The 115,343-nt window shown below is 40.2% G+C and carries 88 protein-coding genes and 1 pseudogene (1 of these 89 running past the window's edge); 35 read left to right on the plus strand and 54 right to left on the minus strand.

Annotation, left to right across the window (positions count from 1 at the left end; genetic code table 11):
• Together bamA and FUT79_RS10485 are read right to left on the minus strand one after the other, a co-directional pair.
• A protein-coding gene (bamA, locus tag FUT79_RS10480; RefSeq protein ID WP_024751991.1) for an outer membrane protein assembly factor BamA crosses the window boundary here: on the minus strand, positions 1–2,369 show its 5' portion. Its footprint begins 115 nt before the window's first position; 2,369 of the gene's 2,484 nt are visible here — the first part of the coding sequence; the start codon lies at positions 2,367–2,369; its stop codon lies beyond the left edge, outside the window.
• Between the two features lie 59 nt (positions 2,370–2,428).
• A complete protein-coding gene (locus FUT79_RS10485; RefSeq protein WP_044634287.1) occupies positions 2,429–6,865 on the minus strand; it encodes a translocation/assembly module TamB domain-containing protein in 4,437 nt (1,478 codons plus the stop codon).
• 32 nt (positions 6,866–6,897) lie between these two features.
• On the opposite strand from FUT79_RS10485, the gene tmk reads away from it, so the two are divergent.
• From tmk to tpx, 3 genes are all read left to right on the plus strand, one after another.
• Complete coding sequence (gene tmk / locus FUT79_RS10490) at positions 6,898–7,542, plus strand: dTMP kinase (RefSeq protein ID WP_052335637.1); 645 nt, start codon at positions 6,898–6,900, stop codon at positions 7,540–7,542.
• Positions 7,543–7,593: 51 nt separating this feature from the next.
• Positions 7,594–8,157: a hypothetical protein gene (locus FUT79_RS10495; protein WP_231577535.1), complete on the plus strand. Its 564-nt coding sequence runs from the start codon at positions 7,594–7,596 to the stop codon at positions 8,155–8,157.
• Between the two features lie 463 nt (positions 8,158–8,620).
• Entirely contained in the window at positions 8,621–9,115 is a 495-nt protein-coding gene (tpx, locus tag FUT79_RS10500) for a thiol peroxidase (RefSeq protein ID WP_024752000.1), read from the plus strand.
• Positions 9,116–10,092: 977 nt separating this feature from the next.
• Here the strand turns inward: tpx and FUT79_RS10505 are convergent.
• The 20 genes from FUT79_RS10505 to FUT79_RS10595 all read right to left on the minus strand — a co-directional run bounded on the left by FUT79_RS10505 (position 10,093) and on the right by FUT79_RS10595 (position 30,953).
• Positions 10,093–11,442, minus strand: a complete 1,350-nt coding sequence (locus FUT79_RS10505; protein ID WP_044634286.1) for an MATE family efflux transporter — start codon at positions 11,440–11,442, stop codon at positions 10,093–10,095.
• Positions 11,443–11,583: 141 nt separating this feature from the next.
• A complete protein-coding gene (locus FUT79_RS15925; protein WP_483409844.1) occupies positions 11,584–11,757 on the minus strand; it encodes a hypothetical protein in 174 nt (57 codons plus the stop codon).
• 450 nt (positions 11,758–12,207) lie between these two features.
• The gene (locus tag FUT79_RS10510) at positions 12,208–12,777 is read right to left on the minus strand and encodes a response regulator (RefSeq protein ID WP_044634309.1); all 570 of its coding nucleotides are present in this window, start codon (positions 12,775–12,777) and stop codon (positions 12,208–12,210) included.
• A gap of 25 nt (positions 12,778–12,802) precedes the next feature.
• Positions 12,803–13,369 carry a regulatory protein RecX gene (locus FUT79_RS10515; RefSeq protein ID WP_162147449.1) on the minus strand — a complete coding sequence of 189 codons (567 nt, stop codon included), beginning with the start codon at positions 13,367–13,369 and terminating at the stop codon, positions 12,803–12,805.
• 91 nt (positions 13,370–13,460) lie between these two features.
• Entirely contained in the window at positions 13,461–13,850 is a 390-nt protein-coding gene (rpsI, locus tag FUT79_RS10520; RefSeq protein ID WP_024752004.1) for a 30S ribosomal protein S9, read from the minus strand.
• Positions 13,851–13,860: 10 nt separating this feature from the next.
• Positions 13,861–14,289, minus strand: coding sequence for a 50S ribosomal protein L13 (gene rplM, locus FUT79_RS10525; protein WP_002699696.1), 429 nt, complete (start codon positions 14,287–14,289; stop codon positions 13,861–13,863).
• Between the two features lie 118 nt (positions 14,290–14,407).
• Positions 14,408–14,653: a hypothetical protein gene (locus tag FUT79_RS10530; protein WP_002699698.1), complete on the minus strand. Its 246-nt coding sequence runs from the start codon at positions 14,651–14,653 to the stop codon at positions 14,408–14,410.
• 500 nt (positions 14,654–15,153) lie between these two features.
• On the minus strand, positions 15,154–16,179 hold the full coding sequence (locus FUT79_RS10535; RefSeq protein WP_024752005.1) for an ABC transporter ATP-binding protein: 1,026 nt from the start codon (positions 16,177–16,179) through the stop codon (positions 15,154–15,156).
• Between the two features lie 63 nt (positions 16,180–16,242).
• Entirely contained in the window at positions 16,243–17,292 is a 1,050-nt protein-coding gene (locus FUT79_RS10540; protein ID WP_024752006.1) for an ABC transporter ATP-binding protein, read from the minus strand.
• Between the two features lie 2 nt (positions 17,293–17,294).
• Positions 17,295–18,377, minus strand: coding sequence for an ABC transporter permease (locus tag FUT79_RS10545; protein WP_024752007.1), 1,083 nt, complete (start codon positions 18,375–18,377; stop codon positions 17,295–17,297).
• A gap of 12 nt (positions 18,378–18,389) precedes the next feature.
• Positions 18,390–19,319, minus strand: coding sequence for an oligopeptide ABC transporter permease OppB (gene oppB, locus FUT79_RS10550; protein WP_024752008.1), 930 nt, complete (start codon positions 19,317–19,319; stop codon positions 18,390–18,392).
• Between the two features lie 152 nt (positions 19,320–19,471).
• Positions 19,472–21,061, minus strand: coding sequence for a peptide ABC transporter substrate-binding protein (locus tag FUT79_RS10555; RefSeq protein WP_148879024.1), 1,590 nt, complete (start codon positions 21,059–21,061; stop codon positions 19,472–19,474).
• Between the two features lie 379 nt (positions 21,062–21,440).
• On the minus strand, positions 21,441–22,844 hold the full coding sequence (gene mnmE / locus FUT79_RS10560) for a tRNA uridine-5-carboxymethylaminomethyl(34) synthesis GTPase MnmE (protein WP_002699714.1): 1,404 nt from the start codon (positions 22,842–22,844) through the stop codon (positions 21,441–21,443).
• Positions 22,844–23,824: a phosphatase PAP2 family protein gene (locus tag FUT79_RS10565; protein WP_024752009.1), complete on the minus strand. Its 981-nt coding sequence runs from the start codon at positions 23,822–23,824 to the stop codon at positions 22,844–22,846. The genes mnmE and FUT79_RS10565 overlap by 1 nt, the downstream gene beginning before the upstream one ends.
• Before the next feature lie 411 nt (positions 23,825–24,235).
• On the minus strand, positions 24,236–25,432 hold the full coding sequence (locus FUT79_RS10570) for an HD domain-containing protein (RefSeq protein ID WP_024752010.1): 1,197 nt from the start codon (positions 25,430–25,432) through the stop codon (positions 24,236–24,238).
• Positions 25,433–26,233, minus strand: coding sequence for a hypothetical protein (locus FUT79_RS10575; protein WP_148889653.1), 801 nt, complete (start codon positions 26,231–26,233; stop codon positions 25,433–25,435).
• A gap of 57 nt (positions 26,234–26,290) precedes the next feature.
• Positions 26,291–27,979: a DNA repair protein RecN gene (recN, locus tag FUT79_RS10580; RefSeq protein WP_024752012.1), complete on the minus strand. Its 1,689-nt coding sequence runs from the start codon at positions 27,977–27,979 to the stop codon at positions 26,291–26,293.
• 589 nt (positions 27,980–28,568) lie between these two features.
• On the minus strand, positions 28,569–29,441 hold the full coding sequence (locus FUT79_RS10585) for an NAD(+)/NADH kinase (RefSeq protein WP_002699724.1): 873 nt from the start codon (positions 29,439–29,441) through the stop codon (positions 28,569–28,571).
• A 12-nt stretch (positions 29,442–29,453) separates the two neighbouring features.
• Positions 29,454–30,476, minus strand: coding sequence for a DegT/DnrJ/EryC1/StrS family aminotransferase (locus FUT79_RS10590; RefSeq protein WP_024752014.1), 1,023 nt, complete (start codon positions 30,474–30,476; stop codon positions 29,454–29,456).
• A gap of 3 nt (positions 30,477–30,479) precedes the next feature.
• On the minus strand, positions 30,480–30,953 hold the full coding sequence (locus tag FUT79_RS10595) for a chemotaxis protein CheW (protein WP_002699726.1): 474 nt from the start codon (positions 30,951–30,953) through the stop codon (positions 30,480–30,482).
• A 711-nt stretch (positions 30,954–31,664) separates the two neighbouring features.
• On the opposite strand from FUT79_RS10595, the gene FUT79_RS15355 reads away from it, so the two are divergent.
• The 9 genes from FUT79_RS15355 (at position 31,665) to FUT79_RS10635 (ending at position 39,536) form a co-directional block, all read left to right on the plus strand.
• Positions 31,665–31,925 carry a hypothetical protein gene (locus tag FUT79_RS15355; RefSeq protein WP_197071833.1) on the plus strand — a complete coding sequence of 87 codons (261 nt, stop codon included), beginning with the start codon at positions 31,665–31,667 and terminating at the stop codon, positions 31,923–31,925.
• Positions 31,926–31,976: 51 nt separating this feature from the next.
• On the plus strand, positions 31,977–32,753 hold the full coding sequence (locus FUT79_RS15360) for a hypothetical protein (protein ID WP_197071832.1): 777 nt from the start codon (positions 31,977–31,979) through the stop codon (positions 32,751–32,753).
• Between the two features lie 104 nt (positions 32,754–32,857).
• A complete protein-coding gene (locus tag FUT79_RS15365; RefSeq protein WP_197071831.1) occupies positions 32,858–33,013 on the plus strand; it encodes a hypothetical protein in 156 nt (51 codons plus the stop codon).
• Between the two features lie 112 nt (positions 33,014–33,125).
• Positions 33,126–35,246 carry a methyl-accepting chemotaxis protein gene (locus tag FUT79_RS10610; protein WP_244951086.1) on the plus strand — a complete coding sequence of 707 codons (2,121 nt, stop codon included), beginning with the start codon at positions 33,126–33,128 and terminating at the stop codon, positions 35,244–35,246.
• A gap of 373 nt (positions 35,247–35,619) precedes the next feature.
• The gene (gene prcB / locus FUT79_RS10615; RefSeq protein ID WP_002701550.1) at positions 35,620–36,147 is read left to right on the plus strand and encodes a dentilisin complex subunit PrcB; all 528 of its coding nucleotides are present in this window, start codon (positions 35,620–35,622) and stop codon (positions 36,145–36,147) included.
• Positions 36,148–37,610: 1,463 nt separating this feature from the next.
• Complete coding sequence (locus FUT79_RS10620) at positions 37,611–38,006, plus strand: flagellar basal body-associated FliL family protein (RefSeq protein ID WP_231577588.1); 396 nt, start codon at positions 37,611–37,613, stop codon at positions 38,004–38,006.
• A gap of 49 nt (positions 38,007–38,055) precedes the next feature.
• Entirely contained in the window at positions 38,056–38,424 is a 369-nt protein-coding gene (locus FUT79_RS10625) for a hypothetical protein (RefSeq protein ID WP_002701539.1), read from the plus strand.
• Positions 38,425–38,431: 7 nt separating this feature from the next.
• Positions 38,432–39,076 carry an RNA polymerase sigma factor gene (locus FUT79_RS10630; protein ID WP_414820273.1) on the plus strand — a complete coding sequence of 215 codons (645 nt, stop codon included), beginning with the start codon at positions 38,432–38,434 and terminating at the stop codon, positions 39,074–39,076.
• Positions 39,066–39,536 carry a hypothetical protein gene (locus FUT79_RS10635; protein WP_002701535.1) on the plus strand — a complete coding sequence of 157 codons (471 nt, stop codon included), beginning with the start codon at positions 39,066–39,068 and terminating at the stop codon, positions 39,534–39,536. Before FUT79_RS10630 ends, FUT79_RS10635 begins: the two co-directional genes overlap by 11 nt.
• A gap of 330 nt (positions 39,537–39,866) precedes the next feature.
• Here FUT79_RS10635 and FUT79_RS10640 read toward each other — a convergent pair whose 3' ends face one another.
• From FUT79_RS10640 to pbp4b, 3 genes are read right to left on the minus strand one after another with little or no spacing between them, the layout of a single operon-like run.
• Positions 39,867–40,349, minus strand: coding sequence for a methylated-DNA--[protein]-cysteine S-methyltransferase (locus tag FUT79_RS10640; protein ID WP_002701531.1), 483 nt, complete (start codon positions 40,347–40,349; stop codon positions 39,867–39,869).
• Complete coding sequence (locus FUT79_RS10645; RefSeq protein ID WP_002701529.1) at positions 40,346–41,539, minus strand: exo-beta-N-acetylmuramidase NamZ family protein; 1,194 nt, start codon at positions 41,537–41,539, stop codon at positions 40,346–40,348. The genes FUT79_RS10640 and FUT79_RS10645 overlap by 4 nt, the downstream gene beginning before the upstream one ends.
• The gene (pbp4b, locus tag FUT79_RS10650; protein ID WP_024752018.1) at positions 41,536–43,497 is read right to left on the minus strand and encodes a penicillin binding protein PBP4B; all 1,962 of its coding nucleotides are present in this window, start codon (positions 43,495–43,497) and stop codon (positions 41,536–41,538) included. Before pbp4b ends, FUT79_RS10645 begins: the two co-directional genes overlap by 4 nt.
• A gap of 108 nt (positions 43,498–43,605) precedes the next feature.
• Between pbp4b and FUT79_RS10655 the strand changes: the two genes are divergently transcribed.
• The 3 genes from FUT79_RS10655 (at position 43,606) to FUT79_RS10665 (ending at position 47,810) form a co-directional block, all read left to right on the plus strand.
• Complete coding sequence (locus tag FUT79_RS10655) at positions 43,606–45,324, plus strand: TrkH family potassium uptake protein (RefSeq protein WP_024752019.1); 1,719 nt, start codon at positions 43,606–43,608, stop codon at positions 45,322–45,324.
• A 1,004-nt stretch (positions 45,325–46,328) separates the two neighbouring features.
• Positions 46,329–47,036: a potassium channel family protein gene (locus tag FUT79_RS10660; RefSeq protein ID WP_024752020.1), complete on the plus strand. Its 708-nt coding sequence runs from the start codon at positions 46,329–46,331 to the stop codon at positions 47,034–47,036.
• Between the two features lie 9 nt (positions 47,037–47,045).
• Positions 47,046–47,810, plus strand: coding sequence for a hypothetical protein (locus FUT79_RS10665; protein ID WP_002701516.1), 765 nt, complete (start codon positions 47,046–47,048; stop codon positions 47,808–47,810).
• A gap of 20 nt (positions 47,811–47,830) precedes the next feature.
• Here the strand turns inward: FUT79_RS10665 and FUT79_RS10670 are convergent, their stop codons facing one another.
• Entirely contained in the window at positions 47,831–49,123 is a 1,293-nt protein-coding gene (locus tag FUT79_RS10670) for an aminotransferase class I/II-fold pyridoxal phosphate-dependent enzyme (RefSeq protein ID WP_039943365.1), read from the minus strand.
• Between the two features lie 64 nt (positions 49,124–49,187).
• Between FUT79_RS10670 and FUT79_RS10675 the strand changes: the two genes are divergently transcribed.
• Entirely contained in the window at positions 49,188–50,180 is a 993-nt protein-coding gene (locus FUT79_RS10675) for an AAA family ATPase (protein WP_002701513.1), read from the plus strand.
• On the opposite strand, the gene FUT79_RS10680 is transcribed toward FUT79_RS10675, so the two are convergent.
• The 8 genes from FUT79_RS10680 to FUT79_RS10715 all read right to left on the minus strand — a co-directional run bounded on the left by FUT79_RS10680 (position 50,143) and on the right by FUT79_RS10715 (position 63,093).
• Positions 50,143–50,988 (minus strand): M15 family metallopeptidase, encoded by an 846-nt coding sequence (locus FUT79_RS10680; protein ID WP_024752022.1) that lies wholly within the window; start codon positions 50,986–50,988, stop codon positions 50,143–50,145. The genes FUT79_RS10675 and FUT79_RS10680 overlap by 38 nt on opposite strands.
• Complete coding sequence (locus FUT79_RS10685) at positions 50,981–51,367, minus strand: ATP-binding protein (RefSeq protein WP_024752023.1); 387 nt, start codon at positions 51,365–51,367, stop codon at positions 50,981–50,983. Before FUT79_RS10685 ends, FUT79_RS10680 begins: the two co-directional genes overlap by 8 nt.
• 31 nt (positions 51,368–51,398) lie before the next feature.
• The gene (locus FUT79_RS10690; protein WP_148889655.1) at positions 51,399–51,710 is read right to left on the minus strand and encodes an STAS domain-containing protein; all 312 of its coding nucleotides are present in this window, start codon (positions 51,708–51,710) and stop codon (positions 51,399–51,401) included.
• A gap of 30 nt (positions 51,711–51,740) precedes the next feature.
• Positions 51,741–53,873 carry a PP2C family protein-serine/threonine phosphatase gene (locus FUT79_RS10695; protein WP_024752024.1) on the minus strand — a complete coding sequence of 711 codons (2,133 nt, stop codon included), beginning with the start codon at positions 53,871–53,873 and terminating at the stop codon, positions 51,741–51,743.
• 3 nt (positions 53,874–53,876) lie between these two features.
• On the minus strand, positions 53,877–55,217 hold the full coding sequence (locus FUT79_RS10700) for a PP2C family protein-serine/threonine phosphatase (protein WP_148879839.1): 1,341 nt from the start codon (positions 55,215–55,217) through the stop codon (positions 53,877–53,879).
• Between the two features lie 1,007 nt (positions 55,218–56,224).
• Positions 56,225–57,709 (minus strand): transposase, encoded by a 1,485-nt coding sequence (locus FUT79_RS10705; protein WP_148884097.1) that lies wholly within the window; start codon positions 57,707–57,709, stop codon positions 56,225–56,227.
• Between the two features lie 409 nt (positions 57,710–58,118).
• Positions 58,119–60,869, minus strand: a complete 2,751-nt coding sequence (gene secA / locus FUT79_RS10710; protein ID WP_024752027.1) for a preprotein translocase subunit SecA — start codon at positions 60,867–60,869, stop codon at positions 58,119–58,121.
• 448 nt (positions 60,870–61,317) lie between these two features.
• Entirely contained in the window at positions 61,318–63,093 is a 1,776-nt protein-coding gene (locus tag FUT79_RS10715) for an ABC transporter ATP-binding protein (RefSeq protein WP_024752028.1), read from the minus strand.
• Between the two features lie 650 nt (positions 63,094–63,743).
• Here FUT79_RS10715 and FUT79_RS10720 point away from each other — a divergent pair.
• Positions 63,744–64,937 carry a dicarboxylate/amino acid:cation symporter gene (locus tag FUT79_RS10720; RefSeq protein ID WP_202951650.1) on the plus strand — a complete coding sequence of 398 codons (1,194 nt, stop codon included), beginning with the start codon at positions 63,744–63,746 and terminating at the stop codon, positions 64,935–64,937.
• A 129-nt stretch (positions 64,938–65,066) separates the two neighbouring features.
• Entirely contained in the window at positions 65,067–66,266 is a 1,200-nt protein-coding gene (ilvA, locus tag FUT79_RS10725) for a threonine ammonia-lyase (protein ID WP_024752030.1), read from the plus strand.
• Positions 66,267–66,415: 149 nt separating this feature from the next.
• Here ilvA and megL read toward each other — a convergent pair whose 3' ends face one another.
• Entirely contained in the window at positions 66,416–67,615 is a 1,200-nt protein-coding gene (megL, locus tag FUT79_RS10730) for a methionine gamma-lyase (protein WP_024752031.1), read from the minus strand.
• A gap of 488 nt (positions 67,616–68,103) precedes the next feature.
• Positions 68,104–71,712, minus strand: coding sequence for a pyruvate:ferredoxin (flavodoxin) oxidoreductase (nifJ, locus tag FUT79_RS10735; protein ID WP_148879032.1), 3,609 nt, complete (start codon positions 71,710–71,712; stop codon positions 68,104–68,106).
• Positions 71,713–72,096: 384 nt separating this feature from the next.
• On the opposite strand from nifJ, the gene FUT79_RS10740 reads away from it, so the two are divergent.
• The 9 genes from FUT79_RS10740 (at position 72,097) to FUT79_RS10780 (ending at position 83,161) form a co-directional block, all read left to right on the plus strand.
• Positions 72,097–73,593 carry an HAL/PAL/TAL family ammonia-lyase gene (locus FUT79_RS10740; RefSeq protein ID WP_148889657.1) on the plus strand — a complete coding sequence of 499 codons (1,497 nt, stop codon included), beginning with the start codon at positions 72,097–72,099 and terminating at the stop codon, positions 73,591–73,593.
• Between the two features lie 13 nt (positions 73,594–73,606).
• Positions 73,607–75,151, plus strand: a complete 1,545-nt coding sequence (locus FUT79_RS10745; protein ID WP_024752034.1) for a BCCT family transporter — start codon at positions 73,607–73,609, stop codon at positions 75,149–75,151.
• 909 nt (positions 75,152–76,060) lie between these two features.
• A complete protein-coding gene (locus FUT79_RS10750) occupies positions 76,061–77,008 on the plus strand; it encodes an ABC transporter permease (protein WP_024751799.1) in 948 nt (315 codons plus the stop codon).
• Between the two features lie 14 nt (positions 77,009–77,022).
• Positions 77,023–77,943, plus strand: a complete 921-nt coding sequence (locus FUT79_RS10755; RefSeq protein WP_024751800.1) for a carbohydrate ABC transporter permease — start codon at positions 77,023–77,025, stop codon at positions 77,941–77,943.
• 116 nt (positions 77,944–78,059) lie between these two features.
• Entirely contained in the window at positions 78,060–79,502 is a 1,443-nt protein-coding gene (locus FUT79_RS10760) for an ABC transporter substrate-binding protein (RefSeq protein WP_148879842.1), read from the plus strand.
• Positions 79,503–79,684: 182 nt separating this feature from the next.
• A complete protein-coding gene (locus tag FUT79_RS10765; RefSeq protein ID WP_024751802.1) occupies positions 79,685–80,677 on the plus strand; it encodes a glycoside hydrolase family 130 protein in 993 nt (330 codons plus the stop codon).
• On the plus strand, positions 80,674–81,714 hold the full coding sequence (locus tag FUT79_RS10770; RefSeq protein ID WP_081718595.1) for a LacI family DNA-binding transcriptional regulator: 1,041 nt from the start codon (positions 80,674–80,676) through the stop codon (positions 81,712–81,714). Before FUT79_RS10765 ends, FUT79_RS10770 begins: the two co-directional genes overlap by 4 nt.
• A 190-nt stretch (positions 81,715–81,904) precedes the next feature.
• Positions 81,905–82,849: a polyprenyl synthetase family protein gene (locus FUT79_RS10775; RefSeq protein WP_157645404.1), complete on the plus strand. Its 945-nt coding sequence runs from the start codon at positions 81,905–81,907 to the stop codon at positions 82,847–82,849.
• A 9-nt stretch (positions 82,850–82,858) separates the two neighbouring features.
• A complete protein-coding gene (locus FUT79_RS10780; protein ID WP_002698252.1) occupies positions 82,859–83,161 on the plus strand; it encodes a DUF4491 family protein in 303 nt (100 codons plus the stop codon).
• A 150-nt stretch (positions 83,162–83,311) separates the two neighbouring features.
• On the opposite strand, the gene FUT79_RS10785 is transcribed toward FUT79_RS10780, so the two are convergent.
• Positions 83,312–83,845, minus strand: coding sequence for an adenine phosphoribosyltransferase (locus tag FUT79_RS10785; RefSeq protein WP_024751805.1), 534 nt, complete (start codon positions 83,843–83,845; stop codon positions 83,312–83,314).
• Between the two features lie 329 nt (positions 83,846–84,174).
• Between FUT79_RS10785 and FUT79_RS10790 the strand changes: the two genes are divergently transcribed.
• The 3 genes from FUT79_RS10790 (at position 84,175) to FUT79_RS10800 (ending at position 90,434) form a co-directional block, all read left to right on the plus strand.
• Positions 84,175–85,362: a dicarboxylate/amino acid:cation symporter gene (locus tag FUT79_RS10790; RefSeq protein WP_002698247.1), complete on the plus strand. Its 1,188-nt coding sequence runs from the start codon at positions 84,175–84,177 to the stop codon at positions 85,360–85,362.
• 6 nt (positions 85,363–85,368) lie between these two features.
• Entirely contained in the window at positions 85,369–86,658 is a 1,290-nt protein-coding gene (locus FUT79_RS10795) for an L-cysteine desulfidase family protein (RefSeq protein ID WP_024751806.1), read from the plus strand.
• Positions 86,659–87,065: 407 nt separating this feature from the next.
• Positions 87,066–90,434 carry a leucine-rich repeat protein gene (locus FUT79_RS10800; protein ID WP_024751807.1) on the plus strand — a complete coding sequence of 1,123 codons (3,369 nt, stop codon included), beginning with the start codon at positions 87,066–87,068 and terminating at the stop codon, positions 90,432–90,434.
• A gap of 51 nt (positions 90,435–90,485) precedes the next feature.
• On the opposite strand, the gene FUT79_RS10805 is transcribed toward FUT79_RS10800, so the two are convergent.
• Entirely contained in the window at positions 90,486–91,310 is an 825-nt protein-coding gene (locus tag FUT79_RS10805) for a Cof-type HAD-IIB family hydrolase (RefSeq protein WP_002696198.1), read from the minus strand.
• 433 nt (positions 91,311–91,743) lie between these two features.
• Here FUT79_RS10805 and FUT79_RS10810 point away from each other — a divergent pair, with 433 nt between their 5' ends.
• A complete protein-coding gene (locus FUT79_RS10810; protein WP_044634913.1) occupies positions 91,744–93,792 on the plus strand; it encodes a hypothetical protein in 2,049 nt (682 codons plus the stop codon).
• A 343-nt stretch (positions 93,793–94,135) separates the two neighbouring features.
• Positions 94,136–95,461 (plus strand): sodium-dependent transporter, encoded by a 1,326-nt coding sequence (locus FUT79_RS10815; protein ID WP_002696204.1) that lies wholly within the window; start codon positions 94,136–94,138, stop codon positions 95,459–95,461.
• Positions 95,462–95,521: 60 nt separating this feature from the next.
• Here FUT79_RS10815 and FUT79_RS10820 read toward each other — a convergent pair whose 3' ends face one another.
• The 15 genes and pseudogenes from FUT79_RS10820 to rpsP form a co-directional block, all read right to left on the minus strand.
• Positions 95,522–97,804, minus strand: coding sequence for an ATP-dependent helicase (locus tag FUT79_RS10820; RefSeq protein WP_148889801.1), 2,283 nt, complete (start codon positions 97,802–97,804; stop codon positions 95,522–95,524).
• Between the two features lie 80 nt (positions 97,805–97,884).
• Positions 97,885–98,946, minus strand: coding sequence for a lipoprotein TP_1001-related protein (locus FUT79_RS10825; protein WP_044634912.1), 1,062 nt, complete (start codon positions 98,944–98,946; stop codon positions 97,885–97,887).
• A gap of 243 nt (positions 98,947–99,189) precedes the next feature.
• The gene (locus FUT79_RS10830; protein ID WP_052335619.1) at positions 99,190–100,353 is read right to left on the minus strand and encodes an MFS transporter; all 1,164 of its coding nucleotides are present in this window, start codon (positions 100,351–100,353) and stop codon (positions 99,190–99,192) included.
• A gap of 326 nt (positions 100,354–100,679) precedes the next feature.
• Positions 100,680–100,895, minus strand: a pseudogene (locus FUT79_RS10835) (IS30 family transposase); the annotation flags it as partial.
• A 333-nt stretch (positions 100,896–101,228) separates the two neighbouring features.
• On the minus strand, positions 101,229–101,636 hold the full coding sequence (locus FUT79_RS10840) for a hypothetical protein (RefSeq protein WP_002697914.1): 408 nt from the start codon (positions 101,634–101,636) through the stop codon (positions 101,229–101,231).
• On the minus strand, positions 101,629–101,811 hold the full coding sequence (locus FUT79_RS10845; RefSeq protein ID WP_002697912.1) for a hypothetical protein: 183 nt from the start codon (positions 101,809–101,811) through the stop codon (positions 101,629–101,631). Before FUT79_RS10845 ends, FUT79_RS10840 begins: the two co-directional genes overlap by 8 nt.
• The gene (locus FUT79_RS10850; protein ID WP_002697910.1) at positions 101,808–102,188 is read right to left on the minus strand and encodes a YraN family protein; all 381 of its coding nucleotides are present in this window, start codon (positions 102,186–102,188) and stop codon (positions 101,808–101,810) included. The genes FUT79_RS10845 and FUT79_RS10850 overlap by 4 nt, the downstream gene beginning before the upstream one ends.
• Entirely contained in the window at positions 102,172–103,452 is a 1,281-nt protein-coding gene (locus FUT79_RS10855) for an HD-GYP domain-containing protein (protein WP_024751812.1), read from the minus strand. The genes FUT79_RS10850 and FUT79_RS10855 overlap by 17 nt, the downstream gene beginning before the upstream one ends.
• A gap of 46 nt (positions 103,453–103,498) precedes the next feature.
• Entirely contained in the window at positions 103,499–103,813 is a 315-nt protein-coding gene (locus FUT79_RS10860; protein ID WP_002697905.1) for an EscU/YscU/HrcU family type III secretion system export apparatus switch protein, read from the minus strand.
• 11 nt (positions 103,814–103,824) lie between these two features.
• A complete protein-coding gene (locus FUT79_RS10865) occupies positions 103,825–104,745 on the minus strand; it encodes a hypothetical protein (protein ID WP_148879039.1) in 921 nt (306 codons plus the stop codon).
• Positions 104,746–104,751: 6 nt separating this feature from the next.
• Positions 104,752–105,108: a 50S ribosomal protein L19 gene (rplS, locus tag FUT79_RS10870; protein WP_002697901.1), complete on the minus strand. Its 357-nt coding sequence runs from the start codon at positions 105,106–105,108 to the stop codon at positions 104,752–104,754.
• Positions 105,105–105,833, minus strand: coding sequence for a tRNA (guanosine(37)-N1)-methyltransferase TrmD (trmD, locus tag FUT79_RS10875; protein WP_024751814.1), 729 nt, complete (start codon positions 105,831–105,833; stop codon positions 105,105–105,107). Before trmD ends, rplS begins: the two co-directional genes overlap by 4 nt.
• The gene (gene rimM / locus FUT79_RS10880) at positions 105,830–106,354 is read right to left on the minus strand and encodes a ribosome maturation factor RimM (protein ID WP_002697897.1); all 525 of its coding nucleotides are present in this window, start codon (positions 106,352–106,354) and stop codon (positions 105,830–105,832) included. Before rimM ends, trmD begins: the two co-directional genes overlap by 4 nt.
• A gap of 18 nt (positions 106,355–106,372) precedes the next feature.
• Positions 106,373–106,606, minus strand: a complete 234-nt coding sequence (locus tag FUT79_RS10885) for a KH domain-containing protein (RefSeq protein ID WP_002697896.1) — start codon at positions 106,604–106,606, stop codon at positions 106,373–106,375.
• An 18-nt stretch (positions 106,607–106,624) separates the two neighbouring features.
• A complete protein-coding gene (gene rpsP / locus FUT79_RS10890; protein WP_024751815.1) occupies positions 106,625–106,873 on the minus strand; it encodes a 30S ribosomal protein S16 in 249 nt (82 codons plus the stop codon).
• Between the two features lie 653 nt (positions 106,874–107,526).
• Here rpsP and FUT79_RS10895 point away from each other — a divergent pair.
• Positions 107,527–108,894: an alpha-L-fucosidase gene (locus tag FUT79_RS10895; protein WP_039943288.1), complete on the plus strand. Its 1,368-nt coding sequence runs from the start codon at positions 107,527–107,529 to the stop codon at positions 108,892–108,894.
• Between the two features lie 221 nt (positions 108,895–109,115).
• Here FUT79_RS10895 and FUT79_RS10905 read toward each other — a convergent pair whose 3' ends face one another.
• Entirely contained in the window at positions 109,116–109,826 is a 711-nt protein-coding gene (locus tag FUT79_RS10905; RefSeq protein ID WP_002695094.1) for an early set domain-containing protein, read from the minus strand.
• Positions 109,827–110,047: 221 nt separating this feature from the next.
• Between FUT79_RS10905 and flcA the strand changes: the two genes are divergently transcribed.
• Together flcA and FUT79_RS10920 are read left to right on the plus strand one after the other, a co-directional pair.
• Complete coding sequence (gene flcA, locus FUT79_RS10910; protein WP_148879040.1) at positions 110,048–113,323, plus strand: periplasmic flagellar collar protein FlcA; 3,276 nt, start codon at positions 110,048–110,050, stop codon at positions 113,321–113,323.
• Positions 113,324–113,777: 454 nt separating this feature from the next.
• On the plus strand, positions 113,778–114,959 hold the full coding sequence (locus FUT79_RS10920) for an IS630 family transposase (protein WP_024751818.1): 1,182 nt from the start codon (positions 113,778–113,780) through the stop codon (positions 114,957–114,959).
• Positions 114,960–115,343: the final 384 nt, after the last annotated feature.

Here is a 115,343-nt window from a genome sequence, read left to right on the forward strand (position 1 = left end):
GGAAATTGCGGTAAGGTAAATCGTAAGCAGGGCCCAAAACTAAAGTAGTAATCATTAATAGTGAGTTTTTTTAAGCTTTTTAAATCTTGCTTAACCGCCGCCGCATCAAAGAAAAAGTCAAATGATAAAATACCGTGTGCAAGCGGCCAGCGGAATTCCGCCCTATGCTGTATAAGCACATCTCCGGTTCCCGCCATTCCAAGGCTTGTCCATCCAAATCCGGCAAATATACCGTCAACAAGCAATTTGCTGTTTTCTCCGATAGCTTGTTTTGGATACGGCAGTTGGAAGGAAAAGCTTGAATAAAAAGCAAGCACAAATTTTAAATTCCACACGGGAGAAACCGGATAGTTTAAAAGCGTGAAATATAGCTCTCCTTTTGTTTCGGATCTGAAAAAGTATTCATCTTCAATCTTAGGTAATAAGCCGAAAAAAGAAATTTTTTCGCTTAAAAACCAGCCCTTTGACGGATCATATGCAAAATCTCTATTGTCAAAAGAAACCCCTGTCCAGAAAACATTGCTTAAAGACCAGCGTCTTTGCTGATTTCTTACCGCAAAGTCGGACGGCCGATATAAGTCCGCATTATAAAAGTTTTTTACAAGAGAAAAATTTATACCACCTCGTAATGTTATCATTGCATATCGAGGAAACCAGCGATAACCGGTATGCATACCGAAATCAAGCTCCAGTCGATTATACTTCATCTTATATGCTTCAGCCAATGTCGGATTTGCTTCATATTCTTCCCAGGTTGAGAAAGGATCAGGCGGAACCAGCCCTTTACTTGCCTTGGCATCTTTATCGGTAAACATAGGATATAAAACGTCCTGATTACTGTAAAGATATTTATGTGTTATACCGAAATCAAACCCCACAGTTAAAGGAGTTCCGAGAAACCAGTTTTCGGTGTAGTTCGCTTTTAAAGATTGTGTATCGGTTGCCACCGATCCGTTCACGGAAATAGAACTACCGCGCCCGAGAAAGTTGCGTTCTTCCCATTGTACAAAAAGGGAAAGCGGAAAGCTGTTTGCCGTTGAGGCGCCGGAAAAAGTAATACCGAATTGAATATTCGCAGTTGATTGCTCTTCAAGATTCAATACAATATCGATAAGATCTTGTTCGGAACCCGGCTGTATATCGGGAACGATTGATGAGAAGTAGCGCAGATTAAAAAGGTTCCTTAAACTGTCGGTAAATTTTGACTTTGAAAAAACATCACCCGGTTCTAAAAGCATTTCCCGTAAGATAACAGAATCTTTTGTTTTTTTATTCCCTCGAATAAAAATATTTTCAATATGGCTTCTAGCGCGTTCTATAATTGTTATGGTAAAAGAAACTTCTTTTGTTGAGGGATCTCGATGCTCTTCTTTTGTGATATGATTTGAAGTATATCCGTTTTCAAAATAGGTATCGGCAATGGCTTGAAAACCGCTTTCAAACAGGGTCATGTCCAATACCGCACCTTTTTTCAGAGAAATTTTTGATTCAAGTTCTTTTGTGCTGAACAACCGGTTCCCTGAAATTGTTACCCCGCCGAAAAGATATTGCTGCCCCTCCATAATGACATAGGTTAAGCTTACAAGATTCTTTTGCGGATTAGTTTTATCGTCTATTTTTTGAATAATATTTTCTACATGCGCATCAATATAGCCTCTTTCTGCGTAATAATTATGAATGGCGGTTTTATCAATCTCAAGATTGCTTTCTTTAAAGATTCCAGCAGTTAAAAATCGAACCTCTTGAGAGGCAAGCGTCTTTTTCAATGTTTTTTCCGTTGCAACGGTATTTCCTTCAAAATGAATTTCCGACACAACGGTTTGCTTTCCCTCGGTTATGGTAAAATGAATGATAATTCCATCAGCAGTTTTATCAACCGTGGAAGAGAGCTGAACAGCAGCATATCCTTTTTCAAGGTAATATTTACGCAAGCTTTCTTCATCCGTTTTGAGTTTTATTTCATTATAAATATCGCCCTTTTTAAGCAAAATTTTGGAAAGTAAGTCTCCGCTTCGTAAGCGATTATTTCCGGTGAATTTTATTCCGATAATCGCAGGCTGTTCTTTTACCGAAAACTGCAATAATACCGACTCATAATCGGGATCTGCAGGTATTGCTTTCGGAACAATTTCGGAAAAATAATCCAGAGCATACAGTTTTTGCAAAATTTCCCAATAGACATCGTCAGACCATTTTTTTCCTCTATATGAACTAAATATCTCATCAAGCTCTGCTTTTGATACATGCTCAAGCCCTTCAAAATGTATTCCCCGAATTGGTTTTTGTACATACCAGTTATCCGCAACCTCTGCGAATAACACTGTCATTCCAAAAAGAAAGCAAAGGATTACACCAATTTTTTTATACATTAAAATCTCCTATCGGATCACTTATTTTATAATAAAATAATATCATTAATTTTTCAAAGCTAATATGCAAATTTCCATGAAATTCTCATTGATGTATCGGGAACAAAAAGAGAATCCGGTCTTGCGGGAGCCCATCCCCATCGTAATAGGAAAAACGGCGTTGCAACCTCCAAACCAAGCTCCGGTTGAAACAATAAACTCCCATATACCGGTCTTCTAACTCCGAAAGAGTGTCCTACTAACGGAGCATAATGTGAAAGATGCAATAAAGCATCTGTATATATGGCAGAGCCAAAATACTTCCCTATATAAACACTAGTATTATCAAAATAGTTACCGATTGTCAAAGGCTTATCCGGGGCTTTGTTAAATAAATTCCCAAAAATTGCATTTTGCAGTACGAGTGTTCTAAGAGAAAACACGTCTAAATGCAAAAAATCACGTATTTTACTTTCCACTTTTTTAAAAAGTCCCCATTGAGCCAGCAGATCCGAAGCAACAATGACAACATCTTTTCCGATATTTTCTTTTGATGTATCTCCCAATACAACCTGCCCGAAAAGCTGCATAAGCTCTGCATTGGAGCGGGGAGGATCTGATGTCAATAAAGGCGAAAAAGAGAGCAAGGGTTGATCCGTAGCGGAAAGCATCAATCTTATTGAATCGCCGTTCATATCACGATCTCGTATTTCCGCCTGAAAAGAAATACGGGGGTCAAATTTATTTTCGCTATTTGTAAAATCCATTTGTCCGCTTTTAATATAAAAATTACGTTTGATCCACAAGATTTCACCGCCTCGCATAGCGGCAATTCCTCTCATAAAAAAAGAGCCCGTTTCGGGATCAACAATCAGTTCAAGCGGCTCATCGGCTTGCACCAGTGTACGAATTACGGGAAAGTCCGATGTCGGCCAGCGGAATTCGGTTTTATGCCCTGCAGATAAAACAAGATTCATTTGGAAGGGGCGTCTTCGAGATCCGTCTTTAGAAGAATACTTTTCATTGAATTTATCAAAGTCGGCAAAGTTAATTAAAAAGTATCCTTTGTCAAACGTAGCGGAACCGTTTAGTGCAACTTTTTCATGATCAATAACAATAACCAAATCGCAGCCGGCATATCCATCAGCCTTAAACAAAAGATTATTTGTTTTCATTACTCCGAGATTTTCGCCTATGGTGCCGCATTTTATTATCATATCATCGGGGATAAACCCGTTAAATTCCGCCTGATATTCAGCCCAAACGGTAGCGGACGGCCCGCGCAATTCCGTGTAGGGTACAAGCAGATTTGTGCCGTCAAGAATTACATCAAGAGAAACCGGACCATATATTTCAGGTACATAGTTCGGAGAATTTACCAGTATTTTTCTTCCGGCAAGCCTGCCTTTAAATTGCGGCTCGGTAACTGTTCCCGTAATTTTTACATCTCCTGAAACTGTACCGTCATAAAAAAGCACATAATCAAGTCCGGTAAAATCCCAAACAGGTTTTAATTGTACAAAAAGATTTGAAAAATTAAGATCCAAGTTTTTATCTTTAATTGATCCGTTTAAAGAAAAATGCACCGGCAAAGAATCCGCAAGCTGCAGCGAAAGTGTTCCGTCATCAAGAATAAATCCGGTTATCTCATCGTTGTTTCCCGCATACAAAGCGGTTACTCCTTTTTCACGGATAAAAGTAGCCTGAGTTTCTTTTCCGCTGTATTCCCCAAACTCCCAATCTTTTAGTCCCGCAACAATCGTATACTCTTTTGTCATATTCATAAAAGCGCCAAACATATTCTGCTTTATGCCTTCTTCCGATTTCAGTCCGGAAAACTGTATTGAACAATTTGCTTTACTCTCCTTTCCCGCCAACCCGCCATTGAACATAAAATTAAGTTGCCCAAAGGATTGCTCTGGAGTACAAGAACCGTGTATCTCGGAAAAAACGTAATTTCCCCAGTGTAAGGTACTCGGCAGGAAAGCAATCGTTCCGTCATCGATACCGATTCCGCCGACAAAGCTTGTCTTTGTACCATTAATAATTGCATTAAAATTCTCTACAAGAAGGTTAAAAGAAAAATTCTGAGGAGTTCCCAGAAAATTCATTGATCCGGAAACTCTGCTTTCTTCATTTTGTCCTGACAAAAATCTTCTTAAATCAATATTTTCGATCGAACTTGAACCGTTAAAATACAGGGTATCACTGAGGGTAAAGTCTGAGTTAAATGCAAATTGTTCTGTTTGGTCTGTTGAATTTAAAGAAATAGCTGAGGAAAACCTGGTTAACTGAGGATCTGCGTCCGGTATTTTTGAAAACGCCGCCGTTCCGAAAAGATATGATAAGTCGGTACCGATTTTTACTTCGTTAAAAAAAGCTCCTCCTTGGTTTATTTTTCCTTTAAAATCCAAGCCTGAACCTGTTTGCACAAAAGTTCTCAGCGAATCATAGCCAAACCTTCCGGATTTGCAAATAAATTCCCAGCTTTTGCTATTCTTAATCGAAAATTCAGAATCAAGAGAGAAAAACAGGGGAAGCAGCGGAACGGGCAACTCTTTTACCTGCGCGGAACCGATAAGACCTTTCACAGAATCAAAATATGCGGCAACGGTAAGCCCGTAATCCCCGTAAACTGTTAGAGAGCGGTCGGTATAAAAACCCTGAAAATGATATGCTGTTGTATTTACCGCGAAAAAACTTTCAAATATGATATCGTTAAATTGCTCAAAATTTGCATGCACATCACCGCGTATATCAAGTCCTTTGTAAGAACAATTTATATCGGTTATTGAGAAAGAAGACTGATTTCCTTTTAATGAAAACAATGCGTAAAGATTATTAACTTTATTTGAGGCGACAACAAGACGAATAAAATTATATGAAAAATCGGAAAAATCACTTGAAATATAAAATTCCGTTGTGGCCTGCATAGACGATAACGCATCCGCAATACTGTCGGTAGAAGTATTTTTTTGAGGACTGAAGCTCGAGGCAATTTTATATATTGTACCGACGTTTACCGCATCAAAGGCACTGTGAACTTCCAAAAACGCCTTTGTTTTTTTCGCTTCCGCTCCATATGTGATCGAACCGTCAAAGCTATAATAACCGCTTTCATCTTTTGCGGATAAATTAAAATCGGTTTTCATTTTTTCCGGTGTAGCGGCAAGTTGTATATCATGTAACTCTGCCGCACCAATTCTGAATAAAGGCACGGAACAAAAGTACCGTCTCCCCCTTTTGTTAAAATAAGCACGGGCGGAAAGGATCTTGCCCGAAGGCAACGTAAATTTATCAATGAAAAAACTCCCTTCAGGGATTCTTTGTTTAAGATCAAATGTAAAAAATGAAGAGAGCACCGCTTGCGGAGAATCAATACGTAGTTTTTTTACCCGTATTTTTGATTCATCTCCCGAAGCATTAATCTGAGCGACAAGCTTTTTTAAATGATATGAATTTGAAAACTTTACCACAGGAATATTTGCCCGGATATCCGAATTCCATGTCAGTCCTTTTGAGGGAACATAGTCCGCAGTAATTTCACCGCTAATATTTGAGTCCGTATCAATCACAAAATTATTCTGATTTAAAAAGCGAATCCATTCAAGCGGACGCATGTTTTCGCAGTTAAACGAGGCATGTATTTCCCCCGTTTTCGGTTTCCACGTAGCTGAAATATCAAAGGGTTGTACATCTCGAATAGTTGTTACGGTTAAAAGCCTTTCTCTATAAAAAGCAAAAAATCTGATAGGAGAGATAACAAAACGATCGCCTTTAAATGTTTCAAGTCCAAAGCTTGCAGTTCCGGATGAATTTCTTTTATCAAATTTTCCTTCCGCAAAAACGGCGGTTTTTAACTGCCCAAAATCCGCATATTTTGTATTAAAATATTCTGTTTCAAAATTCATTTTAAAAATAATATCATCGGCATCCAGCGTAAAATTACCTATCGGAATGATCATCGCAAGCTTTTGCACCGAATCGCTGAAATTAATTTTTGTGTTTTGAATTCGTATATCTAAATTCGTTAGTTTATGATACAACGCATAACCGAATTGTTCAGTCTCTTGTTCAGGAATATCAGTGGCAGGTTCATCGGATTTTAAAAGGCGGCTTATTTTTTCCGCAACGGAACTGTTTTTAACCGTGCTGAATTCTATATCTCCGTCATTTATATGAACCGCTTTAATAATACTAAGCGCATCTCCTGAAAAAAGCGCCCAAAAGTTGTACTTTAAATTAATCCGCGAAAAAAAAGCAATCTTCTCATTTTTTTCCGCATCATAGACTGAGACATTTTTTAATAATATTGAGCGAAAAATAGAAGGAGAAAGAGATTCATATTCAAACTTTAATCCGGTAAGATCTTCTACATAATCCATCCACGCATCTCTGGCAACAACAAGCCTTTTTTCCACCGCTTTTGAAATAGGTTGGAAAATAATCGCCGCCAGTATCGCTACGGCAAAGAGAAGAGAAAGTTCTATTCTGCGAGTACGTGTTTTAGGATTCATCGGGGTACTATTATATCAAAAACAATCATGTTATGATAGAGACTATGAACAGCATCAGAAATTTTATTGTTTTTGAAGGAATTGATGGCACCGGCACCACAAGCCAGCTCAGACTTTTACGGGAACGCTTTGCCGCAATCGGCAAAGCGGAAAAAGTTGTTTTTACGCAAGAACCAACCGATACCGAAATCGGAAAACTTATCCGTAAGGCTCTTTCCAAAGAGCTCAGTTTGGAGCAAAAAACCATTGCACAGCTTTTTGCCGCAGACCGCACCGAGCATATATACGGAAACGCCGGCATCATTGAGCACACGGCAAATGGAAAAGCGGTTTTCAGCGACAGATACTTTTTTTCAAGCCTTGCCTATCAGGGGCTTTCCGTCGGAAAAAGCCTTGCAAAAAAACTGAACGAAGATTTTCCCCTGCCGGAACTCTTATTCTTTTTTGATATACCGGTACAAACCTCTATGAGCAGAATTGATAAACGCGGTTTACAAAAGGAGATTTACGAAAAAAAGGATTTTCAAACAGCCGTACGCCAAGAATATCTTCGTATAATAGAAGAATATGAAAAATCCGCCCCCGAAATGCAAATTATCCGTATTGATGCGGAAAAGGACATACAGGAAATACATCAAAAAATATGGAGTTTTGTAGAAAATCTGCCGAAACTGTAGGTGATGAACAGGTATTTTCTTTTATTCTTTGCACTTATATTCTCTTTTCTTATGCCGCAGCCGGCACCCGCGTATGTTGTGCAATATAAAGAGCAGTTTTATAAGCTGTATCATATTCATTATAAACAGTATCCCGATGATACGATGGAAAATATCTATTGGCTTGAACGGGCGGTCAATGCGGATTTTTGCAATCCATTGTATGCGCTTGGTAAAATTCAGGATAAAAGCGATTGGGAAAAATACCGCTACCTTTTTATGATGCATATTAATCTAAAGCTTGTCGAACAGCATATTCGGTTGGGGCTCAAATACGATAAACAAGTTGCGTATTTTTATAACGCGCCGTGGAAAGAAGAAAGCATCGAAAGTTTAAAAAACGCCGAGGACTGCTACAAGGCGGCTCTGGTGTATTGGCAGGAAGCAAAAATTTGGGCAGAACGGGCAAACGCTTCTCAGTTTAAGTTTTTGTATCTCATGGATTTGCAAGGCTGGGAAGATGAGCGGGAGCGCATAAAAACGGGCAACCTTAATTATCAGCGAACCATCACCCGCGAGCTCGACCGCCTCGCAAAAGTACGCGCCGATTTTATGAATATGGACACAACCTACTAATGCAGCGTTCTTTTGATACCCCAATTCGAGCTTAATACTTCTTATACAAATCGTAAAAAAAAATTTATAAAAAAGAAACCGACACGGCGCAACGGCGAGCAATTTACCATAGGCAAAAACTAACCTATCTGCTTGGAACCACGACCTAATTTTGACATCCGCGTCAAAATTATACCGTGCGAGTTTTAAAGCTTTGTAAATAGTTTTGCTTTTAAACATTGTTTTGCATTGTCCTGATTCTTGTAGTTCACCTGCGAGTTTTAAATTCGTTTTAACATTCGTGTCAAAACAAGCACTTGCAAGTTCACACTCAAAACCTACAGTAAAGCTTTTCCTACGTGCGAAAACTTTTTATCTAAAAAATAAAAACGCTTGTTTTATTGCTCTGAAATCGGTATATTAATTTTGTGCCGATTTGTTAAAAAATAGCAGCTTGGTATAAATCATTTTATGAGGAGTCAGTATGAATATTACAATGGCAGGAAATCCTGTTTCGTTAACGGGTACCCTTGTTAAGGTTGGAGATAAGGCGCCGGATTTTTTGGTAAAAAATAAGGAGCTTGGAAACGTTGCTTTGAAGGATACAAAGGGGCTTCGTTTGTTTGTTGCGGTTCCTTCGCTTGATACACCGGTTTGCGACATGGAAGTTCGTAAGTTCCATAAAGAAGCGGCAGCTGTTCCACAGGTAGAAACAATTGTTCTGTCTATGGATCTCCCTTTTGCACAAGCACGCTGGTGCGGTGCCGCAGGTATTGATACTCTTACGATTTATTCGGACTTTTATAATCACTCGTTCGGAAAAAATTACGGCTTGTATATTTCCGAGCTTGGACTTTTGGCTCGGGCGATTATCATCGTTGATGCAGCCAACACCGTGCGCTATGTGCAGGTTGTTCCCGAGGTTACCCATGAGCCTGATTACGCAGATGTTATTAAAGCTTTAAAGGCTCTTGCGTAATCAAAACTGGTATAACGTTTTTTAACAACTCGATCCGTGTTTGATATACTTTATACGGACTGTAAAAAGTTTCATAAAAAGAGTCCGACACGGCGCACGGGCGAACCCTTAGAATTGCTACTTTTGGTTCGCCTACGAGTTTAAAAGCTTCAATATTTACAAAACAGTGTTGATGCTTTTAAACATCGTTTTGAATTTGAGCACGGGCGAACCCTTAGAATTGCTACTTTTGGTTCGCCTACGAGTTTAAAAGCTTCAATATTTACAAAACAGTGTTGATGCTTTTAAACATCGTTTTGAATTTGAGCACGGGCGAACCCTTAGAATTGCTACTTTTGGTTCGCCTACGAGTTTAAAAGCTTCAATATTTACAAAACAGTGTTGATGCTTTTAAACATCGTTTTGAATTTGAGCACGGGCGAACCTTTAGAATTGCTACTTTTGGTTCGCCTACGAGTTTAAAAGCTTCAATATTTACAAAACAGTGTTGATGCTTTTAAACATCGTTTTGAATTTGAGCACGGGCGAACCTTTAGAATTGCTACTTTTGGTTCGCCTACGAGTTTAAAAGCTTCAATATTTACAAAACAGTGTTGATGCTTTTAAACATCGTTTGAATTTGAGCAAGGGCGAACCCTTAGAATTGCTACTTTTGGTTCGCCTACGAGTTTAAAAGCTTCAATATTTACAAAACAGTGTTGATGCTTTTAAACATCGTTTGAATTTGAGCAAGGGCGAACCCTTAGAATTGCTACTTTTGGTTCGCCTACGAGTTTAAAAGCTTCAATATTTACAAAACAGTGTTGATGCTTTTAAACATCGTTTGAATTTGAGCAAGGGTGAGCAAACTTACCATAGTAATGCTGAATCTGCAAACTACTATCGCTAATGCTCCGATTACTAACAGTAACTTAATTACAAAACGTTATACGAGCCTTTACCTGCCCTTTTAAAATAAGGGCAGAATCTCCTAAACATTACCTTTCGCCCATCCGTAAAATCTTTTCCGCTCTTTTTCTCCAAGGACCGAAAAAGTAGTACAGTATATTAGCAGCGCAGCCTATTGCAAACCCGATTACAATCGCAAGCCATACTCCGTTATATGAAAGATGAGGCGATAAAGCGTATGCGAGCGGGACTCGTACGAGCCACATAGCCAAAAGAGTTGAAATCATTGCAAAAAGTGTATCTCCTGCTCCGCGAATAACTCCGCCGACAATGAACATGGTAGATTGCAATATATAACCCGGTGCCACAATTTTCAGATAGCTTAATCCTATTTTCAGTGCTTCGTCGTTTACACCGAATATGCGCAAAAAGAAAGAAGCAAAGGTTAAAATAATCAGAACACTTATTCCGACAGCTATACAGCCGAGAAATAGCGAGCTTCGCAAGCCACGTCTTACGCGATCTGTTTTTTTTGCACCGAGGTTTTGTCCGGTAAACGATGAAATTGCCATGCCGATATTAATGGCGGGCATTACTGCAAAACTGTCAAGTTTCCCTACTGCGGCATACGCGGCGGCGGCATCGGCTCCAAAAGTGTTTACAATAGAGGTCATTGCTGTTAAACCTGCGCCGACAAGCGCCTGTTGAATACCGGAAGGAAGTCCGAGTTTAATAGAATCCGAACAAATTGCTTTATCAAAACGAAGCTTAAAAAAATTGACCTGCATTTCTTTGATCTTAATTTGTGCATAGGCGATAAGCCAAAACATTGCAACACCTTGAGAAATAATGGTCGCCCATGCGGCTCCTTTTACGCCCCAATGAAAAACGGCAACAAATAAGAGATCCAGAATAATATTGAGGATGGTTGAAATTATCAATCCATAAAGCGGTGTTTTCGAATCGCCGAAGCCGCGCAGCAATGCAGCATAGCCGTTATAGCCGAAGGTAAAAAGCATACCGATAAAAATAATCTGTAGATACTCAACTGCGGAAGGATATATTTCCGGAGGAGTGTGGATTATACGCAATGTCCATGGAGTAGTGATATATCCTAAAACAGAGATAACAATGCCGCACCAAAATAAAATAATGATTGTAGTATGAATAACTTTTTTTACCTGCTCAATTTGCCGCGCGCCGTAAAACTGAGCAAGTAAAATATTTGCCGCCATAGTAAAGCCCATGATAAGCGAAATAAATATAAATATGATAGGGAAAGATTGTCCGACGGCGGCAAGCGCATGCGACCCGATAAATTGACCGACAACAACACTGTCTACAATATTATACAGTTGCTGGAAAATATTCCCTAAAAGCAAGGGAAGGGAAAATAAGGTAATTGCTTTCAGCTCATTACCGACGGTTAAATCTTTCATAAAAGGTGTCTTCCTATTATTGAGATTTTAACTAATCGGTGCACTGCAAGCATATGTGCAGCCACCCGTAGTAAAGTATTATATTCTCCTTTCATTTTTCAAACATTGCTGAAAGACTCAAGAAGTTTTTCTACGACTTTCTCATGTGTTTTTTCTTTGTTCGATAAAAACCCTAAAATTTTTTACCTGCTTAAAATATGAAGTAATAATTTCACTCAAGCTACCCATACTATTAGGAAGCATAATATTCCTCTTTGGTTTAAAAATCTGCTTGCTATCTTGATTTATAACTCCATTTGCAGATTCTATAATCATTTGCGCACTGGCTCTCTTTTAGAATTTTCTGCATTGAGTCAATTTACATTTAGGGGGTACCATAAACTCATCGGTTTCAAACTCTAAAAGTTCGGCATCGCTACAGCGACCGGCATGTTCTGCAGTATAGGCTTTAAAACTCTTTCCCGAATCGTAGAAAGCTTGTAAATCTTTGCAAGAAAACCCTTCCGGATTATGAAACCCCGCGAAATTATTCGGAATAGCGATATCTGTATACCCCAGCGCTATTAAAGATTTATAATAGTTTTTGCAGACTCACTGCTTCGGATCACAATCCGACAATTTTTTTAGTGAATGCTTTTTTTGAGTAAAAGTTCAAAACCTACGAGTATAAGTTCACCAGTATTTGATTCAGTTTGTTCTAAAGAAACGCTCATTACGATAGGATTACCCACAAGGTAAGCATTCTCCATTCAGATTATATAAAAATTATTCAATAAGATTATTTATTTCATTCAAGATATCTTTAAAATCCAATGGTTTTCTAAAAAATTTGTCTGCACCGATCGATAGCATTTCTTCTTCAATATCTTCATCATCCAAAGCAGTGATAACCATGACATAGGGATCTCCAAAAGACGGCTCACTTTTTATTTTTGCACAAATCTGTTTTCCGCCTACACCCGGAAGGTCCAAATCAAGCAAAATCAATCCAACTTTATGTTGTACAAGTTGCGCGCCTGCGTCAAAGCCATCAAAAGACTGATACAGTGTTAAAGAAGGAATATGCTTTCGCAAGTATGCAGCTATCCCATCGTTCAAGCCTTTGTCATCATCAATGATAATCAATGAATTCCAGTGTGGGACATCTTCTTCATCTAAAAGCCCTTCAGGAATTTTCATTCCGCGTTCTTTAATAAAGTCTAAAAAATCTTCTTTGTATACACGATACTGACCACCCGGAGTGTTAAAAGCCTTAAGATAGCCATTACGAATCCAGTTGATTGCCGTTTGATTAACTACTCCACACATATCAGCCACTTCAAGAGCTGAAAACATTTGTATTTTTCTTCTTTGAGTTTTTTTATTCATTTATATATCTCTCCTCTAAGGTTTGGATAGAATTTTTGTAAAACCCGCATTCTTTTAAACATGTTTCCGCCATTGCATAAGAAAAACCTTTGCGCTGTAATGACTGAATGATCTTAGATCTTACACACATTTTTTTCAGCTGTTTTCTTGTGGCTCTTAAGCATAGTTGTTTTTCATCATGTTCAGCAAAGAAACTCTTTAATGCTTCTATAGAATGAGCTTTTGAAATACCGCGTTTTTTTAGCTCTGCATATAAGCGAGCATATCCCTCATTTGTTGCGTTTGCACGATTGCGAAGCCACGCATCTGCAAATCTTTTATCATCAATATACCCGAGATTTCTCAACAAGTCTATAACAGGCTCTATATCTCTTTTTTTGAAACCTTTTTTTATCAGTTTGTTCTGCAACTGATACACAGAATGCTCTGCCCTATTCAAATATGTTACGGCAGAGCATTCTATAATATATTGATTTACGGCAGACGCAACTATGTCAAATTCGCGATCACTTAGTTTTCGGTTTAAAAGCAATTCAGGATTATCTGAAAAATCCTGCAAATAATTTCTTCTTGTGATAAGCGAAATTCCGCTTTCAGTATATATTTTAATTAAGTTTGTAGCAAGATAATGAATATCCCGTAAAATAATATTATCGTTTGCTGAATTGGAATTTTCGTCTAGCACCGCGCTGCCCGTATTTTTTACGTTCAACCATACGCGAATCACGAGTTAATAAGCCGTTTGCTTTTAACGAGGTATGGTTAGAAACATCGACCTGTGTAAGAGCTCGAGCAATCCCATGAGAACACGCCCCAGCCTGCCCGTTCAGCCCACCCCCATATACATTGATAATAATATCATACTTTGCATCACTTGAGGTAACCATTAAAGGTTGTTTTGCCTGTTGTACCTGTTCCGGTGTTGCAAAATAAGCATTTATATCCTTATTGTTGACGGTTACGGTTCCTTTTCCTTCACGAATATACACGCGAGCAACCGCTGTTTTTCGCCGTCCTGTTCCTATTGCGATATTCTTCACGATTTACTCCTTAAAATTCTATCTTCTTAGGGTTTTGTGCACCATGCGGATGATCGGCTCCCGCATAGATTTTTACGTTTTTTATCAACTTGCGTCCAAGCGGCCCCTTCGGCAACATTCCTTTCACAGCTAATCGAAGCGGTTCCCAAGGTTTCTTTTGGATCAACTTTTCAAAAGTTATTCCGCGAATACCGCCGGCATACCCGGTATGGTGATAATAAATTTTATCGCTTGCTTTATTTCCGGTAACGGCGATTTTATCGGCATTGATAACAACAATATAATCACCGTTTTCCTGATGCGGTGCATAAATTGTTTTATGCTTACCGCGCACCATGCTTGCCACTTTTGCAGCGACTCTTCCGAGAGGTTTTCCTTCAGCATCAATGATATACCATTCGCGCGGAACCTCAGCTTCTTTCATAAAAATAGTTTTCATTTGTCTAAATACCTTTATATTAGTTATTTTTGCAGATAATCAGGGAATGCCAGTATACAATAATTATCTGAACAAGGTCAATAGTTTGGGTAAAATCCGACGAAGAGAATTTTACTGATTATTTATTTTCTTCCATTGCCTTCATCGCCGCTTCTTCTTTTTTTGCATCCTGTTTATCTTTGATATCGGCAACACCGATAAAAACAGCAATTAAGCCGATAAAAGCGGAAAAAATAGGCAAACCTCCTCTCAGGAAAAGAAGAATATCTTTACCCCATCCCAAACCGAAACCTGCAGTTTCCGGTGAGAGAGCTGCAAAGACAGTGAATGCAATAAAAATAATACCTACAGCTAAAGCAAACATATACACTCCCCTGTTGTTTTAAGTTTATATAATTAAAGCACCATATCTTGCCATAAATAAAAAAAATTGTCAATGAAGCAAAAAAGAGTAAAATGCAAAAAAGCACTCGCGTTAGCGGCTTGGAGGGCGGCGAGCGGTTTTTTCAAAAACCGTTCGCCGGATCATTTGGCGACAGCAATTTCTGTCGCCAAATAGCCGTAGCCCGGAATGACGCGGCGGTTTGCAAGCGGAATGCTCCGGCAAAGGCAAATACGGAGCCGGTTTTACGGAAAAGCTCAAACCCAACGCCCAAGCAAATAGAATCCTGCTCATAGTATAATACTTTTTTAATAAGTCAATTATTTTTTAATACATCTTACAAAGCATAAAAAATTTTATAAAAAGAGTCCGACACAACGGTTTGCTTAATGCTCCAATTACTAACAGCAACTAAATTATAAAACGGTGTAACAGGTTTTTGCCTCACGTGAAATCTATTCGTTCATGCACGGCTTGCGTTTTTATTCATACAAAAAGCAGGCAACATGATGCCCTGTTTTTCCTTCCTGCAAAGACGGAATAGCGGAGGCGCAGCGTTCCATTCGTTTGGGACAGCGGTCGTAAAAATAACAGCCCTGCTGCTCCTGATCGGGGGAAGGAACATCGCCTGATAAGATAATCCGCTGCCGTTTGCGCTCAATTTCAGGATCGGGGATTGGAGCTGCCGAAAGAAGCGCTTCAGTATACGGGTGCATAGGGTTTTTATAGAGATCGACCGAGTCGGCAATTTCAACAATAATGCCGAGATACATAACGGCAATTCTGGTTGAAATATATCGGATAACCGCCAAATCATGGGCGATAAAAAGATAGGTTAAGCCGAATTCTTCTTGTAAGTCCTTAAAAAGATTGAGTATCTGTGCTTGAATGGAAACATCAAGGGCACTGACCGGCTCGTCCGCCAAGATGAGTTCAGGCTGCAAGGCAAGGGCGCGGGCAATACCGATGCGCTGGCGTTGACCGCCTGAAAACTCATGCGGATATCGGTTGGAAAAAAAACGGGAAAGCCCTACTTTTTCCATCAGCACTTCAACCCGCTCGGTAATCTCGTCATTTGTATACGAAAGGATTCCCCGCTTGGTTAGTATTTTCAAAGGTTCGGCAATAATGCTGCCTGCGGTCATGCGCGGGTTAAGCGAGGCATACGGATCCTGAAATACCATTTGCATATCTTTTCTTGCGCGCATAAGCTCCTGCTTTGAGCAGCGTGCCAAATCTACGCCTTTAAACACTACCGAGCCGGAGGTAGGTTTATAAAGCTGGGCAATAGCGCGGATAGCTGTTGATTTTCCGCAGCCCGATTCGCCGACTAAGCCGAGCGTTTCTCCTTTTTTAATCGAAAAACTGATTCCGTCGACTGCGCGGATTGCGCCTTTTTTCCGCTTAAAAATACTGCCTTCTGTGAATGGAAAATGAAGCTTTAAATCTTTAACCGTGAGTAAATCATTTGTTTCAGGCAGTGTGTTTGTATCTTCTTGATTTTTCATATCTTATTCCTTCCATTATAGTGAACATAAATGTACATAAACATAATGCTCAAAGTACTCGGTTTATTTAGCGGCGGCAAAAGAAGCCTGTTTTTTCGGTATTTCCGGCGATGGGGCTGCCGCTTGGTCTGTATAAAGCCAGCAGCTTGCATGGTGCTGTGCCGAAAACTCATGCGAGGCAGGGTATGCCGTTTTGCAGCGCTCTTGTACTTGATTGCAGCGGGGATAAAAGGGACAGCAAGGCGGCAAGTCAATTACGTTGGGGGGCTGCCCCGTAATGGAAAAAAGCCGTTCCGCATTTTCTTTATCAAGGCGGGGCACCGATTTAATGAGTCCCTGCGTATACGGATGAGAGGGGCTTGTAAATAGCTCATCAACGGTTCCCTGTTCCACAATGCGCCCCGCATACATAACACAAACACTGTCGCACATGCCGGCAACAAGTCCGAGCGAATGGGTGATCATAATCACCGCGGTTCCAAGCCGAGCGCTTAAGTCTCCGATTAAGTCTAAAATTTGAGCCTGAATAGTGACATCAAGGGCGCTTGTCGGCTCATCGGCAATAAGAATTTCAGGATCGCAGCTTAATGCCATTGCAATCATAACACGCTGCCGCATACCGCCTGAAAACTGATGCGGGTAAGAATCAACACGTTTTTCCGCCGCGGGGATGCCTACCAATTTAAGCATTTCAATGGCTCTGTCCCGTGAATCTTTTTTTGACAAACCCTGATGTAAGCGGATTGTCTCTATCATTTGGGTAGAGATTTTAAGAAAAGGATTTAAACTGGTCATCGGATCCTGAAAAATCATAGAGATTTTATTTCCCCGCAGTTGGCGGATTTCATTTTTATCCATTTTTAAAATATCTTTTCCATTAAACCACACCTCTCCGCCGACAATTTTTCCGGGCGGGTTCGGAATCAGATTCATGATAGCTAAATTAGTAACACTTTTCCCGGAGCCGGACTCTCCTACGATGGCAAGCATTTCTCGCTTGTGTAAATTAAAGGTTACGCCGTCAACTGCTTTGACAATGCCGGAATCAGTCCAAAACCAGCTTCGTAAATTTTTTACTTCTAAGATTATTTCATCTGTTTTTTGATTATTCATAATTACACCCTATTTTTACTCTGAGGATCAAAGGCATCACGCAAACCGTCTCCGAGAAAGTTCATCGCAAATAAAAAGACTGTCATCGTAATCGCCGGTACCAAAAGCTGCCAAGGATAAAGAGTGATAACATTCACTCCTTCGGAAACAAGCGAACCCCAAGAGGCGCGCGGTGCCGAAATTCCTAAGCCTAAAAACGAAAGAAAGCTCTCGTTCATAATAAAACCGGGAATAGACAATGTAGAATACACGATAATAATGCCGAGTGTGTTCGGCAGCACGTGCTTAAAAATAATACGCGGCGTTGACGCTCCCATTGAGCGGGCGGCTTCGATAAATTCCGCATTTTTTAAACTGATAACCTGACCGCGCACCACACGGGCAATAGTCAGCCATGATACAAGGGCAATCGCAACAAACAAAATAATCATATTTTGCCCTAAGATTGCCATCATAATAATAACCACCAGCATGTATGGCAAACCGTACATAATATCAACAAAGCGCATTAAAAGATTGTCTATCCATCCGCCGAAATAGCCGCTTACCGAACCGACAAAGACGCCGATAAAAAGCGACGTGATAGTTCCGACCAGTCCGATCATAATTGAGATGCGACCGCCATACACCACACGGGCAAGTACATCACGCCCAAGCGCATCCGTTCCTAAAATATAGCGGCGGTTATGTACTGTGTCAGTTTTAATCTCGTTTTGCAAAGCTGCAAGCTCTTCCGTTTGTTTAGCGGAAAGTTCCGCCCTGCCCTCAGCCTTTGCCTGCCGAAACATTTCCGCATGGCGAACACGCAGCAAAGTTTCTCCCGCCGAAGAAAACGAGGGAGGCAAATTCTGATGCACAATCGTTTGATCGGAATACGAGTAAATGGGTAACACGGGAGCAAGTAAAGAGATCAACAGGTAAAACCCGACAACACAGAGTCCGGTTAATGCCATTTTATTTTTTTTAAGCCGCCGCCACGCATCGCCCCAAAGGGAAACAGGCTTTACAAGTTGGTTAAATTCATTGACGGGAGTTTCACTTACAACAGTGTCTTCCGTTATATTATCAGTAGTTTTCATGTTCATCCTTATTATACCTTACTTATAAGAAATTCTGGGGTCTATTGCAGCGTAGACAATGTCAACAATAAAATTCATCAGTATTAAAATGATTGAGTATACAATGACGGTTCCCATAATCAATGTATAATCGCGATTTAATGCTGACTGCACAAAAAAAGTACCGAGTCCGGGAACCAAAAAAATCTTTTCAATAACAACGGAGCCGGTGATAATGCCGGCAAAAGCAGGCCCCAAGTAGCTGATAACCGGCAGCATTGCTCCTTTTAAGGCGTGTTTAAACAATACAAGAGGATAGGATAACCCCTTTGCATAGGCGGTTCTGATATAATCGGAACGCAGCACTTCCAACACACTTGCGCGGGAAAGGCGGGCAATATACGCAAAATACGGCAATGACAGAGTAACAGCGGGCATAATAAGTGTTTTTAACCCCTGCCGCCCCGTAATCCATCCTGAAGTCGGCAGCCATTTAAGCTGTACCGCAAAAACAAGCATAAGCAATGGCCCCACGACAAACAGCGGTATTGAAATGCCGATAACGGCAACGGACATGGTCAAATAATCTATGATTGAGTTTTGTTTTACTGCAGACATAAGCCCGACAAAAATGCCGAAAAATAAGGCAATGCAAAGGGCTGTGATGCCGAGTATCAAAGAGTTCGGTAAGGTATTGGCAATAAGATCATTTACGGTGTAATCCTTGTATCGGAACGAGGGGCCTAAATCTCCGCGCAGGACATTTCCTAAATAACGCAGGTATTGCTTATAAACTGGCTCATCAAAATGATAGGCTTTATTAATATTTGCAAGAATCTCCGGCGGAATATTCCTTTCAGCGGAAAAAGGCCCGCCGGGAGCTGCCTTCATAATAAAAAAACTAAAGGTAATAATTAAAAAAAGAGTCGGAATAAGACTCAAAAGACGGCGGATAATAAATCTAACCATGATTTCCCCTCAATGAATGCAATGATAACAATACTAAAAACGCTCTTTTTGTTTGTTTAAGAACAATGATAATTATAGAAAAGTGCAAAACGTTAAACAAGCCGGAAATCGTTCAAGCGATTTCCGGCTATTTTTATTTTTAAATTAAGAAACTACTTAACCTTTTTCATTCCGACATAGGGATGCTGATCGGGGGCATTTACATACCAGCCTGACCATTTTTCGGTATCAATAAGATTCTGACTTACATAAAAGTACATCGGCAATACCGCCTGATCGTCCATCAGAATCTGCTCCGCATCATGCATTACCTGCATACGCTCAGGCCCTCCTTCCATAGTGGCAGCCTTACGCAGTAATTCATCATATTTAGGATTACTGTACAGACCGTCGTTATTTCCGCCGTCCGTGATAAAAAGCTCAAGGAAGGTATTCGGATCCTGATAATCTCCTACCCAACCTGCGCGGGAAATTTCAAAATCATGCTGATGACGAACATCCAAATATGTTTTCCACTCATAGTTTTGAATGGCAATATTTACACCGAGTGTTTTTTTCCATGCCTCTTGTATATATTCGGCAATAACCTTGTGCTTATCTTGCGTATTATAAATAATTGTCAGAGTCGGAAAGCCTTTTCCTTCGGGATATCCCGCCTCAGCCAACAGTTTCTTTGCTTGCTCGGGATCATAGCCGGCTCCTTCGGCAGGAGTATAACCGGAAAGAGCGGGAGAAATTGAGCGTGCGGCAAGCTCTCCGCCTTTTGTTACTTTGTCAACCAGCTCTTGGCGATTCAAAGCCATTGTCAACGCTTTTCTCACCTTTACATCCTTAAGCGGCCCCTTGCTAACGTTAAAAGCATAGTAATAGGTTGCCACCTGCGGCGCAACTTTATAATCAGGCAAAAGTTTTACCTCTTCCAACCGGGACAAAGGCGGAGCTGTGTTCCAGTCAATTTCGCCTGCGCGGTATTTTTCGTACGCAGTATTATTATCTTCAATCGGCAAAAACACAATGCGCGAAAGATGCACGTCATCTTTATTCCAGAATTTATCATTCGGCACAACAGTCAATTTTTCCTGCGGAACCCAGCTTTCCAGCACAAAAGGCCCGTTGCCGACAAAATTACCGGGTTTAATCCAATCCGCACCGAACTTTTTAATTGCATGCATTGGGAAAATATTAAACGCATAGTGGGTCATAACATCCAGCACATAGGGAATAGGCCCATTCAGGGTTACTTCAAAGGTTTTTTCATCAACAGCGCGGATAGCCACGGCACTTGCAGGAGCCTTGCCGGTATTATAATCCTCAGCGCCCTTTACAACCATACTAACCATATACGCATACTCCGATGCAGTTTCGGGGGCAAGCGTTCTAAGCCACGAATCAACAACAGTTTGTGCGGTAATAGGAGTGCCGTCGCTCCATACAACATCACGCAAGTGGAAAGTGTACACGGTTTTATCTTCGCTTACATCCCAGTTTTTTGCAACACCGGGAATAGCACCGCCTGTTTGCGGATCAATTGCTACAAGCCCCTCAAAAAGCGCCATGTTAATACGATGTTCCGGAACGCCGGTAACCTTTGCGGGATCCAAACTCTGCGGTTCAGCTCCGTTACAGATAATGAACTCCGCATCGGAATCGTTTGCAGCGCCGGCTTCCGCCTTACCGCCGCAACCGGCACACAACAGCGCTACGGATACAAAAGCCCCAAGTACTAATAGTATTTTTTTCATACTCTATCTCCTGTTTCATAAAAAGTTATTATGAGCGGCATTATATACAATGCTTTAAATTATTGCAAGTATATTTATGCATTTTTATGCAAATTACTGTATTTTTATAAATTATCAAAGCCAGGTCAGGGTTTCCTTCCCCTGTATTCATAAAACCCTGCCTTCCTCGCTTTTTCGGTCAAGTTTTTTCGTTTGTCCGCACAAAGCTTGCCGTACCTCATCGTATCAGCTGAGGACGACAACCTTCATTCGTTCTTGCAAGCTGATATAGGGCTTGTTTAATAATTCAATCTGTTCTTACTACATCTTATTTTGAATCATAATAAAGTTTTATAGAAAAAGAATAATCGTGACAGTCCGGGGGTCGAAAGCCGCTTGCCTACTTTCCTACGCAGAAGCCGGAAAAGATTTTGTCTAAGATGTCGTCGGAGCGAACTTCGCCGGTGATTTCACCGAGGAAGGCGAGGCTTTCTTCAATGTCCTGCACAATGGCATCAAGGGGGAAGCCTTGCCGTGCGGCATGCAGTGCGTGTTTTGCTGCGGCGGCGGCTTGTTGTACCGCAATTTTTTGCCGCTCCGTTCCGAGCGAAATATCGGAAGTCGCCGGCTTTCCTTCGGTGATAAGCGCAGCAGTTGTCTGCACAAGCGCACCTACTCCTTCCATGGTTTTTGAATCAATGCAGATACAGGAGAATTCCTTTTTTGCCTGCGCCGAAAGCGCCCGCATCTCTTTTAGTGCATAATCTTTTTCCCCATCGGTCATAAGAGCGGCGCGGCTGCGCACCACAATAAGCGGTTTTGTATTTTGTACGATAAAATCCTTATCTTCAGGACTGAGTTTTGTTCTGCCGTCGGCAAGGTAAAAAACGGCATCCGCTTCGGCAAGTAAATCGAGGCTGCGTTGCACGCCGATTGCTTCAATTGTGTCCGAGGTTTCCCGAATTCCGGCGGTATCAAAAAGTTTTACCGGAATTCCTGAAAAATCAATATCGGTTTCAAGCCAATCTCTGGTAGTGCCATGAATGTCCGAAACAATTGCGCGGTCTTCTTTTAAAAGCGCATTAAAAAGCGATGATTTTCCCGAATTGGTTTTGCCGGCAAGGACAATACGCACTCCTTCCTGAAAAATCTTTTCGCCCGCCCGGGAAGCTTCCAATTCCTGCAAACGTGTAAGCGGCTCTTCCAAAAGAGCGGTGTCAAAGGCATCCGCAATAGTTTCCTCATCTTCGGGATATTCAATTTCAACTTCGATGGCGGCAAGTGCGGTCAGCAGTTTTTCTTTGATAGCCTGTAATTCAGCAAAGAGATTGCCTGAAAGCCTTCCCGCCGCAAGGGTTTGAGCTTGCAGCGTTTTTGCGCCGATTATTTCCGCAATTGCTTCGGCTCCGGTAAGATCGGTTTTGCCGTTTATAAAGGAGCGAAAACTAAACTCCCCCTTCTCTGCCGCCCGAAAGCCTGAATCCAGACAAAGCCGGTACAAACTTTTTACGGTTTGCACGCCGCCGTGGCAGATAATTTCAATGCAGTTTTCTCCGGTAAAGCTTTTCGGTGCGCGGTACACAAGTGCGACCACTTCGTCCAGTTTTTTGCCCGCATCAATTATCCAGCCGTACACAATGCTGTTACCCGGCGCCTTTTGCAATGCGGCGGGGCGGGAAAAAAAACGGCTCACCCGCTCAATGCAGGTTTTCCCCGAAGTGCGGACAATGCCTAAGGCTGCGGGCGCAAGGGCGGTGGCAATCGCCGCAATATCATCATCTAAAGCATATTCGGACGGGTTCATTACGCCAGCCTCAATTTTAGGAAGAGAATGGGAGCCGCCCCCGAAACAAGTGCGGCGGCTATGGCATAGCGCAAAAACCGCAGCAGGCGGGTATACTCTTCAGGCGCAAAAGAAAAGCATTGCTTTAATACAAGGAGTCCGCCTACGCAGAGCACCAGACCGACAAGATACCGAAGAATCTTTTGAAAAACCGAGCCCGAAGCGGCGGAAAACTCGGCGGCATAGGAATCGAATAAAAATATTTTTCCGATTGCCAAACCTAAAACAGCACCGCCCATTGAAGGGTCAGAATCAAAGGCGACAAAAAGCACGGCAATAAGCGCAAAAACCGCAAGCTCCAAACCGCGCAGCCGGCGGTTCGATATTTTTTTTGCGGAGGCAAAAAAAGCGGTAACGGCTGTAAGGATTTTCGGCAAAAGAAAAAGGGCAATAACCGAAAGCACCGCTCCGATTACCCAGCCGAATAAAACATCGGTGGGATAATGCACCCCGAGGTACACGCGCGTAAAACCGATATACAGCGGAATTAAAAACATAAAAACCGCTTTGAGTTTTTTATGCGTCGGGCTTTCCTTTGTCTCTGTTTTTTCGCTTGACTCATCGTGGTAAAAAAATAAAAGAGCCCAAAAAACCACCGAAGATTGAGAATGTCCCGACGGCGTTGAAAAGTTTTTTTCAAACTCAAGTTTTACCGAGGGGTCTACCACAAAGGGGCGCGGAACTTTAAAAAGATTTTTCAGATAACTATTTATGCCGTTGCTGATTGCAAGGCTCAAAAAGATGATAAGCCCTTTCCGATACTCAATGCACCAAATAAAAAAGAGTGCAAAAAGCACTATGCCCTCTCCGCCTAAAAACGAAAGAATGCTTGTTATCTTTGTCAAAATAGGATTGGCAATAAACTGCACTGTTTTGATTACTTCAATTCCCCAAAGCAATACGGGGTGCACAGCGGATTCTACTGTTTCAAAATATTCCATAAACGTATTCCATCAATTGTATTATTCCTTACACTTTTCTGTGTACTAAAAAATTCTTTTTATCTGCACTTAGTACAGCGTTTTTTTGCAAACTTTAGTTTTTAATTCATTTAAATTCGAATCTCAAAAAAAAATTTATATAAAGAGTTCGACACGGCACAACGGTGAGCAATTTACCATAGTAATGCTGAATCCGGTTGTAATGTCCGTGCCCGTTCTGATTTTTGAGGTCCATGTCAAAAACTAAACCGTCTGCTTGGAACCACGGGCATTCGTGCCCGTTCTGATTTTGCCCTCCGTGGCAAAAACTAAACCTATCTGCTTGGAACCACGGGCGTACGTGGCGGTTACCATAGGAATGCCGGATTCGCAAGCCGCCTGTTAATGCTCCGTAATCATAAAACGGTATACTTAGTTGCGGTATGCATTAAAAAACAAATCAACCGCTAAACCGTTTACGCCGGTTCCTTTCGGGTATCGTTGTAAAATTTTATTTCTTCCCTCTAAAAGATGATCCGATTTAATACCGTACTCAATTGAGCTGTCCGCTTCTACAAAGGCAGCAATCTGGTCGGCGGTGCGAATAAGAGCGCCGTCAATCGCCTTGTATTTTGGCTCGGCATACTTGCTTTCCAGATCGGCATAATCAACAATGCAGGTTTTCCCGCCCTTTAAAATTCTGTTTTCAAACTCATCTTGAATATAATACAATACCTCGTCTCTGTAAAAAGCGTCCATAAGCGGGACAAGCTCTTCGGAGACAATTTTGTCTTCAATATCTTTTACAATGTCCGGCAAGTGCTCGGTTGCCTGCTTTACCGGAGAAATAATATCACGCGTAACTGCTTCCGGTAAGTCATGGAAGAGTGCGCCGAAAAAATTATTGTACGTGCGATGCCTGCTGCGCCCAAGCGTTTTGGACATAAGCAGCGTAAGCGCCGCCACAAAATACGAATGCCCCAGCACCGAGGTTTCGGGCACCCGCGGCGTTTGATTCCAGCGAATCTGAAACCGCAGTTTTTCAATTTCGGTAATAAGCGCATAGGGTTTGCGTTTGGTAATAAGCAACTGCATACCGCGTAAGTCGGTAAAGTCTTCGATATCCTGCTCCAAAACCGGAGCAATTTTACTCAGCCTGAACGGCTCGTTTACCATTTTAAGCATTTCAAATTCTCTGATAGTCGAATACTTATGAGCTGCCCGCAGCACCCTCAAACTTATATCATTATAATCGGACTTTTCATTCAGGTAGGCAAAAAAATCATCAAGCAAGGGAGTACCGGAAAAAAGCGTTTCGTATTTTTTGAACACCCAAAGATTAAGTTTTTGATACTCTTCGGGATATTCGCTTCTGATAATACGCTGTACCGGAGCCTTTATATCCGAAAGAGCAATTTTTCGCAAAAGTTCAAAAAAAGCATTGTCGATTATTTTATTCCAATCAATAACCTTCCCCGACTTTTCTTCATATTTGCCGATAATATAGGCGAGGAACATTTTTTCCGCCGTTTTGTCCATCTCTACCATATCGAAGGGGCGGATTAAATCGTTCCATCGTTGAATTGAAAACGCTTCAAAAAGCTTCAATACAATTGCTTTATTAAACATTTATTTTCTACGAGCCTCGCGTTTTTGATGATCCTTTTCCATTTTGTCAGACCAAATTTCCGCCTTCTTTTTTACTTCTTCCGCGGCTTCGTGCTCATTTAATATCAAATGAATTCTTCGCAGCGCAAGCAGATATTGAATTGCAATTCTAAAATCTTCGATACTGAAAGTTGCCATCTCGTATTTTTCCCGATAGCGGTCTGCTGCTTGAGCCAAAAACTGTTTTACCAAGCGCAAGTGGAAGACGGTGGAATCATAATCTGGAGAATGAGGGTCAAGCCCCGTTGCGCTGGAATCTTTTAAATCCAAGATGTTTTTTGCGACAGTGGCATAACGAGCTTCAAGTTCAACAAAAGTCCATTTCCATTTTGTATTGTTGCCATACGCATCAATTATCATATCAATTACCAGCCCCATTTTACGGATAAGATAATAGCGTTGCCTCTGCCCGATTTTTTTAATTTTTTCCACTTTATCTTTATAGTCGGAAAATGGAACATCAATAAAATTTGTTACGATTTCTTCAAGATAGATAAGTGCCTTATACACGGTTTTTCTTGCATCGTTGAGTATATCTTCATTTTTTCCGCCAATTAGAGCTATGGAAAGCTGATATTTTGCAAAATAAAGCGTGGTTAAATACAGCATTTCTTCCACCAGCATCATTTTTTTATATTCTTTTCCGAATTCATCTTTGGAAATAAGCGCAAGTATATTTTTTTCTCGGACAAGAAGTTGCTCTATCTCCGTTTGATAAGAATTGAGTCGTTCCGTATAAAATTTGTTTTTCTCATTTGCCATCACTTTTTCCTTTTCCGGCTATTGTCAATCCTTCGCAATAAATCGGTATAATCACCGTTATGCGGTTCCATATTTTTGCAGTAATTCTTGCGCATGTTTTTGCGAAACGTCGCTTACCTCATCGCCTGCAAGCATGCGTGCAATTTCTTCTGTACGTTTTTGTCCTTCAATGATAAAGGCCGATGTTCGGGTAGAAGTTCCGTCAGAAGTTTTTTCTATCTTAATTTGTGTATCGGCATGTGCGGCGATTATTGCAAGATGCGTTATACAAAGAATTTGTTTTTTCTCCGATAATTTCTTTAAATGTTCCGAAACCGCTAAGGCAACCTCTCCGCCGATACCGGTATCGATTTCGTCAAACACTAAGGTGTCCGCTTCATCTGCAGCGGCAAGCACTGTTTTTAAGGCGAGCATTACGCGTGAAAGTTCGCCGCCCGACGCAATTTTTGCAAGCGATTTTAGCGGCTCACCTGGGTTCGGGCTGATTAAAAATTCTATTGAATCAAAACCATAGGGACCGACCGTCTGTTTATTGCCCGTTTTATCTTTAAGCTGTACCTGCACTTCAAATTTTGTTTTTGGCATGCCAAGCTGCGCTAAAATTGCTTCCACTTTTGTTTGCAGCGTTTTCGCGGCGGCAGCTCTTTTTTCTGAAAGCGCCTTTCCGGAAGTAAAAAGACGCTGTGTGCATTTTTGAATTTCGCTTTCAAGCTCGGTTTTACTGTCCGCATTATGTACTAATTGTTCAAGCTCTTTTTGCGCCTTATCGCAGTATTCCAGCACCTCGGCAATAGTATTTCCGTATTTTTTTTTGAGTTTATAAATAAGCGAAAGCCTCTCCTGCACCTCTTCCAAGCGGGCGGGGTCAAAGGACATACTCGCGGAATAGGAGGCGACATTTGAGGCAATATCTTCAAGGTCGTAATATGCGCTTTCAAGCCGCTGCATGTTTTCCGCAAGGGTTCCGTCAATTTCAGCCGCTGCTCCGAATGCGTTTATAGCTTTTTTTAAAAGGCTTACCGCTCCCCGCTCTCCCGTTAAAACCGCGTCCGCCTCTTCAATATGTTCGTATAGTTTTTCATACTGAAGAAGTTTGTTTTCTTCCGCTTCAAGCTCTTGTTCTTCGTCAGCCTTGAGTTTCGCCTTTGTAATCTCTTCTACCGCAAAATTTAAAAGCTCGATTTTTTCATTTAATTGCTTTTCGGATATATTGAGTTGTTCAAGTTCCGCCCTTTTTTCCGAGAGTTCGGTATAGAGGGCGGTAAAAGCAGCGGTTTCTTCTTCCAGCCCCGCATAAGCATCTAAAAACCGTCGATGCTCCGCAATTTTAAACAACGACTGATGGTCATGCTGTCCGTGTATATCAACTAAAAAAGAGGTAAAAACTTCGAGATCTGTTCTTGCAACCGGATAACTTTGAATCCATGCGGCGCTTCTGCCGTTTTGTTTGATACTTCTGCGCAAAAGTATTCGCCCGTTTTCAGGCTCAATATCACGTTCGGCAAGCCAGGCGGTGGCGGCTTTATGCTGCGGATCAAGGTAAAAGGAGCCAGAAACCCAGCCTTCTTCTGCACCTGTTCTCAAAATATCCGTGCCCGCTTTGCCGCCAAGTAAAAAGCTCAAGGCACCGATCAAGATTGATTTTCCGGCTCCAGTTTCCCCCGAAAGTACATTAAAACCCGATGCAAAATCAAGGCTCAGAGAATCTATCAATGCAATATTTTTTACGATAATATTTTCTATCATGTAATTCTCCTTTATTTAGAGCTTGCAGTCTCCTACCCGCCAATGCGTTGTATTAGGAATTCCGGCTGTCCTTAGACCTGTAAGATAAGGTTAAAGTAAAATTGCCAAAGCTCCGTTTGCATTTATCATGCAGTATATTACTTTCAGAGACGGTTCGCAAGCAGCACCGCTACAATTATCATGGCGCACGCATGAAGAATAAAAATCATACATTCATGGGCGTTGCGGTTTGAAATTTTTCTCTTTGTCCGAGTTAGTTTTTTACTTGTTGGAGCTTTTCTGTTTTAAACTCGTCGACTTAGTTTTATCACAAATACAAAAAACTAAGTGATGGACTCCGCTATCGTTACGGCTTCGCATTTTTGAAAAAATGCTTCGCCGCCCTGCGTCCGCCTAACACACGTCCATGCACACTGCTTCACAATGAGTTATGCTTTTCTTTCAGCTGATTGCTCTCGGCATCTCTGACCTTCAACACTGTCTTAAAAATTCTATCAGACAATTCCACTCTCTATCTTTACACCGTAATTTTATAAAAGCTTGTTATCAAAACAGAAAGCATTTCGAATCTCAAAGTGCCGAAACGTTTTTATTGTATCGGAACGGGACAGGTTGAATTGCCCGACCATGCAAGTTTTGAGCGAAGCGCCCGATAAAACATTTCCGGATTACAGCCTATTAAATGCGCTTTATGAACAGAGGCACTTACCGACACAATATCATTTTCCTCAAGCACAAAAAGCTCTTGTCCGTCAACCGATAATATCGTATCCCGATGGCGAGTCGGTAAAACTTTCACCGTCATCTTTCCTTCCGCAGGCAGCACAATCGGTCTATTCGATAATGAAAAAGCGGCAATAGGAGTCAACACAAAGGCGGAGACGTTCGGGTCTAAAATCGGTCCGCCTGAAGCCGCCGAATAAGCGGTTGAACCGGTCGGCGTTGAAATAATAACACCGTCCGCTTTATACGTACCGAAAGAAACATCATTGAACAACACTTCAAGATTTACCAATTTCGCAATCCCGCTACCGGATATAACCACATCATTTAATGCATCAAAAACGCAAAATTCCTGCCGCTTACGCAGAATACAAGCGGAAAGAAGCATTCGCTCAAATATTTTTATTTTCCCCGCAAGATAATCCTCTAACACCGTCTGCCAATGCTCCGGTTCAACAACCGCAATAAACCCGAAATTCCCGAAATTAATTGCGAACACTGGAATTTTTCGCGCAGCACAGCAACGACTTGCAAACAGCACTGTTCCATCCCCACCAAGACAGATGGCAAATGCATAGTCTTGTTTGACAGGATTTTCGGAAGACATACCGTCATACTCGTATTGATCACACGAGAAGCCTCTTGCTTCCAAAAATTTTATAATATCTTTTGAAAGCTTTACTGCGTGCGGCTTATACGTACTCGTTATAATAATCACTCTACTATCTGTAGTACCCATATAATCAATCTTCTACGGCAGTGAGCGCAGTACTTTTGAAATTTTCTCGGCATTTGCCATGCCTAATCGGGGATACAGCGGGAACAAAACACAGCGCAATAACAAAGAAGCTGCCTGAATATATTCTTCCTGTTTTTCAAATGTATCAATAATGGAACCTGAAAACGCAGGCTCCGTTTCTACACCTTTTTTATTTGCGAATTGCTTTACATCTTTGTACCCTGAGGACAATAGTACCGGAAATGAATACACAGGATTTTTTAAACCTTCCGCCGGCGCAATGGTCTTATGTCTTCCCTGCATAAGAAAACGCACGTAAAGTTCATACAACTCTTGGCGCAGCTGCATGTTTTTTTCCATTTGTTTGAGCTGTACAAAAGCAAGAGAAGCATTGATGTCGGGCAAAATATCCGTGGGCGGTGCCACATCGTAGAGTTTTTTCAGTACAAGCGCGTTACGGCGTTCAGCGGAAAGCAGGGCTGCTCCTCCTCCCGCAGTAAGAATATCCCGCTCCTCAAGCCCTAAGATCGCAAAGACACCGAAACAACCCGATTTTTTTTCGCCGAGTTCGGCACCCGCAGATTGAGAAATATCTTCGATAACGGGAATGTTCAAACTAAGCACTTCCTGCATATTAGGCAAATTACCCAATGCCTCGTGCAAAACCACTACCTTCCCGCCTGCCTGTATCCCATCTGCAATCAGCGAAGGTGTCATCAACGCGGTTTCCGCGTCAACATCAACCAAAATCGGCGTAAAGCCCTGCCGCTGAACTTCAGTAAACTGCCATGCGGGCGCAAGCACGGAAAGCAACACGCCGCTTCCCGGTTCCAAACCGAGGGCTCGTAATGCATATGCAAGCGCAATTGCAGGGCTGCGAAATGTTGCGGCACCCTCAACCTGAAAAGAATCTTTAATAAGCCTTATCAGTTTTTGATTTGCTTCACCGGGGCCGATTTTTTCTTCTACCATGCAGGTAAGTACGGCATCCATCTCGCTGCGCCGTATTGTTGAGCTATAAACCGGTATCTTCATATATTAAAGATTAGCAAGTTTTTGTAATTCTTTCGGATTAAACAGTTTTCTGATATCGAGCATAATAAGATAGCCGGAACCTTGTCGCACCACACCGTGAATATATTCGGTACCGATACCGGTGATCATCTGCGGCGGTGGCTGTACATCGCCTTGCTTAACCATAATAACACGCGCAACCCTATCGATGATAATTCCAAGCTTATTATTATCAATATGCAAAATAATAAAACCGCCCAAATATTCATCACCCGCATCCAAAACAGCCTTCTTTAAATGGAATCTCTTATGCAGACTGATAATGGGAATAATCTCACTGCGTAAATTAAAAATACCCTCGACATAATAGGGTGCATTCGGAATAGGACGCACATCTTGTATTTTTACAATCTCTTTCACGTCCATGATATCAACTCCGTACAGTTCCTCTCCAAGCTGAAAAGTTACTAATTGGAATTGAGCATCTGTCATTGCCATAAGAACCTCCGTTGCAAATTACAAATTTTTTATTTGACCTCGCATATTCACCATAACGCAAAAATCAAATTTCTTCAAGCACGAAATAAAAAATAATTATGAATACCAAATCTCTCCGTTTTCTTCAATGTCCTTTGAATTAAAAAGTGAGAGTGTCGAAATAAGCACTCCCCTACCGTACACCGAAATCCGAGGTCCAAAGGACGGCAGCCCTATCATAACCATCCACAGATGTCAAAATCAGAACAAATACAACGATGTTTAAAAGCGCCAACACCCTATTGTAAAATTGAAGCTTTTAAACTCGCATCCCCATCCCCTGTAAGCAAGAATACCAGAACTACAATCAGAACGGGCACGGACGCCCGTGGTTCCAAGCAGAAACGATGTTTTAAAGCAAAACAGCTTACAAAGCTTTAAAACTCGCAGGGTTGGTTTTGCCATGGACGGTAAAACTCAGAACGGGCACGGACGCCCGTGATTCCACGCAGAAATGATGTTTTAAAGCAAAATACTTTGCAAAGCTTTAAAACTCGCAAGTTTGGTTTTGCCATGGACGGCAAAACCAAACCTGAGCTCTTTTTTATAGATTTTGTATATCGTTGTCCGGTTTAGCTTGACAATTCAAGTATTTAAAAAATATAATTTAAGATATTGAAAACCGTTGTAGAGGTAAAAAAAAATTCGACCGTCTTTTAAAAAGGAGTGTATATGAAAAGATCAAAACCTCATGAAAAAGAACTGCCGTATATCCCTCTAGGCATATTTAAACTTCGCTTTCCTATTATTCATTATCCATTGGAAAAAGTAGAATTTATTCAAGGATTAATTTTAGGCGTAACCGCACTGAGTTCTCTTCCATATTTGATGGAGTATTTAGGTTTGCCGTATGAACTTGCGTGGTCGTTAATAATTTTGGAAGTATCTCTATATACATTACATGCGACACTCGGCGATCCTGTAGTGCCCTGATGGATTACACCGACTTTGCCGCTTACCCTTGCGTATTTAAGCGCATTTCCAATGGGGCATGAAAGAATCAAAGCGATGATTGCATTGCAAATTATACTGGCAGGTGTATTTATTTTTATGGGAATTACAAAGCTTGCTGATAGGTTTGTCCATTCGGTGCCTGATTCAATAAAAGGAGGCATCCTGCTTGCCGCGCCTATTAACGTAATAGCGGAACAGCTGGGTAAAAACGGGAATTTGAGAAAGTATCCTATTGCAATCATCGCAGGAGTTGGACTGCTTTTGCTTATTTCTTTTTCAGATGAGTACGCAAAAAAACGGAAAAACAGTAAAATATTAGATATTATTGCAAAGTACGGAAATCTTTTTCCATATCTTTTAGCAATGGTTGTCGGTGTGATAGTAAGTGAAATCGGGATGCCTAAGACGGACTTTTCTGCAGTTATTAAAATTCCTGAACTGGGAAGACTTTTTAGAGAAGTCTCGGTATTTGGGATCGGATTTCCTTCCGCAAAATATTTTTTGCAAGCGTTTCCGCTTGCGCTGGTAAGTTATGTTATTGCCTTTGGCGATTTTGTAACAACGGAAACGCTTATTAAGGAAGCAAAAGAATCCAGGCACGATGAATATATTGATTTTAATTCAAGCAGATCAAACTTGATATCAGGCATCAGGAATCTCATACTTGGAATTTTTGCGCCCTTTCCACCGCTTGCGGGACCTTTATGGGTTGGTATGACTGTTTCTGTTTCTATAAGATATGAAGAAGGAAAAAATGCCATGAAGAGCTTGATCGGGGGAATGGCCTCTTTTAGATTAGCACATTGATTTCGGTGCTTCTTATTCCGGTTGTGAGTTTTTTCCGTCCTTTATTTCCCGTCGGAGCATCGATAACTTTGGTTTTTCAAGCCTTTGTTTGCGGAAGGATCGGAATGGAATACTGTAAAAACGATCGGGATAAAATGATTGCGTCAGTTATGGCAGCAGTGCTTTTTGTGGAAGGATCTGCTATTGCTCTTGTTACGGGTTTTCTTTTGAATATACTCATGTCGAATATTGATTTAAAGAACTTTTTTAAAAAAGAGTGAAGGTTCAAGCAATGTAAGCTTTAAACAACAATGTGATAAATAAATTGATATTTACAACTCGCAAGTGGTATGATACAATCTGATCAATTGAATTGTATTGAGAGGTGCGTATATGATTAATAATAAAGAGTATTTTCCGACACATTCCAAAAAAAGAATGATTGCTCGTTTTTCGTTAAAAAACCAACCCTTCCTTTTGGTTTTACCGCTTTCTTTTTTTCTTATTGCGTTCTCCTTACTATGGTATTATGAAGCCAGCAGAATTATAAAAAATAATATCACCGATAAAATGGAGTCCAAGAAAGAACTATATCATAAAAGCATTGAGTTGTTTTTAACTCAGAGAGCAACCATAATAGAAACACTGAGCAGTGTCATTGCTTTAAATAATGCGGATACTGATGAAATGCTGGAGCTTTGTACCGGCTGCGACACCGCATTTCACCATATGATTTTTGACGTATACATGGGTTTTGAAGACGGCAGATATATTGATTCTTCAGGCTGGAAGCCGCCGGCTGCTTGGGATGCACGAAAGCGTCCCTGGTATAAAAAAGCACTTAAAAAAAAAGGGGTGGCATTTTCAGAAATTTATGTCGATTCTGTACGCAATATTCCGATGGTATCGATAAGTATTCCCGTTATGCAAAACAAAGATTTACTTGGAGTGCTTACCACAAATGTTGATATGAGTAAATTAAAAGAGATGATGACTAAAATAAATCAAGGGAATAATACAACCGATATTTTTCTTCTGGATGAGAACGGCAAGTTTTTATTTCATAACACCTTTACCTACAGTGACGTAATTACGGAAGTTGAAAATAAGAAATATGCAAACTGCATTAAACAGATGTTTGATAAAGATATAACGGAATTTTCAACGGTTATAAATGGGGAAAAATATTTTTTTATAAAAGACCATTTTTCCGCTGTAGATTGGACTCTTGCCATCGGAATACCGTATGTTGACTTATACCGAGATGCTACTAATCTTAGAATCAAAGGAAACATATTTGCCGCTGTTTTTATTTGTTTTTATATCGCCGTTATTTGGAGCATAGCTTCTCGAATGACAAAACAACTCAAAGCATTAGTGTCAGCGTTAAAAAATATAGCTGAAGGAGACGCTGATTTAACAGTCCGTCTTCCCTTAATCGGTAACAGAGAAATTACCGATTTATCCCGGTATTTTACTCAAGCTATTGAAAAAATAAGGCTGTCGATTAAATCCGTATCGGAAAATACGGATGCGCTCCGGGCTGTCGGTGAAAACCTTGCAAACAATGTAACAGAAACAGCGAGCGCGATAAACCAAATCAACATGAACATTGACAACGTAAAAGAGCAAAGCCTGACGCAAGCTGCAAGCGTATCGGAGACAGCTGCAACTATCGAAGAAATTATTCGTACGATAAAACAGCATAACACCGGTATTGAAACCCAATCGGCAAGCATTATCCAATCTTCATCATCTGTTGAGCAGATGATTACCAGCATTGGACAAATTACCGAAACACTTGAAAAAACAAACACTGTAATTAAAGACTTTGCCTCCGCTACCGAAGACGGAAAAAACACCGTATCGGAATCTAAGGCTGTAATGCAAAAAATAGCAGAAGAATCGGGCGGGCTTTTGGAAGCAAGCACGGTTATTCAGCATATCGCAAGTCAAACAAACCTGCTTGCTATGAATGCCGCAATTGAAGCTGCCCATGCCGGAGATGCGGGAAAGGGTTTTGCAGTCGTCGCGGATGAGATTCGTAAATTAGCAGAAGAATCAAATACACAGGGAAAAACAATCACCACAACATTAAAAGCTCTTTCAGAAGAAATAGAAACTCTTTCAAATTCGGCAAAAAAAACGGAAGAGAAATTCAATATTATTTTCGAACTATCCGGTCAAGTGCAGCATATGAGCGATCGTTTAATGGAAGCAATGCAGGAACAAGCAAACGGCGGAGCAGAAGTGCTTACCGCTATTAAAAATATTAATTCCGTAACCACCGATGTTCGTGAAGGCTCTCACGAAATGCTGATAGGCGGTCAAGGCATCGCGGAAGAAATGAGAAAGCTTGACAAACTTACCCGAACAATAACGTATAGCATGAATGAAATGGCTTCCCGCGCATTGCAAATAAATGCCGCTATTAAAGACATAAACGAGATATCACAGAAAAACAAAGAGAGTATTGTAAATCTCTCTGTTGAGGTTGAAAAATTTAAAGTTTGAAAGATAAAATGTGTAAGAAGGCATATGAAAAATATTAAATTTTTCATATGCCTTGAATAGAGGGTATCAATGAATTACACTATAAAATGTCGTTAATCTTGATAGAGTTATACGTTTGACAAATTAGAAAGTGTTCCTTGTGTAGCGTTTTGTAATTAACTGCCTGTTATAAAAATCGGAGTATCAACAATGAGGGACTGCGGATTTAAGCATTCCTATGGTAAATTGCTCACCGTTGCGCCGTGTCGAACTCTTTTTTATAAAATTTTTACTTTTTTGGTAAGATGTATTAAAAAAACGTTATACTTGTGCCAAAGCCGGAGATAAATGACACTTTTAAAGCACATAAAGCAAACAATTGGGAGAATGTATTATGATAAAAAAACATGCGGTACTATTTGTCGGTTTTGTTTTAATAAGCGGAATTTCCCTTTATAGCTATGAAGAAAATCTGTTGGACTTAGATGCGCAAAGTTCAGCAACTCAAAAAAATGAGCATTTTGACGCAGCTTACACCATACTTGATTCCGGAGTATATAGTACAGTTCGCTATCCGAAAACAGTTGTTATACGCAATAAAAAAACATGGGATAAATTCTTAAAAAACTATAATTCGCGGCTCAATATGGCAGCTCCCGATTTTTCAAAACATGCCGTTATTGCGGTTTTTGCCGGAGAGTTTAGCACCGGCGGATACAATCTTTTTGTGGAATCTATAGAGAAGGACGATGATGATAATGAACTTGAAATTTCTTTCAAGCTTTCTTATCCAAGTCCCAACGAAACCGTTACACAAGCTTTTACCTATCCGTTTATAGTTGTTGCGGTAGAAATTTCTCCACACGTTAAAATTGATGTGGATTTACCGGACACTTTGGAAGAAAAAATGAAAAAATTTTAAACCCTGCTTTTATTTGCCCGACTCGTATTTTACGCAAATGTATTTTCAAGGGTTACACGGTGAAAAACAATCAACAAGCGAGCGCTAAAACCTATTTATGTAATAAAAGCTGCGTACGCATACAAAAGGCGAAGCCGGATCCTTTTTGCGTACCTAAAACGGTAAAAAGCGTCGCAGCAACAGCGGAGTCTATGACTTAGTTTTTTGTATTTCTGATAAACTTAAACCTAGTATAACGTTTTGTAATTAACTTCTACATATACTAATCCAAGCACTAATAACGGTTTGCGGGTTCTGTATTCCTTGATACTTATACGGGTTCAAACGATGTTTAAAAACTACCACACCGACATAAATAGGAGTTTTTAAACTCGCAGCTACTGTAAACAGGAATAGCAAATATTACATCCAGAACGGGCACTGATGCCCGTGGTTCCACGCAGCAGCGACGTTTTAAAGCAAGGCTGCTTACAAAGCTTTAAAACTCGCAGCACTGATTTAATCAAGAATACTAAAAATCAGGGCGTGGCGGTGGTTCCACGCAGAAGCGATGTTTTAAAGCAAGGCTGCTTACAAAGCTTTAAAACTCGCAGACCTAATTTTGACAAGGACGTCAAAATTAGGTCGTGGTTCCAAAGAGTGAACACCTCACACCCATACGTGTGAAAACCTTACCTGCAAGGAGGTGCTCTGCGGATTCAGTGTTCCCTATAGTAAATTGCTCACCGTTATTAAATTCTAAACGATGTTTTAAAGCATCAATACAAAACTGTAAAATTGAAGCGTTAAAACTCGTTGGCAAAGCGAAGGCAAATTATTAATGCTTTGCCCTATGGTAAGTTTACTCACCGTTGCTAAATTCCAAGCGATGTTTTGCCTGTACTTTATTGTAAACAGGCAAAACTCGTAGACGAACCAAAGGTAAAATTCCAAGGGTTCGCCGTTGCGCCGTGTCGAACTCAGAACGGGCACGGACGCCCGTGGTTCCAAACAGATGGGTTAGTTTTTGCCATGGGCGGCAAAACTCAGAAAAAATTCAAACGATGTTTAAAAGCATCAATACAAAATTATAAAATTGAAGCTTTTAAACTCGCAGCACTGATTTAATCAAGAATACTAAAAATCAGGGCGTGGCGGTGGTTCCACGCAGAAACGATGTTTTAAAGCAAAAGTATTTGTAAAGCTTTAAAACTCGCAAGGTTTAGTTTTGCCATGGACGGCAAAACTAAACCTGAGCTCTTTTTTATAAAACTTTTTACGTTTTAGTAAGATGTATTAAAAACGAATCGACTTATTAAAAAAACGCTGTACTTTGTTATAATCAATAAAAGACTCCACAGAAAAAAGCTCGGCGGCGGGGAGCTGTCTTTTTTTTATTTTTTTGATACTATATCTCCATGGCTGAAAAAAATACATGTATTCATGTCTTGCATCTTATCGTTATAATCCTGGTCGGAATCATCATGATAGGTACAGTGGCAGGGTTAATAAAAGCTAGCGCAAAACAAAATGAAATAGCGGAAGAAGTTCCGCCCATCATATTGCAAAAAGAAGATGCTTTATACGGAGAGATCGGCAGGTTGCGTATCAGCAGTGCGGATTCTCCTCCGATAAGTGTTATCGTAACTCCTTTCTTGCAATATGCAAAAGCGGACATCGCTTTGCAGGAAGAGCTTATAAGAAAGAAAGAAATACTTAAAAAGGTTATTATTTCCTGGTTTGAGAAAAAAAACGCCGTACAACTTTCTACGTTTCCTCCCGACAAAATAAAAAAACTCCTTTTGGAAGAGTTGAATAAGCAATTGGTTTTGGGTAAAATAAAAGGAATCTATTTTGAAGAGTTAACTCTCTTAAACTAAACTGAAAGATTTGCAGATTTTCAGCGTAAATCATGAAGGAGATTGACAAATGACACACGAAGCGGTTCCGGCAGCACAGATTATTATTGCGATTATTCCTATTGTAGGAATTGTAACCGGCGGCAGTGTTATATTTTTTTATCTTTTGTGGAGACATAAACAAATTATCTGCCAAATTGAAAATAATATTTACATCCGTCCTTCTTTTAATTTAGTTGCATTTTGTTTGCTTGCAGGCATTATGCTCACCATTACAGGATTTGTTTTAACTATACTTTTTGCAATTATAAACGGAATAAGTTATGTTTTACTTGGAGGACTTATTCCGCTTGCTATTGGAATCAGTTTTTTAAGTTTTTTTTATTACACCACCCATATCGATGCGGAAATTTTATGGAAAGGAGACGAACGTGCTTAAAAAAAAGATTTTATCAAATAACGATCCGAAAAAAGAACAGCAGACTCAGAAAAAAATTGATAAAGAAATTTGTAAAGCGGTTTTAAACGGAAACACACAAGCATTCAGCGTATTGGTAGAAAAATATCAGCAACAGATATATCGGCTTGGGATGAGCTTTTTTAAAAACGAGGATGACAGCAAAGACTTTGTGCAAGATGTTATGCTCAAAGCATACACAGCATTAGGCTCGTTTAGGGGCGACTCGGCTTTCTCTACATGGCTTATCAGCATTGCCTATAATACCGCCATCAATTCTATGCGAAGGTCTCAACGATTTGTTTCCTTTGCGGAATCCTTTGAAATTGAAGCTCCGGGGGAAACTCCCGAAGAGCGGCATATCAATAATTGTGTGAAGCTTTCAATTCGGGAAGCAGTGGAAAACCTTTGTGAAAAATATCGCGTTTGTATTGATTTATATTTCTTCTATGACATGCCGTACGCGGATATATCGAGCATAACAGGTTTGCCCGTTAATACCATAAAATCTCATGTATTCAGAGCAAAGAAGATTTTGCGGGAATACTTAACGGAAGAACAAGTACTTTTTAGAAGTAATGAAAACCCCTCTTCGGGAATATTTGCTATTTTTCAATTACGCTATGACTTGTGAAAAAATAATTGATACATACTTAAAGCTTGATAAATATGAAAGAGTCCCGATTGGAATTACACTGCATCTGCTTAGATGCAGGTCTTGCAGGGAAACCGTAAAAAAACTTTCAAAAGTCTATACACAACACAGAAAAAAAGAGAAAAATCCCAGTCCCGAACTCGTGGAAGATATAATGCAAAACATATATCAACTGTCAGAAAAACCTGTTCAGACAGAAACCCTGAGCGATGCAAAAATTCTTCTCTGGATGCTTACCGGCCTGTTAATTGTCATAGGCTTCATCATACTGCCCTTTACCGAAATAGGGCAATGGGGAATAAATCACTTAGGCATTGCCTTTATCATTCCATTTGCCCTTATCTGCGCCATCTCCGTTTCCGCCTTTTATGCGGTCTTTGTCGGAAAAAATATTGATTTCTTTGTAAAACAATTTGATCTTCCTACAAGCCTGCAATAAGCTTTGTAACAATTTACAGTGTAAGCTTCTTTTGATAAATCCGTTTTAATTCATCACATACGAATCATAAAAAATTTATAAAAAGAGCCCGACACGGCGCAACGGTGAGTAAACTTACCATAGGCAAAATGCAGCTTTTCTCTCAAAATTTGCCTGCCGTTTTAAAATTGCTTTTTTCTAGCGGCGATAACTTTTAAACGCATTTCAGCGTGGAACCGCCGCCGTACATGTTCTTCCGGAGCATCCGCGGGTTTAAGCCCGTAAATTCCCTCCGATAAAAATGAGTCTGCTTTTTTGAACATTCCTGAACCAAACAGTCCGGCGAAAAAGTTACCGTAAAGCTTGTTGTAAATCTTTTTCCATTTCCAGCAAAAAGCGTTTTGCTTCAATGCCGCAGGCAAAGCCTGTGAGGGAACCGTCGGAGCCGATAAGGCGGTGGCAAGGCACTATGATGAGAATTGGATTTTTGTTTGCCGCATTGCCGACAGCGCGGTACGCCTTTGGAGCACCGATTAGTTCCGCAAGTTCTTTATAGGATTGAGTTTGTCCGTAAGGAATCTCTTGCAAGGCTTTCCATACACGCTGCTGAAATTCGGTTCCCAAAAAAATAACCGGCACGGTAAAACGTTTGAGCTTGCCGTCAAAGTATGCACGCAGCTCATCGACACAGTGGTTTAATACCGAAGACGAAGTACAGGAAACAATCGGTGCATTTTCTTTGTGTATGCCGACAGAAGAAATTACGCCGCCGGTTTCTTCAATACGAAGAACGCCTATCGGGCTTTTAACGGTGATAGTCTGTATTGTGTTCAATATAAGAGATACCTCCTTCGTATGCGCATAAAGCGTTTGGTGTCTTTTTGCATAAGAGCATCAAGCTCTGTCAGACTGAGTTTGTTTTCGGTTATTTTATTTGTGCCGGTAAGAAGATTGAGTCCGCAATATTTGTTCGGAGCATTGATAATTTTAAAATCGGTTTGATACAATTCCCGTATGGTATACAGAATTACAAAACCGGCATACACAGGTTTACACTGCGCTTTGTCGGTTACAATAATTTGTACTCCTTTACAGGGAATGTTTTTATGCAGCGAGAGCGACGGAGTAAAATACGCCGGTACAAAAAGCAATCCGCTCAGGTTTAATCGGTTTAAGGAATCCGCAAGTTCAGGCGCATCGATAAAAGGTGCGCCGATATATTGAAAAGGCATAGTGGTTCCTCTGCCGACGGAAATATTGGTTCCCTCAAAAACGCAGATGCCCGCATAGAGCAAGGCGGTTTCGGCGGACGGAATATTCGGCGAGGTAGGTATCCACGGAAGTGGCAATGAATTAAAATAAGAATTTCTATCCCAGTTTTTCATTGCAATAACATGCAGCGTACATTGTATTTTGTACTCAGTATTAAATAACCGTGCGAGTTCACCGACTGTCATGCCGTGCCGCTGCACAATCGGATAATAGCCGACAAATGAGCGATACTCCATATCGAGTATGGTTCCTTCAACAGCGGAACCGGAAATAGGATTAGGCCGATCAAAGACTACAAAAGTTTTGTTGAACTTTGCGCATGCTTCCATCGCATATGCCATTGTGTAAATATATGTATAAAAACGGGCGCCAACATCCTGAATATCAAAGCAGAGAATGTCAATATCTTGCACCATTTGCTCTGTCGGGCGTTTTGTTTTACCGTATAAACTGTATACGGTAAGTCCGGTTTTTGCATCGATTGTATCTTCTATTGCGGCTCCCTCGCGTGCATCGCCGCGGATGCCGTGCTCGGGCGAAAATAATGCGGTAAGGTTTACCGCCTCTGCAAGAATATCGATGGACGAAACTCCCTTTGCATTTATGCCGGTTTGATTGGTAATAAGCCCAACGCGCTTACCTTCAAAGAGGTGTCGGTGTTCATACACTCTTTCAATACCGAGAATAATTTTCTCGGCGAACAAGAAAATAGTACAGCATAAAAGGCTGAATATACAAAGAAGCTTTTTCATTTTATACTCTCCAATTTTTTTTCGATTGCTTTTCCCGTTGGGGATTTTAAAAAAGCACGCAGCTTTGATGAGTGTTTTGCAGAGCTTTTGACTGTGTCCATAAGTGCACGCAGATCTTTTATGTATCCTGAGTTATTAAAATTTTTTATAGCTTTGAGCATTGCATATTTTTTTTCCACAAGCTCTATCAGCATAAAGTCAAAAAAATCCTTGTCGGTATTTTCAAAGGCATTGTAGAGTATAGTCGTGATTGCACCGTAACATTTTGCTAAATAATAATCGCCTTCGGTTTTTACTGCGGATCTTTTTTTATCGGGATAGGGAGTATTCTTTGCATTCGTAAGGAGGATAATAATGAGATTTTTTTTCGGATCGATTACAGTAAGCGTTCCCGTCCAGCCGGTATGTCCGACAGTATTCGAATCCGCAAGCGGCGAAAACGCCCACGCATAGTTTTGCGCACCCTGCCTTCTCCATCCAAGTCCGTACGAAGGACTTATATAGCTTTGGCTTGCAAAAAGAGAAACAGTATTCTCATCGAAAAGTTTAATTGTCCCGTATCCGCCGCGGTTTAACATCACCTGTGCAAGTACCGCAAGACTTTCCGCATTTGCAAAAAGCCCCGCGTGTCCGCTTACCTGCTCCATTGAATGAAAGGCTTCTTCATCATGCACCGTTCCGTGAATAAGAAATCGACGAAGGTTTTTGTTTTCATCTGTAGAGGATGCGGTATTACCGGTAATTGCGGTTGCTGCAATTTCATCAAGCATAAAATTATGTTTAAGCGGCTCAAAACATATACTATTCAAGTTTAAAGGCTTATAAAAATTTTTTGTAACATATTCATCAAGCGGCATCTTGGTAATTTTTTCTATAATAAAGGTAAGCAATAAATAATCGATATCCGAATATAACACTTGAGTGCCCGGTTTATACACTAGCGGTGTTTCCATTATAAGTCGGAAGGTGCGTTCCCGCGGTGATAATACTTCATCCGAAACAACTATTACGTATCTTATTTTGCCTTTTGAATTTTTCTTGCGGATTGTTTTTGTTAAGGGTTTTGATATCTTTGCAAAATACCGCGCTCCGGCTGGAAAGCCTGCCTGATGCGTAAGCAAGTCATGTATTGTGATATATTTTTTTCCGGTGAATTTTGCTTTTTTAGAATCAACAAATTCGGGAAAAAACGATACCACCCTGTCATGAATAGAAATCTTTTGCTCATAAATAAGTTTTTGCAATGCAAAGTTTGCCGCATAGATTTTTGTATTGCTTGCCAAATCAAACAAAGTTGAATTTGTTACCGGAATAGGTTTTTTAACCGGTTTACCGAATATATCAACCGTACTAATATTACCATAGCTGCTGCTCTTTAAAAGCTTCCCGTCTTTTACAATAACAAGCTGTGCGCCGGGGAATCCGTTTTGCACTTCAGCATTGATAATAGAATCAACTAATTGAAATGCCCTGTAATCAACGGTTCCGATATTTGTGGGCTTATAGATAATTTCAGGATAAGGTATTTGAAGTTTTAGAAATGGTTTAGTTTCAGTTTTTTGATCCCCTTTTTTTACTATTTGAATATTTCCGATGTAAAGAATATTTTTCCCGTTTTTTGTAATAGTACTGATATCTATGCAAGTATTTTCTTGGTCACAAATTTTTTTTGTATTTATATTATAACCGTTTACATATAAATTAAAATTTTTTATTCCTTTTGCAGTAAAATATAGCTTTCCCTGTTCGCTAAATCCGATAAAAGAAATGAAATTATTTGTTAAAATTGAATCATCATAGTTGCTAAAATCAATTGGAAACACTGTATCAACTTGAAACTCTGCTTCATGTTGCTCCGATAAAAACCTTGGAGCGGTTGTAGGACTCACAATAATTTTAGGAGAGCTGGCGCATGCAGTCAGTAATATGGAAAGTACAAAAATTACATTTTTTTTCACAGCAAGTAGTATACTAAATCCTTTTTATTATTAAAAGAGTGCTTCTTCATCGTCAGTTTTTAAAATAAAAATACTTGAACAACTTAGAAATTTGACTATACTTTTAGCATGAAACAAAAAAACGGTATGCTTTTTCTTGCTGCCAGTATGAGTATTTTGTTAATTATTCTGGAAGAAATAAATTCTTTTTCTTCTGTTATGTATATTGCTTTCGGCGGAAATATTTTGATTCTTTTACTGATAGGAGCAACAATTCTTTTGCCGATGAAAAACGAAAAGTATGCAAAGATATTTATTCAAAAAAATCTTCTAAAATTGCTTACTATTATTTTATTAATCGCTCTTTTTGTTCTTGCAAAAATTACTTCAGGAATAAAAACAGTAAATATTTATACACTTTTTAATTTGATTAAAAATATTTTTTTACTTGCGCTTGTCATTACCGCAATACGAGGCCAAGGAAAAATTAGCAAGCAGGCGGTAACCAATCCAGCCCAAACCCTTATTCTTTCTTTTTTGACTGTCATCATCATCGGTGCCTATTTGTTGAAGTTTCCTATTTCTTCTTCCGATCATGTGGGCTTGAGCTTGCTCTCCTCGCTTTTTACCGCAACATCTGCGGTCTGTGTTACCGGCTCTACGGTTATCAATGTGGCTGAACAGTTAAGCGGATTCGGAAAGCTTATTCTTATACTGCTTATCCAAATAGGCGGGCTCGGATTTATGGTACTGTCTTTTTTCGGAATGCTTGCACTGAGAAGAAAATTAAGCTTACAGGATAAGTTAATCGTTTCGTATATGATAAACGAAGATGATATGAGCGACCTTTTTAAAGGACTGAAAGTTATTATTATTGCCACATTCACGATCGAAGCAATAAGTGCCTTTTTTTTATTTTTCGGATTTATGCAAATCGAAGGTTTCGGTATAAAAGCTTTAGCCTATGCCTGTTTTCATGCGGTATCCGCTTTTTGTAATGCGGGTTTTTCGTTGTATCCGAATAACATGGAATCGTTTACCGGCAATTATATTATAGGGCTTGTTATTCCGTGTACGATTATCTTAGGCGGAATAAGTTTTGTTGTTATTAGTGAAATGGCTATGCGTTCAAAAAGAAGGATTAAGAATCTTTTTTCTGCACAAAAAAAAGCCCTTGAGCCGATGAGCCTTAATACTTATGTAGTGCTAAAAATAACTGCGGTAGTTCTTATCGTTTCATTCAGTGGCTTTTATCTTCTTGAGCATGAGTATGCGATGAAAGACTATGGTTTGGGTACTCAATATCTTGCAAGTTTTTTTCAGGCGGTAACATTACGGACTGCCGGATTTTCTTCCTTACCGTTCGGTTCATTCCGACAGCCCACATTATTTTTTATGGTCTTTATTATGTTTTTGGGCGGAGCATCGGGAAGCACGGCGGGCGGTATTAAGCTGAATACAATAGCGGCGATTATTGCATCGTTTAAATCTTTTTTAAAAAATGAGCAGCATGCAAAAATACGGAATATGGTACTGCATATTAAACAAATTGAAAAAGCTTTTTTGATTTTTGGTTTTGGATTATCCGTAGTATGTGTCGGTGTTTTTTGTTTGAGCATTACCGAGCGGTTTTATTTCCTTCCACTTCTTTTTGAAACTGTATCAGCCTTTGCAACTGTCGGCTTATCAACCGGCATTACGCCGGAACTCACCGTATATGGGCAACTTATTATTATTGTACTTATGTTTATCGGAAGAGTCGGACCCTTAACAATTTTGACGGCGGTAAGCAAACCCGAGCCGGAAAGCAATATTACCTATGCGTATAGCAGTCTTGCAATCGGATAGGGTGTTTAAAGGAGCTGTGTAGAATATAAAATAAACAGTGCAGATAAAACGCCAACCATGCAGTCTGAAATAGCGCCTGCATGGTTGGCAGACGAGTTTCGCTTTACAAGGAAGAGTGCGAAACATCGCGGATTGTATGTATTTTCTAAAACTTGAACTTTTTCCTTGCCTTAGAAAATACGGTGAAAAAACTTTTTTCGGAATTTGATAATTCCTCAAAAACTTTTTTTAGGAGAAGATGCCAACCATGCAGTCTGAAATAGCGCCTGCATGGTTGGCAGACGAGTTTCGCTTTACAAGGAAGAGTGCGAAACATCGCGGATTGTATGTATTTTCTAAAACTTGAACTTTTTCCTTGCCTTAGAAAATACGGTGAAAAAACTTTTTTCGGAATTTGATAATTCCTCAAAAACTTTTTTTAGGAGAAGATGCCAACCATGCAGTCTGAAATAGCGCCTGCATGGTTGACAGACGAGTTTCGCCTTACGAGAAAGTTTCGCGAAACATCGCAGATTGTATGTATTTTCTAAGACTTGAACTTTTTCCTTGCCTTAGAAAATACGGTGAAAAAACTTTTTTCGGAATTTGATAATTCCTCAAAAACTTTTTTTAGGAGAAGATGCCAACCATGCAGTCTGAAATAGCGCCTGCATGGTTGACAGACGAGTTTCGCCTTACGAGAAAGTTTCGCGAAACGTCGCGGATTGTATGTATTTTCTAAAACTTGAACTTTTACCTTGTCTTAGAAAATACGGTGAAAAAACTTTTTTCGGAATTTGATAATTCCTCAAAAACTTTTTTTAGGAGAAGATGCCAACCATGCAGTCTGAAATAGCGCCTGCATGGTTGACAGACGAGTTTCGCCTTACGAGAAAGTTTCGCGAAACGTCGCGGATTGTATGTATTTTCTAAAACTTGAACTTTTACCTTGTCTTAGAAAATACGGTGAAAAAACTTTTTTCGGAATTTGATAATTCCTCAAAAACTTTTTTTAGGAGAAAATGATGAGTATAAAGAAGAATTTTGTGGTGATTGGGTTGGGAGCATTCGGGAATAAGATTTGTGAAATTCTGACTGAAGGCGGCGGGAATGTTATTGCGATTGATAAAAACGCAGATACGCTTGATAAAGTAAAAAACTTTGTATCTGCCGCAATTCTTATTGATACAACTAATGAAGGCGATTTGCTCAAAGCTCCGCTTGATGATATTGATATTGCAATTGTAGCAATCGGTGACAATATTGAAGCAAGCATTCTGACAACAACATTATTAAAACAGCGCGGCATTCCGTATATTGTCGCGCGAACAATATCGCCGCTGCATGCCACCGTTTTGCGAAGAGTAGGCGCAAACGAAGTACTGAATATTGAAGTGTCCAGTGCGACAAGCCTTGCGCGCCGCTTAGTTGCTCCAGATCGTACCAACTCAATTGCAATAACGGAAGATGTAACCATACGAGAAATAATTGCGCCAAAGTTTTTTGACGATAAAACTATTGATGATCTTGCATTAAGAGATAAATTTAATCTTAAAATTATTGCAGCGGTTCGAACAGAGATAGATATTGATTCTGCAGGGAATTCCATTCCGAAAAAAAAATTATACTATCCTGATAATATATTTACTTTTAAAAGTGCAGATCGAATATTTGTACTCGGTAAAAATCATGATATCAAAGAATTAATTTTTACGTCGGAGAATTTAAAATAGGAAAAAACTATGGTATTAATTGAAAAAAAACGATTGATTTTGATTTTGTGTATTTCTTTTGCTGCCATACTTATAAGCGCTGCGTGGGCATATACTGTAGGTATACATGCAAATCAAAAGGGAGCTGCAGAAACTGTTTTATTTTACGGCTTTATCCTTGCAGGAATTCATCTTCTTCTTTCAGTATATCTTTTAGCACATGCGCATCAAAAAGAAAGGGAGCTGCAAAAACTTGTTGATATATTGCGGTATGGAGGAAATATCAATGATAAACAATTTAAAAAATTCGGTGTACTGGGAGACCAAATGCATAATATACTCAGAGAACTACTTGATTTGTCCGGACAAAAAAGCATAAAGATCGCGGGACTTAGCGGTTTACAAAAAACACTTATAGAATTTATTGACTCTCCCCTTTTGTTACTTACCCCCGATGGAACCGTTATCGATATGACAAAAAAAGCAAAAACTGAAATAGAATTTTCAGATGACTTAAACATCGAAGATATTTTCCCTGATACCGACATGAACAAAGTTATGCACGAATCTGATATAACTCATGCGCCGGTAACGCAAGGAGAAATTATCTTTCTTCCGGTTTTTTCAGTGCTTGGAAACATTGTATACTTTCTTATTGATATGTCCAAGAAAAAGGAGTATGACTGGTTCTCTCTTTTTCATAAAAAGGACATATCAACTGAATCTGAAAAAAAGGATATAGACACAGCGAAAAAGAATAAAGCGTTATTTTCTTTTTTTAAAAAGAATAAATAGTCCGCGCTTTTTAAACGCCGCTAAAGATTTTCCGCAGCTTCAAAAATAGCGGTGTAAACCGGTTCTATGTTTTCTATATCGAGAGAAGAAAATGCAATACGAATATGGCAATCATCTACTGCAACAACACCTATCTGATATTCGTTTAAGAGTTTTTGCCGCAGGGTTTCGGCATTAAAACCGCTGCAATGCATACACATAAAATACCCCGAATTAAAAGGGAGCGGCTTTAATTTTTCTGATGATGAAAATTTTTTAAGCACTCGCTTTACTTCTTTATACCTATCATTTAAAAGAGTGTGAAGGTTCTGTATTTCAGAATCGGTTTTTTCATTTTCTAAAATTTTTACTGCAAAGGTTTGAGATGGCGTTGCGGAGCACGACACCGATGATCTGATTGCCCCGAGAAGTTTTTTTATTACCGTCTCATAATGAATATCGTTAAAACCTTTTGATGCAAAAGTTATGAAGCCCGTTCTAAGTCCCCAGACATAATCTTCTTTTGTCGGTCCGTCAATCTTTACCGCTAAAATATTTTTATGCGCATCGGCAAATCGTACAAACAAAGATTCTTTAATAGCCTCCGATTCGTATTCTAAACCGAAATATGCATCGTCAAAAATAATAAGAATCGCAACACCTTTCTCCGCCTGCTCAAACAGGATAGAATACATCGAATCGACTTCCTGTTCCGTGGGAGTATACCCGGAAGGATTTTGAGGAAAGTTCAGTAAAATTTTTAACATCCCTGATTTTGCTTCCCGTTCAACACAAGACGTAAAGCCTTTGATGTTAAAATTATCTCCGTCAAAAATTGGAAACGCGGCAGTACTTGCATTTCTTCTTGCTTCCGCAATAAGCTGATAATTATCCCACGCAGGCTGCGGAACAATGAGCCGGTCTTTTGAAGATAAAAATAAGTCCAGGGTAAATGACAGTCCTGCGGTTAATCCCGGAACCAGCACCGGCAAAGAAATTTTTTTGTTTTCTAACGAAGGATTCTTCAGTAGCATATTGTTATACCAAAGTTTTCTTACAGTCTCGGTACCTGCAGTGGGAGTATAGGCAACAATTTCAGAAGGTGAAAAAGCCGGTAAAAGATCGTGCAAAGCATTAAGCTCAACCGGTATTTTGTTCTTACACATCATACCGATTGTCGCATTCGCATTCGGCGCTTTAAGTTTCACTTCAGCTCCCTGTGCAATAATTCCCTTAGGAAAAAAAAGTCTTTTTCCTAAATTAGATAGCAGTTTACCCGCAACAGTCTGTTCAAGTATTTCATTTAACTCTTTTGCAATTGGATGTATTTTCATGCTGTTTATTATGAATAAATATAAGGTGCTTGTCAATTATTTAATATAATCATACAATAAATTTATGGAAATGCAAAAACCCGTAGAAATTATTCAGCGCTTTAAACAGGAAATGAAAAAAACTATTATAGGACAGGATGCACTCATTGAAGGCATTTTAACAGCATACATTGCAAAAGGACATGTTCTTTTGGAAGGCGTTCCCGGTCTTGCAAAAACACTTATTGTAAAAACGTTCGCAAGTATTGTAGGGCTTGATTTTAAAAGGATTCAGTTTACCCCTGATCTCTTGCCGGCAGATTTAATCGGCACCTTAATTTTTAATCAAGCACAAGCAGACTTTTCGGTCAAGAAGGGACCTATCTTTGCAAATATTATCCTTGCTGATGAGATTAACCGAGCCCCGGCAAAAGTTCAATCGGCTTTGCTTGAAGCTATGGCGGAAGGACAGGTTACTATCGGAGAAAAAACCTATATTTTGCCCGAACCTTTTTTTGTACTTGCAACACAAAATCCTATTGAACAGGAAGGAACGTATCCGCTTCCCGAAGCAGAGCTTGACAGATTTTTTGCAAAACTTTTTGTGCCTTATCCGTCCTTTGAGGAAGAGAAAAAAATAATTACAGGCTTTTCCGATATTGTTACAAACGCCGAATCTGAGCGACAGGATACTATAAAAATTTTATCAAAAGAAGAGCTCGGAGTTTTACAAACGGCGGCGCACGCAATACACTGTGATGAAACTCTTGTTGAATACATTGCTTCAATCGTAGCCGCCACACGACCTATTACAGAAAAATCCGACACGGTAACAAAAGGTTCGTACTTAAGTTATATTTCTTTCGGTGCATCTCCACGGGCAGGAATAGCTTTATATAAAGCGGCAAAGATCAAAGCTCTTTTTTCAGAACGGGATTACGTTACGCCACAGGATATAAAAGACTGCGCACCCGCTATTTTGCGGCATCGATTAAAACTTTCCTATGAGGCTATTGCCGACAATCTTTCCGCAGACGATATTATTCTGAAATTGCTTTCGGTTGTTCCTCAGCCGTAACAACCTGACGTTTCCATGCATCAATAAATTCAAGCATGTATTGTTGAATATCGTTAAACCATTTTTTTTGTAAACGACAAGCTTTTATACCGATATATCTGAAATGCCATGATTCCCAAACATAGCCGGTAACAGTTTCGTAATCCTTTGGAAACGAAAGTGACCAGCCGTAGTTTCCTGCATGCGCTTCCATCCATTTGCCTGCCCGTGTGTTGGCAAATTCATTTGTGATGGAACCGAAATCAACAACGGTTCCCAACTGATGCTGACTTGTTCCGGGGCGAGCTGAAAAACGTTCCGCAGCCTTTTCTCCCGATTCTCGAACATATCGTGCAAAAAGATTTACCTGATAAAGATACGAACGATAAGAAGAGCTTACTAAAAGAGTAACCCCGTCTTTGCGAGCTGCACGAGCCATTATGTGCAAGGCTTCTTCGGCTGTTTTTGTCAGCGATAAATCACTTCTGTTTATTGCATACGCACGCGTATTGGTAAGTGCCACAAGATTTTTAGGAGTGTATCCGTCCGGTAACGGATGCTGTTTGTCTACCAGAATTAAAAGATATTCCTTTTCCTCTGCAAGAACTTCGCTTAATTCAAAAATAAACTCTTTTTGGTTTTGTATTATATTCTCTATAATTTTTTTAGGAATAGATGAGGGAGCAACAAAGATTTTTTCCGCAGGAGAAACAGTAAGGGGAATCATTGTATTTTTTTCCTTTTGGAAAGAATCATCCGAATGAGCTTTAGAATAGCCGGCAAAAAAAATACATATAAGGAAACAAAGACCGATTCTTTTTTTATACATAAAAGATTAACCGTGCCGTGTTAAATATGCTTTTTTTATACTTCACTTTCTGAGAAAGATTCTTTGACATAATTAAACCAAGACCCCGATATCTTTTTGCATTCTTATCAAAATGCGGACGTCCCGTATGAACACCTTCCAGCAGTTCCTCAAAGTTTTTTGTTTTATATATAAATGTTACAATCGTATTTTGTTTGCTTATTTTTATTTCCATGGTAACCGATTGTCCGTCGGGAATTAGAGCATGCTCCGCAATGTTGTCAAACATTTCGGTTACGATAATCAAAATATTCATTCGCTTATTATCCGGTATAGCCGGAGAAGTTTCAATCAAGGCTTCAAGCTGAGCAAGATGTTTAGTGTCGGGGGTTACAGTCAATCTGCAAACACGACTCATTGGCTTAAATCACTTACAGAGTGAATGATGGTAACATTTCGGAAAAGCCCGTAGAATCAATTGCTAATCGGACAATTTCAGACGGAGCTAAAATATAAAGTTTATGCCCGTGCTCTTCTCCTTCATCATGGGCAGACATCAACACCCCTAAACCGGAAGAAGACATATTCGTCACATTAGAAAGCTCAAGGACAATATTATTCTCCTTGATTGAAGAATATATCTTGGATTCAAATTCCTGGTATGTATAGGAATTAATGGATCCGACAACAGATAATAAGATATAATCCGGTGTAATTTTTTCAGTAATTTGTACACTTTCCATAAAGCTACCTCCAGTTTTTAGTTTTAATTTTCAAGGTTTTTCATTATTTTTCATTACCAAAATCGTAACATCATCTTGTATCTCATTTGAAATAAAGTCAAGCAATCCAGAGTAAATATCTTTTGCAATTTCTTCCGTATTTTTATCTTTGTTTGCCTGCAAAATTCTATTTACACGATCGTTGCCAAATCTATCACCTCTGAGGTTCTGCGCTTCCAGCACGCCGTCTGTAGTGAAAACCACAACATCTTTCGGATGCAATGTTATTTTCCGAACCTTTAAAAACGGTGCAATATTTTTTACAAACCCGAGGACTCTCCCCTCTCCCTGTACTTCTATTACATTTTGATAGGTTTGTATATACATTGCCATCAGCGGTATACCGCAGTTTAAATAATAAACGGTATTTGTCGGAAAGTCTATGATTCCGAATAAACCTGCAAAAAACGTTCCGCGCGGTAAATTATCTTTTACAAAAGAATTTATTTTTATGATTAACTTTTTAAAATCTCCGGTTTCTTGCAAAAAAGTATGAATAACGGATTTTAAAATAACCATCGACATACTTGCCGCCAATCCTTTTCCCGCGACGTCTCCGATTAAAAACAAGAACCTGTCTTCAGTCAGTTTAATAAAATCAATAAAGTCTCCACCAAGCTGATGCGCTGAATAGGAAACGGATCCTACGGTAATAGCTTTATTTTCAATTTTATCCATATTTTTTTGGATTGAGCCGATTATCTGGTCAGACATTTCAACTTCACGGTCAACGGTGAGAATAATATCCTGCTTTGCAATATTGCTAAGATAATAAATAATTAAAAAGAAATACGAGTAAATATTGCGTAAAACCCGTATATCATACTGATTATACTCGGCTCCACGGTTTTTTGCACCTAAGCCTATGCAACCAATAAGTTTTTGCCCTTCACGGATAAGAATAATTGTTTGCGCATCCATCTCCGTAAATACGTCCAGCATTTCTGATTTAATGTTTTCATAAATATAGTTTGCAACTATTTCGGTTTTTGTAATAACGGAAACATTTCTATTCATTAAAAATGCAAAACATTTTTTACCGGTTGGGATCGATAAGCGTTTTTCAAAATCGGAATATACCGTTTTAAAAACACCGTTTTCATCGGTAATTAAAATTCCCAAACCGCAGCAGTCAATTCTGGTTTTCATCAGTTCTACAAAACTTTGTAAAATACTGTCTCGCCCTAAGGTGTAATCAAATTGCTGTAACTCTTCGGTTAATTTACTTTCATAATCCGAAGTATCACCTAACAGAAAAGCAAATTTTTTTGTAATAAAATCTCTGGTGATAAAAAGTATGAATGAAGTTATAATTCCGCCTAAAAGGAGCATCCTCAAAGTCGGAGACGTTTGCACAATAAATGCCGCCGCAAGCCCCGCCGTGAGGGCAAACATCAGTGTAAAAAAGATAAACCGAGCAAAAGAAAGCAGAATTTGCTTTAAATCAAAAACACTGGTAAGAGAAAACGCTGCCTGAGAAATAAAAAGAACACAAAGGATGCCAATCGGGAATAAAGAAAAAACCCAAGGAAAAAATGCAAAAAGTCTTACGATCACAATCCATGAGATAAGCGCCGCAAGAACAGAAAAAGCAATTAAAATAAGTTGTTGCCGATAAATATTACTTTTGATTTTGAAAGCCTTTACCACAAGAAGAATAAACGAAACTACAGGAACCGCAAAAAGAAAAATATATACATACAGTTCAGCCCCCGTTAAAAAAGGAAGTATCTTTTTTGAATAAAACTTAAAGCTGACTATAGAATTCCAACTAAACCGTCCTACCGCAAAAAAAACTAAAAAAATACCGAAAGTATGCAGTAAAAAATTAAGAATACTGAATGTTTTGTTTTTTTCAAAATAAGGTACTTTAAAAGTCATGTTAAGCAAAGAATGAGATGTAAGAGTAAACGCAACCATTGCAAGTTTAAACATGAACGCTTGTGCTTCTACTTTATTATACATTACAAAACTTATAGAAACTGCGGATAGAAGGGCTGCAATGCCTGCTGTATGGGCAATCCTTCTTAAAAAAACACTTGATTGCCTGTCGTTAAATTTAAGATATACAGAGTCAAGAATAATAATTACCGCAAAGAAATATGCAAAAAACAATAAACCCATTATTTACCTCTTCAGTTTTACCGCAACAATAGTAACATCATCCCGCATTGCATTATTTGCACTAAAAGATAAAGCCATATCGGCTATGTTTTTTACCATTTCTGCAGGCGGATTATGCGCAAACTCTTTTATTGAATCCAAATAATAATCGGTTTCTCCAAGTTCAATTCCATTTGCATCCATTGTTTCTGGAATACCGTCTGAAAGCATCAATATAACATCTCCGTGATATAAGGGACGCTCTTCAACAATCACTTCATCTAAATCAATAATACCGACAACGGAGCAATTGGATTCAAGCGTTTTGACCTTAAATGTCGGGCGTGATTCGGTAAGAATGAACGGCTTTTCCATAGAAGCATTTACATATTTTATTGTCATTTTTTTAGTATCAATCAATCCTAAAAACAAAACAGTATATTTGTCCTGTAATTTCATGCGTTTGATAGCGGTATCAATTGCATAAATAATACCTGCAAGATCTTCTTTATTTTCTATAATTTGAATGGTATTCATAATAATACCCATGACGAGCGCTGCCGCCAAGCCTTTTCCAGAAACGTCTCCAGTAACCAGTAATGTTTTGTCCTCATCAATTTTTATGATATCGTAATAGTCGCCGGAAACATGCACAAGCGGTTGAAAATAGGCACCGACCTCGATAGAAGTCGTATCCGGCAGTTTTTTGGGCAAGAATGACCGCTGCGTATTTGCAACCATCGACCACTCTTGAAAAAGCTGTGAATAGTATAATAATTGCCCGAGGGTTTTTTCCCTGTTTAAATAGTCATTAAATTCATGCAATAAAATAGGAAAAATTTCAGGCTCGGTATTACGGATAAACCGACAAATAAGAAAAAAGCGTATATCTCCGCTTGCAATAAACAGACCGCGAGCTTTTCGCTTATCTCCTACAAGCTGCATATTAGTATCGAAAAAATACAAACCTTCTGCCCAATACCATGTCCAGTCGGTAGAAAAGCGCCGCCTCATTAAATCATAGGTTTCGGGGTCGGAAATAAAAGCGGAAGTACTATTGTAAATAACATGTTCAGTTTTGGTGTTCGCAAGAAGAACGGCGCAGTCGGCTTGATATTCCAACTCTTCCTGAATGGCGGCTACCAGCTCCTCATGCCGATAACAGAACCGGAGTCGCTCAATAAAGTTGTTAAAAAGAGCGGTTTCCGTCTGCAAATATACATTTTTCTTTATTTGAGAAGAAATATATTCAGAAATTCCGCTTGCGGTTAAAGCAAAAATCATAAATATAAAAGAGGCTAAAAAGAATTTATCACGTAGGGTAAATTCGGAGAAACTTTCATAATTGGTTATGAGTAATGCCATATCTCGTGCAGATACCAACCGTCCCAAAAAAGAATAACGCGGACTTAAAAATATTAAGAAGACCGCAAAGACCACGGAGATTGTGGCAAAGAACAACACTTTTGCCAGTAGAGTCCGTCTACGGATCATTTTTCACCTCCCTATATATATAATACCAAATCTTCATAAAATAAAAAAGTCCTCCATTTTTATTTTTGAACGTTTTAGCCGTTAACTCTATATTATCGGATACCGAGAAAACCCGATAGACTGTTACTGGAATCTTCAAAATAACAGATTTTTATCTATCGGCGCTTGTTTATAGAAAACCTTTAAAATTTAATTTTTAAAAGTTCTCCATACTTTCATATATCGGCAAAAAACACTAAAAGTTGAACGCCCCGCTTCAAAGATATTTTTACCAAACACGATTTCTTTATTCTTACTGTTAAACACGGAATGCGTTTTCAATTTTTAAGAGGTTTGTCTTAAAATACGGGACAGAGACATACACTATTATAATGTTTTTTTAATAAGTCAATTCGTTTTTAATACATCTTACCCAAAACGTAAAAAATTTTATAAAAAAGAGTTCGACACGGCGCAACGGCGAGTAATTTACCATAGGAATGCTTAAATCCGCAGTCCCTTATTGTTGATACCCCGATTTGTATAACAGGAAGTTAATTACAAAACGCTACACTGTATGCCAAAATTTACCACAGTATAACGTTTTTTGATACCACGACTTAATTTTGACGTCCTTGTCAAAATTAAGTCTGCGAGTTTTAAAAGCACTTGAAAGCGGTTGTGCTTTTAAAACGTCACTGCTGCGTGGAACCACCGCCGTCCATGGCAAAATTATACCGTGCGAGTTTTAAAGCTTTGTAAACTATTTTGCTTTAAAACGTCGTTTCTGCGTGGAACCACCGCCGTCCGTGGCGGTTCTGAGTTTTGCCGTCCGTGGCAAAATGAAACCTGCGAGTTTTAAAGCTTTGTAAACGGCCTTGCTTTAAAACACAAACCCGTTAGTTGTTACATAATAGCTCGATTCCAAGGGTATCAAGGATGCGTTGAGTTCTCTTTTGTATAGCTGACAGCTTGAAGCCCTGATTATCGCCGCTGTCAACAAGGTAGATATTCTTTGTAAGCTTCAAAACATCCGATGCCGAATACTGTTCATCAAGCTTTGAGTTCCGCAGTGCGTTTAACAATCCATAGTAGTACAAAAGACTGATGTGATTAACAAATGCCCAACCGCGAAAGTACTCATCCGTATGTGCATGTGATGCCGACTGAGATACACTGTTTTTCAGGTAGTCAAAACATTGCTCAATATCCCAGCGTTCTTTATAATTCATGTAGATATCCCTCGCGGATACATCAAGATTACTGCAAAAAGAAAAATAGCCCATTCTGATTTTCTTCAAAACATCTTTCGGCTCATGTGTGCGCTCACCATAAAACTTTTCAACTTTCTCTACATACTGACCGACCAATTCTGCCTTACGAGAATCGTCTCGATAGGTGTAGATAAAATTTCCTTTCGTACCGCTTGTTTTTTTACGAAACCAGATAGGCCGTTTGTTATATGTGAATACACCATCCCATTTGCTATCATCAGTATTCTCATAAAAAGCAGGCTCAACATTGACGGTATCTTTTCTAAGCGGCAAGATGAACTGAAGACCTGCATTCATAAGGGCCGCCAAATTTTCTTTGGAATAAAAGCCCTTATCCGCAATAATAATGCAATCTTTACAGCCGGCAGCATGTACTGTTTCCATGAAAGCGACTTTATCCACAATTGAACCCTGTAACACGCGGTAAAATACCGGTTTATGTGAATTTTTCTCAAAGACATACAGGATTCTCGCCTGTGTGCCGCGGCTGTGCTGAGGATTGTATCCTTTTGCCGCAAGGGAATCGGCAGAACGGGTGAAGATTGATGTGCCATCAAATAAAAGCGCGTTTGCGGGCATTACCTGATCCCTCATAAAGGCATCCGCTTGCTCCTGCAGCGAACCAAGGAGCGTAATGAACTTTCGTACGGAAGCTTCGGAAACAGCAATATCAGTGCATAGGGTACTCATATAGGAATCAAGGAACAGCGGTTGAATCATCTTAGCTGAGCAGATACTACCCACCAAGCGCAGCAGTGCTATCGTACGGATTTCTCTGAAGATATCGGGAAAATGTTGTTTGAGTTTATCATTAAGTTCCGGTGCCAATTGCTGAAGTAACTCATACGCACCATAATTTTTTACCGTAGGTGCGACATCAGCAGTGCTGCGCATTTGCTGCATCAAACGAAGTCCGTTTGCGTTTGGAATGAACCCATCTGCTTCCGTGATTTTACCAATACTCTTGCCCGTGACTTTCTGCGCTCTGCCCTTTGCGCCATCCCACTTGGATGAGACTTGATACACATAGTAATAATTACCGATAAACCGAATTTCGACCGCCCCAAACTGAGTAGGACGAAATTGTTTAATTGATTTCGGAATACTCATAAAACGCCCCTTGTATTAACGTAAGTTACGTAATAAGTATACTACTTATGAGCGGCTAAATCAATAGGTTACAAGAGAAATTTGAGCATAATTTATGGGATTTTAAGATTTATTTGCAAGTTTATCGCATTAGTTAGGGAACAACTTTAATTTAGAAGGGCTTTGGGCGTGTTTCTATTACCGTAAATTTTGTGGGGTTAGTGTTAATAATATCGGGGAATAAAAGCTTTAAGACGCTTTAGCATATAAAAACTCCTACATACCGTAAGAGCTTTTTGTGCGCACACTTACGGTTTTCACCGTTACTGCGTTTTATACTATTATATACTTTCGTGTCCAAAAACGGGGAGGTACATACAGTGAAGCATAATCTGGTTTAAGGGCTTCTGTCAAAGCCCTTAAACCAGATTTATCGCCCGCAGCAGTGTTTGTATTTTTTGCCGCTGCCGCAGGGGCAGGGGTCGTTTCTGCCGACTTTGGGCATGGTTCTGACAACTTGCACTTTATCGGGCTGGCTGCTTGCACCCATCGGACTTGCGCCATGTGAATGGAATGCTTCCATTGAGTTGTGCTGCGCCGTGCCTTGCCTTCTGCGAACTTGGCGCCCTGCCGAAGAATCATCGTCGGTGCGTACGGTAACAAGTGCCATGCGCGAGGCAATGGAAAGTCTGATTTCATCAAGCATACTATAGAAGATATCAAAGCCTTCAAGCTTGTATTCCGTCAAAGGATTTTTTTGCCCGTAAGAGCGCAGGTATACCGCTTCACGCAAAGATTCAAGGTTTTCCAAGTGGTCAAGCCATTTTTTATCGATTGCCTGTAAATACTGGTAGCGAAGGAACATATTAATGTTTTCCGCCCCCGCAAGCGCAATTTTTTCTTCGATATTTGCTTTAATGGCTTCAAAAATCTTTGTTTTTACAGACTCCGCTTCTTTAGAATCCAAGAGAGGAATGTCTTCCGCATCGAGGGTGTAATTAAACAGCCGTTTCAGTTCTGCTTGAAAAGCGGTAATCACCTCTTCTTTTTCTTTTTTGGAGCCGCCTTTCAGGTCTGCAAATCCTTCATCAAGGTATTCAAGAATTGTTACATAAATGCGTTCCGATAAATTTGAATCGGCAAGAATGCTGTCCCGCTGTTCGTAAATAAAAGAACGCTGTTCGTTTAAAACATCATCATACTCAAGCAAGTGTTTACGAATATCAAAGTTGCGAGATTCAACCTTTGTTTGCGCTTTTTCAATGCTCTTATTAAGCCAAGGGTGTTCTATTGGTTCGCCGGGCTCCATGCCGACTTTGCCCATAAAGCGTTTAAGACTTTCTCCGCCGAATAAGCGCATAAGGTCGTCATCAAGAGAAAGGAAAAATTTGGAGCGGCCGGGGTCGCCTTGCCGTCCAGAGCGGCCGCGCAGCTGGTTATCAATGCGGCGGCTTTCATGCCGCTCCGTGCCGATAACGTATAAGCCGCCAAGCTCTTTTACTTTTTCATACTCATCTTGCCATTTTTTATACTCATCTTCGTATGCACGTAAGTATTCTTCATGCGTTGCTTCGGTGCCGGCTCGTTTTTTTGCACGGAATTCGGGGTTACCGCCAAGCTTAATATCGGTACCGCGCCCCGCCATGTTTGTCGCAATGGTAATTGAACCCTTTGCGCCCGCTTCGGCAATAATGAGGGCTTCCCGTGCGTGGTTTTTAGCGTTCAAAACCTCGTGGCGCACGCCTTTGCGGGTAAGCAGTGCAGAAAGTTTTTCCGATTTTTCGATAGAAACGGTACCGACCAGCACCGGCTGCCCGCGCTTGTATGCATCGGCAATTTCATCACAAAGTGCCGCCCATTTCTCATCTTCATTCATATATATGACATCGTGTTCGTCTTTTCGGGCAACCGGAAGGTTTGTCGGAATAACCACGACATCAAGTTTATAAATCTTATTAAACTCAACCGCTTCGGTATCGGCGGTACCGGTCATGCCCGAGAGTTTATCGTACATTCTGAAAAAGTTCTGAAAGGTAACTGTTGCCATCGTGCGGTTGCGCTGCGCAATGCGGATATGCTCCTTTGCCTCGATTGCCTGATGCAAGCCGTCCGAATAGCGGCGCCCTTCCAAAATACGTCCGGTAAACTCATCGACAATCTGCACTTGCCCGTCTTTTACCACATAATCCACATCAATATGATACAGAATATGCGCCCGCACCGATTGAGTAAAATAATGGATATACTCAAAGTTTTCCTCATCAAAAAGGCTGCCTTGAATCAACCCCTGATTAAGCAGAATATCCTGAATATGCAGCATACCCGGGCCGCTAAAGGAAACCCGTTTGCTTTTTTCATCGATAATATAATCGCCGATAACCTCTTCGCCCTCAACCTCATTCGGATACTCGCCGGTTTCAGGATTTTTTTGCACCTCGGTTAACTGATTGATAAGTTTATCAACCTCAAAATAGCGCTGCGTATCGTCTTCCGCAGACCCCGAAATAATGAGCGGGGTTCGCGCCTCATCAATTAAAATAGAGTCTATTTCATCAACAATCGCAAACGAAAACCCGCGCTGAGTTTTTTCGTCAAGCGAAAGCTGCATATTATCACGGAGATAATCAAAGCCGAACTCGTTATTGGTTCCGTAGGTAATATCGCAGTTATAGGCAATTTTCCGCGCATCATTATCCATGTTTGAAAGAATAGTGCCGACCGAAACGCCAAGATACTCGTAGACGGGGCGCATCCATTCGGTATCGCGCTCGGCAAGGTAATCGTTTACAGTAACCACGTGCACACCCTTGCCCGACAAACTGTTCAGGTACGCAGCGGCGACGCTCATCAAGGTTTTACCTTCACCGGTTTTCATTTCGACAATCCTGCCGGAATGCAAAACCAATGAACCCAGCATTTGCACATCGTAAGGACGTTCCCCGAGAATACGGCGTGCCGCTTCACGAGCCATTGCAAAAGCCTCGGGAACAAAATCATCTAACGATTCGCCTTTTTGGAATCTTTCTTTAAAATCCGCTGTTTTTTGTTTAAAGTCGGCTTCAGAAAGCCGCAGCGCCCAAGCTTCTTTTGCATTTATTTTATGAAGGATAGGAAGAAGTGCTTTTAAATCGCGCTCATGTTGAGAGCCGAAAAAGAATTTTATAATAGTATCTGCTAGCATGAAAGAGAATATACCAAAAAATACGTAAAAAAACAAGAGTTTTATAAGTAATTTGCGTAAGGTCCCCCTTGGCTTAAATCAAACCCACAAGTTTTAAAGCTTCCTGTTATAAAAAGGAGCCCGACACGGCGCAACGGTGAGCAAACTTACCATAGGAATACGGAACCGCACGGGCGTCCGTGCCCGTTCTGAATGTGATATTTGCTATTCCTGTTTACAGTGGCTGCGAGTTTTAAAGCTTCAATTTTACAGTTTTATTTTGATGCTTTAAAACATCGTTTGGAATTGGGCACGGGCGGGCAAACTTACCATAGGAATGCTAAACCCTTAAGCAATTAGTGTTAATGCTCCGATGAGTATAACGGCAAGTTAATTACGGAACAGTATAATAGTTTAATTGAAAAGATTTCTAAAACTTATACGGCTTGACTTCCGATTTATTAGCTTGCTATTCTTCAAAATATCCTTGACCGTATAATTGGTATAAAGAGTAATATCTACCTTTCTTTTTCATAAGTGTTTCATGGCTGCCGCTTTCTTCAATACCGTTTTCTGTTAATACTAAAATAGTATCCGCATTACGGATGGTTGTTAACCGATGAGCAATTGTAAAAGTTGTTCTTCCCTTTGCTAACGTTTCCAAAGATTTTTGCACAATTCGTTCATTCTCATTATCCAATGCCGAGGTAGCTTCATCTAAAATTAAGATTGGCGGATTTTTTAAAAATACGCGTGCAATACTGATTCGCTGCTTTTGTCCGCCGGAAAGTTTTACGCCTCGCTCTCCGACACAGGTGTCATATCCGTCCTCTAATTCCATAATAAAATCATGAGCCCCCGCTTTTTTCGCCGCCTCAATAATTTCTTCCCTACTTGCCCCGATTTTTCCGTATTCAATGTTTTCGCTGACAGTTCCTGAAAATAAATACACATCTTGTTGCACCACACCGATTTGGCTTCGCAAGGATTCTTGGGTAATATCTCGAATGTCTTTTCCGTCAAGTAAAATTCTTCCTTTTGAAACCTCATAAAAACGCGGTATTAAATTACAGAGCGTTGTTTTTCCTCCGCCTGAAGGACCGACCAATGCAATCTTTTGTTCGGGACGCACATGTAAATCAATATTTGAGAGAACAACTTTGTCATGTTCAGGATATTGAAAGCTTACCTTGTCAAACAAAATATCTCCTTTTGCATCCTTAATTTCCGTTGCACCTTCTCTGTCCGTAATCTCAACTTTTGCATCCATTATTTCAATAAAGCGCTCAACCCCTGTCATGCCTCTTTGGAATTGTTCCGCAAATTCCACAATTCTTTTTATTGATGCAAGAAGCATTGATACATACAACATGTAGGCAATCATATCTCCTGCGGTAATTTTTCCTTTTATCAAAAAGTATGCAGTACATAGCAACACCGTTACATACATCAGACCGTCAAAGAACTGCGTAACCGCTTTGAATCCTGCCATGTACCGATATTGATAGCGTTTTATATTCAAAAGCCCATTGTTACCCCGCTCGAACTTTTGCTCTTCCGTTTCCTCGTTTGCGAATGAACGTACCACCCGAACTCCTAAAAGGCTGTCTTCAACTCGAGCATTTAAGTCTCCGATCTGTTCTCTGGAGCGTTTGAATGCCAGTCTCATTCTTCGCCTAAAATAAACGGTAGAAATAATCATCAGCGGAATTACCGAAAAAACAATTACGGTTAACAATATATTTGCCTGACATAAGATTATAAATGAGATGAGAATTTTTACCCCCGCAATAAAAAATTCTTCCGGGCAGTGATGCGCAAACTCGGCAATCTCAAAGAGGTCGCTGGTAATTCTTCCCATGATTTGTCCGATTTTTGTGTTGTCAAAATATGAAAAAGAAAGTTTTTGCAAATGCGCGAACAAATCTCTTCTCATATCTTTTTCTATTTTTGCGCCCATGATATGTCCTACCGAAGCCATATAGTAGTTTGCCGCCGTGTCAACTAACCGAAGTAAAAAATATATGATGCATATCTTTATAACAAAATCCATTGTTAACGTGGAGATATCCCAGATCGCTTTGTTGGTAATATTCCGAACCATAAGCGGAAATACAATTTCACAAAGAGTGGTAAAAAATGCACATGTTAAATCCAATGCCAACACGCCATAATATTTTCTAAAATACGGCAAAAATCTTTTAATCAATACTGATGTTTTTATTTTGTCGGTATAGTCTTTCAATCCAATCCTCCATCTGCTCAATCTGGTTTGATAATTTTTATTTTACAAGAACATTTCACTGTCGGTATGCTTATCATCGTTATTTTAAAACATGAACAATGAACTTGAATACGGGGAAAAGCGGTTTTCACTCTTTTTTCTTAAGTTAAATCTGCTATTTCTGAAATTATTACATGGTACCATCTTATCGTTTGGCTGAAATTTGTCAAGTCGAAAAATGCATGATAACATCACATGTTCTTACATACGCGCCCGTTCTGATTTTGACATTCGTGCCAAAACCAAGCCTGCGAGTTCTAAAGCTTCAAATTTATAATTCACTGTTGATGCTTTTAAACATCGTTTAACGTTCGGGAGGCTGCCATAAATAGTGCTGAATCTGCAAGCCGGTATTGCTGATGCACCAATCAGCATACCGGGAACATTATATACTGAAGTCTACACAAATAACGTTCTTATTGAACATCTCTTTTTAAGCATAAATTTCCTTGAGAATGGCGGTATTTTCCTTTTATTTTCGGTATTGTTTTACACAAAAACCGATTTTTTCTTTTTTTCTATTGTATATTTTCAAAAAGGTGGTACACTTAATAAATACGTAGAGATCATTCTCATATCAATTTTTTACGAATTATTTTTCTAGGAGGAAAATGATGAAAAAATTCGGGTTATTGCCAAGACTCATTTTGGCAATTGTTCTTGGTATTGTAATTGGGTTTGTTGCCCCTCTTCCGGTTGTACGCACGTTGGCTACATTTAACGGTTTGTTCGGTAACTTTCTAAGCTTTGTCATTCCATTAATCATCGTCGGCTTTGTTGCGCCGGGTATTGCGGATCTCGGCAGCGGCGCAGGTAAATCGTTGGCAATTACCGCAGGTTTGGCCTACGGTTCTACCATAACATTCGGTACCTTGGCGTATATTGCAGGTTCTATTTTCTTGCCGATCTTTACCAGGGGAGGCTCAATGCATGTGTTTGAACAAACTGACGCAGTTACACCGTTTTTTAATTCTCCAATGCCTCCTATTTTCGGAGTAACAACAGCATTAATTCTCTCATTTATCTTAGGTGTCGGAATTGCCTCGTTAGGCGAAAAACGTGATGCCTTAAAAAACATGGTACACGAGTTTGCGGACATTGTAACAAAGCTTATTAAGATAATCGTTATTCCTTTGTTGCCTGTTCATATTTGCGGTATCTTTGCAACAATGGCACATGAGGGAACCGTAGCAAGAGTTATGTCCGTATTTGCAAAAGTATTTATCCTGATCATTATCATGCACTGGCTTACCATCTTTATTCAGTATACTCTTGCAAGCCTTATCGGCGGTGGAAATCCATTCAGCAAGATTAGGGTTTTGATACCTGCATATTTAACGGCAATCGGGACACAATCATCCGCTGCAACCATTCCGGTAACCTTGGCTCAAACCATTAAAATGGGCGTTAACAAAGGCGTTGCGGAATTCGTTATCCCGCTCTGTGCAACGATTCACCTGTCGGGCAGTACCATTACACTTTTAACTTGTTCTATGACTATTATGTTCTTAAACGGAATGGATACTTCTTTTACCGCTATATTCCCGTTTATTCTAATGATGGGTGTTACCATGGTAGCAGCCCCCGGCGTACCGGGCGGTGCAGTTATGGCTGCTATCGGTATTATGGAGTCAATGCTTGGCTTTGATAAATCCATGATTGCTTTGATGATCGCTCTTTATCTTGCGCAGGACAGTTTTGGAACCGCATGCAATATTTCCGGTGACGGTGCAATTGCATGTATCGTAAATAAGATTAACGGTTATAAGCTGACTCCGGGTCAAAAAACCGAGCTTGTAAAATAATCGGCAGGACAGTTTATGCTTGCAAAAAACCCTTCTTTTTTTCCAAAAAGAGAAGGGTTTTTTATGGCATTTTAGTTCTATAAAAGATTATGAAATAATTATCCAAATATTGAGAGAACGGAGGAAAACATGATTAATTTACAAATGATTCACGAGGCAAGACAGAAGGTTTCCGAAATTATTAATGCAACCCCTATTTTTACTGCTTCACGATTGGGGGATAATATCTACATCAAGATGGAAAACCTTCAAAAAACTGGATCATTTAAGATTCGGGGAGCGTACAACAAAATCAGTAATTTAACTGACGAAGAGAAAAAAAAGGAAGTTATCGCGTGCTCAGCAGGTAACCATGCGCAAGGTGTAGCTCTCTCTGCCACAAAACAGGGGATTAAAAGTTATATTTGTGTGCCAAGCGTAACACCTTTGTCAAAAATTGATGCGACCAAAGGGTACGGCGGCGAGGTTATCGTTGTTGAAGGCAGTTTTGATGATGCGATGAAAAGAGCTTTGGAGTTAAAGGAAGAGCACAATTATACCTTTATCCATCCGTTTGATGATGAGTATGTCATCGCCGGGCAAGGAACTATCGGGCTTGAGATATTGGAACAGCTTGAGGATATTGAAAATATAATTGTACCGATAGGCGGCGGCGGACTTATCAGCGGAATAGCCTTGGCGGTAAAAGAAACAAATCCTAAAGTTAAAATTATCGGGGTGGAACCGGAAAATGCGGCATCAATGAGAGATTCTATAAAGGCAAACAAACGAATGCTCTTGGATAGTGTCAATACAATTGCGGAAGGGGTTGCGGTAAAAATACCAGGCGAACAAACCTTCGCATTGGTCAAAAAATATGTTGATGAGATTGTTACCGTTTCCGAGTCGGAAATTTCAAACAGCATTTTACGGCTTTTAGAAGAGGGAAAAACCACCGCGGAAGGCGCAGGCGCTTGTAGTATTGCTGCTGCTATTTCTGATAAATATTCTTTCAAAGGCAAAACCGTCTGTGTTCTAAGCGGCGGGAATATCAATGTGAATATGATCAGCAAAATTATCAAAACAGGACTTTTCGGCAGCGGAAGACTTACCGAAGTGGTTACAACATTGGTTGATAAACCGGGAGAGCTTGTTAAGATTCTTGAAATTGTAAAAAAATGCGGCGCAAATGTGCTGAACATCAATCAGTATTCGGAAAGTTCACACATGCAGCTTAACACAATGGTAGTCAGAATAGTACTTGAAACCTTCAACGAAACACATCAAAGAGCTGTATGGCAGGCGCTTCGCGATGCCGGTTATGAGCATTTTAGAGAGGCGATTTATTAAAAATTGCAAAAAAAAGTATCGCAAACAAAACTGCGATACTTTTTTTATAGCTGAGGCGGTTTTATAATCTGAAAAACCGCTTGACAATCAGAATTCCCGATGGATAAAAACAACGCCTTGCAAACAATTGCTGCCCCGCTTTTACCGGTTTAAATCAATGTATTCAACGCTTGTCTAAGATCATCGATAATATCCTTAGCATCTTCCAAACCTACGGAAATGCGTATCAGTCCTTCGGCAATATCGGACGCGGCTCTTTCCTCCGCCGTATACGGAGAGTGCGTCATACTTGCCGGATGCTGGATAAGAGTTTCCGCATCTCCAAGGCTCACCGCAAGTGTTGCAAACTTAACTGAGTTCATCAGCTTACGTCCTGCTTCCAATCCGTTTTTTACCGTAAAGGCTATCATAGCGCCGGGCAATGCCATCTGGCGTTTTGCAAGTTCATACTGAGGAAAGGACGGTAATCCGGGATACGCGATTGATTCTACTGTGGGATGCGTTTCTAAAAATTCCGCTACTTTTTGCGCATTCGCACAATGTTTTTCCATTCGAATATCCAAGGTTTTCATCCCGCGCCCGATTAAATACGCTTCAAAGGGGCCCAGTACGGATCCCGTCATATCTTTAATTCCAAGAAAACGAATCTGGTCAATTACATCTTTTTTACCAACCGCAAAACCAGCAATCACATCTCCGTGTCCGTTTAAGTACTTTGTCGCGGAATGAACAACAATATCCGCTCCAAGATTTAAGGGGCGTTGCAAATAAGGCGTCATATACGTGTTATCAACAATAACTTTACAGTCGGAATTTTGATGAGCTATTGCGGATAAAGCTTGTATATCGCATAAGTACATATTCGGGTTTGCCGGAGACTCAAGATAGACAACTTTTGTATTCGGTTTCATAGCTTTGCGCAAGTTTTCAGGATCGCGTGTATCAATAAAGGTAACATCAACACCGAATCGCGTCAGTCCGCGGCTTAAAAGCGAAAATGTGCATCCGTACAGAGTTTTGCCTGCAACAATATGATCGCCTGCGCTTACCAGCGTCCAAAGACTTGAGGAAATTGCACCGATACCGGAACTTGTGGCTACACAAGCTTCTCCGTTTTCCAAGCATGTAAGCTTTTCTTCAACCGCAGAGGTGGTTGGGTTTCCAAGCCGCGTATAAATATATCCGGCCTCTTCAAGGGCAAATCGTCGCCCACCCTGCTCCGCCGAATCAAAAACAAATGTTGAGGTTTGATAAATGGGAGTAGCTAAGGCACCGTAGGTGTTTTTTGTATACCCCGCATGGATTTGTTTGGAAGCAAATCCCATATTTTTCAATTCATCCTTATCCATGTTTTCCTCCAAAACGTGCCCCCTTGTACTGCCCCCGTTTTTTGGACACGAAAGTTATTTTTTTTAAGCAGCCCGTATCCTAAAATTAACAGGCGACTTACAACCCGATTTTTTTTAATACGGGCATCTTAAAAAGACTACCCGAGTTTTTTCAAGATGCCTAGTGTAGCGTTTTGTAATTAACTTCCTATTATACAAATCAGAGCATTGACAGGTGCGTGCGGATTTTGCATTCCTATGGTAAATTGCTCACAGCTACTGTAAACAGGAATAGCAAACATTACATTCAGAACGGGCACGGACGCCCGTGGTTCCAAACAGAAGCGACGTTTTAAAGCAAGACTGTTTGCAAAGCTTTAAAACCCGCTGTGTCGAGCTCTTTTTTATACAATTTTTTATCATTCATAGTGAATGAATTAAAAACCGAATTGAAGATATCAAAAAAAACGTTGTATTAGTATCGGTTTTAAAAACCGATACTAATCAACCTAGTTTTGAGCCATTTTTTTATACCGATCATATCGATCTTTTGCATCTTCTTCCGCTTTTAAAAACAGTTCGTCCGCAACATCGGGGAAGGTTTTCTTAAGCGATGTATAACGCACCTCGGAATTGATAAAATCCTGGAAAGAGGCAGTAGGTTCTTTGCTGTCAAGCTGGAAAGGATTTTTGCCTTCCTTTTTTAAGCGCGGATCAAACCGGTATAAATGCCAGTATCCTGCTTCCACGGCCTTCTTTTCCTGTTCCACACTGCGCCCCATTCCAGAACGAAGCCCGTGGTTTACACAGGGCGCATAGCAAAGCACGATTGAAGGACCGTCATAACTTTCGGCTTCTTTTAAGGCTTTAACCAGCTGATTCATATTCGCTCCTAAGGAAACCTGAGCAACATATACATAACCGTATGTCATCAGCATTGCGCCTAAGTCCTTCTTGCGCATTCTTTTTCCGCCGGCGGCAAATTTTGCAACCGCAGCGGTTGGGGTTGATTTGGACGACTGCCCGCCGGTATTGGAATACACTTCGGTGTCAAATACCAGGATATTAAAATCTTCTCCGGATGCCATCGTATGGTCTAACCCGCCATACCCTATATCATATGCCCATCCGTCTCCGCCGAACGACCACACACTCTTTTTAACCAAGAAGTCTTTTAGCTTGTAAATGTATTCAAGCAAGCGATCTGCTTCGATATTGCCGGTATCATACTTGAATACATGACTTTCCGGTTTGGGAAGATAATCTGCTTCAGGAGTGTTTTTTATTATCTGATTTACCGGTTTTTGGTGCTTATCAAAAAGAGCTTTAATCTTATCGCAGGTTATCACGTTTGCTGCAAGATTTTTTTTGTTTTCGATCCATTCTTTAAAAAGAGGGGTAAAATCGGTACCAACATTGAGTTCCAGAAATTTTTTCATGTAATCCTCAGCCTGTTCCCTCAGTTTTCTTGTACCGAGCGCCATGCCGTATCCGTAGTTTGCATTATCCTCAAAAAGCGAGCTTGCCCATGTGGGGCCTTTGCCTTTTTCGTTATAGGAGAATCCCGCGGTCGGATACGAACCGCCCCAAATTGAAGAACATCCCGATGCGTTTGCGATCATCATTCTGTCTCCAAACAATTGCGTAACAAGCGTTGCGTATGCTGTTTCACCACATCCCGCACAAGCGCCGTGGAATTCCAAAAGCGGTTGTTTGAATTGGCTGCCTTTAACCGAAAACTGATCCATAACGCCGTGTTTATTAGAAACTTCGTCCACTGCAAAGTCCCAGTTTGCCGCCTGAGCTTCTTCTTCGGCCAAGGGTTTCATCACAAGGGCTTTATTCTTTGCAGGACAAATATTTGCGCAATTAGAACAGCCGGTGCAGTCCAAAACGGAAACCTGCATTCTGTATGTCATATCCTCCAAGCCCTTACCGTTTGCTTTTATCGTCTCAAAAACCTGCGGCTTTGCGGAATTTTCTTTTTCATTTAAGAGGAATGGTCTGATAACCGCATGGGGGCAAACAAAAGAGCATTGGTTACATTGTATACAATTTTCTTTTATCCAATGAGGAACTTCAACGGCGATACCACGTTTTTCAAATCTGCTTGTGCAGTTCGGCATACGTCCGTCCTCAACGCCTTTAAACGCACTAACCTTTAACCGATCTCCTTCCAAGCGGTTAATCGGAACAAGAATATTTCTAATATACGGAGGCAAATGAGCGTTATCAATCGATTTATCTTCCGCATCCGCCCAGCTTTTCGGAACAGTTACCTGATGAGGCGATTCAATACCCATATCAACCGCAGTATAATTCATCTTTACGATATCATCGCCTTTTTTACCATAGGTGCTTAAAATTGAGCTTTTTAAGCTTTCAACGGCTTGCTCAATGGGGATAATTTCGGCAAGTTTAAAAAAGGCGGACTGCATAATCATATTAATTCTATGTCCAAGACCGATTTTTTGCGCAATTTCCGTTGCGTTAATGGTATAGAATTTAATATCGTTTTTTGCAATAAATTTCTTCATTGCCGCCGGAATAGTATTTTCAAGCTCTGCATCAGACCAGAGACAGTTAAGCAAAAAGGTTCCGCCCTTCTTTAATCCTTTTAAAAGGTCGTATTGATGCACATAGGATTGTTTTGAACATGAAATAAAATCGGCATCGCTTATAAGATAGGCGGATTTGATAGGCTTTTTTCCAAACCGTAAATGCGATACGGTAACGCCGCCCGATTTTTTACTGTCATAGGCAAAATACGCTTGCGCATACATACCGGTGCTGTCTCCGATTATTTTTATCGCACTCTTATTTGCGCCGACAGTTCCGTCGGATCCAAAACCCCAGAATTTACAGCGGATATTGCCTGTCGGTTCTGTTTTAATTTCTTCGGGCATGGGTAAATTCAAATGAGTGATATCATCTTCAATCCCCACCGAAAAATTATTTTTAGGTGTATCCGATTTTAAATTATCAAAAACGGATTTTACCATTGTCGGTGTTGTATCCTTTGATGCTAATCCGTATCGCCCGCCGACTATAATCGGTTTATTTGGAACATCAATATACGCACCGAGTATGTCTAAATGGAGCGGCTCATACAAAGCGCCTTTTTCCTTGGTACGGTCAAGAACGGCTATTTTTTTTACAGTTTTAGGCATTACCTCAAACAAATACTGAGGAGAGAACGGGCGATACAGCCTTACTTTAATAAGCCCTACTTTTTCGCCTTGCGAGACAAGATAATCAACCGTTTCTTCTGCTGTTTCGGTAATTGAGCCCATTGCAACGATAACACGCTCGGCATCTGCTGCTCCGTGATAATCAAAGGGTTTATATGTTCTGCCAGTAAGGCTTGAAATTTGCTTCATGTAATCGGCAACTATTTCAACCGCATCGATATAAAATCTATTTGATGCTTCCGCTGCCTGAAAATAAATATCGGGGTTTTGCGCTGTTCCTTTTGTAAAGGGATGTTCGGGGTTCATTGCCGTGGTGCGCCAATCGTTTAAAGCCTTCCAGTCAATCATTTTTGCGAAATCTTCATAATCAATCAGTTCAACATTTTGAAGCTCATGACTTGTCCGAAAACCGTCAAAAAAATGCATGAACGGTACCCTACCTTTAATAGCTGCAAGGTGGGCTATTCCGCCCAAATCGATAATTTCCTGTACCGACCCGGATGCAAGCATTCCGAAGCCTGTTTGGCGGCACGCCATAACATCCTGGTGATCACCGAAAATCGAAAGCGCATGACTGGAAAGCGCCCGAGCAGACACATGCAAAACGCCGGGCAGTAATTCACCCGACATTTTATACATATTAGGTATCATAAGCAGTAAGCCCTGACTTGCGGTAAAACTTGCCGCCAAGGCTCCGGCTGAAAGAGCGCCGTGCATTGCACCTGCCGCACCGGCTTCGGATTCAAGCTCCGATACTAACACTGTTTGCCCGAAAATATTTTTCTTGCCGTTTGCCGACCAAGAATCAATTAACTCAGCCATATCCGAAGACGGGGTTATCGGATAAATAGCCGCAACATCGGTAAATGCATAGGCAACATAGGATGCCGCATTATTACCGGTCATCGTTTGAGTTTTTTTTTGCATACTCATAGCTCCTCAAGATGGAATGATAAAAGTTTTAGGTATCTATTTACAATACTATTCTACTTCCTTCTATTAAACTTGTCCAGCAAAAAATTTATTTTGTCATTTTCTATACCAACTGATGATCAATGTTCGATAAGATCGCGTAAAAATAATTCAACCTTTTTCGGGCTTTGTATTGCCTGATTATCCGCTATATAATAAGAAGAGTTTTCTCAGTTCTTGTCGTGGATATTTTATTTGCGATATGGTATTTTTTATTATACACTTATATGTATAGAAAAATATTTAATTGCGCTTTCGAATAATCAACAGAGATCCAAAGCAAAATTAAGCAGCTAAAACAAAAAGTAAAAGATTTCTAATTTAAGGAGGAAAAATAGATTGGATACTTTACTGTTAACCGGTACGCCGTTATCGTTAGATGATGTCTATAGCGTTGCGTATGACAGACGATCAGTAGAAATTTCTGAAGAAGCAGAAAAAAGAGTCCAAACAGCTCGGCAAATTTTATTTGATATGGCTGCCGAGGGAAAACCGGTGTACGGTCTTAATCGAGGAGTTGGCTGGAATAAAGACAAAGAATTCGATTCCGAGTTTTTTGCAACGTATAACAGAAACTTGTTAAACAGTCATTGCTTAGGAGTAAAACCATATCATACGGATGAGCAAGTTCGAGCAATATTATTGCTGCGACTGAATAAAGCTCTCACCGGTCATACCGGTATTTCTGCAGAATTACTCTATCATTATCGCGATTTCTTAAACTATGGGATACATCCAAAAATACCTATGCGATCCTCAATAGGCGAAGGAGACATTACCACACTCTCTCATATCGGGCTTGCCTTTATCGGTGAAGAAGATGTTTCCTTCAACGGAGAAACAATGAATTCCCGTGTCGCAATGGAAAAGGTCGGACTTAAACCTGCAAAGCTCGGTCCAAAAGACGGATTGAGTATTGTATCCTGTAATGCGCAAGGCGAAGCTATGACTGCAATAGTTTTAAAAGAGATTGAGGACGTAATACAAATATCGAATTTGATTTTTTGTTTGAGTCTTGAGGGGCTTAACGGAGTGGTTCAATCTTTACGGGAAGATGTCAATGCTGTTCGAGGAATCAAAGGACAAATAAAAGCCGCCAAAATGTGCCGCGAATTTTTAAAGGGAAGCTTTCTTTACGATTTTGATCCTGAAAGAGCTTTGCAGGACCCGTTAAGTTTTCGATGCGCACATGCTGTCAACGGAAGTATGTATGATGCAATGGAGTATGTAAAAGAGCAGCTCCTTATCACAATGAATACAACCGATGATAACCCTTGTATCTTAATCGATGAACATACGGCCTTTGTAAGTGCAAATTTTGAAATAACCTCATTAGCAATCGGTGTTGAAATGCTCGCTACAGCTTTAAGTCATATCTCAAAAACTTCTTGCTATAGAATGATAAAACTTGCAGATCCTGCCTTTACAAAATTGAATAGGTTCTTAACACCGGAGGATGTAAAGACAATTGCCTTTGGCACCATTCAGAAAACATTTACAATGCTTGACACTCAAAATAGAGGCTTGGCTAATCCCTCATCAATGGATTTTTATTCTTTGGCCGGCACAATTGAAGATCATGCAAGTAATTTACCCTTAGCCTGTTATAAAATTTTTCAAATGATTGATAATATCTATTATGTTATCGGAATAGAGGCAATGCACGCTGCACAAGCCATTGACCTGCGGAAAAACTATAAACTCGGCGCGGGCACCAAAAAAGCATATGCGCTTATTAGAGAAGTACTTCCTTTCTATAGTGAAGATCGGAACTTGAGTAAAGACATAGAAAAAATCTACGAATTTATTAAATCAAAAAAATTATTACATATTTAGGAGATAGTAATTTATGGCAGAGAATCAAAAAAAAGAAATAAGATGGGCAGTGTTTATACCTGCACTTGCATTTGTGTTAATCGCCGCAATCACCGGAATTGTCAGCAATGAAACCCTTACCAGTGTATCAAATAGTTTTTTTGCCTGGTCACTTGAAAGTTTTGGGTGGTTATACCAGATAACACTGATCGCAGTACTTATCATTACCTGTGTAATTATGTTTTCAAAATTGGGAAGTGTTAGAATCGGCGGAAAGGATGCAAAACCAAAATACTCGTTTGGTACATGGTTTGCCATGACTCTAACCGGCGGTGTTGCAACAGGTATTGTAACATGGGGAGTAAACGAACCAATTATTTATTTGGGAAATATCTGGGGAGAACTTGATGCGGTTGGAATTACTCCCGGCACACCTGAAGCAGCACGATTTGCTATGGGTAGATGTTTTTATAATTGGACATTTATTCCCTATGCTATTTATGCACTTGCAGGTGTTGTTGTTGCCTATGTGTATTTTAATAAAAAACAGCAGTTAAATGTAACATCAACATTGGAGCCTCTCTTTGGAGAAAAAATTAAAAAAGGCATCATCGCTAATATTATTGATACCCTATCCATGTTAGCAATTGCAATAGGGCTATGTACTGCTCTTACAATGTGCATAACGCTTATAACAACCGGACTAAATGCCTCGTATGGAGTAACAAATAATTTAAAACTATTTGTAATAGTCGGCGTTTTAATTGTTGCAATGTTTACTTTATCTTCTTATGTAGGATTGGACAACGGTCTAAAAAAACTTGCAGGCATTAATGCATATTTTTATTACGGGTTATTACTCTTATTGCTGGTAACAGGGCCAACCCTCTACATTGTAAGAAACACTACGGCCGGAATGGCGGTATGGCTTGATAAGTTTTGGCTATGGGGATTAGATCCGATTGATATCGGCGGCGCTCCGCTTACACGTTCATGGACATTATTTGACTTCGCATTTTGGGTTGCCTATGCACCGGTAACGGGAATTTTTCTTGGTCAAATTTCTTATGGAAGAACAATTCGGGAATGTTTAATTGTAAACCTTGTATTACCATCCGTATTCGGCATTATCTGGTTCGGCGTCTGGGGCAGTACTGCAATGAATATGCAATTAACCGGACAGCTTGACCTGGTTGCAATCATTCAGAATTCAAATGCGGTTATGGGCTTATTTGAGTTTATAAAAAACATGCCTCTGGCCGTAATACTTGTTCCCGTCAACCTATTTGTTATCTTAATATCATTTGTAACTGCGGCTGATGCAACTGCAAATAATGTTGCTTCCATGTGTATTAAAAACATACCAATCGGTTCAGAAGCACCGCGATATTTAAAAGCTCTTTGGGGCATAATCATAGGCATTATCGCTATCGTAATGGCAGCTTTTGGCGGCGGCGAGCAAGGTGTTGCAGGAGTTAAATCACTGGCAGCTGCCGGCGGATTTATAGTGCTATTTATTTTTATACTGCAAGTCATATCCGCAGTAAAAATGTTCTTTGTCGACAAAATAGTTGAATAAAATATACGGCGAATCACAGCTTGATTCGCCGTAATCTTTTTGTGTGAATGTTTATATTTTTTTGATATCTTTAATTAGGTTTTAATTTATTCAACACAAAGCATAAAAAAATTTTATAAAACTAACCTACAAGTTTTAAAACGCCCTGTTATAAAAAGAGTCCGACACAACGGTTTGGTTTTGCCGTCCATGGCAAAACCAAACCTGCGAGTTTTAAAGCTTTGCAATCTGTCTTGCTTTAAAACATCGCTGCTGCGTGGAACCACGGGCGTCCGTGCCCGTTCTGAGTTTTGCCGTCCGTGGCAAAACCAAACCTGCGAGTTTTAAAGCTTTGCAATCTGTCTTGCTTTAAAACATCGCTGCTGCGTGGAACCACGGGCGTCCGTGCCCGTTCTGAGTTTTGCCGTCCGTGGCAAAAACTAAACCTGCGAGTTTTAAAGCTTTGCAATCTGTCTTGCTTTAAAACATCGCTGCTGCGTGGAACCACGGGCGTCCGTGCCCGTTCTGAGTTTTGCCGTCCGTGGCAAAATTAATACCTATGAGTTTGATAACGGTGGGCAAACTTACCATAGGCACGGGCGAACCGTAGAATTTCTACCTTTGGTTCGCCTACGAGTTTTGCCTGTTTGCAATAAGGGGTCAGGCAAAACATCGTTCGGAATTAGGCACGGGCGAGTAATTTACCATAGGCAAAAATGGAACTCGCGAATTTTTCTGCCCTTTTTTGATCAAGCAGAAAAAACATCGCTGCTACGTGCAACCGCGGGCATCCGTGGCTGTTACCACCCTCCCTGCCCTATCAGCTGAAAGGTTGCAAATGCAAACTATTAAAGGGTGAAATGTAAAAATTTTCTCGGTTTTTATTGCGTTTTGTAATAAATTATGGTGTAATAGATTGAGGAGCTTATAGTGCAAAAGAAACTAAAAGAGGCAAAAGGAAAGAGGCATTTTTTTGATGAGAGTTTTGAGCTCGCGCTTTTATCTTTACCCACAACCATTTGGTATTTTCTTTTTTCATTTTTACCGATGTTCGGGGTAATTATTGCTTTTAAAAATTATCGCATTTTCGGACCGGGGTTTATCGGCAATCTTATTAAAAGTAAATGGGTAGGTTTTGACAATTTTGCCTTTTTGTTTAAAACAAAAAACGCATGGCTGATTGTACGGAATACCCTTGGATTTAACGCTATTTTTATTGTACTCGGCATTGTTATTCCGATAAGCCTTGCGGTGCTGCTTAGCCTTTTATATAATCAGCGCCTTGGAAAAATTTACCAAACCATGATGTTTTTGCCGCATTTTTTATCATGGGTTGTAGTCAGTTATTTTTTATATGCTTTTTTGAATGCACAAAACGGGCTTTTTAATCATCTGATAGTCAAGTACGGCGGAACTCCCATTCAATGGTATGCGGAAAAAGCCTATTGGCCTTGGATTCTTATTTTTATGAGTGTATGGAAGGGAATGGGGTACGGCACGGTTATGTATTTAGCGGCAATTACCGGCATTGACAAAAGTTTATACGAGGCGGCGTATTTGGACGGCGCTTCACGATGGCAAGGCGTAAAGTATATTACCATTCCTTCACTTAAATCCTTGGTGATAATCCTTTTTATCATGTCTTTAGGCGGTATTTTCCGGGCAGATTTCGGACTTTTTTATCAGGTACCGATGAACTCCGCCTTTTTGTACGATATTACCACCGTATTTGACACCTATGTGTATCGGGCAATCGGTACGGTCAATATCGGGATGAGTGCGGCAGCTGCCTTTTTTCAGTCAATTATGGGTTTTATTCTTATTTTCAGCTCAAACTTTCTTATCCGAAAGCTTGACCGGAATGCAGCACTGTTTTAAAAACGGAGATCGATGTGAGTATTTTTAGAAAACTGTCAAATGTGGAACGCAATAATTATTTACAACCGCCGGCATCTGTTCTGGCGCATCTTCTGTTTTTGCTGTTAGGACTGCTCTGCGTTATTCCCTTTATTTTTGTAATCATCATCTCGTTTTCTTCCCCTGCTTCAATACAGGAAGTCGGATACTCGTTTTTTCCAACGGCGTTTTCGCTTGAAGCCTACCGCTATGTGTTTGAAGCAAAAGATGTTATTTTCCGCGCATACGGAGTTTCGATTTTTATTACGATTACGGGAACGGCGCTGGGGCTTTTGCTTAATTCTTCTATTGCGTATGCGCTTTCCCGCCCGAATTTTCGGTATCAAAAGTTTTTTACATTGGTGGTGCTTATCCCGATGTTGTTTAACGGAGGCTTAATCTCTTTTTATTTGATAATGACCAAGTTTTTGCATTTGAAAGACAGCCTGTTGGCACTTATTTTGCCGTCCGCTGTTTCTTCGTTTTATATCATGGTGCTGCGAACCTTTTTTAAAACCACCATTCCTGAATCGATTATTGATTCAGCGCGGATTGACGGGGCGGGACAATTTCATATTTTCTTTAAGATGATTTTACCTATTTCGCTGCCGGCTCTTGCAACAATCGGACTCTTTTTAACCTTCGGGTATTGGAACGAGTGGTTTAATGCCCTGCTTTTTATTGAGCAGCCGACTAAGGTGCCGCTCCAAGCCTTGCTTATGAGGATTGAGCAAAACCTCTCGTTTATTACCGATAACATGAGCATGCTCGGCGGATACGGAAAAACAATTAATCTACCCTCAGAGACAATGAAAATGGCGATAGTGGTGCTTGTTGCCATGCCCATTGCCTGCGCGTATCCGTTTTTTCAGCGCTATTTTATCAGCGGACTGACAATCGGTTCAATTAAAGGGTGAAATGAAAGACGAAACAAACAGCCCTGCACAATTTTTTGAAAGAGCTGTTTAACCCCGAAGGGTGCATAATACGCTTCGGTATAGAACAACATAAATAGCATAAGGAGGCTTTATTTATGAAGAAAATTCTTGTTGGAATGCTTGCAGCAGCGGCATTATTCGGTTTTATCACTTGCGGTGGCGGAGGCAGCGACAGCAAGGGAAAATTAGTGTGGTGGACAATAGGCGGTACGCCGAAAGACTTAGCGCCGGTTCTGGATGAGGCAAATAACTATGTGAAAGACAAACTCGGCGGGGCGGCATTTGAAATGAAATACTCCGATTGGGGCGAGTTTAACGAGAAAATGTCCAAGATTATTAACACGGGCGAGCCCTACGATATCTGCTTTACCTGCTCATGGGCAAACCCCTACATACAGAATGCAAAAAACGGTGCCTTTTATCCATTGGATGAATTGCTGGAAACCGAGGCGAAGGACTTAAAAGCCTTTATTCCCGATGTACTTTGGGACAGTGCAAAGGTTGACGGAAAAATCTATGCGGTTCCAACCTATAAGGACACCGCTTTTGCACCGTATTGGGCATTTAATAAAGATGACCTTGATGCTCTGAATCTTAGAGCGGAAGATTTTGAGTGGAAGCCGAACGAAGAATCTTCGCTTGACAGTATGAGACGGCTTGAAAAAGCTTTTGACGCATATAAAAAAGCAAATCCTAACAAATATCCGCTTCAGTTAAACAAAGACGGATGGGCAGGTATGTTCGACGAATTCGATATGCTTACTCCGCCTGTCGGTGTTGCGTTTAGCGACAAAAGCGGAAAAATTATCTGCCCGCTTGAAACAAAGGTTTTACAGGATAAATGGGATTTATTGGTAGAATGGAATAAAAAAGGCTATATCAACCCCGATGCGGCAACCTTGCAGGAAAACATAAAGGTACTCTTCCTCTTTGGCGGACACGGCTTCCCCTATGCGGATGTTGCCTACTGGTCGGGAAATTACCCGTGCAAGGCAGTTCTTCGCTATAAGCCTTACTTTACCACCGGATCCGCACAGGGCTCAATGAACGCGATATCGGCGCAATCAAAGAATCCCAAAGAAGCGCTTAAATTGCTTGAGCTGGTAAACCTTGACCCGAAAGTTCGAAACCTGCTTGCCTACGGTATTGAAGGAAAACATTATAAGAAAACCGGAGACACCTCAATAGAATTTATCGACAAAAAATCCTATGACGTTCCCGCTTTCTCGCAAGGAACCTTCTTTACCACCTACACGGTAGACCCCGCTCCGCCTCAAATGTGGAAAGCGGTACAAGAGTTTAACCAAAATGTAGAGGGTTCGCCGATACTCGGCTTCAGCTTTGACCCCACTCCGATAGAAACCGAACTTGCCTTGGTAAAAGCGGAATGGGAAAAATACGATTCCTTTGTGCGGCTCGGTCTTAAATCACGAACAGAGATTTACGACGAAATGATGGCAAACTTAAAAGCAGCCGGTTTGGATAAAATTATCGCCGAAGCGCAAAAACAACTTGATGCTTGGAAAGCTGCCCGATAACAGCCGCTTTGCGACACACTTCGGTTAAGCAAATTGCTTACCCGACGCCCTTGTACAGGGTTTGGAAAAGCGGTGCTTTTGCAAACCCTGCACGCTCTTTTTATACAAAAGTAAAAAAAACGCAACAAAGTAATTTGTTAAAATAAAAAAGAAAGATTTTACAGTAAGGAATAAAAATCACTATGGCAAAAATTATCAGTCAAACCGTATCCAATATTCCCTGGGAAGACAAGCCGAACAAGTATCCCTATGCAATGTGGCGATATTCAAAAAATCCGGTTATTCCCCGCGATGCAACTCCTACTTCAAACAGTATTTTTAACTCTGCTGTGGTTCCCTTTAAGGACGGTTTTGCCGGCGTATTCCGCTGCGATACCCGCTGCCGCGCAATGAATTTAAATGCGGGATTTAGTAAAGACGGCATCCATTGGGAAATCAATCCCGATCCGATTGTGTTTGAAGGCGACCCCGAGATAACCGCGTACGAATACCGCTATGACCCGCGCGTTTGTTTTATCGAAGACCGCTACTACATCAGCTGGTGTAATGGCTACCACGGGCCGACAATCGGGCTTGCATGGACAAAGGATTTTCAGCACTTTCATCAACTGGAAAATGCCTTTTTACCCTATAACAGAAACGGCGTACTTTTCCCGCGCAAAATAAACGGCAGATATGCGATGGTCAGCAGACCAAGCGACACCGGACACACCGCCTTCGGAGACATTTTCTATAGCGAAAGTCCCGACCTTGAGTTTTGGGGCAGACATCGCCATGTGATGGCTCCCTTCCGCGGCAACGATTCGGCATGGCAGTCAACCAAAATAGGCGCAGGCCCTACGCCGATCGAAACCGATGAGGGCTGGCTTCTGTTTTATCACGGGGTACTGAATAGCTGTAACGGCTTTGTCTATAGTTTTGGCGCCGCCTTACTTGACTTGGAAAAACCCTGGAAGGTTTTATACCGCGGGGCTCCGTATCTTATCTCTCCGCAAATGCAGTATGAATGCGTGGGCGATGTGCCGAACGTAACCTTCCCCTGTGCGGCAGTCTGCGCCCCAGACGGAAGAATTGCAATGTACTACGGCTGTGCGGACACGGTAACAGGGCTTGCCTTTACCACCGCTGAAGAAACTATTCAATTTTTAAAAGACAACAACCTGAAGGTGCAATGATGGTAACTATGCAGGATATTGCCGACCGGCTGAATATTTCCCGAAATACTGTTTCCAAGGTATTAAATAATCGCTCCGGTGTTTCCGAAAAAAAGAGGTCTGCAATTATTCAAACCGCACTTGAGCTTGGCTACCCGAAGGTTCCAAGCTCTTTGCTTCACTCTCATAAAGAAAAAGACAAAAAAACAAAATCTATCCGTATCGCCCTATTGGTGGTAAATCCGCAGTTCTCACAGTTTTGGGTAAAACTTATCAACAGTATTGCAAAAGAGATCGGAAAAAGCGAAAACACCCTCACTTTCTGTTACCTTTCGGAAACGCAGCAAGAATCCCTGCCTGCAACACTGAATAAAAACACGGTCGATGCAATAATCGGCGTAAATATTTACAATACCCAACTTTTAAAAAAAATTGCCGGCTTAGGAATTCCTACCGTGTATTTTGATATGCCGGTTAAAATGAACTGCCGCAATCTTTCAGCGGATATTATTCTGCTTGAAGGGAGAAACAGCATTTACTCAATTACTGAACACCTGATAAAGCAAGGCTGCAAATCCATCGGCTTTATCGGAGACATAACCTATGCGCATACCATGTATGAACGCTATCAGGGGTTTATCACTGCGCTAAAAGAGTATCGCATTGCACCGATACAAAACTGGATATTTACCCGCGGGCTTACCAATCGCTTTTATAATCCGGGAGAAATTGCCGCAACCATTGACCCCTTTGACAAAGAGCCCGACGCTATTGTTTGTGCAAATGATGCAATTGCGGTGCAGGTTATTTCGTATTTTAATCAAAAAGGAATGCGCTGCCCCGATGACATCCTGATAAGCGGTTACGATAATTTTTATCACTTCCCTAATCACGAGCATTTTCTTACAACCGTTGAGGTTAATATCGATTATTTAGGCAAACGTCTGGTGGAACAAGTATATCACCGAGCTCAAAACCCCGGACTCCCGCTTGAAATGACCACCCTCATCACTACTCCGCTTTTTAAAAAAAGCACTGAAAAAGCGTCGAGAAAATAAGTGTGTTACTCAATCCGAGCAACACACCGGCAGCATCGCAACTTCGGCAAGCGTATAGATACGGATTATCCCCTATGCTTTTGTCGTGTTCTCTACCAATGTTGACATAAATTTTGATATCAGTTACATTTGCAAAGTGATTTCATCGAAAAAATCCGTTTTGCCTTCGCTATGGAATAAAATCCCGATATTGAAGCCGTCTCTTCAAAAAGTTTTGAACTGCATTGAACGTCAGCTTTGTTTTGCGGATCCCAATGTAAACGAAAGTTTAATCGAGTTTCTTCATGCGGGAGGCAAACTTATTCGCCCTGTTTTTTTTCTTTTATTTGCGCATCTTGGTGAGGAAACTTTTGATTCTGATCCCGCTATCATAGAAACGGCAGCCGCACTTGAGCTGCTGCATATGGCAACTCTGGTGCATGATGACATTATTGATAACTCGCCGTTGCGCCGAGGCATTGCCTCAATTCAAAACATACACGGAAAAAGTATCGCAGTGTATGCGGGCGATTATTTGCTGACAGTTTTTTTTACGCTTATTGCAAAAAATATTTCCGACAAAGAACTTTTAGTACAAAGCGCCGCCTCAATGCAGCGATTACTTGAGGGAGAGCTGCATCAGTATCGGATGAAATTCAATCCAGAAATTACCGTTTCGGATTATTTTCAAATTATCGAAGGTAAAACAGCTGAACTTTTCTATTTAAGCTGCTATCTCGGAATCTCCTTTGCAAAAAACAAAACCTATCAGGAACAGGCAAAACGAATTGGCAAAAACATCGGCTGCGCATTTCAAATTATCGATGACATTCTTGACTACGATAACCTGCCGCAAAAAAAGAACATACACGTGCGGGAAGACTTGGCGCAAGGCGTTTACTCCCTTCCGCTTATTTTAGCAATGGAGGAAAATCCCGACTACTTCAAAAACAATCCGCATCCCGATAAAAAATCACAAGAATATCTTGCGTACATTGCGGATGGCGTTGAAAAATTACAAGGCGTACAAAAAGCGCAAGCCTATGCAAAAAAATACAGCGAAGCCGCCCTCAAAGACATTCAGGAACTTCCCGACGGAATTACAAAAAAACTATTACTGCAATTAACTGACTACTTATTAGAACGAAAAACATGAGGTTACACTATGAATCTTGACGGTGTTATAATAGGAATAGCGACGTTTTTTATCATCGGTATTTTTCATCCGCTTGTTATAAAAGGAGAATATTATTTTTCTAAAAAAATATGGCCGATCTTTCTTATCTTCGGCCTTGCAATGCTGGCACTCAGTATTTTTATTCAGAACAGTATAATCGCCGCAATACTCGGCGTTACCGGCATAAGCAGTTTATGGGGAATCAAAGAAATCTTCGAGCAGGAAACTCGAGTAAACAAAGGCTGGTTTCCTAAAAATCCAAAACGAAAAGATTATAAAGATAAAGAATGAATGTGGCGGGCAGGCATTTACATACAACACGCCTGCCTGATCTCAACGGTGTGTATTAAGCAATCGGCATGGTAAACTGTCCCCCGCGCAACAACCTTGTACCGCGCGGGAAAGCGGCAGCTCTATTGCCCGAAAACTAACACAGGCTCATTATTCGGACTCGTATTGAATCAATGTCTTAATCGGTAAATCACCGATAAGCTTTTCGTAATGCAAAAAAGGCAAGGCAATCACGCCGAAAAAACCTATAACGGTTGCGCCGCCTTCTTGCAGCATGGAGCGGGACGCATGCAGCGTTCCTCCGGTAGCAATTAAGTCATCCATCAAAAGAATCCTCTGCCCCTGAATAACATCGCTTTTATGCACCTCAACCGTTGCCTCTCCGTACTCCAACGAATAAGAACAGGAATAGGTTTCTCCGGGAAGCTTCCCCTTCTTCCGAATGAGGATAAGCGGAATACCCAGCCGATCGGCAAAAGGTGCCGCAAAAATAAACCCGCGCGATTCAATAGCCGCAACCGCATCAATTTTTTCACCCTTGTAGAGTGCGGCCATTTTATCAAGACAATAATGGAATACCTTCGGGTTCGTTAAAATACCGGTAATATCATAGTACAAAATTCCCTTTTTCGGGAAATCAGGCACCTTGCGGATTGCCTTATCTAATACAGGATCCAAGTTCATATTCGGTATTCTACCGAGAGAGGTGCGTTTAGTCAATTGCGGGAAAGGCCGGTTCAGGGCTTGCGCATAAACAAAGGGCTGCCGCCCTTTGAAGCCCGCTTTCAGGTGAAGTAAAGATAGAAATTCCAAGGTTTCGCCCACACCTAATTTCCAAACGATGTTTAAAAGCATCAACACTGTTTTGTAAAATTGAAGCTTTTAAACTCGTAGGCGAACCAAAGGTGAAAATTCCAATGGTTCGCCCTTGATCAATTCCAAGTATAGTGATTTACATCTTTCATTTGACAATAGCGGGTTTGCGGGGTATTCTTATTAGAAGGAGGGACGTTATGTCTGGTAAATTTAAACTCGGTTTGCTCCCCAGTCTAGGGATCGGTATTGCCGCCGGTGTGCTGTTAGGACTATTGGTGCCGGCAAATGTGATGGGGGTGCTGCACAGCATAAAAGGAGTTTTGGGCTCAATAATCTTCTTTGCCGTGCCGCTGGTTATTTTCGGCTTTATTGCGCCTGCAATCTGTAACCTTAAAAACAATGCGGGAAAAATGCTCGGTGTTTTTTTAGGTTTGTCATATGTTTCTGCAGTAGGAGCATCTCTTTTTTCAGCAATCGCGGGGTATATTCTTATTCCGTTTTTACATGTGTCGAGTACGGTAGAAGGCTTAAAAGATATCCCGACCACCGCCTTTGTGCTTGATATTCCTCCGCTGATGCCGGTTATGACCGCGTTGGTAATGGCAATTCTTGTCGGTATTTCTGTTATCTGGACAAAAGCTTCCACTGTTGAAAAAGTTTTAAATGAATTTCAGGCAATGGTGCTTGAAATAGTTAACAGAATTATTGTACCTATCTTGCCTTTTTTTATTGCAACAACATTTGCTGAACTTGCATACAGCGGCAGCTTAACCGTGCAATTGCCGGTGTTCTTAAAAATTATTGTCATTGTTATTGTCGGGCATTTTATTTGGATGACGCTTTTATATTTAATCGGCGGACTGGTGTCAAAAAAGAATCCGCTTGAGGTGGTAAAGCATTACGGTCCCGCATACACAACCGCAATCGGTACTATGTCAAGCGCGGCAACATTGCCGGTGGCACTTCGCTGTGCGCATAAATCAAAAGTGCTGCCTGCGGAAATTGCCGATTTTGCTATTCCGCTCGGAGCGACTACACACCTTTGCGGCTCGGTATTGACCGAAACCTTTTTCTGCCTTGTCATTTCTCAGCTTTTGTACGGTACCCTGCCTTCTATCGGCACAATGGTTTTGTTCTCGGTTCTCTTCGGTGTATTTGCTGTTGGCGCCCCCGGAGTTCCCGGCGGAACGGTTATGGCTTCCTTAGGCTTGGTTATCAGCGTGCTCGGCTTTGATCAAACGGGAACCGGTTTACTTATTGCCATTTTTGCCTTGCAGGACAGCTTCGGCACCGCTTGTAATGTTACCGGCGACGGTGCGCTTGCCCTTATTTTACGGGGAATCTTTTATAACACGGACGGGACTCCGAAGGAGATAAAGTCATAAAAACATATGCTTAATCAAACACGTATTGACCAATATATCAGTATTTTAAAAGAAGAGTTGGTGCCTGCACTCGGCTGTACGGAGCCTATCGCGATTGCCTATGCCGCCGCTCATGTACGGAAGGTGCTCGGCTGTGAGCCCGATTCCATGCTCATTAAAAGCAGCGGAAATATTATTAAAAACGTTAAAGGCGTTGTGGTTCCCAATTCCGGCGGCATGAAAGGCATGGCGGCAGCGGCTGCTATCGGCGCAATGGCGGGCAATCCCGACAAGGGTTTAGAAGTGCTTTCGGATGTTACCGAAGCGGATATTGAAAAAACTCGCCGTTTTCTTGATACTGTTCCGTGCAAAATCGAGGTGCTGGACACGCCGGCAACACTCCATTTAATTGTAGAATTTTCCGCAGGAGCCGACAGCGCTTCCGCAGAGATTATTCATCAGCACACAAATATTGTAAAACTCATAAAAAACGGCGCAGTGCTTTTTGAAAAACCTTTTGATCCGAATGAGTCCAATGCGGCGCTTACCGACAGAAGTTGCCTTTCGGTAAAGGATATTATCGAGTTTGCAAATACGGTTGATTTAGCACTTGTAGAACCGTTGCTTGAACGGCAAATTCAGTATAACTGCGAAATCTCGGAAGAGGGCTTAAAGCATCGGTACGGCATTTCCTATGGAGCAAATCTTCTGCAATTTGCGAAAGAAGACAATACTGTTTCTATCGCCGTAAAAGCCACGGCGGAAGCCGCCGCAGGCTCCGATGCCCGAATGAGCGGTTGTACACTTCCGGTTGTTACTAATTCCGGAAGCGGCAATCAAGGGCTTGCCGTTTCTATTCCGGTAATTGTCTATGCGCGGGAGCTTAATCTTCCTCATGAAAAGCTTTTGCGGGCATTGCTGGTAAGTAACCTTATTGCAATTCATCAAAAGACAAAGATTGGCAGGCTTTCCGCCTACTGCGGAGCGGTAAGCGCGGGGTGCGGCAGCGGTGCAGCAATTACCTATATGAATGGCGGAACGTATAAGCAAATCTCCGATACGATTACCAATACGCTTGCCACTGTTTCGGGGATTATCTGCGACGGGGCAAAACCTTCCTGTGCAAGTAAGATTGCAGCTTCGGTTAATGCCGCAATAGCTTCCTACCGGTTGGCAATGAAAGGAGAAGTTTTTTCAGCGGGCGACGGTATTGTGAAAGACAATGTTGAAAAAACAATTCTCGGCGTAGGCACCATTGCAAGCGAGGGAATGGTTGCAACGGATAAGACGATTCTGCACATTATGGTGGAGGATTAGGCTGCCTTTTTGCGTGAGCGGCTTGGAGGGCGGCGAGCACTTTTTCAAAAGTGCGAAGCCGGATCGTTTGGCGGCGCCGATTTTTGCCGCCAAACAGCCGCAGCGTTAGCGGAGCCCGGAATGACGCGGCGGCACCCTTATTTTGGGACAAAATAAGGGTGCCGCACGCCCGTAAAATAAAAAAAGTAAAATTTTTATAAAATTTCTCAAAAAATTTCTAAAAGAACCTTAAATTTATACAAATTACTATGATAACTATTATATTTATGGTATACTGTACGAAAATAGCAGTGTATTTTATCAATAGTAAAGAGAGTGTGTAAAACCGCTAATACATGTTTTTGCTATTGTTTTTCAGGCTCATTCAGAAAAAATGCTCTTTTGAGCAAGGGGTAAAGAGGAGAAAAATGAAAAAAACATCCATTATTTTTATCATGAGCATCAATCTGCTTTTGTTTTTTGCATGCAGACAGGGTGTCAAAACTCCGGACACAGTAGAAAATTCTTCACAAGAAGTGGCGGACTTGGCTGTTCTCTTGCAAAAGGACGAAGTGGTGTTATCATGGTCGGCCTTTCAAAATACTCATATAAGTTCCATTGAAATTACGGTTTTTCCCGTTTCCGCAAATCGTACAGTAAAAACTCCTGCCGGTATTTTTATGACTACGGCGGATAAAGATTCCTTTCTGCTTAAAAATTTGGAAAAAGGAAAAAAATACCGTTTTATTGTTAAAACAATTGATAAAAATTCAAATAAAAGTAAGGGAATTGAAATAGAAAAATTTATTCCGTTTGACGCATCAGATACAACCCCGGCAGAAGAGGTTTCTGATTTAGAGATAACAGCTCTTAATAAAGCGGTTTTTTTAGCATGGAAAGATCCTGCCGAAGATGATTTGCATTCCATTCAAATCAGTTTCGTTGAAACCGCCAAAGCAAGGGACGAGCTTTCCGCAATTGTTTTCACTGTAGAACCGAAAACCGAAGGCTTTCGTATCTCCGAGCTGGAAGGTAATAAAGAATATACATTTAATATTCAAACCATAGATAAAAACGGAAACAAAAGTAATGGAATTACCGGAAAGGCGACACCGTTTGATACACGGGAGCAATTACTGAAATTTTCCACGGTTCCCGCTGCCGAAGTATACACGAAAGAAACGGTATCTATTTCCCTTGAACTTGCTGCAAAACCTGTGAAAACTCTTAAATGGGCAAATAAATTACACGGAATTACATGGTTAAAAAACCCTAAAAACGGATATTGTATTGAGCAAAGAACACCGCCATATACTTTTACGGTGGAGAATTCCGGGGCGTATTCGGTTTTTGTCGAATATGAGGATGAAACAATTGATATTCAGTCAATCAATATAATGAATATTGATACAGAGCCTCCCTACCCTGCAAGTGATTTTACGGTAAAGTATAATTTTTCTAAAAAAGAGCTGCTATTAAATAATTTACAATATATTGATGATGGCTGCGGTGTAGATAAAGTTATTATCAAATATGATATTGAGGGAAAAAAGCAGCAAAATATTGAGCTTATCCAAGATTCCTCGCTTACAAGTTATACGATTAAAGATGTGGAACCGTCAGCCAAAGTATACAGTTTTTCAATGAAAGCTGTTGATAAACTCGGAAACGAGTCGAAGTTTACGCCTGAGCAAAAAATAACTCCCACCGAAACGGCAACAATTGTCAATGTTGATATAGATCGAAAGAAAATAGATACTTACGATAGCAATCGGTCAGTTACGGTGGAAATTACGGGTACAAAACTTACAATGGCGGAAGAGTTAAAAATTGATGTTGAAGATATCGGCATTATTGATTGTGCTATTTTAAATGAACACCGTGCACGGGCAAAAATAACGAATATTCCTCAGGTTAAAAAAGAGTATAAAATAACTGTTCTGTTACGATCGTCCGGCTCCGCTAGCCTTGAATCGCAAAAAGAAACAAGCTTTACCGTCTGCGATCTTGCCGCTGTCAATGAAATAAAAATAACACACGCAGACGGATCAAAATTTTCTACGGATGCTTACGGTGCAATAGAATTACCGAAGGGAACCACCGGTGTGATGCAAATCCTGCTTATCGGCTCGGAACTTGATATTAAAGATACCCTGTCGGGAGTGCTTTTTAACAATAGTTATGTAAACGGAACAGTGAATAAAAATGGAACGGAATCACTCGTTGAAATACCGCTTCCGACAGCACCGGGGACATATCAAATTCGCCCTGTTTTAAAAAGAAACACACAAGATCACTATGTTTTTGTTGCCGAAGCTACAATTTTGCGAATATCAGGCGATGCGGTATATCAGGGAATCTTGCTTCCGGGCTATAAAAAAGCTGCAAATGAAAGCAGCGGAATAATTATCAAAGGAGAAAACTTTGATAAAATTGACACTGCTTCTCTTGATATCAGCGTTTCAGACGGTATAATTAAAAACCCGAAGCTGATTGACAGTTTTACCTTGACAGCAGAATATCTTTTCCCCGATACAGATATGGAAGGAAAGGATATTACGGTAACAATTGATGGCACTAAAATAACGGAAAAAGTACATAGCCTGCAAATAGATGAAACGGGAGGCGTTGTAGGAGTATTTGCTATTCCCGAAGACGGGAACCTTTTAATTCCGAACTATGTGACGGCAATTAAAAGCGGCGCATTTGAAAACCAAACAACGCTAAAAACAATCGTCTTACCGGAATCAGTTTCTGAAATTGAAGAAAGAGCATTTTTCGGCTGTACGGCTCTACAGAGCATAGAAATTCCCGAATTTCTGCGCAATTTAGGAAAAGATGTTTTTCGCGGATGTACTGCATTGACTCAAATTGAATTGCCGAAAAATCTTGTTTCAATCGGTGATGGAGCATTCTATTTGTGCAAATCTTTAAAAACAATTACCATACCGGAAAGTATTACCGATATCGGAAATTATGTTTTTACAGATTCAGGTGTAACCGATATTACTATACCGGAAAGAGTTACGACAATAGGCGTTTCGGCTTTTTATAATTGTGAAAATTTACAGCGTGTAAAACTCCCTCAGAATATTGCAAGTATCGGTGACAACGCATTATACAATTGCAAATCGTTGACGTCTCTTATTTTTCCCGCTACCATCAGCAATATCACTATAGGGGAAAATGCTTTTAGCGGCTGCGAAAAATTAAAGATTTATGTACCGAGTGAAAGCATAAAAGAAAAAATGGAAAAAACCGGTGAGGGTAATCAAATTATTGTATATGCAAATTCGCAAGATGATTTTTACTTTGCCGATAAGAACAAAACCGAACTCTTGTATATTGATCGCCAAAATCAAGAGGAAATTTTTATTCCTAAAAACGTGTGCTCAATAAAAAGCATAGCTTTTTCTGAAAATAAAAACTTGAAAAAGGTAATAATCCCCGCAGGAGTAACCGCCATAGAAAAAGATACGTTCAAATTCTGCACAAGCCTTGAAACAGTTAAATTACCTAACACACTTGTCTCTATTGAGCAGGGAAGCTTTTATGAGTGTGCAAAACTAAAAAACCTTGTCCTTCCGTCAGGATTAAAAAATATCGGAAAAGATGCTTTTTTCGGTTGTACCGCACTCACGCTTACGTTACCGCTAAGTATTACAGACATACAATACGGTGCGTTCGGGCACAACGAAATGAATTGGTGTAAAAACCTTATTATTCCGAGTGAACCGAAAAACCTGCTTAAACAAAAAGCTATTACAAACGGCTACTCTCCCTATCGGATAAAATAAAAAAAAGGGTAAGATTTGATAATCTTACCCTTTTTTTTATTTGCCAAACTCTTATAAAATATATTTTCTTATCGCTTCCGCCACACCGGATTCCTTATTTGAGGAGGTTATATGCATTGCCGCTTCTTTTGCCAAATCTCCGCCGTTTTCCATACAGAAAGATAATCCAACCGCTTTAAGCATGGAAATATCATTAACTTGATCTCCAAATGCACATATTTGATCAGGGCGTATTTTATAATAGTCACAAAGTGTCGGTATTCCCGCTCCTTTTGTAATTCCTTCTGGCATAATATCTAAAAGATAGGGCATGGAAAGCTCTCCGTTCACACCTGCAATTGCATTGATATATTTGGTAACTGTCGAAAGCTTAGACTCATTATACTCACAAATTAAAAATTTGAGGATATTTTCAAAGCCCCCGTGCCGATCCAATTCTTTTATTTCAAAAATCGGAATAGGCGTGCTCCCGCCTTGTTCTGCAAGTTTGTTATAATTGTAATAAGTTTGTACACGCTCGCTGTTCGGTGCTTTTAACAAACAGGCGGGGGTATATACCACATAATCAAGATTTTCTTCGGTAAAATACTCAAGTAATTGTTTTGCCACAGACGCCGAAAAGCTCTTCGTAAAAAGAGGTTTTTCAATGGTACCGACAAAACCTCCGTTGCAGCAAATCATGGGAGAAGTTAGATCAAGCTGACGCACATATTCTTGAACCATTTGTATCATTCGTCCTGTTGCAATAGTAAAATCAATATTCTTTGCTTTTAATGCAGCTATGGCTTGTTTATTCTCTTCGGTAATACTTCCCTTATCATCCAAAAGAGTTCCATCCATATCACAGACCACTAATCGAATATCAGCATTTTTCATTCAATAACCCCCAAAGAACATTTCAGCAGCTCAATATATTTATTCATATACAGCTCCTCATCTATAGTTCCGGTATTCTATCATACAACGAATAACTATGCAAATGAGTTAATCATAAAGCTTTGCAAAGAGAGCATGCGGTAACGGCTTTTTTTTTATTCAATTTATGTTATACTGATAGCTGATGTCAGGTATAAGGGGTAACGTATGGCAAAATACTACTATAGCGTTTTTTTGATAACGCTATCCGTTTTTGGTTTTATATGAACTGTAAAAATTTTATAAAAAAGAGTCCGTGCCCGTTCAGAGTTTGACAACGGTGGGCAATTTACCATAGGAATACTGAATTATTGTTGCCCCCTTGATTACCATATATGAAAGTTAATTACAAAACGTTATACTACAATAGCCTGACTCAATGTAAGGATGTGTGATGAAAACAGATGATATTGTTCAATGGAGAGAATTTTTAGTACAACTGCCCGACAAACAGTTTTTTACGCTCATGAGGCTTTATTTAGGAGAGATAAAAACACCTTTTAATAAACAACGACTGATAGAAAGTCTATCTGCTTTTTTTCGTAAAAAACAAACAAAAGATATAATCCTTACAGGACTTGATCCTTTTGACACCCTCATTCTTTCCGCTGTAGCAAAAATGAATGCACCGACCAGAACATCGCTTACCGGATTTTTTTCAACATCGTATTCGTTATCCGAAATTTTTAATCGTTTATTAAACCTTGAAGAAAGGCTGCTTATTTACCGTAAGGAAACAAAAGAAACAACTGAAAAAATATACAAAATAAATCCTTTGTTGAAAGATTCTATAGAAAGTCTTATTGATTCATCAATATTTTTTTTGCCGGAAAAAAATACCGCCACTGTTACTGATAAAATAGCCATTGACGATTTAAACCTTTGCGGACTTTATTCATTCTTTTTACACGAAAAAAACGTATTAAAAGTTGACGGCAATTTTAAGAAAAAAACACAAACCGACCTGGAAGCGATTTTTCCCGGCTTAACCGATAATCCGGAAAAACTTTTGTTTGTTTGCACAGCCCTTCAAAACATCGGATTGTTTATAAGAAATGGAAGCACTCTTACTCCGCAGCAAGAACGATGGAAAGTTTTTTCGCAGCTATCCTTGTTTGAAAAAAGACTTTATATTTTGGTTGCCGTAAAAGAAAAACTGAAAAGGGATGACCTTGTCGCAAAAGCCAATTATTTTGCTCAATTTCTTTTTTCGTTACACACCGATGGTTTGTATAAAAAAGGAAATTTGGAACGTGCTTATTATCTTAGCATTCAGGACGCAGGATACCGACCGCACATACGAAAAGATGATTCATCAACTGAAGGCTTTGCGGATGCGGTTTCAATTATTTCTATTGCAGAAACACTCGGTTTCTTTTGTCGACAGGGTGATATGCTCATTGTAAATTCCGATATATTTAGCACACACCGGAAAGAAAAAGAGAGTCGGGAAGAAGCAATTCTTATTGACCCTTCATTTGAAGCTACCGTTTTGCCGGAAACCACCATGCAATTTCTGTTGCCGATCCTTTTTTGTATGAAACCGCTTTCAATTCAAACTATCGGAAGATTTGAAATTACCAGAAAAACTTGCGCGAATTGTTTTGAGCAGGGAATTATGAAGGAAGCGCTTATCAAATTACTTGAAGAAAAAACAAACTATCGAATACCGCAAAATGTTATGGTTTCTATTTCCGACTGGCATGACAACATCACTTCAGTGCGATTATATCAGGGCATTGTTATAAGCGTTTCAAAGTCAAAACAAATTTTCTTTCAAAAAAATGAAGAGCTTCAAAAATTAATAGCAAAAAAACTGGCGGATGGGGTGTTTTTATTACATGCGATAGATTTGGAAACGGTTAAGCAAAGTTTTACAAACGCAGGTTTGGAATTTTTACAAGAAAAAACACTTCAGCCACAACTATATATCCCCTCAAGTTTTTCTCCGTTAATTTTACCGGATCAGCTGAACAAAAAAAATACGGCATATAATAATAAAGATGAATGGAACAAAAATTTTGAAAAAACTCAAAAAGAGTACAATAAAATATTAAAAGAACTGGAAAAAACAGTGCGAGAAAAAACATTCACAAAAGAAGAAAAAAAAATACTAAAAGAAAGAATCCAGGAAAAAATCATCATCAATGAAAAACAAATTAATTCAGAAGCTGTTCGTACCGAAAAACGGGAAGTTTCGGGGATTGATTTTTTAGGCAAGTGCCGGCTTATTGATGCGGCAATAAGCAGTCGTAACCCTGTCCAAATTGAAATTGATTCCGCTAATGAAACCAAACGCATCATCGGTTTACCGCTTTTTATCGATAAAACCGAAGATGATGTAATAGTTAGCATAAAAACCGCCCAAAGTGATAATCTTGAAAAAATTTCCGTTGCCAGGTCGTCAAAAATAACACTTCTTCAAACTTCGATCTTTTCTTAAATTTCCGGGGCATACGCATACACAAGGGGTGGCTGCCCCTTAGACCCCGGCGAAGCAAAAGGAAAATAATAAAGCTTCGCCCATTGTTCAGAGCAGGTTTTCCTTCCCCTCTGAGACTCCTCTCTTACCTTCAACAACTGCTTATGGCTCTACCCGAAGAACCCGCCGTGGAACCAATGCCTATATCCTTTTTATTGTGCAAACTGTTTTCAGTAATGTCTAACTCGCAATAAAGATACAAAAATTTTCATGCCTGCCCTGTTAAATTTCTTTCTTAAACTTGTTTTTTTATGCAATATTTGTTACAATCTTCCTCATTTATTAATTAAAGGAAGAAACTAAAATGAAAACTAAAAAACAACATCGAAGAGAATTATTCAGCAGTCATATAGGCATGCTGTTAGCTTGTGTCGGCTCCGCTATGGGACTTGCAAATATTTGGATGTTTCCGGCTCGCTTAGGCGAGTTTGGCGGAATTACATTCTTAATTCCTTACCTCATCTTTCTTTTCGGATTTTCCTGTTTCGGACTTATGGGAGAATATGCCTTTGGGAAAAAATTCAGAAAAGGCCCTGTTCAGGCATTTGAACAAGTATTCGTGGAAAAAAACATGCCACAGTTCGGAGTAATAGGTTGGTTTCCCGTTCTCTCATTAATAGGAGTCTTGGCAGCTTATTCGGTTATCATGGGGTGGATTCTCAAGTACTTGGTACTTGCAATAACCAATTCGTTTGTCGCCATGGATGCCCCGGCAGTATTTAATTCTTTTGCGGGAACCGCTGCCAATATCCCTTGGACATTGCTAACCATCCTTGTTACCGCCATTATTGTCAGCTTAGGTATTCAAAAAGGAATTGAACGGTACAGCACGATAATGATGGCAACGTTTTATATTGTTGTTTTTTTCATTGTAATTAGAGCATTGACATTGCCGAATGCCCTACAGGGAGTTATTCATATGTTCACACCGAACTGGCAAGTATTTTTTAAAATGCGTGTATGGATTTATGCCTTAGGAATGGCTTTTTTCACCCTCAGCTTAGGCGGAGCCGCAATGGTAGTATATGGCAGCTATATGCCGGAAGAGACTGATGTTCCGAAAACAGCACGCCAGACTGCGGGTCTTGATCTTCTTGCCTCTGTGATGTGCGCTCTTTTTACTATTCCGGCTGCATTTTCTTTTGGCTTTGATCCCGGAGTAGGTCCCGGGCTTCTTTTTATCAGTATTCCCAACATTGTAACAAGATTACCGGCAGGATATATTTTCGGTATCCTTTTTTTTCTTTGTGCCTTATTTGCCGCCCTCACCTCCTCCATTGTTATGCTTGAGGTTCCCATTGAAGCCCTTATGTCAAAATTCAGAATCAGCAGAAAAAATGCAGCTATTTTAATGTCTGTTTTGGCAGCTGCGATTGCGGTTCCTCTTAATTTCAGTATGAGTGTTTTTGGGCGCTTTACTGATATTGTAACCATTATTATTTTTCCGCTCGCTGCGGTAACGGGAGGTTTTGTGATCTTCTGGGTTTACGGAGCGGAGAAATGCAGAGTTGATATGAATCAAACCGCAAAACGAGAGATAAAAAAATGGTTTTCTCCGTATATGAAGTACGTGTATGTACCGGTTTGTCTTTTGGTTGTCATTATGGGAATCCTCTTCGGAGGTTTATAAATTAAACGCCTGAATACCATAGCTGTTTTTATCAAACAAAAGAGATTTATTAATCCATTTTCAATCATTAATAGTAACTAAAACATTCCTTTGGTATTCAGGCAAAAATTTCATTTGATAGCCGGTTTCAAACTGTACCACAATAACCGCATTTTCATTTACATACTTTGACTGTATAATAATGCCGTACCCATAATCATCATGATATACCTTTTTTCCGACACCCCATTCGTTTTCCTGTTTTGCTATTGAGTTTGTCCTTACTGCATACGGATTTTGATTTAAAAAATCCTCTCCCGATATTTCAATAAGATCATCATCAATTTCGGAAAGAAAAATACTTGGCTGCATATACGAAAGCTTGCCATACATTCTGCGCATGCTTGCGGACGTAAGATACAACGAGTCCATCGCGCGCGTGCAGGCAACATACATAAGCCTTCGCTCTTCTTCAAGATCAAAAATATCTTCCGCATTACGAGGAAAAATACCATTTTCTAAACCGGTAATAATTACCCGTCTAAACTCAAGTCCTTTGGTATTATGAATAGTAATTAAATTAACCGAATCTTTTGCGTCATCCGCATTAACAAGACTCCTATCAAGTTCAATATGTTCCAAAAAATCAATAAGTCCTTGCAGAGAAAAGGGATATAAGACTGCATTATTTGCCAGTTCTTGTAAGTTTGCCGCTTTTTGTGTTCCCATAATTTCATCCTGATCCTGATGGAATTTTTGTAAGCCGGAAGCTTCAATCAGTTTCATAATAAATGCGGCAAGTCCCTCTGCTCGCAATGCGGAAGCAGTGATCTCACTTACACCGTTATTCTCTTCAGAATCCGAGTCTGTAAATATCTTTTTATTTTGAATATCTTTTTCATCAAAATAGCCTTCTCCTATTTCAAGAATTTTGCGAAGCTCGGTAATTATTTCAATAAATTCACTTACACCGGTTTTTGCTTTTTTTGTTAACCTGAGTTTTGGCACTAAAGTTTTTATTGCGGAAATAAAATCGGCATCGGTTTCAAAGTTAAAACTGTTTTCCTCTGCGGTAAACATAAGCGTGCGTGCTGCAGTAATAAGTTTTTCTTGAGTAACCGCACCGATACCGCGCGGAGGTTTGTTAATCATACGCCGTAAAGAAACCTCATCGCGTCCGTTTGCAATTAGGGCAAGGATTGCAAGAGTGTCTTTAATTTCTTCCCGATCATAAAATTTAAGCGAGCCGATAACCCTATAGGGAATTTTTCTATGTAAAAAAGCGGTTTCAAATCCAAGCGATTGTGCATTTGTACGATACAAAATCGCCCAGTCGGAATACGTATCCCCTTCCGATACGTTTTTTTCAATGAGTTCAGCGCAAAGCTCGGCTTCCGTCTCTTGATTGGGCAAAAAAAACAAATGCGGCTTTTCTCCTTCTCCTTTAACGGCAATAAGTTTTTTACCAAGCCGTCCGGTATTTTTCCCTACAACAGAATCCGCAGTGCGCAATATCGATGCGTAGGATCGATAGTTTCTTTCCAGTCGGATAATTTTTGTATGCTCAAAATTATCGGCAAAGGTTAGAATGTTTTGTACCTCGGCACCGCGAAAACGATAAATTGACTGATCATCATCACCCACAACACAGAGATAGGTAGCCGATCCTTTTAATGCTTTGAGTAATTCAAATTGTGCAATATTGGAATCTTGATATTCATCAACCATAATAACGGAAAACCTGTTTTGCAAAGTTTTTTGCACATCAGCATCTTCCTTTAAAAGTTTAACCGGCAATTGAATAAGATCTCCGAAATCAACGTTTCCTGTTTCTCGCAATCTTTTTTCATATGCTGCGTATATTTTTACAAACTCAAGACTGTTATCAATGTTTTTTACTAAGGGATTGTCAGGCGCAATGCAATAATCTTTTGCACGAGAAATTTTACCTGCAAAAAATCGAGCTTCATTTTTATTAAGCTGCGGCATTGCCTTCATTAAAAGCACCACAGTATCTTCCTCATCATAAATAGTAAAGCTCGATGTTAAGCCAATCCGATCCCCGTAACGCCGCAACAACCATGCGCCGAAAGAATGAAAGGTGCGCAACATTGCCCGTGATGCGGAAGGTTCAAGCATTTCCGCCCGTTCCCGCATTTCGTTTGCAGCCTTGTTCGTAAAGGTTACTGCCAAAATCTGTTCGGGCATAATTCCTTGTTCGGCAATAAGCCATGCAATCTTCGTTGTAATAACCCTTGTTTTACCCGAACCTGCTCCCGCTAAAATCAGCAACGGAGAACCGAGATGGCATACCGCCTCAAGTTGTTCGGGATTTAATACTTTTAAATAGTCTAATTCTTTCACGCCTGAAAGTATATCAAATAGACTTTGACACTGCAAGCATATCTTTTGCAGTGTCAAAGTTACCCGAACGTCAATCCGGTTTAATTATTTTTTTCACCCATAGTAACTTCTTTTGCTGTATATACCTTCCATTCACCGGTATCATTGCTTCTGCCTATCGAAGCTGACGGTGTAATATTACAACAAAAGAAATCTTCTTCACAGAAGGCTTCCCCTTTCATCTTCCAAACTCCGGCAGCAACCGCTTCTTTTGCAGCAGTTTCAATTTCCGGAAAAGTCCATTTAAATTCAGGTTTTTGCTTCTCTTTTCCTTTTGGACGAATGTTAAAATAAAGAACCGCATCCTGAATAGTGTTATCCGAAGGGTTTTTGACCGTAATAGCATTCGGATTTCTTTGCGGAGGACGTTTTTGAATATTCCCCCAAAAGTCCCGCGCATTTTTACAAGCTTGACTTCCCCCTGAAATAATAGAGGCATCAACCTCATCTTTATTTTCTTCTTCAATTGACCACCAGTGAAACACTACGCGCTCTCCCTTTTTTACCTCCGCAGAAGGAAAAGTATAATGATGTTGCTCATCATCTTTCGATCCAACATTTGAAAGCTGAATGCCGAAAAGATTCCCATCCTCTTCCACAATAAATTCAATAAACTCATTTTTTTTACTGCTAGCCAAAGGACGCAATTCGGTAATTTTCAATCTTGCAGGTTTTGAATTTACCGTGGTAAACGACACCTGAAAATCAAGACTTTCGTTTGTTTTGTCAGATGCGGATCCGCTTAACAACAATACTTCCCCGATTCCCATCTGCTTGGTCGGCGTTACCTCAAAGAAATTAGCTTCACTGACACCTTCAGGCAACACATAGTCTTCCGGTTTTTCAATTTTTTGTAACTTATACTCCAGCTCTTCTTCATTTTCAGCTAAAAGCTTAGGGTTATTTAAAGAAACCTCCTCTCCGCTAAACCCCAATTGAATACCGTTCCCCCTCGTTCGGTTTTGATAAATCAGTTTTATCGATTCTTGCTCCGGCTTCATTACTCCAATAATTTTAGGTTTGTTTGCAACCCCTCGGCAAGAACCGAATCCAGCGGCAATAATAATACACATCATTGCCTTCACAAAATATGAACTTCTCATCGTTCCACCTCCGATGATTAATTATTGAAATAATATTTTGATTTGGCATAAGTATTAAAATTTTTAGCATAAATTATTGCCGATACCGAAAACTACTGTAGCGTTTTGTAATTAACTTCCTGTTATAAAAATCGGAGTATCAACAATAAGCGCCTGCGGATTTAAGCATTCCTATGGTAAGTTTGCTCACCGTTGCGCCGTGTCGAGCTCTTTTTATAAAATTGTCTTGATATCAAAAAAAGGTTATGTCAGCAAATTTGAGGTTAATGCAAGCACTATGCCGATAAAAGGGAAAAGACTAAATACTCCGAAAAGTGCGGGATAGCCGAAAAACTGAATAATATATCCTCCTAAAATGCTTCCGATAATATACGCAAGCCCAACCGCAGCCACACTGTATAAAGTCATTCCCAGTGATGCCGCTTTTTTCGGCGCATGTATAACACAAAAGAGTACCGCAACCGGATGAAAAAGTCCGAAATTAAATGCGTGCATAAGTTGTGCAATAACCGCTCCGGTGAAGGTTGGAATTGCGATATAGGTAAGATTTCTGATACTGATAGTTAAGAGCACAAAGATTATAAGTTTTGGAATACCGAACTTTCTGATAAATTTTCCCGACAAAAACATCAAAGGAATTTCCGCCATCGCCGAAAGCGCCCAAAGCCCCGCGTAAGATTGTAAATGCAAGTATTCTTCTACATATAATGAAAAAAAACGCTGCGAAGGCACCATTCCGAGAAAACCTAGAAAGATTAAAAATAAACCAAACCAAAAAGATTTGCTAAAACGTTCAGCCGAATCAGCATCTTTTTTAAGAAAAAAGGAAAAAATATTTTTGCCGGTATTTTCTCTTTTAGGCACGGGAAGCGGTACAAAAATATCTTTTAAAAAGAAAAGAGAGCATGTAAAGATTGATCCACTAACCGCAAAACCGATAATAATTGAGGCAATATTATCTTGACGAATAACCGATGTAAACTGCAAAAACAGCGTCATGGACACAAACCCCAGAGAACCAAGCGCACGAATTTTTCCGTAATCACTGCTTTTATCCCCTAATCGCTTTGCAGTAAAAGAATCCAGCAGGGGAACCGCACCTTTCGTGCCCAGAGCAAACAGACAAAGACAGACAACTGTTAATATGATAAAAGAAAAGCTGATAAGCGGTAATAAAGCCGTAGCGGAAATAATGCCAAGCAAAACCAGCGCAAGACCGTATTTGCCGTTTGTATCAATTTTTGCACTCACCAAAAGCGGTAAAACAGCCCCCGCAGTTTCAAAAACGCCGAGCAATAAACCGATCTCTCCGCTGTCATATCCCATAGAGCGTAATAAAAGGGCAAGATACGTATTAATTAATCCGTATATCAAAAAAAACAGACAATATACAATGCCTATATTCATTGGGAGATATTACTCTTTATTCATAATGCTGTAAAGTATTAAAAACGCTGTGTAGAACTACTGCTGCAACCCCTTGCATCCTGCTTTAGAGTGCTGATCATTGCGTGGAACGTTCTTTTGATACCTCAATTAATTTTAATACATCTTATATGAATCGTAAAAAAATTTTATAACCTGAATTGTCAAGTTACACTGAACACGGATACAAAAAATCCATAAAAATCCCAGAGAATTACGCCTGACATAAAAGGAATTACGCCTGACATAAAAGATTTACGTCCTGTCTAATTGGAAAACCTCGCAACGCCGAAAGAGAAATCTCCCAAATTAAAGAACGTCTCTCCGCAATCAAAGGTTATCGACTTAAACAGATTTCTCGGTAATTTTGTAAACCATTGATCAAGCCTTTGTTCTACTGCCGCAGCGGTTGTTTCTGCCAGTTTCAATGCGATAATCAGTTTTGAAACACGCTCTGCAAGCGTCATGACCGCACTTTTGTGGTCTTTGCCGACAATAGTATCTCCTTCCAAATGCCCGAACTCACTCGTCATAATAAGGAAATTCATTTGCTTGGTCTTAAAGCATGCAATAAAATGCCTAGTATAACGTTTTCTAATTAATTCGCCTGTTGATTTTAGGACGCAGATTGCTAAAAAAATAACTTTCTTATCCAAAAACAGAGGCAGGAGAATTTGCCTTGCCTAAGAAAAATATCTTATTTATAACGCTTTTTTGTCTCTTTCTCCATAAATTGGGTATAGTATAGATTTAGAGAAAGCGCAAGAGTTTTTTTATGTTTTGAGAATAATTTATGCACGTATTTTCGCTGCTGATGTAACCGATTCAAAGTTTTTTATCTCGTGTATGGGAATCTTTTATACCTTGCTGTAAAGCCCAGCGATTTCTCCGCGCCATTCGGCACAGGAATTTTTGTCTTCCCATTCAATAACGCGAATAATTTTAAAATTGCGTAAATCAGACGAGTTGGGAAATACGGTTACTGCAAATTTTCCCTGCCCGATGTAAGTAAGGCTCTCTCCGTTTTTAAGGTCTTCCGCGCCTTTTAAGAATTCAAGTACACAGTCAAAATGTACGGGAACGCCGGTTTTTTTATCACTGAGGGCGGCGGACAAGTCGTTAATAGGTTTGTTGCAATACGGGCAGGTATACTCTGCTAAGGTAATTTTCGGCAAAGGATTATGTTTTACGGAAGTATTATCTGTTTTTTGACGGTTTCGATTTGATCCTCTTTGTCTTTTATTCTTTTTCTTGACATCACTCATAGTTTATTCCTCGTAATGATAATAATTGCTTACTGAGAATCAATGCCAGCCGCTGGATAGCACCGTCAACATATGCCTGATCCTGCAGCTTTTGCTCAATTTCATAAATTTCTTCAGGACGAATCTCTTTATGATATGGTTTTTTATTTTTATGCGGGAATACCGAAACTCTCATACATAATCCTCAAATGCGTTTTTTAAGTGTAAAACTTTTAGCGTCTCTTCTTTGAGCGGGTTTGACTGAATGACAATCACATCAAAACGTGCAAACATCTGTTTATATTGTCGATTGTTTTGTAGAAAATGTTTAGCGGTTTTGCTTATCCTTTCTCTTTTTTTGGCACTTATAATAATATCTAAATCTTCGGTTGCCGTATGGGGCAGAGTTTTTACCTCTACAAAGGCGAGCATGTCTTCTTTCTCTGCAATAATATCAATTTCACCCGTCTCAGCCCGCCAGTTTTGCGTAATAATCGTGTATCCATGCTCACAAAGCCAGTTTGCGGCAGCTTCTTCGCCGGCAGAGCCGATTAGCTTATGCGTTTTTTGCATGGGTATAAATATTTACCGGTTTTACAATGAATAATGCTTTGTTAGCAGCTAAATCGATAATCTGTCCATTTTCGCTTAAAAAAGTTTTACCTTCTTCATCAATTAGAATTCGGATGGTAGGTTTAAGCGGCGTGGTTGCAGATGCGGCAATAATACGCGCAAGAGCTCCGGTATTCATTATCACAAGAGAGCCGATCGGATAAATTCCTATCACTTGAATCATTGCTTTAATGACTTCAGGGTCAAAACGGCGAGCGTTGTCAGCAAGAAGGTTTTTCATGGCTTGATAACCGCTCATCGCTGAGCGGTACGCTCTTGGCATGAGCATGGCAACATACGCATCCGCTACGGCAATAATTCTTGCGCCTAAATCAATTGCTTGTCCGGAAAGTCCGTTCGGATATCCCTGCCCGTCCCAGCGCTCATGATGCTGCAAAACACTTTGTGCAATAATATTGGTGTATAATAAGGTGTCGGTAATATATTTTTGAGCATATTGCGTGTGGGCGGTGATCATTTGGCTTTCTTGCAGAGTGAGATTCTCTTTTTTCTTCAATGTTTCTTCGGGAATTTGCTGCATACCAATATCATGTAAGAGTGCGGAGATAACTAAATCTTTTATCCGTTGCGAAGGCAGGTTTAATTTTTTTGCAATCGGAATACAGAGGATAGCAGTATGAACAGCAACTTTTGCAAACGGGTAATCTTTTACATCGGAGTTTAATACAAGCTGTAGCATATCATTTGTATTATTCTCCGTTAATGTATAAAGTTCCTCTGCAATAGTATCTGTCGGCCGGATAGGCAGATCCTCTTTTTTTTGTATTTTTTTTAAAATATCATGCAGCTCATAAATTATTGCACAATAATTTTCATATATTGAACTGCTTTTTAAAGACTGAGGGAGAAGTAGGATTTTTGCTTTCGGCTTTGCAGGCTGCTTTAGTTTTTCTCTTGGTCGCGGCTCGGGTTCAGATTTAATTTTTTTTGTTTGTTTTCTGTCTTCCGCTAAAAAAGAATCTTTAATCTCCGAATATAAAGGCTCAATTTTTTTTATTTGATCGGGGGAAGAAGTAGCTGTATTTTGGATGATGGTTCCTTCAGTAACAATAAAGGGAACATCCCAGTTTTTTAGTGCGTTTAACTCTCTTTGTCCGATAGGCTCCTTCTTATTCAAAAGCATATTTTGCTCATCATCAAAGAAAACCGGAGCCGAAAAGCTCATTCCTAGCTGCAAATCCGATGTTTTTATTCGTTTTAACAATGGTTTCTCCTCTGTTATTGTACTTTTGTCATGAAGGTGAACATATCTAGTGATGATATTCAGTTTTTTTATAAAGTCCCGCTAGAAAGTTTTCTTTTGCATATGAAGAACTTTGTTTTGCCAGAAAAGCAAAAATTGCCGCCACCGCCTGATATGTTTCATCGGGAATGCAAGCACCTATCTGCTGTTCTGAAAGAATTTCTGCTAAAATAGTATCTTGTATTATAGGAACGGAATGCTTATCTGCAATTTCCAGGATTTTTTCAGCAATCTGACCCTTTCCTTTGGCAACAATTATCGGTGCCGAAGACCCGAGCGTATAGGATAACGCGGCGGAACAGGGTGTTTTCTTCTTAGTCATACAAGTTTATTTTATACCGAGATATCTATTCCTGCAAGGGGGAAGTAAGCGCTTTTAGAAGAAATTCCATATTCTACTCGTATGTTTTTAAGTCCGAGTGCTTGCAGCTCATGTTGCAGTAACCGACAGTATGCTGTTTTTTTTGTTTTTGAAAGCTTTGTTTCCGCAGCGTTTTCAATATAACAATCAGTACCTTTTAATACAAATATCCAGCAAGCGGTATCCGTTTTTGCGCGTAAGACTAATTCTTCGCAAGTATTTTTCGGCAAATTTAAGAGTAAGGCAAGGGAGCCTTTCCATGTTTTTGCAGCCAACTCTTTTTGAAAAGGGATGACAATCCAATGCAGATGCGAACCTTTTTTATGATTTATTAATTTAAAAATATCAGAATCATCCTGATTAGCCTTATTTTTTGAATGGTCATCAGCGTTGCCGGTTAACAGCCCCAAAATAAGAGAAAACACTTCATCATGTAAATCAATTTTTCTGTCTTTAAGAATTCCCAAAAGAAAAGCTGCTTCTTTTTGATTTTGAGGAAGTTTTTTTATGCGAGCGGCAAGCTGCGACAAAATTTGCGGCATATCTTTTGATTGTATTGTTTGTAGCGTTGATAAAAGAGCGACGTTTGCTTCTGTTACAGGCAAGCCGAGCTGTTGAAAAAGAGGCTGTGTTTGTTCGGTAAATGTTTCTTTTTGCGGAGATAAGAAAACGGTGCTTTCTTTGATTGCCACCGTTACGCGGAGAATGTCTCCTTTTTTTAAGTTTTGTAAAACGCTTGCTTCAATCTGCTGCCCTTTTATGAGCACCAAAGCTTTACCATTTTCAGGCGGTGATAAAAGCCGAACCGAAACGGTTTCCCCGTCTTTTAGGATAGCATTTTGAAATGATATCCGTGGTAGGGTCAATAATGCCGTTTCGGCTGTGCGGTTCACAATGTATTAGTGTTTTTTGGTAACAAGAGTTTTAATTTTTGCGCTCTTGCCGACCTTATCACGAATATAGTAGAGTTTTGCCCTTCGCACCTTTCCGGGGCGAACAACCTCAACCTTTTCTACTCGCGGAGAGTAAAGCGGAAAAACACGCTCAACGCCTACGCCATAAGAATTTTTACGTACGGTAAAAGTTCTTCCCAAGCCTGCATTTTTAAAGCAAAGAACTAATCCTTCATACACCTGGATTCGCTCGGTTTTCCCTTCTATAATTTTAAAGTGAACCTTTACGGTATCTCCAACTTTAAAATTGCTCACTTCTTTTTTTTGCTTTTCTTCAATTTGTCTAATAAGATCAACACTCATTTTATAAGCTCCTTCAAAATAATTTGCGCTTCTTGCGACATTGTACCGGACTCTTGTAATACTTGTAGTAAATCCGGTCTGTTTTTCAGAGTTTTTTCTATGCGTTTTTCTAATCGCCAGCGGCGAATATTTGCATGATGCCCTGAAAGAAGCACTGCGGGAACCTCTCGGTTCCTAAATACTCTCGGTCTTGTATATTGCGGATACTCCAAAAGCCCGTCGGTAAAACTTTCTTCTTCCAACGATTCTCCTGAAATAACGCCGTCAATTAAGCGGTAGATAGTATCGATTACCACAAGAGCGGCAAGCTCTCCGGAAGACATCACATAATCACCGATGCAAACCTCATCATCAACGTATTCGTCGATAATTCGCTGGTCAATGCCCTCGTATCTGCCGCAGATAAGCACCAAAGACTCTTCTTTGCTTAACTGCTCTGCCGTCTTTTGCGAAAATTTCTTCCCCGAAGGAGAAAGGTACAGCACGCGTTTTTCTTTTGCCTGCACAGAATCCAACGCAAGCGCTAAGGGTTCCGCAAGCATCAACATACCGGCGCCGCCTCCATAGGGTATATCATCGCAGGTCTTATGTTTATCATGCGCAAAATCTCTAATGTTTACAAGCGTATAGCTGATGATTCCCTTTTGCACCGCTTTTGCCATTATCGAAGAGTCAAAAAAGGCTTGCGGTATTTGAGGAAATAAGGTCAGCACATCGAATCTCATTCAAGAATCCAGCGGTGCATAAGCTCAACCCGTTTTTGTGCAATATCTACCTTCCCGATAAATTGTTTTATGAAAGGTACATATTTTACAAGACCGGTTTCAGCCTCGGAGATTTCTAAAACATAGCCGCCTCCGCCTTCTGCCACACTTGTAATTGTTCCTACAGGAGTTTCCTGATATACAAGAATAGAATTACAAAGATCAGTGATATAAAACTCACCCTCATATAAAGGGCAGGCCATATCTCGGGGAACAAGCAACTCAGAGCCTACCAGCTTCTTTGCCGCCTCAACACTATCGATGCCTTCCAGTTTAAGGAGGGCATCGGTATAACGCAGCTCTATTTCTTCTATTGTATAGAGAAGTTCCTGTGTTTCTTTCCCCGTTTTACTTTTCGGTAACCGAAGTCTGATTTCAGCAAGGTTGAGCAGGTGTTCATACTCCCCCGAAAAGCTGCTTATTTTAACAAAACCCTCAACGCCGAAAGTGCCGAAGATTTTTGCCGTTACTAATAAATCCATCAATTATACAGACTATTGTTAATCAAGGATTTCCAACGAATATCGAGTCCGCGCATTTCCTGCCGAAGCCGATAAAAGAGTTCTTAGTGCTTTTACGATTCTACCGTTTTTACCGATTACCTTGCCGACATCATTTTCTGCAACGCGAAGCTGAAGCACCACAAGATTCTCTTCTTCAGTTCTGGTTACTTGAACCGCCGAAGGGTCGTCAACTAATGATTTTGCAATATACTCAACAAGATCCTTATCCATATTTAACGATATCCTTTCTTATAAAGTAAATTGCTTTTTATTCAGCAAACGGCGAACGGTATCGGTGGGTTCTGCTCCTTTATCAAGCCAGCTTCTCACCTTTTCCGAATCAAACGCAATCTGTTTGTCTTCGGCTGCTATCGGATGATAAATTCCAAGCTCTTCAATCGTTTTGCCGTCACGCGGTTCTCGTGAATCCTGCACAACAATTCGATAGAAGGGGCGTTTTTTACTTCCGAATTTTTTTAATCTGATTTTAACGCTCACTGCATCCTCCCGGGTACTACCCAAAAAATAAAATTACTCCCCATACTATAGAAAAAAAAGGTTTTGGTCAACTATTGTAGATTAATTTTGTCAGGGCTTACGCATGAACAAGGGGCTGCCGCCCACTGAATCCCGCTTTTTGGCGAAGTTTTGGTAATATACTTTTACTTCGCCAACGAGCAATTTATCATAGGAATGCTGAATCTGCAAACCACTATCGCTAATGCTCCGATTACTAACAGTAACTTAATTACAAAACGCTATACTAACTAAGAACACGGTTTCTTCTATAGAATATACTACGTTAAATGTTTACCTCACGATTTATGTAGTATGATGTAGCTTTTAGAATTTAACAGACAAAAGAAAAAATACAGTGTTTTAACACCTTTTCACACTATTTTTATTCAAAGATTTCAGCTTGGAAGCAACACAGACATACTTTTTATTGTGCTTGCAAAGGAGCAGTATCATAGTGGTTCAACATCATTGTAGTTTAATTTTCCAAGATATTCCCATTCCCTACCCTAAAAAAACGTCCACATACTCTTCATGCCTGGGCACTATCCTAAGAGCGCGAGTTCTTATAGAATTATTTATTGTGTTTTTTGGTGCTGTTTTACAAAACAGGAGAAGATTTTTGGAGGAAAATTATGGAAGAACCTATTATGGAAAAAGGCGTACACGCGTATTCCGAGGAAGATCGCTATGTGGTGCCGAAATCGGCGGCGGTGCGAAAACATCTTGAGTTTTTTACCGGATTAAAATTCGGGCTTATGATGCACTGGGCGCCGGGCTGTCAAATTGCAACATACGAGTCATGGCCTTTATGCGATGATGCCGACGACTGGAGCAGAGAAGATGTAATTTGGACTGACGATATGGAAGAGTTTAAGCACCACTATTGGAATGCAAACAAAACGTTTAATCCCATTAAGTTTCGCCCCGATCACTGGGCGGATTTTGCAAAACGGGCGGGCTTTAAATACCTGCTGTTTACCACAAAGCATCACGACGGGTTTTGCATGTTTGACACACAGCAAACCGATTATAAAATTACCGCAAGCGATTGTCCCTTTTCTTCAAATAAGCGGGCAAATATTGTGCAAGAGGTGTTCAATGCGTTTCGGGCGGAAGGTTTAGCAATATCCGCTTATTTTTCTAAGCCGGATTGGCACAGCGAATACTTTTGGGCGCCGGAAATGGGAAAAGCCGAAACAAGGAACGCAAACTATGACATACCTTCTCATCCTGAGCTTTGGAATAAATTTGTAGACTTTACGCATCAGCAGCTTCGAGAGATTTGCAGCCTTTACGGACACATAGATGTACTGTGGCTTGACGGCGGGCAGATTTCTCCGCGTATTCATAATCAGGATATCCGCTTAGGGGAAATTGTCGAAGAAATACGCAATACAACGCAGCCGCATTTGATTGTTTGCGACCGCACTGTCGGCGGCGAATACGAAAATATTATCACGCCCGAGCAAAGCATTCCTTCGCATTATATCGGCTGCCCCTGGGAAGCATGCATCACCGCAGGCGATTATTTTTCATTTCATTATGAGGATAATTTTAAGTCCCCCCATGCGATTGTGCGGCTTTTAATTGAGGTGGTATCAAAGGGAGGAAACCTTGCGTTAAATATTCCGCCGCAGCCCGACGGACAGCTGCCCGCAAAAGCCATGCGAAATTTATTACGGGTGGGAGAGTGGCTGCACATACACGGGCAGGCAATTTACAATACACGCGGCTATCCGATTGCGCAAGAACAAAAAATCTTTATCACCGAAGGCAGTGAAAATGTTTTTGTTTTTTATTGCTATGATGAAAATACGCCCCGTCTGCCGCGCCGCGTGAATATTAAACTCAAAGATGAGCGGGCGGTGCAAAAGATTACCTGCTTACGCAGCGGAGCGGCTGTGTCATTTATACAGAATGGAAAAATACTTGTTATTCACACGATTGAGCTTGATCCGCTCGGTGCAAATTACGCGGATTGTCTGAAGCTGTGTTTTTAAAGGGAAGGCTTACAAAGCCTGTAATGCAGCACAAAGCCTGCGCGTGAGGGATTGGAGGGGCGGCGAGCACTTTTTCAAAAGTGCGAAGCCGGATCCTTTTTGCGCGCCTAAAATAGCGCAAAAAGAGCCGGAGCGTAAGCGGAGCCACGGAAAGCCCGGTTCTCTGTTCGGCGTTTTTAGTATAAAAACGCCGAACAGAGAACACGCCCGTAAAAAAATAATTACTTTACTTGTAAGACAGAGGCTGTCCTACCGTCAACTGTATATACATGATCCGAATTGGCGATATCGGGAAGTTGATTGCCGTCTTTAAAAAATGCATATAACCAAGTTCCCGGCGGCAAGGGAAGGTAGAGTTCGTAATAGCCGGGTGAAATTTCTTTTAGGACATACATAAACGGATCCCATGCGTTAAAAGTTCCGGCAAGAGAAATTCTTTGGCCTGCCTCGCCTTGATACACAAACTGCGTTAAGCCGTTTTCCACATTTGTTTTATATTCTTTTTGGAAGGGAACATCTAAAATTGAAACAGACATTTTTTCGGCATAATCATATATTTGATTGGCGTTATACGGATCCGCAGTCCATAAACCGTCAATAACCATTCGATATCGTATTTGCCGCATTCCTTCAGGGATTGGCATGATGAAAAAAAGTACTGGATCATTTGATGTTTTGCCGGTTGTTTCAAGATTGAGTTTTTTAAATGAGTAAATTTTTTTATAATTTTCATGGGCAAACGCTATTCCCGCATATCTTGACGAGCCGTTTGCGGTAAAAATAATATATTTGCCTTGAATTGAAGGCTCTTTTGCCTTGTGAATTGAGTCTACAAGAGAATTATACACAAGCGGCTCAATTTGTTCTGAGCAAAACCCGGCGGCAGCGCAAAAAATTGCTGATAAAAAAAATACTAGCTTTATTGACTTCATTTTTTCTCCTTTGAACCCGTTCTTCTCTATGGCACACTAACGTTTATAATTGAATAAAAAGATAAAACTCCTTATAATAATCGGTATATTTAAGAAAATATTTAAAAAAAAACTGAGGTTGACGAACAATCAATCCTTTGTAAAAGGCACATTCGGCATAGTATTTCCTTCTTAAAGAAGTATGGAAAAGAGCCGAAAATAGAAAAAAGGAATAGTAAGGAATGCCGAGTTTACAAGAACTGAAAGAATTTAGAGACGAACTCAAACACATCGGCAACGAGCCGGAAGTTACAGCGGATTGGGGAGATTTATACGATGAGCTCCCTCCGCCAAGTGAGGCGCCCGTACCGGATGTAAACGTTGACGATTTATTGGATTCTATCGGGATTGATACGGATGCTTTGCTGGCAGCCGAGCAATCCGCTCAGTCGCGGAATGAAGATAAAAAACCGGAAAAAGAAAAAAGGAATTTGGAAGCTGAGCTTGTCGATATTGATCTTGATGATATCGGTAAGGATCCCGCTCCTGTCAATCCGCCAAGCGAAACAGGTGATGCGTTGCCTGAGATGGACTTAACCTCTGATTTTTTTGATTCTTCGGATTCTGACTGGAAAACACACGAAATTCCTGAAACGGATGTATCTTTAGACGTTCTTGACGCTCCGGAAGAAAAAACGGAAATAAAAGAACTGCCGGAAGAGCCCCTGAGCATTCCTCAAAGTAATTTTTCAGATGCTGCAGATTTTGACGACTTGCTTTCATCTTTGGATCTTGATGAACCAATGCAGGATCAGAATACGGAAAAAGAAGAAAGTTTTTCCGATGTTCCGGAATCCTTGCTTGCGGGCTTGCAAGATGACCTTAATACCGCAAAAACAGAATCGGAAGACGCTTCTCTTCCGGAATTTGATTTAGGGGACTTTGATTTTAACTCTCCGGAAATAGACGACTTGGATATTGACAAAATCGGAGAAGCAGAAGCCTTAGATTTACAAGAAATCGAAGATGCCCCGCTTGAGTCTGCCGATCACAACGCATTTGATATACCGGCAAGCGCTTTTGATGAGATACCAAGCAGTACGGACGAAAAGGATTCAGATACATTTCCTGAAGATTTTTTGGACTTAAGTCTTCCCGCAGAAAGCGACGATGGTTTTAGCGACAATGCTTTTAATTTAGAAGATAGTTTGACTCTGCAACCCGAGTCCGGCTTAAAAGATGATTTTACTCCGGATATATCAGCACTGAATGCGCCCCCTGAAGAAAATGTTGATATTGAAAGTTTTACCGCACCGCCTGAAATTGATGTTGAAAATTTTACTGCTCAGGATCAAAACCAAACCGATGAACATACCGGCTTTGCGGTTGAAGACAACGCACTTGATACAAGTATAGAAGACATCAATGAAGGAGCTTTTGAATTACCTGAAAGCTTTCAAAGTTTTGCGCAAGAATCAAAACTGCATGATTTCAGGCCGCTTTCGCACGATGATGAAGAAATCGATGAAAACGCAGCGCTCAGTAATGATGATTACCTATATTTTCTTCACCGTCTGGAATCTTTCCCGCTTAATGTGCGCTTAATCATTCAAGATTATCTTGCAAATGTTCCCGATTCAGATGCAGCCAAGATGAATCTGATAAGAATGATTGTTGATGATACCTCGTTAAAAAAGGTGGCAGCGCATCTCGAAACGATTCTTGAAAAAAGTGTTAACATTCCGAAGGGTTTTGAGCGTAAAACAGCAGAAGAATACGAGCGTGAAAAAAGAACATTTTCGTATCGTTTAAAACATAGAATTTTACCTATTGCCACCATGTCTTTTCTTGCCTTGTTATTTGCATTTTGTATAAGCGTTCTTTCGTGGCAATTTATTTATAAACCTATTCACTCGGAGATTTTATATAAAACAGGATATACCGCACTTGAAAGCGCTAATTATCAGGCTGCTATTTCAAAATTTGATGAAGCGGGTACCTATTGGAAAAAGCGCCGCTGGTATTTCAGTTTTGCGCGCGGTTTTAGAGATAAAAAGCAATATTTAAATGCGGAAAAAATCTACCTTCGCCTCTTATACGATTTTAAACAGGATAAAGAAGGCGGAATAGAGTATGCAGAGATGCTGAGTAAGGATTTACGCAATTACGAAAAGGCTGAAACCGTGTTACGCCGACAGGTGCTTGATTATCATATTAACGATTCCGATGCCTTAATTGCCCTCGGGAACCTTTTCTTAGATTGGGGAGATGAAGATTCTTCAAAGTATCAGGAAGCGGAAAAAATATATCAGTCTCTTATTTCAATGTATGGCACAAAAGATCCTTATCTATCTGGTTTGATGCGTTATTATATCAGAACGGATAATCTTGCAAAGGTTTTACCTATTCAAGAAATACTGACCGACAAAAACTCAATGCTCGTATCGGATTTAATTGAACTTGGCGGTTATTTATTGGAAAAACGTTATGAACCGAAGCCAAGCGATTCTGAAAAATTGCGTGCAAAAATTGAAGATTTGCGTAAACTTTTGGATAAGGCTCTACAAGCTGCGCCCGCCGAGCCTGAAGCCTATTATAATTTAGGCAGGTTTTATATTTACAATTACAAGCCGGCAAAGGCAAAAGACTTTTTATCCGAAGCTATTCGACTTTATCAAAAATCGGCACATTTAACCGCCGGTAAAACAATAAAAAAAATCAATGCGATGCGGCTACTTGGGGAACTGTTATGCGATGACAAAGAATATCTTGATGCACATGACCTGTATGCGCAAGCTTTGACCGAATATCAAGAATATACCGCAATCCGTGCCTTGCCGCCTCACAGGATTATCGGATTGCTATACAGCAACTATGCAGATATCGATTATTTTATTTCGGGAAATTTTGATTCCGCATTGGAAAATTACCGATCCGCAGTAAAAGAATTAAACAATACCCCGTCGATTCAATATCGAATAGGCTTTTTAGAGTATAAACGGGATAACTACCCTGCGGCAATCCAAGCAATGAGTTTAGCCTATGCTGAAAAACCCGATGATAAAAACCTTTTATACGGGTTTGGAACCGTTTTATTTAAGCGGGGAAATTATTTTGCCGCTCAAGGGTATTATAACCATTTAATGGAATTACTGGATATTGAACGGTTACGCAAAGGAATTATGTTTCCGTATACCAATAAAGAGGATGCTGCTTTTATCGATGAGTATATGCGCACAAGCAATAACTTCGGCGTTGTGCTGAACAGACTTGCCGAAACAAACGGCGATTCTCAAAAAAATGCGCGGGCAATGGCTTTGTTTGCGGAATCCTCACGGGCATGGGATGCTTTGACAAGAAATCCCGATACAATGATTCGTTCAAAATCCGCAAGCCTTGCCTATCTAAATATTCAAAATATGGTAAACAGTTTGTCTGCTTATGAGCCGGAAGTATATGCGGATATTCCGATGACTCTTCAGTATGAAAAAGTGCTGCAACAAAAAGAGGATAGATAAAAACGGCAGGGGAAGGCTTGCCGGATATCCGCTGCTGTTCGGGTAAACAATCGGGCATCTTTAAAAATTCCATCAGGTTTTAGAAGATACCCGCCCGACTTCCGCAGCTTCATCTTCAATAGTAGATGTTCCGTAATTAAAGTTGCTGTTTAAATCAAAAACATTCATACTAACAGCGTTAAAGATTCTGCATTCCCTTTGTAAACAGGTGCAAACGCCCGTGGTTCCACGCAGAAGCGATGTTTTAAAGCAAGACTATTTGCAAAGCTTTAAAACTCGCAGGCATAATTTTGCCACGGACGGCAAAACTCAGAACGGGCACGGATGCCCGTGGTTCCAAGCAGCAGCGATGTTTTAAAGCAGGACTAGTATAGCGTTTTTCTGAAAAGTATATTGTATTTTTCTTTGGTTTGTGATACTATCTCAACAGATTTTTATCACTAAGGAGTATTGCATGCCCAAACCGCCGAGTAAACTTGAACTAAATCCTGAAGAGCTCACGTACCTTGAATCACTTGTTCGTTTACGAACAATCCAAGCACAAACGCTTACGCGTGCACGAATACTTTTGCTTAAAAGCAAGGGGCTGTCCATTAAGGAAACAGCCGACAAGGTAGGCTATACGTATAGAAGCGTTGCGCTCTGCCTTAAGAAATATAAGCAGGGCGGCGTAGAGCATGCTCTCACCGATGCACCCGGACGCGGAAACAATCCGGAAATTACCGATGAAGAGAAATCGTGGATTATAAATCTCGCTTGTCAAAAACCGACTACTTTTGGGTATGCTGCAGAAACATGGACTTACGCACTGTTAACAAAGCATATTAACACCACCGCTGAAAGTGCAGGATACCTACGGCTCGCTACTATCCATAAAACAACGGTATTTAAAATACTAACTGAAGCAGACATTAAACCTTACAAAATAGAATATTACTGTGAAAACAGAGACCCTGACTTTGATAGAAAAATGCACAATGTTTTGCTCGTTTATAAGCAACTTGAACTTTATTTTGAGGAAAATAAGCCATTACAGACAGAAGAAGGGAAGAATATCCATGTTGTTTCGTATGATGAGAAGCCCGGCATACAAGCTATCGCGACGACAAGCGATGATTTACCTGCTGATGAAACCCATCAATGCATTCGCCGTGATTATGAATACAAACGGCTTGGCACGCTCTCACTTTTAGCAGGCATTGATTTACAGACGGGGGATGCCATTCCTCTTGTAAGCGACAGTCACACCAGTAAAGATTATGTGCAATTTCTTAAAATACTTGATGAACGATACCCGCAAGAAGATAAAATTAGAATCATTTTGGATAACTTAAAAGTACATACCTCCAAAGAAACCATTCGATATCTTTCAACGGTACCGGGTAGATTTGAGTTTGTGTTTACGCCAAAGCATGGTTCGTGGTTAAATATGATTGAAGGATTTTTCAGCAAACTAACAAGACAACTGTTGCGGGGCATGAGAGTAAAATCAAAAACAGAGTTAGTTAATCGACTGTATAAATACTTTGACGAGATTAATGAAGAGCCAGTCGTATTCCATTGGAAATACAATCTTGATGATCTCGATGTTTCTGAAGCGGTTATAACCGACGCTCTCAAATATGAACTTAATTAGAAAACGTTATACTAGTATAACGTTTTTTTAATAAGTTAATTGTATTTTTTTAATACATCTTACCCAAAATGTAAAAAATTTTATAAAAAAGAGTTCGACACGGCGCAACGGCGAGCAATTTACCATAGGAATGCTGAATCCGCAGTCCCTTATTGTTGATACTCCGATTTGTATAACAGGAAGTTAATTACAAAACGCTACACTAGTTACAAAGCTTTAAAACTCGTGGGTTAGTTTTTGCCACGGACGGTCAAAACTCAGAACCGCCACGGACGGCGGTGGTTCCAGACAGAAGCGACGTTTTAAAGCAAAATAAATTGCAAAGCTTTAAAACTCGCAAGGTTTAGTTTTTGACAAGGACGCCCGTGGTTCCACACAGAATTG

This window comes from Treponema phagedenis (assembly GCF_008153345.1).
GTDB classification, from domain to species: Bacteria; Spirochaetota; Spirochaetia; order Treponematales; family Treponemataceae; genus Treponema; species Treponema phagedenis.

What these genes read in the sequence shown, in the direction of transcription:
- prcB (WP_002701550.1), top strand. Translation starts at nt 35,620, where the DNA reads ATGATAAAAAAACATGCGGTACTATTTGTCGGTTTTGTTTTAATAAGC.
- FUT79_RS10745 (WP_024752034.1), top strand. Translation starts at nt 73,607, where the DNA reads ATGGCAGAGAATCAAAAAAAAGAAATAAGATGGGCAGTGTTTATACCT.
- FUT79_RS15365 (WP_197071831.1), top strand. Translation starts at nt 32,858, where the DNA reads ATGGAATACTGTAAAAACGATCGGGATAAAATGATTGCGTCAGTTATG.
- oppB (WP_024752008.1), bottom strand. Translation starts at nt 19,319, where the DNA reads ATGGTTAGATTTATTATCCGCCGTCTTTTGAGTCTTATTCCGACTCTT.
- FUT79_RS10575 (WP_148889653.1), bottom strand. Translation starts at nt 26,233, where the DNA reads ATGGCAAATGAGAAAAACAAATTTTATACGGAACGACTCAATTCTTAT.
- rplM (WP_002699696.1), bottom strand. Translation starts at nt 14,289, where the DNA reads ATGAAAACTATTTTTATGAAAGAAGCTGAGGTTCCGCGCGAATGGTAT.
- FUT79_RS10570 (WP_024752010.1), bottom strand. Translation starts at nt 25,432, where the DNA reads ATGTTTAATAAAGCAATTGTATTGAAGCTTTTTGAAGCGTTTTCAATT.
- FUT79_RS10845 (WP_002697912.1), bottom strand. Translation starts at nt 101,811, where the DNA reads ATGAGAGTTTCGGTATTCCCGCATAAAAATAAAAAACCATATCATAAA.
- mnmE (WP_002699714.1), bottom strand. Translation starts at nt 22,844, where the DNA reads ATGAACCCGTCCGAATATGCTTTAGATGATGATATTGCGGCGATTGCC.
- FUT79_RS10675 (WP_002701513.1), top strand. Translation starts at nt 49,188, where the DNA reads ATGGAAATGCAAAAACCCGTAGAAATTATTCAGCGCTTTAAACAGGAA.
- FUT79_RS10815 (WP_002696204.1), top strand. Translation starts at nt 94,136, where the DNA reads ATGAAAACTAAAAAACAACATCGAAGAGAATTATTCAGCAGTCATATA.
- rimM (WP_002697897.1), bottom strand. Translation starts at nt 106,354, where the DNA reads ATGGATTTATTAGTAACGGCAAAAATCTTCGGCACTTTCGGCGTTGAG.
- FUT79_RS10885 (WP_002697896.1), bottom strand. Translation starts at nt 106,606, where the DNA reads ATGGATAAGGATCTTGTTGAGTATATTGCAAAATCATTAGTTGACGAC.
- FUT79_RS10610 (WP_244951086.1), top strand. Translation starts at nt 33,126, where the DNA reads ATGATTAATAATAAAGAGTATTTTCCGACACATTCCAAAAAAAGAATG.
- FUT79_RS10700 (WP_148879839.1), bottom strand. Translation starts at nt 55,217, where the DNA reads ATGGCATTACTCATAACCAATTATGAAAGTTTCTCCGAATTTACCCTA.
- FUT79_RS10595 (WP_002699726.1), bottom strand. Translation starts at nt 30,953, where the DNA reads ATGGCAATGACAGATGCTCAATTCCAATTAGTAACTTTTCAGCTTGGA.
- FUT79_RS10510 (WP_044634309.1), bottom strand. Translation starts at nt 12,777, where the DNA reads ATGTTTTCAGCTCTTGAAGTGGCTGATATGTGTGGAGTAGTTAATCAA.
- FUT79_RS10800 (WP_024751807.1), top strand. Translation starts at nt 87,066, where the DNA reads ATGAAAAAAACATCCATTATTTTTATCATGAGCATCAATCTGCTTTTG.
- recN (WP_024752012.1), bottom strand. Translation starts at nt 27,979, where the DNA reads ATGATAGAAAATATTATCGTAAAAAATATTGCATTGATAGATTCTCTG.
- FUT79_RS10565 (WP_024752009.1), bottom strand. Translation starts at nt 23,824, where the DNA reads ATGGAATATTTTGAAACAGTAGAATCCGCTGTGCACCCCGTATTGCTT.
- FUT79_RS10895 (WP_039943288.1), top strand. Translation starts at nt 107,527, where the DNA reads ATGGAAGAACCTATTATGGAAAAAGGCGTACACGCGTATTCCGAGGAA.
- FUT79_RS10695 (WP_024752024.1), bottom strand. Translation starts at nt 53,873, where the DNA reads ATGGGTTTATTGTTTTTTGCATATTTCTTTGCGGTAATTATTATTCTT.
- ilvA (WP_024752030.1), top strand. Translation starts at nt 65,067, where the DNA reads ATGATTAATTTACAAATGATTCACGAGGCAAGACAGAAGGTTTCCGAA.
- FUT79_RS10530 (WP_002699698.1), bottom strand. Translation starts at nt 14,653, where the DNA reads ATGTTTGCTTTAGCTGTAGGTATTATTTTTATTGCATTCACTGTCTTT.
- tpx (WP_024752000.1), top strand. Translation starts at nt 8,621, where the DNA reads ATGAATATTACAATGGCAGGAAATCCTGTTTCGTTAACGGGTACCCTT.
- FUT79_RS10860 (WP_002697905.1), bottom strand. Translation starts at nt 103,813, where the DNA reads ATGACTAAGAAGAAAACACCCTGTTCCGCCGCGTTATCCTATACGCTC.
- flcA (WP_148879040.1), top strand. Translation starts at nt 110,048, where the DNA reads ATGCCGAGTTTACAAGAACTGAAAGAATTTAGAGACGAACTCAAACAC.
- FUT79_RS10765 (WP_024751802.1), top strand. Translation starts at nt 79,685, where the DNA reads ATGGCAAAAATTATCAGTCAAACCGTATCCAATATTCCCTGGGAAGAC.
- tmk (WP_052335637.1), top strand. Translation starts at nt 6,898, where the DNA reads ATGATAGAGACTATGAACAGCATCAGAAATTTTATTGTTTTTGAAGGA.
- rplS (WP_002697901.1), bottom strand. Translation starts at nt 105,108, where the DNA reads ATGAGTGTTGATCTTATTAGACAAATTGAAGAAAAGCAAAAAAAAGAA.
- FUT79_RS10790 (WP_002698247.1), top strand. Translation starts at nt 84,175, where the DNA reads ATGTCTGGTAAATTTAAACTCGGTTTGCTCCCCAGTCTAGGGATCGGT.
- trmD (WP_024751814.1), bottom strand. Translation starts at nt 105,833, where the DNA reads ATGAGATTCGATGTGCTGACCTTATTTCCTCAAATACCGCAAGCCTTT.
- FUT79_RS10680 (WP_024752022.1), bottom strand. Translation starts at nt 50,988, where the DNA reads ATGTATAAAAAAAGAATCGGTCTTTGTTTCCTTATATGTATTTTTTTT.
- FUT79_RS10545 (WP_024752007.1), bottom strand. Translation starts at nt 18,377, where the DNA reads ATGAACATGAAAACTACTGATAATATAACGGAAGACACTGTTGTAAGT.
- FUT79_RS10495 (WP_231577535.1), top strand. Translation starts at nt 7,594, where the DNA reads ATGCCGCAGCCGGCACCCGCGTATGTTGTGCAATATAAAGAGCAGTTT.
- FUT79_RS10665 (WP_002701516.1), top strand. Translation starts at nt 47,046, where the DNA reads ATGGTATTAATTGAAAAAAAACGATTGATTTTGATTTTGTGTATTTCT.
- FUT79_RS10540 (WP_024752006.1), bottom strand. Translation starts at nt 17,292, where the DNA reads ATGAATAATCAAAAAACAGATGAAATAATCTTAGAAGTAAAAAATTTA.
- FUT79_RS10810 (WP_044634913.1), top strand. Translation starts at nt 91,744, where the DNA reads ATGAAAACAGATGATATTGTTCAATGGAGAGAATTTTTAGTACAACTG.
- FUT79_RS10850 (WP_002697910.1), bottom strand. Translation starts at nt 102,188, where the DNA reads ATGCAAAAAACGCATAAGCTAATCGGCTCTGCCGGCGAAGAAGCTGCC.
- FUT79_RS10920 (WP_024751818.1), top strand. Translation starts at nt 113,778, where the DNA reads ATGCCCAAACCGCCGAGTAAACTTGAACTAAATCCTGAAGAGCTCACG.
- FUT79_RS15360 (WP_197071832.1), top strand. Translation starts at nt 31,977, where the DNA reads ATGGGGCATGAAAGAATCAAAGCGATGATTGCATTGCAAATTATACTG.
- FUT79_RS10780 (WP_002698252.1), top strand. Translation starts at nt 82,859, where the DNA reads ATGAATCTTGACGGTGTTATAATAGGAATAGCGACGTTTTTTATCATC.
- FUT79_RS10635 (WP_002701535.1), top strand. Translation starts at nt 39,066, where the DNA reads ATGACTTGTGAAAAAATAATTGATACATACTTAAAGCTTGATAAATAT.
- FUT79_RS10655 (WP_024752019.1), top strand. Translation starts at nt 43,606, where the DNA reads ATGAAACAAAAAAACGGTATGCTTTTTCTTGCTGCCAGTATGAGTATT.
- FUT79_RS10805 (WP_002696198.1), bottom strand. Translation starts at nt 91,310, where the DNA reads ATGAAAAATGCTGATATTCGATTAGTGGTCTGTGATATGGATGGAACT.
- FUT79_RS10830 (WP_052335619.1), bottom strand. Translation starts at nt 100,353, where the DNA reads ATGAATATAGGCATTGTATATTGTCTGTTTTTTTTGATATACGGATTA.
- FUT79_RS10840 (WP_002697914.1), bottom strand. Translation starts at nt 101,636, where the DNA reads ATGAGTGATGTCAAGAAAAAGAATAAAAGACAAAGAGGATCAAATCGA.
- FUT79_RS10670 (WP_039943365.1), bottom strand. Translation starts at nt 49,123, where the DNA reads ATGAAAATACATCCAATTGCAAAAGAGTTAAATGAAATACTTGAACAG.
- megL (WP_024752031.1), bottom strand. Translation starts at nt 67,615, where the DNA reads ATGGATAAGGATGAATTGAAAAATATGGGATTTGCTTCCAAACAAATC.
- FUT79_RS10760 (WP_148879842.1), top strand. Translation starts at nt 78,060, where the DNA reads ATGAAGAAAATTCTTGTTGGAATGCTTGCAGCAGCGGCATTATTCGGT.
- FUT79_RS10690 (WP_148889655.1), bottom strand. Translation starts at nt 51,710, where the DNA reads ATGGAAAGTGTACAAATTACTGAAAAAATTACACCGGATTATATCTTA.
- nifJ (WP_148879032.1), bottom strand. Translation starts at nt 71,712, where the DNA reads ATGCAAAAAAAAACTCAAACGATGACCGGTAATAATGCGGCATCCTAT.
- FUT79_RS10625 (WP_002701539.1), top strand. Translation starts at nt 38,056, where the DNA reads ATGACACACGAAGCGGTTCCGGCAGCACAGATTATTATTGCGATTATT.
- FUT79_RS10905 (WP_002695094.1), bottom strand. Translation starts at nt 109,826, where the DNA reads ATGAAGTCAATAAAGCTAGTATTTTTTTTATCAGCAATTTTTTGCGCT.
- FUT79_RS15925 (WP_483409844.1), bottom strand. Translation starts at nt 11,757, where the DNA reads ATGATTATAGAATCTGCAAATGGAGTTATAAATCAAGATAGCAAGCAG.
- FUT79_RS10645 (WP_002701529.1), bottom strand. Translation starts at nt 41,539, where the DNA reads ATGAAAAAGCTTCTTTGTATATTCAGCCTTTTATGCTGTACTATTTTC.
- FUT79_RS10535 (WP_024752005.1), bottom strand. Translation starts at nt 16,179, where the DNA reads ATGAAAAATCAAGAAGATACAAACACACTGCCTGAAACAAATGATTTA.
- secA (WP_024752027.1), bottom strand. Translation starts at nt 60,869, where the DNA reads ATGCTAGCAGATACTATTATAAAATTCTTTTTCGGCTCTCAACATGAG.
- FUT79_RS10555 (WP_148879024.1), bottom strand. Translation starts at nt 21,061, where the DNA reads ATGAAAAAAATACTATTAGTACTTGGGGCTTTTGTATCCGTAGCGCTG.
- FUT79_RS10720 (WP_202951650.1), top strand. Translation starts at nt 63,744, where the DNA reads ATGATGAAAAAATTCGGGTTATTGCCAAGACTCATTTTGGCAATTGTT.
- FUT79_RS10785 (WP_024751805.1), bottom strand. Translation starts at nt 83,845, where the DNA reads ATGAACTTGGATCCTGTATTAGATAAGGCAATCCGCAAGGTGCCTGAT.
- FUT79_RS10705 (WP_148884097.1), bottom strand. Translation starts at nt 57,709, where the DNA reads ATGAGTATTCCGAAATCAATTAAACAATTTCGTCCTACTCAGTTTGGG.
- FUT79_RS10590 (WP_024752014.1), bottom strand. Translation starts at nt 30,476, where the DNA reads ATGAAGATACCGGTTTATAGCTCAACAATACGGCGCAGCGAGATGGAT.
- FUT79_RS10505 (WP_044634286.1), bottom strand. Translation starts at nt 11,442, where the DNA reads ATGAAAGATTTAACCGTCGGTAATGAGCTGAAAGCAATTACCTTATTT.
- FUT79_RS10770 (WP_081718595.1), top strand. Translation starts at nt 80,674, where the DNA reads ATGATGGTAACTATGCAGGATATTGCCGACCGGCTGAATATTTCCCGA.
- FUT79_RS10660 (WP_024752020.1), top strand. Translation starts at nt 46,329, where the DNA reads ATGAGTATAAAGAAGAATTTTGTGGTGATTGGGTTGGGAGCATTCGGG.
- FUT79_RS10485 (WP_044634287.1), bottom strand. Translation starts at nt 6,865, where the DNA reads ATGAATCCTAAAACACGTACTCGCAGAATAGAACTTTCTCTTCTCTTT.
- FUT79_RS10795 (WP_024751806.1), top strand. Translation starts at nt 85,369, where the DNA reads ATGCTTAATCAAACACGTATTGACCAATATATCAGTATTTTAAAAGAA.
- FUT79_RS10585 (WP_002699724.1), bottom strand. Translation starts at nt 29,441, where the DNA reads ATGGGTACTACAGATAGTAGAGTGATTATTATAACGAGTACGTATAAG.
- FUT79_RS10620 (WP_231577588.1), top strand. Translation starts at nt 37,611, where the DNA reads ATGATAGGTACAGTGGCAGGGTTAATAAAAGCTAGCGCAAAACAAAAT.
- FUT79_RS10825 (WP_044634912.1), bottom strand. Translation starts at nt 98,946, where the DNA reads ATGAGAAGTTCATATTTTGTGAAGGCAATGATGTGTATTATTATTGCC.
- FUT79_RS15355 (WP_197071833.1), top strand. Translation starts at nt 31,665, where the DNA reads ATGAAAAGATCAAAACCTCATGAAAAAGAACTGCCGTATATCCCTCTA.